General features: G+C 70.3%; 99 protein-coding genes, 1 tRNA gene and 4 pseudogenes (1 of these 104 cut by a window edge). 53 read left to right on the top strand and 51 right to left on the bottom strand.

The window, feature by feature from the left end; all coding sequences use genetic code 11:
- Together OG452_RS16790 and OG452_RS16785 are read left to right on the top strand one after the other, a co-directional pair.
- Positions 1 to 1,002, top strand: partial view of a potassium channel family protein gene (locus OG452_RS16790; RefSeq protein ID WP_327296412.1) — the 3' portion only. It extends 78 nt beyond the left edge of the window; the window shows 1,002 of its 1,080 coding nt (coding positions 79-1,080); its start codon lies off the left edge, out of view; it ends in the stop codon at positions 1,000 to 1,002.
- A 10-nt stretch (positions 1,003 to 1,012) separates the two neighbouring features.
- Positions 1,013 to 1,990, top strand: coding sequence for an NAD(P)H-quinone oxidoreductase (locus tag OG452_RS16785; protein ID WP_327296411.1), 978 nt, complete (start codon positions 1,013 to 1,015; stop codon positions 1,988 to 1,990).
- Between the two features lie 153 nt (positions 1,991 to 2,143).
- Here OG452_RS16785 and OG452_RS16780 read toward each other — a convergent pair whose 3' ends face one another.
- The 6 genes from OG452_RS16780 to OG452_RS16755 form a co-directional block, all read right to left on the bottom strand.
- Positions 2,144 to 2,704, bottom strand: coding sequence for a bacterial proteasome activator family protein (locus OG452_RS16780; RefSeq protein WP_327296410.1), 561 nt, complete (start codon positions 2,702 to 2,704; stop codon positions 2,144 to 2,146).
- A 75-nt stretch (positions 2,705 to 2,779) separates the two neighbouring features.
- Positions 2,780 to 5,671 (bottom strand): FtsX-like permease family protein, encoded by a 2,892-nt coding sequence (locus tag OG452_RS16775; protein WP_327296409.1) that lies wholly within the window; start codon positions 5,669 to 5,671, stop codon positions 2,780 to 2,782.
- A complete protein-coding gene (locus tag OG452_RS16770) occupies positions 5,668 to 6,408 on the bottom strand; it encodes an ABC transporter ATP-binding protein (RefSeq protein ID WP_327296408.1) in 741 nt (246 codons plus the stop codon). The genes OG452_RS16775 and OG452_RS16770 overlap by 4 nt, the downstream gene beginning before the upstream one ends.
- Before the next feature lie 300 nt (positions 6,409 to 6,708).
- Positions 6,709 to 7,302, bottom strand: coding sequence for a PadR family transcriptional regulator (locus OG452_RS16765; protein ID WP_327296407.1), 594 nt, complete (start codon positions 7,300 to 7,302; stop codon positions 6,709 to 6,711).
- A gap of 37 nt (positions 7,303 to 7,339) precedes the next feature.
- Positions 7,340 to 8,230, bottom strand: a complete 891-nt coding sequence (locus OG452_RS16760) for a hypothetical protein (protein WP_327296406.1) — start codon at positions 8,228 to 8,230, stop codon at positions 7,340 to 7,342.
- Between the two features lie 194 nt (positions 8,231 to 8,424).
- Positions 8,425 to 10,095: a protein kinase domain-containing protein gene (locus OG452_RS16755; protein WP_327296405.1), complete on the bottom strand. Its 1,671-nt coding sequence runs from the start codon at positions 10,093 to 10,095 to the stop codon at positions 8,425 to 8,427.
- Positions 10,096 to 10,435: 340 nt separating this feature from the next.
- Between OG452_RS16755 and OG452_RS16750 the strand changes: the two genes are divergently transcribed.
- Positions 10,436 to 12,118 (top strand): protein kinase domain-containing protein, encoded by a 1,683-nt coding sequence (locus OG452_RS16750; protein WP_327296404.1) that lies wholly within the window; start codon positions 10,436 to 10,438, stop codon positions 12,116 to 12,118.
- A 73-nt stretch (positions 12,119 to 12,191) separates the two neighbouring features.
- On the opposite strand, the gene OG452_RS16745 is transcribed toward OG452_RS16750, so the two are convergent.
- The 3 genes from OG452_RS16745 to OG452_RS16735 all read right to left on the bottom strand — a co-directional run bounded on the left by OG452_RS16745 (position 12,192) and on the right by OG452_RS16735 (position 14,463).
- Positions 12,192 to 13,211: a phosphotransferase gene (locus OG452_RS16745; RefSeq protein ID WP_327296403.1), complete on the bottom strand. Its 1,020-nt coding sequence runs from the start codon at positions 13,209 to 13,211 to the stop codon at positions 12,192 to 12,194.
- A gap of 15 nt (positions 13,212 to 13,226) precedes the next feature.
- Positions 13,227 to 13,643, bottom strand: coding sequence for a pyridoxamine 5'-phosphate oxidase family protein (locus OG452_RS16740; protein ID WP_327296402.1), 417 nt, complete (start codon positions 13,641 to 13,643; stop codon positions 13,227 to 13,229).
- Positions 13,644 to 13,791: 148 nt separating this feature from the next.
- Entirely contained in the window at positions 13,792 to 14,463 is a 672-nt protein-coding gene (locus OG452_RS16735) for a response regulator transcription factor (RefSeq protein WP_327296401.1), read from the bottom strand.
- A 329-nt stretch (positions 14,464 to 14,792) separates the two neighbouring features.
- On the opposite strand from OG452_RS16735, the gene pdhA reads away from it, so the two are divergent.
- The 4 genes from pdhA (at position 14,793) to OG452_RS16710 (ending at position 18,731) form a co-directional block, all read left to right on the top strand.
- On the top strand, positions 14,793 to 15,956 hold the full coding sequence (pdhA, locus tag OG452_RS16730) for a pyruvate dehydrogenase (acetyl-transferring) E1 component subunit alpha (RefSeq protein WP_327296400.1): 1,164 nt from the start codon (positions 14,793 to 14,795) through the stop codon (positions 15,954 to 15,956).
- A gap of 2 nt (positions 15,957 to 15,958) precedes the next feature.
- Positions 15,959 to 16,939 carry an alpha-ketoacid dehydrogenase subunit beta gene (locus OG452_RS16725; protein ID WP_327296399.1) on the top strand — a complete coding sequence of 327 codons (981 nt, stop codon included), beginning with the start codon at positions 15,959 to 15,961 and terminating at the stop codon, positions 16,937 to 16,939.
- A gap of 14 nt (positions 16,940 to 16,953) precedes the next feature.
- Entirely contained in the window at positions 16,954 to 18,369 is a 1,416-nt protein-coding gene (locus tag OG452_RS16720; protein ID WP_327296398.1) for a dihydrolipoamide acetyltransferase family protein, read from the top strand.
- A gap of 170 nt (positions 18,370 to 18,539) precedes the next feature.
- Complete coding sequence (locus OG452_RS16710) at positions 18,540 to 18,731, top strand: DUF397 domain-containing protein (RefSeq protein WP_327296397.1); 192 nt, start codon at positions 18,540 to 18,542, stop codon at positions 18,729 to 18,731.
- 199 nt (positions 18,732 to 18,930) lie between these two features.
- Here the strand turns inward: OG452_RS16710 and OG452_RS16705 are convergent, their stop codons facing one another.
- From OG452_RS16705 to OG452_RS16695, 3 genes are all read right to left on the bottom strand, one after another.
- Positions 18,931 to 19,848 carry an AraC family transcriptional regulator gene (locus OG452_RS16705; RefSeq protein WP_327296396.1) on the bottom strand — a complete coding sequence of 306 codons (918 nt, stop codon included), beginning with the start codon at positions 19,846 to 19,848 and terminating at the stop codon, positions 18,931 to 18,933.
- Between the two features lie 70 nt (positions 19,849 to 19,918).
- Positions 19,919 to 20,827 (bottom strand): zinc-binding dehydrogenase, encoded by a 909-nt coding sequence (locus OG452_RS16700; protein WP_327296395.1) that lies wholly within the window; start codon positions 20,825 to 20,827, stop codon positions 19,919 to 19,921.
- Positions 20,828 to 20,980: 153 nt separating this feature from the next.
- On the bottom strand, positions 20,981 to 21,970 hold the full coding sequence (locus OG452_RS16695) for a helix-turn-helix domain-containing protein (RefSeq protein ID WP_327296394.1): 990 nt from the start codon (positions 21,968 to 21,970) through the stop codon (positions 20,981 to 20,983).
- 136 nt (positions 21,971 to 22,106) lie between these two features.
- Between OG452_RS16695 and OG452_RS16690 the strand changes: the two genes are divergently transcribed.
- Entirely contained in the window at positions 22,107 to 23,060 is a 954-nt protein-coding gene (locus tag OG452_RS16690; RefSeq protein ID WP_327296393.1) for an MBL fold metallo-hydrolase, read from the top strand.
- A gap of 90 nt (positions 23,061 to 23,150) precedes the next feature.
- A complete protein-coding gene (locus OG452_RS16685) occupies positions 23,151 to 24,593 on the top strand; it encodes a carboxylesterase/lipase family protein (RefSeq protein ID WP_327296392.1) in 1,443 nt (480 codons plus the stop codon).
- A 149-nt stretch (positions 24,594 to 24,742) separates the two neighbouring features.
- On the opposite strand, the gene OG452_RS16680 is transcribed toward OG452_RS16685, so the two are convergent.
- The gene (locus tag OG452_RS16680) at positions 24,743 to 25,216 is read right to left on the bottom strand and encodes a carboxymuconolactone decarboxylase family protein (RefSeq protein WP_327296391.1); all 474 of its coding nucleotides are present in this window, start codon (positions 25,214 to 25,216) and stop codon (positions 24,743 to 24,745) included.
- A gap of 198 nt (positions 25,217 to 25,414) precedes the next feature.
- Between OG452_RS16680 and OG452_RS16675 the strand changes: the two genes are divergently transcribed.
- The gene (locus OG452_RS16675; protein ID WP_327296390.1) at positions 25,415 to 25,819 is read left to right on the top strand and encodes a pyridoxamine 5'-phosphate oxidase family protein; all 405 of its coding nucleotides are present in this window, start codon (positions 25,415 to 25,417) and stop codon (positions 25,817 to 25,819) included.
- 60 nt (positions 25,820 to 25,879) lie between these two features.
- Here OG452_RS16675 and OG452_RS16670 read toward each other — a convergent pair whose 3' ends face one another.
- Positions 25,880 to 26,104 carry a hypothetical protein gene (locus tag OG452_RS16670; protein WP_327296389.1) on the bottom strand — a complete coding sequence of 75 codons (225 nt, stop codon included), beginning with the start codon at positions 26,102 to 26,104 and terminating at the stop codon, positions 25,880 to 25,882.
- A gap of 88 nt (positions 26,105 to 26,192) precedes the next feature.
- Here OG452_RS16670 and OG452_RS16665 point away from each other — a divergent pair, with 88 nt between their 5' ends.
- Positions 26,193 to 26,846, top strand: coding sequence for a GntR family transcriptional regulator (locus OG452_RS16665; RefSeq protein ID WP_327296388.1), 654 nt, complete (start codon positions 26,193 to 26,195; stop codon positions 26,844 to 26,846).
- A complete protein-coding gene (locus tag OG452_RS16660; protein ID WP_327296387.1) occupies positions 26,843 to 28,135 on the top strand; it encodes an MFS transporter in 1,293 nt (430 codons plus the stop codon). The genes OG452_RS16665 and OG452_RS16660 overlap by 4 nt, the downstream gene beginning before the upstream one ends.
- Positions 28,136 to 28,211: 76 nt before the next feature.
- Here OG452_RS16660 and OG452_RS16655 read toward each other — a convergent pair whose 3' ends face one another.
- Positions 28,212 to 29,036 (bottom strand): maleylpyruvate isomerase family mycothiol-dependent enzyme, encoded by an 825-nt coding sequence (locus OG452_RS16655; RefSeq protein ID WP_327296386.1) that lies wholly within the window; start codon positions 29,034 to 29,036, stop codon positions 28,212 to 28,214.
- Positions 29,037 to 29,221: 185 nt separating this feature from the next.
- Here OG452_RS16655 and OG452_RS16650 point away from each other — a divergent pair, with 185 nt between their 5' ends.
- The 5 genes from OG452_RS16650 to OG452_RS16630 all read left to right on the top strand — a co-directional run bounded on the left by OG452_RS16650 (position 29,222) and on the right by OG452_RS16630 (position 33,264).
- Positions 29,222 to 30,022 (top strand): carbon-nitrogen family hydrolase, encoded by an 801-nt coding sequence (locus OG452_RS16650; protein WP_327296385.1) that lies wholly within the window; start codon positions 29,222 to 29,224, stop codon positions 30,020 to 30,022.
- Between the two features lie 159 nt (positions 30,023 to 30,181).
- Complete coding sequence (locus tag OG452_RS16645; RefSeq protein ID WP_327296384.1) at positions 30,182 to 30,829, top strand: class I SAM-dependent DNA methyltransferase; 648 nt, start codon at positions 30,182 to 30,184, stop codon at positions 30,827 to 30,829.
- A 93-nt stretch (positions 30,830 to 30,922) separates the two neighbouring features.
- The gene (locus OG452_RS16640) at positions 30,923 to 31,321 is read left to right on the top strand and encodes a GntR family transcriptional regulator (RefSeq protein ID WP_327296383.1); all 399 of its coding nucleotides are present in this window, start codon (positions 30,923 to 30,925) and stop codon (positions 31,319 to 31,321) included.
- On the top strand, positions 31,318 to 32,247 hold the full coding sequence (locus OG452_RS16635; protein WP_327296382.1) for an ABC transporter ATP-binding protein: 930 nt from the start codon (positions 31,318 to 31,320) through the stop codon (positions 32,245 to 32,247). The genes OG452_RS16640 and OG452_RS16635 overlap by 4 nt, the downstream gene beginning before the upstream one ends.
- Before the next feature lie 63 nt (positions 32,248 to 32,310).
- The gene (locus OG452_RS16630; protein WP_327296381.1) at positions 32,311 to 33,264 is read left to right on the top strand and encodes a hypothetical protein; all 954 of its coding nucleotides are present in this window, start codon (positions 32,311 to 32,313) and stop codon (positions 33,262 to 33,264) included.
- A gap of 118 nt (positions 33,265 to 33,382) precedes the next feature.
- Here OG452_RS16630 and OG452_RS16625 read toward each other — a convergent pair whose 3' ends face one another.
- On the bottom strand, positions 33,383 to 33,886 hold the full coding sequence (locus OG452_RS16625; RefSeq protein ID WP_327296380.1) for an LURP-one-related/scramblase family protein: 504 nt from the start codon (positions 33,884 to 33,886) through the stop codon (positions 33,383 to 33,385).
- A 221-nt stretch (positions 33,887 to 34,107) separates the two neighbouring features.
- Here OG452_RS16625 and OG452_RS16620 point away from each other — a divergent pair, with 221 nt between their 5' ends.
- Positions 34,108 to 35,910 carry an NHL domain-containing thioredoxin family protein gene (locus tag OG452_RS16620; protein ID WP_327296379.1) on the top strand — a complete coding sequence of 601 codons (1,803 nt, stop codon included), beginning with the start codon at positions 34,108 to 34,110 and terminating at the stop codon, positions 35,908 to 35,910.
- Positions 35,911 to 36,032: 122 nt separating this feature from the next.
- Here OG452_RS16620 and OG452_RS16615 read toward each other — a convergent pair whose 3' ends face one another.
- Both OG452_RS16615 and OG452_RS16610 read right to left on the bottom strand, forming a co-directional pair.
- A complete protein-coding gene (locus tag OG452_RS16615) occupies positions 36,033 to 36,254 on the bottom strand; it encodes a DUF6458 family protein (RefSeq protein ID WP_327296378.1) in 222 nt (73 codons plus the stop codon).
- A 123-nt stretch (positions 36,255 to 36,377) separates the two neighbouring features.
- Positions 36,378 to 37,682 carry a M18 family aminopeptidase gene (locus tag OG452_RS16610; RefSeq protein WP_327296377.1) on the bottom strand — a complete coding sequence of 435 codons (1,305 nt, stop codon included), beginning with the start codon at positions 37,680 to 37,682 and terminating at the stop codon, positions 36,378 to 36,380.
- A gap of 185 nt (positions 37,683 to 37,867) precedes the next feature.
- On the opposite strand from OG452_RS16610, the gene OG452_RS16605 reads away from it, so the two are divergent.
- On the top strand, positions 37,868 to 38,098 hold the full coding sequence (locus tag OG452_RS16605; RefSeq protein ID WP_327296376.1) for a hypothetical protein: 231 nt from the start codon (positions 37,868 to 37,870) through the stop codon (positions 38,096 to 38,098).
- Positions 38,099 to 38,115: 17 nt separating this feature from the next.
- Here OG452_RS16605 and OG452_RS16600 read toward each other — a convergent pair whose 3' ends face one another.
- A complete protein-coding gene (locus OG452_RS16600; RefSeq protein WP_327296375.1) occupies positions 38,116 to 39,942 on the bottom strand; it encodes an acyl-CoA dehydrogenase in 1,827 nt (608 codons plus the stop codon).
- Between the two features lie 165 nt (positions 39,943 to 40,107).
- On the opposite strand from OG452_RS16600, the gene OG452_RS16595 reads away from it, so the two are divergent.
- The 3 genes from OG452_RS16595 (at position 40,108) to OG452_RS16585 (ending at position 42,932) form a co-directional block, all read left to right on the top strand.
- Positions 40,108 to 40,563: an SseB family protein gene (locus OG452_RS16595; protein ID WP_327296374.1), complete on the top strand. Its 456-nt coding sequence runs from the start codon at positions 40,108 to 40,110 to the stop codon at positions 40,561 to 40,563.
- A gap of 193 nt (positions 40,564 to 40,756) precedes the next feature.
- Positions 40,757 to 41,713: a pirin family protein gene (locus OG452_RS16590; protein WP_327296373.1), complete on the top strand. Its 957-nt coding sequence runs from the start codon at positions 40,757 to 40,759 to the stop codon at positions 41,711 to 41,713.
- Between the two features lie 106 nt (positions 41,714 to 41,819).
- Positions 41,820 to 42,932, top strand: coding sequence for an AI-2E family transporter (locus tag OG452_RS16585; protein ID WP_327296372.1), 1,113 nt, complete (start codon positions 41,820 to 41,822; stop codon positions 42,930 to 42,932).
- Here OG452_RS16585 and OG452_RS16580 read toward each other — a convergent pair.
- Complete coding sequence (locus OG452_RS16580; protein WP_327296371.1) at positions 42,848 to 45,208, bottom strand: ATP-binding SpoIIE family protein phosphatase; 2,361 nt, start codon at positions 45,206 to 45,208, stop codon at positions 42,848 to 42,850. The two genes, OG452_RS16585 and OG452_RS16580, sit on opposite strands and share 85 nt — an antisense overlap.
- A gap of 170 nt (positions 45,209 to 45,378) precedes the next feature.
- Here OG452_RS16580 and aspS point away from each other — a divergent pair, with 170 nt between their 5' ends.
- The 3 genes from aspS to OG452_RS16565 all read left to right on the top strand — a co-directional run bounded on the left by aspS (position 45,379) and on the right by OG452_RS16565 (position 49,119).
- Positions 45,379 to 47,199 (top strand): aspartate--tRNA ligase, encoded by a 1,821-nt coding sequence (aspS, locus tag OG452_RS16575; RefSeq protein ID WP_327296370.1) that lies wholly within the window; start codon positions 45,379 to 45,381, stop codon positions 47,197 to 47,199.
- Positions 47,200 to 47,661: 462 nt separating this feature from the next.
- Positions 47,662 to 48,465, top strand: a complete 804-nt coding sequence (locus OG452_RS16570) for a L,D-transpeptidase family protein (protein ID WP_327296369.1) — start codon at positions 47,662 to 47,664, stop codon at positions 48,463 to 48,465.
- 66 nt (positions 48,466 to 48,531) lie between these two features.
- Positions 48,532 to 49,119: a Uma2 family endonuclease gene (locus OG452_RS16565; protein ID WP_327296368.1), complete on the top strand. Its 588-nt coding sequence runs from the start codon at positions 48,532 to 48,534 to the stop codon at positions 49,117 to 49,119.
- Between the two features lie 106 nt (positions 49,120 to 49,225).
- Here the strand turns inward: OG452_RS16565 and metG are convergent, their stop codons facing one another.
- Both metG and OG452_RS16555 read right to left on the bottom strand, forming a co-directional pair.
- A complete protein-coding gene (gene metG, locus OG452_RS16560; protein ID WP_327296367.1) occupies positions 49,226 to 50,839 on the bottom strand; it encodes a methionine--tRNA ligase in 1,614 nt (537 codons plus the stop codon).
- 103 nt (positions 50,840 to 50,942) lie between these two features.
- Positions 50,943 to 52,079 carry a VWA domain-containing protein gene (locus tag OG452_RS16555; RefSeq protein ID WP_327296366.1) on the bottom strand — a complete coding sequence of 379 codons (1,137 nt, stop codon included), beginning with the start codon at positions 52,077 to 52,079 and terminating at the stop codon, positions 50,943 to 50,945.
- A gap of 82 nt (positions 52,080 to 52,161) precedes the next feature.
- On the opposite strand from OG452_RS16555, the gene OG452_RS16550 reads away from it, so the two are divergent.
- Positions 52,162 to 52,590, top strand: coding sequence for a hypothetical protein (locus OG452_RS16550; protein ID WP_327296365.1), 429 nt, complete (start codon positions 52,162 to 52,164; stop codon positions 52,588 to 52,590).
- 131 nt (positions 52,591 to 52,721) lie between these two features.
- On the opposite strand, the gene OG452_RS16545 is transcribed toward OG452_RS16550, so the two are convergent.
- Together OG452_RS16545 and OG452_RS16540 are read right to left on the bottom strand one after the other, a co-directional pair.
- Entirely contained in the window at positions 52,722 to 53,024 is a 303-nt protein-coding gene (locus tag OG452_RS16545) for a barstar family protein (RefSeq protein WP_327296364.1), read from the bottom strand.
- Positions 53,025 to 53,133: 109 nt separating this feature from the next.
- On the bottom strand, positions 53,134 to 54,027 hold the full coding sequence (locus OG452_RS16540; RefSeq protein ID WP_327296363.1) for a LysR family transcriptional regulator: 894 nt from the start codon (positions 54,025 to 54,027) through the stop codon (positions 53,134 to 53,136).
- Between the two features lie 164 nt (positions 54,028 to 54,191).
- On the opposite strand from OG452_RS16540, the gene snpA reads away from it, so the two are divergent.
- A complete protein-coding gene (snpA, locus tag OG452_RS16535) occupies positions 54,192 to 54,869 on the top strand; it encodes a snapalysin (protein ID WP_327296362.1) in 678 nt (225 codons plus the stop codon).
- 253 nt (positions 54,870 to 55,122) lie between these two features.
- Here snpA and OG452_RS16530 read toward each other — a convergent pair whose 3' ends face one another.
- Positions 55,123 to 57,183, bottom strand: a complete 2,061-nt coding sequence (locus OG452_RS16530) for an FUSC family protein (protein ID WP_327296361.1) — start codon at positions 57,181 to 57,183, stop codon at positions 55,123 to 55,125.
- A gap of 173 nt (positions 57,184 to 57,356) precedes the next feature.
- Between OG452_RS16530 and OG452_RS16525 the strand changes: the two genes are divergently transcribed.
- Positions 57,357 to 57,776, top strand: a complete 420-nt coding sequence (locus tag OG452_RS16525; protein WP_327296360.1) for a hypothetical protein — start codon at positions 57,357 to 57,359, stop codon at positions 57,774 to 57,776.
- A gap of 16 nt (positions 57,777 to 57,792) precedes the next feature.
- Here the strand turns inward: OG452_RS16525 and OG452_RS16520 are convergent, their stop codons facing one another.
- Positions 57,793 to 59,055 carry a hypothetical protein gene (locus OG452_RS16520; protein WP_327296359.1) on the bottom strand — a complete coding sequence of 421 codons (1,263 nt, stop codon included), beginning with the start codon at positions 59,053 to 59,055 and terminating at the stop codon, positions 57,793 to 57,795.
- 190 nt (positions 59,056 to 59,245) lie between these two features.
- On the opposite strand from OG452_RS16520, the gene OG452_RS16515 reads away from it, so the two are divergent.
- Entirely contained in the window at positions 59,246 to 59,839 is a 594-nt protein-coding gene (locus OG452_RS16515; RefSeq protein WP_327296358.1) for a GNAT family N-acetyltransferase, read from the top strand.
- 124 nt (positions 59,840 to 59,963) lie between these two features.
- Here the strand turns inward: OG452_RS16515 and OG452_RS16510 are convergent, their stop codons facing one another.
- The gene (locus tag OG452_RS16510) at positions 59,964 to 60,746 is read right to left on the bottom strand and encodes a uracil-DNA glycosylase (RefSeq protein WP_327296357.1); all 783 of its coding nucleotides are present in this window, start codon (positions 60,744 to 60,746) and stop codon (positions 59,964 to 59,966) included.
- A gap of 214 nt (positions 60,747 to 60,960) precedes the next feature.
- Here OG452_RS16510 and OG452_RS16505 point away from each other — a divergent pair, with 214 nt between their 5' ends.
- Positions 60,961 to 63,093 carry a translation factor GTPase family protein gene (locus tag OG452_RS16505; protein ID WP_327296356.1) on the top strand — a complete coding sequence of 711 codons (2,133 nt, stop codon included), beginning with the start codon at positions 60,961 to 60,963 and terminating at the stop codon, positions 63,091 to 63,093.
- Positions 63,094 to 63,166: 73 nt separating this feature from the next.
- Here OG452_RS16505 and OG452_RS16500 read toward each other — a convergent pair whose 3' ends face one another.
- The gene (locus OG452_RS16500; RefSeq protein ID WP_327296355.1) at positions 63,167 to 64,486 is read right to left on the bottom strand and encodes an aldehyde dehydrogenase family protein; all 1,320 of its coding nucleotides are present in this window, start codon (positions 64,484 to 64,486) and stop codon (positions 63,167 to 63,169) included.
- 261 nt (positions 64,487 to 64,747) lie between these two features.
- Between OG452_RS16500 and OG452_RS16495 the strand changes: the two genes are divergently transcribed.
- The 4 genes from OG452_RS16495 (at position 64,748) to OG452_RS16480 (ending at position 67,508) form a co-directional block, all read left to right on the top strand.
- Positions 64,748 to 65,533: a ferritin-like domain-containing protein gene (locus OG452_RS16495; protein WP_327296354.1), complete on the top strand. Its 786-nt coding sequence runs from the start codon at positions 64,748 to 64,750 to the stop codon at positions 65,531 to 65,533.
- The gene (locus tag OG452_RS16490) at positions 65,530 to 66,405 is read left to right on the top strand and encodes a ferritin-like domain-containing protein (protein ID WP_327296353.1); all 876 of its coding nucleotides are present in this window, start codon (positions 65,530 to 65,532) and stop codon (positions 66,403 to 66,405) included. The genes OG452_RS16495 and OG452_RS16490 overlap by 4 nt, the downstream gene beginning before the upstream one ends.
- 122 nt (positions 66,406 to 66,527) lie before the next feature.
- Positions 66,528 to 66,932, top strand: a complete 405-nt coding sequence (locus tag OG452_RS16485; RefSeq protein ID WP_327296352.1) for a cupredoxin domain-containing protein — start codon at positions 66,528 to 66,530, stop codon at positions 66,930 to 66,932.
- An 87-nt stretch (positions 66,933 to 67,019) separates the two neighbouring features.
- Positions 67,020 to 67,508, top strand: a complete 489-nt coding sequence (locus OG452_RS16480) for a hypothetical protein (protein ID WP_327296351.1) — start codon at positions 67,020 to 67,022, stop codon at positions 67,506 to 67,508.
- On the opposite strand, the gene OG452_RS16475 is transcribed toward OG452_RS16480, so the two are convergent.
- Positions 67,471 to 68,781, bottom strand: coding sequence for an MFS transporter (locus OG452_RS16475; protein WP_327296350.1), 1,311 nt, complete (start codon positions 68,779 to 68,781; stop codon positions 67,471 to 67,473). The genes OG452_RS16480 and OG452_RS16475 overlap by 38 nt on opposite strands.
- Positions 68,782 to 68,847: 66 nt before the next feature.
- Here OG452_RS16475 and OG452_RS16470 point away from each other — a divergent pair, with 66 nt between their 5' ends.
- Both OG452_RS16470 and OG452_RS16465 read left to right on the top strand, forming a co-directional pair.
- A complete protein-coding gene (locus OG452_RS16470) occupies positions 68,848 to 69,831 on the top strand; it encodes a LysR family transcriptional regulator (protein WP_327296349.1) in 984 nt (327 codons plus the stop codon).
- Between the two features lie 101 nt (positions 69,832 to 69,932).
- Entirely contained in the window at positions 69,933 to 71,456 is a 1,524-nt protein-coding gene (locus OG452_RS16465; RefSeq protein ID WP_327296348.1) for an alpha/beta hydrolase, read from the top strand.
- A 46-nt stretch (positions 71,457 to 71,502) separates the two neighbouring features.
- Here OG452_RS16465 and OG452_RS16460 read toward each other — a convergent pair whose 3' ends face one another.
- Complete coding sequence (locus OG452_RS16460; RefSeq protein WP_327296347.1) at positions 71,503 to 73,092, bottom strand: peptide chain release factor 3; 1,590 nt, start codon at positions 73,090 to 73,092, stop codon at positions 71,503 to 71,505.
- 207 nt (positions 73,093 to 73,299) lie between these two features.
- Here OG452_RS16460 and OG452_RS16455 point away from each other — a divergent pair, with 207 nt between their 5' ends.
- Entirely contained in the window at positions 73,300 to 74,025 is a 726-nt protein-coding gene (locus tag OG452_RS16455) for a spermidine synthase (protein WP_327296346.1), read from the top strand.
- A 67-nt stretch (positions 74,026 to 74,092) separates the two neighbouring features.
- On the opposite strand, the gene OG452_RS16450 is transcribed toward OG452_RS16455, so the two are convergent.
- Positions 74,093 to 74,632 (bottom strand): FMN-binding protein, encoded by a 540-nt coding sequence (locus OG452_RS16450; protein WP_327296345.1) that lies wholly within the window; start codon positions 74,630 to 74,632, stop codon positions 74,093 to 74,095.
- Positions 74,633 to 74,717: 85 nt separating this feature from the next.
- Entirely contained in the window at positions 74,718 to 76,112 is a 1,395-nt protein-coding gene (locus OG452_RS16445) for a ferredoxin reductase family protein (RefSeq protein WP_327296344.1), read from the bottom strand.
- A 295-nt stretch (positions 76,113 to 76,407) separates the two neighbouring features.
- Here OG452_RS16445 and OG452_RS16440 point away from each other — a divergent pair, with 295 nt between their 5' ends.
- Genes OG452_RS16440 through OG452_RS16430 form a run of 3 tightly spaced genes read left to right on the top strand, consistent with a single transcriptional unit; the run spans position 76,408 to position 79,254 of the window.
- Entirely contained in the window at positions 76,408 to 77,196 is a 789-nt protein-coding gene (locus tag OG452_RS16440; RefSeq protein ID WP_327296343.1) for a response regulator transcription factor, read from the top strand.
- On the top strand, positions 77,193 to 78,674 hold the full coding sequence (locus tag OG452_RS16435) for a sensor histidine kinase (protein ID WP_327296342.1): 1,482 nt from the start codon (positions 77,193 to 77,195) through the stop codon (positions 78,672 to 78,674). Before OG452_RS16440 ends, OG452_RS16435 begins: the two co-directional genes overlap by 4 nt.
- A gap of 13 nt (positions 78,675 to 78,687) precedes the next feature.
- Positions 78,688 to 79,254: a flavoprotein gene (locus OG452_RS16430; protein ID WP_327296341.1), complete on the top strand. Its 567-nt coding sequence runs from the start codon at positions 78,688 to 78,690 to the stop codon at positions 79,252 to 79,254.
- A gap of 39 nt (positions 79,255 to 79,293) precedes the next feature.
- On the opposite strand, the gene OG452_RS16425 is transcribed toward OG452_RS16430, so the two are convergent.
- Entirely contained in the window at positions 79,294 to 80,439 is a 1,146-nt protein-coding gene (locus OG452_RS16425) for a lipid II:glycine glycyltransferase FemX (protein ID WP_327299659.1), read from the bottom strand.
- Between the two features lie 437 nt (positions 80,440 to 80,876).
- Between OG452_RS16425 and OG452_RS16420 the strand changes: the two are divergent.
- Positions 80,877 to 81,095 (top strand): annotated as a pseudogene (locus tag OG452_RS16420) (cupin domain-containing protein); the annotation flags it as partial.
- A gap of 64 nt (positions 81,096 to 81,159) precedes the next feature.
- On the opposite strand, the gene OG452_RS16415 reads toward OG452_RS16420, so the two are convergent.
- Positions 81,160 to 82,524, bottom strand: coding sequence for an FAD-dependent oxidoreductase (locus OG452_RS16415; protein ID WP_327296340.1), 1,365 nt, complete (start codon positions 82,522 to 82,524; stop codon positions 81,160 to 81,162).
- Positions 82,525 to 82,834: 310 nt separating this feature from the next.
- Between OG452_RS16415 and OG452_RS16410 the strand changes: the two genes are divergently transcribed.
- Positions 82,835 to 83,533 (top strand): TetR/AcrR family transcriptional regulator, encoded by a 699-nt coding sequence (locus OG452_RS16410; protein WP_327296339.1) that lies wholly within the window; start codon positions 82,835 to 82,837, stop codon positions 83,531 to 83,533.
- A 120-nt stretch (positions 83,534 to 83,653) separates the two neighbouring features.
- Entirely contained in the window at positions 83,654 to 84,103 is a 450-nt protein-coding gene (locus tag OG452_RS16405) for a DUF7144 family membrane protein (RefSeq protein ID WP_327296338.1), read from the top strand.
- Positions 84,104 to 84,180: 77 nt separating this feature from the next.
- Here the strand turns inward: OG452_RS16405 and OG452_RS16400 are convergent, their stop codons facing one another.
- Genes OG452_RS16400 through OG452_RS16385 form a run of 4 tightly spaced genes read right to left on the bottom strand, consistent with a single transcriptional unit; the run spans position 84,181 to position 88,267 of the window.
- Positions 84,181 to 85,512 carry a cytochrome P450 gene (locus OG452_RS16400; protein WP_327296337.1) on the bottom strand — a complete coding sequence of 444 codons (1,332 nt, stop codon included), beginning with the start codon at positions 85,510 to 85,512 and terminating at the stop codon, positions 84,181 to 84,183.
- Positions 85,509 to 86,735: a beta-ketoacyl-[acyl-carrier-protein] synthase family protein gene (locus tag OG452_RS16395; RefSeq protein WP_327296336.1), complete on the bottom strand. Its 1,227-nt coding sequence runs from the start codon at positions 86,733 to 86,735 to the stop codon at positions 85,509 to 85,511. Before OG452_RS16395 ends, OG452_RS16400 begins: the two co-directional genes overlap by 4 nt.
- Positions 86,732 to 87,016 (bottom strand): acyl carrier protein, encoded by a 285-nt coding sequence (locus OG452_RS16390; protein ID WP_327296335.1) that lies wholly within the window; start codon positions 87,014 to 87,016, stop codon positions 86,732 to 86,734. The genes OG452_RS16395 and OG452_RS16390 overlap by 4 nt, the downstream gene beginning before the upstream one ends.
- Positions 87,017 to 87,070: 54 nt before the next feature.
- Complete coding sequence (locus OG452_RS16385) at positions 87,071 to 88,267, bottom strand: SDR family oxidoreductase (protein WP_327296334.1); 1,197 nt, start codon at positions 88,265 to 88,267, stop codon at positions 87,071 to 87,073.
- Between the two features lie 535 nt (positions 88,268 to 88,802).
- Here OG452_RS16385 and OG452_RS16380 point away from each other — a divergent pair.
- The 5 genes and pseudogenes from OG452_RS16380 to OG452_RS16355 all read left to right on the top strand — a co-directional run.
- Positions 88,803 to 91,202, top strand: coding sequence for an MMPL family transporter (locus OG452_RS16380; RefSeq protein WP_327296333.1), 2,400 nt, complete (start codon positions 88,803 to 88,805; stop codon positions 91,200 to 91,202).
- Complete coding sequence (locus tag OG452_RS16375; RefSeq protein WP_327296332.1) at positions 91,202 to 92,497, top strand: aldehyde dehydrogenase family protein; 1,296 nt, start codon at positions 91,202 to 91,204, stop codon at positions 92,495 to 92,497. The genes OG452_RS16380 and OG452_RS16375 overlap by 1 nt, the downstream gene beginning before the upstream one ends.
- Before the next feature lie 381 nt (positions 92,498 to 92,878).
- Positions 92,879 to 93,964, top strand: a complete 1,086-nt coding sequence (locus OG452_RS16370) for an acyl-CoA dehydrogenase family protein (RefSeq protein ID WP_327296331.1) — start codon at positions 92,879 to 92,881, stop codon at positions 93,962 to 93,964.
- Between the two features lie 461 nt (positions 93,965 to 94,425).
- On the top strand, positions 94,426 to 96,075 hold the full coding sequence (locus OG452_RS16365; RefSeq protein ID WP_327296330.1) for a ricin-type beta-trefoil lectin domain protein: 1,650 nt from the start codon (positions 94,426 to 94,428) through the stop codon (positions 96,073 to 96,075).
- A gap of 441 nt (positions 96,076 to 96,516) precedes the next feature.
- Positions 96,517 to 96,966 (top strand): annotated as a pseudogene (locus OG452_RS16355) (phosphotransferase); the annotation flags it as partial.
- A gap of 34 nt (positions 96,967 to 97,000) precedes the next feature.
- Here OG452_RS16355 and OG452_RS16350 read toward each other — a convergent pair.
- Both OG452_RS16350 and OG452_RS16345 read right to left on the bottom strand, forming a co-directional pair.
- On the bottom strand, positions 97,001 to 97,795 hold the full coding sequence (locus OG452_RS16350) for a hypothetical protein (protein WP_327296329.1): 795 nt from the start codon (positions 97,793 to 97,795) through the stop codon (positions 97,001 to 97,003).
- A gap of 309 nt (positions 97,796 to 98,104) precedes the next feature.
- A complete protein-coding gene (locus OG452_RS16345; RefSeq protein ID WP_327296328.1) occupies positions 98,105 to 98,695 on the bottom strand; it encodes a TetR/AcrR family transcriptional regulator in 591 nt (196 codons plus the stop codon).
- 318 nt (positions 98,696 to 99,013) lie between these two features.
- On the opposite strand from OG452_RS16345, the gene OG452_RS16340 reads away from it, so the two are divergent.
- Together OG452_RS16340 and OG452_RS16335 are read left to right on the top strand one after the other, a co-directional pair.
- Positions 99,014 to 99,922 (top strand): SDR family oxidoreductase, encoded by a 909-nt coding sequence (locus OG452_RS16340; RefSeq protein ID WP_327296327.1) that lies wholly within the window; start codon positions 99,014 to 99,016, stop codon positions 99,920 to 99,922.
- Between the two features lie 586 nt (positions 99,923 to 100,508).
- Positions 100,509 to 102,347, top strand: coding sequence for an IS630 family transposase (locus OG452_RS16335; protein WP_327299658.1), 1,839 nt, complete (start codon positions 100,509 to 100,511; stop codon positions 102,345 to 102,347).
- On the opposite strand, the gene OG452_RS16330 is transcribed toward OG452_RS16335, so the two are convergent.
- The 6 genes from OG452_RS16330 to OG452_RS16305 form a co-directional block, all read right to left on the bottom strand.
- Positions 102,340 to 102,552: a hypothetical protein gene (locus OG452_RS16330; protein ID WP_327296326.1), complete on the bottom strand. Its 213-nt coding sequence runs from the start codon at positions 102,550 to 102,552 to the stop codon at positions 102,340 to 102,342. The genes OG452_RS16335 and OG452_RS16330 overlap by 8 nt on opposite strands.
- Before the next feature lie 274 nt (positions 102,553 to 102,826).
- Positions 102,827 to 103,138 carry an SCO5918 family protein gene (locus OG452_RS16325; protein ID WP_327296325.1) on the bottom strand — a complete coding sequence of 104 codons (312 nt, stop codon included), beginning with the start codon at positions 103,136 to 103,138 and terminating at the stop codon, positions 102,827 to 102,829.
- A 49-nt stretch (positions 103,139 to 103,187) separates the two neighbouring features.
- The gene (locus OG452_RS16320; RefSeq protein ID WP_327296324.1) at positions 103,188 to 103,586 is read right to left on the bottom strand and encodes a hypothetical protein; all 399 of its coding nucleotides are present in this window, start codon (positions 103,584 to 103,586) and stop codon (positions 103,188 to 103,190) included.
- Positions 103,587 to 103,796: 210 nt separating this feature from the next.
- Positions 103,797 to 105,317: a DEAD/DEAH box helicase gene (locus OG452_RS16315; protein ID WP_327296323.1), complete on the bottom strand. Its 1,521-nt coding sequence runs from the start codon at positions 105,315 to 105,317 to the stop codon at positions 103,797 to 103,799.
- Positions 105,318 to 105,644: 327 nt separating this feature from the next.
- Positions 105,645 to 105,848, bottom strand: coding sequence for a cold-shock protein (locus tag OG452_RS16310; RefSeq protein ID WP_327296322.1), 204 nt, complete (start codon positions 105,846 to 105,848; stop codon positions 105,645 to 105,647).
- A gap of 565 nt (positions 105,849 to 106,413) precedes the next feature.
- Positions 106,414 to 106,752: a helix-turn-helix domain-containing protein gene (locus OG452_RS16305; RefSeq protein ID WP_327296321.1), complete on the bottom strand. Its 339-nt coding sequence runs from the start codon at positions 106,750 to 106,752 to the stop codon at positions 106,414 to 106,416.
- A 953-nt stretch (positions 106,753 to 107,705) separates the two neighbouring features.
- Here OG452_RS16305 and OG452_RS16300 point away from each other — a divergent pair.
- Both OG452_RS16300 and OG452_RS16295 read left to right on the top strand, forming a co-directional pair.
- Positions 107,706 to 108,097, top strand: a pseudogene (locus tag OG452_RS16300) (ATP-binding protein).
- Between the two features lie 103 nt (positions 108,098 to 108,200).
- Positions 108,201 to 109,493: an IS256 family transposase gene (locus OG452_RS16295; RefSeq protein WP_327296320.1), complete on the top strand. Its 1,293-nt coding sequence runs from the start codon at positions 108,201 to 108,203 to the stop codon at positions 109,491 to 109,493.
- Positions 109,494 to 110,145: 652 nt separating this feature from the next.
- On the opposite strand, the gene OG452_RS16290 is transcribed toward OG452_RS16295, so the two are convergent.
- The 4 genes from OG452_RS16290 to OG452_RS16275 form a co-directional block, all read right to left on the bottom strand.
- Positions 110,146 to 110,754, bottom strand: a complete 609-nt coding sequence (locus tag OG452_RS16290) for a hypothetical protein (protein ID WP_327296319.1) — start codon at positions 110,752 to 110,754, stop codon at positions 110,146 to 110,148.
- Between the two features lie 138 nt (positions 110,755 to 110,892).
- A complete protein-coding gene (locus OG452_RS16285) occupies positions 110,893 to 111,411 on the bottom strand; it encodes a hypothetical protein (protein ID WP_327296318.1) in 519 nt (172 codons plus the stop codon).
- A 7-nt stretch (positions 111,412 to 111,418) separates the two neighbouring features.
- On the bottom strand, positions 111,419 to 112,306 hold the full coding sequence (locus tag OG452_RS16280; protein WP_327296317.1) for a hypothetical protein: 888 nt from the start codon (positions 112,304 to 112,306) through the stop codon (positions 111,419 to 111,421).
- Positions 112,307 to 112,568: 262 nt separating this feature from the next.
- Positions 112,569 to 112,877 carry a hypothetical protein gene (locus OG452_RS16275; RefSeq protein ID WP_327296316.1) on the bottom strand — a complete coding sequence of 103 codons (309 nt, stop codon included), beginning with the start codon at positions 112,875 to 112,877 and terminating at the stop codon, positions 112,569 to 112,571.
- A 572-nt stretch (positions 112,878 to 113,449) separates the two neighbouring features.
- On the opposite strand from OG452_RS16275, the pseudogene OG452_RS16270 reads away from it, so the two are divergent.
- Positions 113,450 to 113,761: pseudogene (locus OG452_RS16270) on the top strand (tyrosine-type recombinase/integrase); the annotation flags it as partial.
- Positions 113,762 to 113,824: 63 nt separating this feature from the next.
- Here OG452_RS16270 and OG452_RS16265 read toward each other — a convergent pair.
- Positions 113,825 to 113,898, bottom strand: a tRNA-Gly gene (locus OG452_RS16265).
- Positions 113,899 to 114,378: the final 480 nt, after the last annotated feature.

Genomic DNA, 114,378 nt, shown 5'->3' with positions numbered 1-114,378 from the left:
CGGGTGGTCGAGCGGCCCCTCCGGCAGGTCGGCAGGCGAGTGCTGATTGCGCTGCTGGTGCTGGCGGTGACGGCGCTCATCGTCTGGTTCGACCGCGATGGTTACCACGACAACGCCGACAGCAAGGTCGACCTGCTCGACTCCTTCTACTACGCCACGGTCACCCTCTCCACCACGGGTTACGGCGACATCGTCCCGTACAGCGACGGTGCCAGGCTCACCAACATCCTCATCGTCACGCCGCTGCGCGTGCTCTTCCTGATCATCCTGGTCGGCACCACTCTCGAAGTGCTCACCGAGCGCACCCGGGAGGAGTGGCGGCTGAACCGCTGGAGGCTCCGCTTGCGTGACCACACCGTCGTCATCGGATTCGGTACGAAAGGCCGCTCCGCGATGCAGACGCTGTGTGCGACCGGCCTGAAGCAGGAGCAGATCGTTGTCGTCGACCCCAACAGCAAGGTCATCGAGGCCGCCAACGCGGAGGGCTTCGCGGGCGTCATCGGCGATGCGACCCGCAGCGACGTACTGCTCCGCGCCGAGGTGCAGCGTGCCCGGCAGATCGTCATCGCCACCCAGCGCGACGACACCGCCGTACTGGTCACGCTGACCGCGCGGCAGCTCAACCGCGGGGCGAAGATCGTCGCCGCGGTGCGGGAGGAGGAGAACGCTCCGCTGCTGCGCCAGTCCGGGGCCGACGCGGTGATCACGAGCGCCAGTGCGGCGGGGCGGCTGCTCGGGCTCTCCGTACTCAGCCCGAGCGCGGGAACCGTGATGGAGGATCTGATCCAGCAGGGCAGCGGACTCGACCTGGTCGAACGGCCGGTCATAAAGGACGAGGTGGGGCGGAGCGTCCGGGACGCGAACGATCTGGTCGTCACTGTGAAGCGCGGTCACCGGCTGATCGGGTACGACGATCCCGAAGCCAGTCCGCTCCAGCTCACCGACCGGGTGATCGCGATTGTCCGGGTCTCCCCCAAGGCGGCCGGAGCCGGTGCGGAGTAGCCTCGCGATCATGCATGCGATCACGATCCCCGAACCCGGCGGTCCCGAGGCGCTTGTCTGGGCCGAAGTGCCCGACCCCGTCCCCGGCGAGGGCGAAGTCCTCGTCGAGGTCGTGGCGTCCGCCGTCAACCGCGCCGATGTGCTGCAACGCCAGGGCTTCTACAACCCGCCCCCCGGGGCGTCGCCGTATCCCGGCCTGGAATGCTCCGGGCGGATCACCGCCCTCGGACCCGGGGTCTCCGGCTGGGCCGTCGGCGACGAGGTGTGTGCGCTGCTGAGCGGCGGCGGATACGCGGAGAGAGTCGCCGTACCGGTGGGGCAGCTGCTGCCGGTCCCGGACGGGATCGATCTCGTCACGGCGGCGGGGCTGCCGGAAGTCACGTGCACCGTCTGGTCCAACGTGTTCATGGTCGCCCATCTGCGCCCCGGCGAGATGCTGCTGGTGCACGGCGGGTCGAGCGGGATCGGCACGATGGCGATCCAGCTGGGCAAGGCGGTTGGGGCCCGGGTCGCCGTGACGGCGGGCAGCCCCGAGAAACTGGCCCGCTGTGCGGAGTTGGGCGCCGACGTACTGATCAACTACCGCGAGCAGGACTTCGTCGAGGAGATCCGGAAGGCGACCGGCGGTGCCGGGGCCGACGTCATCCTCGACATCGTCGGCGCGAAGTACCTGGACCGGAACGTGGAGGCGCTGGCGACCAGCGGGCGGCTCGCGGTGATCGGTATGCAGGGCGGTGTGAAGGGCGAGTTGAACCTCGCGGTACTGCTGGGGAAGCGGGGCGCCGTCACGGCCACGTCGTTGCGGGCACGGCCGCTGGGAGAGAAGGCGGCGATCGTCGCCGCGGTCCGTGAACATGTCTGGCCACTGATTTCCGGCGGCCGGGTGCGGCCCGTGGTGGACCAGGTGCTGCCGATGGCTCTCGCGGCGGAGGGGCACCGGGTGCTGGATTCCGGGGTGCACGTGGGGAAGGTCCTGCTGCAGGCGTAGGGCCGGAAGAAGCACAACGACCGAGGCCCGGCCCCGCGTGTTGCTGCGGGAGGCCGGGCCTCGGTCGGTGTTCGGTTCGGCGAAAGGCCAAAGAGGCGGACAGGGGGTTCAGAAACAGGGGGGAATCAGGCGGACCGGAAGAGGCGGACCGGATCAGAGGTACGGGCCTGAGCGGATCGCTCCGTGGCCGCCGTCCGCGTCCTCTTCCTCCTGGCCGCCCGCACCCGGGGGAAGCGCCCGGCGCATCTGTTCCAGTTGGGCCCTCGCCGCCATCTGCTGCGCGAACAGCGCCGTCTGGATGCCATGGAACAGACCTTCCAGCCAGCCCACCAACTGTGCCTGCGCGATGCGCAGTTCCGCCTCCGACGGGATGGCCTCGTTGGTGAACGGCAGCGAGAGGCGTTCCAGCTCCTCCACCAGCTCAGGGGCCAGACCGTCCTCCAGCTCCTTTACGGACGAGGCGTGGATGTCCTTGAGCCGGACCCGGCTCGCCTCGTCGAGAGGGGCCGCCCTGACCTCCTCCAGAAGTTGTTTGATCATGCTGCCGATGCGCATGACCTTGGCGGGCTGTTCCACCATTTCTGTCACTGGGACCTCGCGCGACTCGTCGTCACCGGCGGCCCCGCCGCCGAGCGCCATCCCGTCCTGTCCCACGATGAGGACCTTGGGGTGCTCCTCCGGCTGTTCCGACCGTTCACTCCTCGGCATCTCCATGCCGCCATTGTCTCGCACACGTACTCCATGAGGGGTTGTACCCCCGATCCGGGTTGATCCACCGCGTGTGCCACGTCAGCCTGCCCGCCGGGCCAGGACCAGACGTGACCGGGTGAAGCCCGCAGCCAGCAGACCGGCCAGGACCGGTACCGCCACGGCGAGGATGCCGATGGTCTCCCACGGCAGCACGATCGGTGTGTACGCGGAGTCCATCGGGTGCGCCCGCATCTGGTCCAGCGCCCGCTTGAGGTCGGTGAGCCGCACCGCGACCGCGGGCATCGCACCCGCCGCGGTCCCGAGCAGCACGCCCGTTCCCGCGACCACCGCGCACTGGAAGCCGCTGAGCGTGCGCCGTACGCCGGGCGGGGCGCCGATCGCGCTCAGGGTCGTCAGGTCGGCCTCCGCGTCGGCCTTCGCCAGGCCCGTGGTGATGGCGGCCGCGCCCAGCGTCACCACACCCGAGAACAGCGCGAGGATCAGCATGGTGGTGTCGCTGCCCTCCGGCTGCTCGTTCTGCCAGAGGTAGGCACCGTTTCCGGCCTGTGACATCCCGTCGTCGAAGCGCTGCTTCTCCGCGTCGGTCGGCCGGTGCGCGACCCGGTAGACGGCGGAGACCGGGCCCGTGTGCAGTCCGAGGCGGTCGGCGGCGGTCTGCGGCATGATCATGCGGATCCCGGGGGTGGCCGCGTACGGGGCGGCAGCCCGGTAGACCGTGAGGTGACTGACGGTCGTCCTGGCCTTTCCGGGGTGCCGTTCGCGGTTCGCCCTGTCCTCGGCGGTGTAGCGGTGGACGGCTTTCAGGGTGACCTTGCCGTCCGGCCCGGCGTACGCGTTGTTGAGCAGTACGGGGGTGCCGGCGGCCAGCGCCCTGGCGGCGGCCGGGTCGTTCAGACCGGCGTAGACACGCAGTGTCGCGCTGTCGCCGACGACGATCTCCGACTCATTGCCGAAGTAGTCGTCGGCATACTCCGCGTCCTTGCACTTCGGCGAGTTCATCAGCCGCTTGTGCCCGGCCGGGGAGAGCCTGGCCGCCAGGTCCTTGCCGCCGGGCGCCTGCAGCGGGCAGATGTTGGCCTTCGGCTTGGCCATGGTGAACGAGCCGCAGGCGTCGGCGTCCGCATTGGGGAACTTGTCGCAGTCGCTGCCCGCCCACACCCGGCTGATGGTCGCGGGCGTGCCCCGCACCGGCAGATCGCGCCGGGCGAGCCCGCGGGCCAGTTCCAGCGCCCTCGCCGGGTCCGCGTGCTCCGAATAGGTGTCGGCGTTGATCGCGACGACGTTGGCCGGCAGCGAGAGATGGGCGTTGTACGCCTGCTCCGCCCGGGTGCTCGCGGTGTACGTGGCGACGGCGACGGTGCCCGCGACCGCGGCCATCACCGCCGCGACGGCGGGTGCCGTACGGCCCCGGTTGCGGGCCGCGTCGCGCAGGGCGAGCCGCGGGGCGAGCGGGAGGAAGCGGCCCAGCCGGCCGAGCGAGCCCACGATCACCGGGATGCAGGCGAGTACCCCCAGTTCGGCGACGACCGAGCCGGCGGCGACGGGTACCGCACGGCCCTTGAGCCCGCCGACGACGGCCACGGCGCCCCCGAGCACGATGGCGACGGTCCCGAGCACCGGCATCACCCGTGAGGAGCGGCGCACTCCGCGCCGGCCCGTGAGGGATTCGACGACCGGCTGCCGGCCCGCCACGACGGCCGGCACCAGCGCCGCCAGTACGCCGGTGACCAGGCCGATCGCCGCGATACCCACCAGATCCACGGGGTGGATCGCGAGGCTGCCGAACCGCTTGCCCGACCACCCCTCGATCACCGGGCGCAGCGCGACCGTCAGGGCGACACCCGCGGCGGTACCGGCGACCGCGCCCGCTCCGCCCAGCACCGCTCCCCCGGCGAGGACCACGGCGCGGATGTGCCGCCGGTCGCCGCCGCAGGTGCCGACCAGACCGAGCTGGCGCCGCGAGCGGCGCGCACCGACCGCGAAGGCCGGGCCCGCCAGCAGCACGATCTCCAGCATCGCCATGGCGACGACGGTGGCGAGCGACGCGGTCAGTTCGAGCCCGTGGCCGGACCCCGTGCCGCCGATGTGGGACGCCATCGGGACCTGGGCGTCCGGCGGCGGCTTGAGAACGACGCTGCGGGACTCGACCAGTACGCCGTGCTTGTTGGCCGCGAGGACGTCCTGCCAGCTCACCCCCGAGGCTCCGGCGGCCTTGACGAACAGGGACAGGCGGCCGGGGCTGGGCGGCGTGATGGTGTGGTCGGCGGCGGCCGCCCGCTGCCAGGGCTTGATGAGGGCGCCCGGCCGCACGTACAGGAAGCTGTCCTTCAGACTGGCGGGCACCTCTACGGCGCCGGTGATCGTGAAGGTCTTGTCGGCGCCCCGGACTGTGGTGTGCGAACCGACGTGCAGCCCGGCCGACTTGAGGAAGCCGTCGTTGGCGACGAGGTCGCTGTCCGTCTTCGGGTACGCGCCGCGCACCAGCTTGATCATCCCGCTGACCAGCGGGTCCGAGGTGTCCAGTTCGGTGACGTCAGTGGGCTTGATGCCGTACTTGGTGGTGACGGTCGACAGCACGGTCTGCCGGGTGATGGCGCGCGCCCCCTCGGGGAGCACGGCTTTCAGGTCCGGCGGTGCGGTCTGCTGTCCGGCTTGCCCTTGACCGGTCTTCCCGCCGGATGTGCCGTTGCCCTCCGCGTCGGCCTGCTGGTACGAGTCGGCCGCCGGCATCTGCTCGATCGGGCCGCCGCCCATGCCCGCATCGCTGAACAGCGCGTCGGCCGCGCCCATCTCGGAGGTCAGCTTCTCCGCCCGCGTCGGGACCGAACTGCGGTACGTGATGTCCGCCGCCGTGACCCCCAGCACCGGCAGCGCGATCATGGCGACAACCAGGGCGCTGCGGCCCTTGGCGCGCAGTGCGTCCCTGCGAGCGATACGGAAGGCAGCGCGCCAGCCTGTGAACACGTTCACTTGGCGCCCTCGGCTGCGAGCAGCGAATCGGCGTCCGCACTGAGAGTCTGGTCGACGACCGAACCGTCCCGCAGGAACACCACCCGGTCGGCCCAGGCCGCGTACCGGGGTTCGTGGGTGACCATGACCCCGGCGGCGCCCCCGTCGCAGCGGGTACGCAGCAAGGCCAGTACCGCTTCGCCGGTCTCGGAGTCCAGGGCGCCGGTCGGTTCGTCGGCGAGTACGAGCCGCCGGTCGCCGACCAGGGCGCGGGCGATGGCCACGCGCTGCTGCTGGCCGCCGGACATCTCGTCCGGGAAGCGGTCGGCGACCTCGGCCAGCTTCATCCCGCTGAGCGCCTCCCTGGCCTCCTTGCGGGCCTTGCGTACGGATATGCCGTCCAGCTCGCGGGGCAGGGCGATGTTCTCGGCGGCGGTGAGCGCGGGGATGAGGTTGTAGTCCTGGAAGACGTAGCCGACGCTGCGGCGGCGCAGGGCTGCGAGCCGTTTGCGGGTGAGGGTGGCGATGTCCTGGCCCTCGACGATCACCTGCCCGGTGGTCGCGGTGTCCAGGCCGCCGGCCAGCGTGAGCAGGGTGGACTTGCCGGAGCCCGACGGGCCCATGACGGCGACGAGTTCACCCGCCCGGACGGTGAGGTTCACACCGCGGAGGGCGTGCACCTCGGCTATTCCGGTGCCGTGGGTACGGGTGAGGTTCCTGAGTTCCAGTACGGGTGGTGCGCTGGACTGTGCGGGCATGGGTCCCCCCTGGGTGCGGGTGATCGGTCGGCTGGGTGGCAAGTGAGCCGCGGAGTCGGGCAGTTGTGCGCGCCGGCTGGGCAAGTGGCTGGACGGGACGAGCGCATGCCCGGTTGTGCTGGGACTGGTGCCCGATCGAGGCCCGTCCGGTGCCCGAACGGGCCTGTTGCCTTCCTGGACGGACCCGGAGGGTGCCCGAGCGGGCTTGCCCGTTCCAAACGGACTTGGCAGGTGCCCGAACAGACTCCCCGCGTTCCCGAACGGGCCCGGCGGGTGCCCGAACGGGCGGTCAACGAGGGCTCAGCGGCGGGTCTTTGTACGGGATTTCCGTGCTGTGGCCGGGGCGGGCTCTGTCTGTGCCGCGGCCGCCAGGCGGACCAGGCGGGACTCGCAGTGGTCGAGCCAGCGCGCCTCGGCCTCCGCCTGGAAGATCAGCTGTTCCAGTACGAGCAGCCAGGCGACCTCGTCGCGGTTGGCCGGTTCGGTGTTCAGAGCCTGCGCCTTCAGCCGTGTGTAGTCCTGCATCGCCTTCACCGTGTGGTGGCGCTGCGACTGGATCACCGCGCGGATGTCCACGCCGGGCGCCCCGACGGCCATCGCCAGCTTGATGGCCAGCTCGTCGCGGGCCGGGCTGGTGCGGTCGACCGGGGCCTCGTACCAGCTGCGGAGTTCCTCGCGGCCCTCGTCGGTGATGGCGTACAGCGCGTGGCCCGCGCCGTCCTCGGAGTCCTGGACCACCATGCCGTCGCGCTCCAGGCGCGCGAGCGTCGTGTAGACCTGCCCGACGTTGAGCGGCCAGGTGGAACCGGTCCGGGACTCGAACTCGGTACGGAGCTGAGAGCCGTAGCGGGGGCCACGCTCCAGGAGGGCCAGTAGCCCGTGACGGATCGACATACTCAGTATGTATACCGAGTATGTCGATCGACGCAAGCTACTGCGCCCGGCGCAGCCGCAGTCCCAGGAAGCCCAGGCCGAGACCGATCAGGGCAAGTCCGGCGCCCATTGCCCCCACCTTCAGGGGAAGTGCCGCCGCGCGGGAATCGGCCTGCGGTGTGGCGTGCCTGCCTGCCGCTTCCATGTCCTTGGCGCTGGGGGCCAGGCTGTCCGGCGCGACGGGATCCGTTGCCCGCCCGGTGTGCTCGTCGTTGCCCGATGACCAGGAGTGCTGGTGCCGGGCGGCCGGCGGGTGGGGGGCCCGCATGGGTACGGAGGGGTGGACCACATGGGCGGAGGCGCTCGGGCGGGCGGGGAGGCTCGGTACGCCGGAGGGGGAGAGCGAGGCGCCCGAGGTCCTGCCCGGCCTTGGGCGGCCCTGACCTGCGGGGCTGCCCGCCAGTGAGTCGCGAGGTGACGGGCGCGCGGAGGTGCTGCCGGATGCGGATCCGGAAGGTTTCGGTCCGCCTGCGCCGAGGTCTGCTCCCGTCGTGCTGCCGCCCCTGCTGCCGGTGTCCCTGCTGCCGCCGCCCCGGCCGCCCCCGGTGTCCTCGCCGTCGGGCCGCCCGACGGCGCCCGGGCCGCCGCCGGTCCCGGCGGTCTCCGCGCCCAAGTCGCCCACGTTGCCCAAGCCGCCCGGGTCGCCCGCGTCGCCCGCCATGCCGGCGTCGCCCGCCGTGCCCGTGATCCCGGTCGTGCCCTCGTCGGCGGCTCCGCCGTCCGGCCCCCCCGCCGTACCCGCTGGGGCCGTGGCCGCGCTCGCCGTGTCGCTCGGAGCGGCACCCGGGGACGTGCCCTGGCCGGCGGTGACGCCGACTGCCGGTGGCGGCACCTCCGTGCCCACCGAGACCGGGGACAGCATCACCGCAAGCGCCACCAGACCGATCACTGGATGCCCCCTCATTCCCGCCGGGCCCACCGGCAGCAGAAAGCAGAAGAAACGACGGACCCAGCGTCACATCCCGGTGCAATTCCGGCATCTCGGGAGCGGCAAAAGGCCCAGCACACGCCGTACGTGTACTGGGCCTGACAGCTGTACCGGGCCCGACAGGTGTACCGGGCCTGTCGGCCGGAGCGGGTGCGTCAGTTCGCGTCGCCCGTCGAGATCCCGAGCGTGATGGTGAGGTCCTTGGGGCTGACGTCCGTTTTCGCCAGCGGGTACTGGTCGAGGACGACGTCCTGGCCCCACTGGCCGCTGGGCTCCTTCTTCGTCGTGATGTGCCAGCCGGCCGCCTGGGCACACGCCTTCACCGACAGGATGTCCTTGTAGGTGAAGTCCGGCAGCTCGATCTTGTTCGGGTCCGTGACGCCGGGCTGCGCGTCCGAGCACTCCGTGGTCTCCATCGTCCGGTCCCGCTCGGGCCCCTTGTGTCCGGCCTTGGCCGACGTGCTGGAGTCCGTGGAGTCCGTGGTGCCGGCGCCCGTCGAGCTGCCCGCGTTGTTGTTGTCCGATCCGCTGTAGTGCAGCGCCGCCACCACCCCGCCGATCGCCAGCAGCGCCACCACGACCGCGCCCACGAGCAGCGGCGTCCGCCGCGCGCCGCCGGAGCCGCCCTGCCGGGCCGGGGAGGACGGAGCGGCCGGCTGCACACCGTACGGCGGCGGGGTCTGCCCGCCGTACTGCTGTGCGGCGTACGGCTGGGCGGCGGGTGTCTGGTAGCCGTTCTGCGGCGGCGGGGTCTGGTAGCCGCCCTGCTGCGGGTAGCCGTACGCCGGCGCCGGGGCCGGTGTGCCGTACGTGCCCGGCTGGTACGGCGTCTGGACCTGGCCGCTCTGCGGCATCGAGGAGTCCACCGGCGGGAAGACCGCCGAGCCGACGCCCGCGCCACTGCTCGGCACCGCGCCTCCGACGACCATCGGGGCGGCGCCGGTGTGCCCCGACGTCATGACCCGCAGGCACTCGTCGCGCATGGACTCGGCCGACGGGAACCGCTCGTTCGGGTTCTTCTTCAGCGCGCGGGCGACCAGCGCGTCGACGGGCGGCGTGATGGAGCGGTTGATCGAGGACGGAGCGACCGGCTCCTCCTGTACATGCGCGTACGCGATCGCGAGCGGTGAGTCCGCGTCGAACGGCAGCCGGCCCGTCAGCAGCTGGAACAGCATGATGCCGACCGAGTAGAGGTCGGAGCGCGCGTCCACCCCGCGTCCCAGCGCCTGCTCGGGCGAGAGGTACTGCGGAGTGCCCACGACCATGCCGGTCTGCGTCATCGACGTGACGCCCGACTGCATGGCGCGGGCGATGCCGAAGTCCATGACCTTCACGATGTTGCGCTTGGTCATCATCACGTTGCCGGGCTTGATGTCCCGGTGGACCAGGCCCATCTCATGGCTGGTGTCCAGCGCGGCCAGCACATCGGCTGTGATCTTCAGCGCCTTGTCGGCCGGCATCGCGCCGTGCTGCTCGATGTCCGCCTGGAGTACGGAGCCGAGCGGCTGCCCCTCCACGTACTCCATGACGATGTACGGCATCAGGGCGTCGCCGAGGGTGTCCTCGCCGGTGTCGAAGACCGAGACGATGTTGGTGTGCGACAGCTTGGCGACCGCCTGCGCCTCACGCCGGAACCGCTCGCGGAACGACTGCTCGCGCCCCAGCTCCGTGTGGAGCGTCTTGATGGCGACCTGCCGGTCCAGCGCCTGGTCGTACGCCAGGTACACCGACGCCATACCACCCTCGCCGAGCAGGTCACGGAGCTGATAGCGCCCTCCGGCGACCGAGTCTCCCGCGTAGCGCCCCTGCGCGCCGTCCTGGCTCATGGCGTGGCTCCCCCTATGGCGCACTGATACGGCGCTCCGCGTACTGATCCGGTGACGGCCTGCTGACCCCGGCCCCACGGGGCAAAGTCTGCCCGAGGCCACGGACACGTCAAGCCAGGGGGCCCGTTCCGTGACCGTACGCGTACGAAGCGTCTCGCAAGCGTTACCGGAAGGGCGCAGGATTTGCATGGGCGACGCGATTCCAGGTTTGATAGCCGGTCATTGCCGGACCGGGCCCTCTCCCTGAGCCTGTAGCGTGGCGTGGCACTGGGCCGCGAGGACCACCCGAGCATCACCCGCGTACCACCGCTGACGCGGACCTACACGACGGCGAGGACTGATGGCACCCGAATCCGAGGCAGAGGGCGGCGGGGTGTCGGACGTGCCGGAGTCGTGGGGCGTCGGCGGACTCGTCGGCGACGGCCGCTACCGGCTGACCCACCGGCTCGGCCGTGGCGGCATGGCCGAGGTGTTCGCAGCCGAGGACGTGCGGCTCGGCCGCACCGTCGCCGTCAAGCTGCTCCGGTCCGACCTCGCCGAGGACCCGGTCTCCAAGGCCCGGTTCACCCGCGAGGCACAGTCGGTCGCGGGCCTCAACCACCATGCCGTGGTCGCCGTGTACGACTCGGGCGAGGACTACTGGGGCGGCAACACCGTCCCCTACATCGTGATGGAGCTGGTCGAGGGCCGCACCATCCGCGATCTGCTGATCAACGCCGAGGCCCCGCCGCCCGAGCAGGCGCTGATCATCGTCTCCGGTGTACTGGAGGCGCTCGCCTACTCGCACCAGCACGGCATCGTGCACCGTGACATCAAGCCCGCCAACGTGATCATCACGGACGGCGGCGCGGTCAAGGTGATGGACTTCGGTATCGCCCGCGCCCTGCACGGCGCGCAGTCGACGATGACCCAGACCGGCATGGTCATGGGCACCCCCCAGTACCTCTCCCCCGAGCAGGCGCTCGGCAAGGCCGTCGACCACCGCTCCGACCTGTACGCGACGGGCTGCCTGCTGTACGAACTGCTCGCGATGCGGCCCCCGTTCACCGGGGAGACCCCGCTCTCGGTGGTCTACCAGCACGTTCAGGACATGCCGGTCCCGCCGTCGCAGGTGTCGGACGCGGTGCCGCCGGAGCTCGACGGGCTCGTGATGCGGTCCCTCGCGAAGGACCCGGACGACCGGTTCCAGAGCGCCGAGGAGATGCGGGCGCTGGTCGCGTACTCGCTGCAGATGCTCCAGCAGCAGGGCGGTCACACGGGTACGTGGAACACCGGCCCGGTCGTGATGCACGAGGGCGGCTCCACCCCGGCGATGGGCACAGCGGCCACCACGGCGCTCAGCCATCCGCAGCACGGTGACACCTCGCAGGGCCCGATCCTGCCGCCGATGAACCCGGACGACGGTTCGTACGACGGCGGAGGCAGGGGCAGGAGCCGGGGCGGCCGTGGCTGGATCTGGGTGGTCGCTGTGCTCGCGGTGGTCGCCATCGGCGCGGGCATCGTCCTCGCGCAGGGCCTGCCGGGCAGCGGAAGCTCCGGTGGTTCATCCACCGACAAGTCGCCCGCGCCCTCCCACTCCAAGGTCGACAAGCCGAGCGACACCCCGTCGGACGACTCCTCGCCGGACACCAGCACGGACCCCGGCGCGTCCAGCGGCGGCCAGTACACCCAGCAGCCTTCGGGCACCCCCTCGGACACCCCGAGCAACCACACGCCCTCGTCGCCCCCGCCCGCTTCCCCGTCCACCTCGGGCGGTACGTCGACGAACGGCGGTACGTCGTCCACCGGCGGCAAGACGAACGGCGGCACCGACAACGGGGGTACGTCGTCGGACGGCGGTACCTCGTCCACGGGCGGCAACACGGACAACGGCGGCAGTGACAACGGCGGTGCGTCGGACGGTTCGACGACCGCCGGCGGGGGCAGCCCGGCGGGCGGCGCCACCACGGACGGGGCTAGCACGGCCGGCGGCGCGACGGGGACCACCACGGGCGACGCGGCGGCCGGCGCGACGGGCAACTGAGCTCCGCAAGGGGCGCGGCTGAGCCCGGCACGGACCGTAAGGCCGGTAGCTCAGGAGCCCCCGGCCAGGGGCCTCACCCCGAGAACGCCTCGCGGACCGCCTCGTACTCACGGGTCCACCACACCACCAGGGCCGACGCCGCAGGAAACAGCGGGTCGGCCCTGCGGTCGTGCAGCTGGTAGCGCCAGCGCAGCGTCCAGAAGTCGTTGAGCCGCTCCCACCACACCCGGTGGACCGCGGCGGCCAGCTCCGCGGGGCCCGCCGAAGCGGCCCGCCGGTACGCGCGCGCGTAGGCCCGTACCTTCGCCAGCTCCAGCTCGCCCGTGGGCTGCACGAAGAAGATCACCGCCGCTCTGACCGCCTCCTCGGCGCGCGGCTTCACGCCCAGCCGGTCCCAGTCGATGATCGCGGCCGGTTCGGCGCCCCGGTACAGCAGGTTCAGCGGATGGAAGTCGCCGTGCACCCAGCCGCCCGCCGTGCCCGGCGGCGGGCGCCGGTGCGCATGGCGCTCCAGGAGGCGGCGGCGCTCGCGCAGCCGGTGTTCGGCCAGTTCGTCGAAGGTGTCGCGGCCGGACTGCCGGCAGGCCAGCCTGGAGAGCAGTTCCTCGATGACCGCGAAGGTGTCGGCGGGGTCGGCGCTCTCGTGCTCGGGCGGCGCCGACTCGGCCTCCATCACCCGTTCCAGACCGGTGTGGACCAGCCCGAGGAGCGCGCCGAGCCGCCGGGAGCACGCCGTGCTGAGCTGGGCACCTTCCCGGTGCCGCCCGTCGATCCAGGGGTGCAGCGCGTAGCAGCGGCCGCCGATCACCGTGACGGTGTCGCCGTCCGTGTCGGCCAGCGGCGGTGCGACGGGGACCCCGAGCACCTGGAGGCGCTGGGTGGCGCGGTGCTGGCGGCTGATCGCGGCCGGGTCGCCGTCGAGGTGGTGTTTGAGGAAGTAGTCGCCGTGGGTGGTGGCGAGCCGGTAGCCGCGGTTGAGCAGCCCCTGGGCGACGGGCTCGCAGGAGAGCGCATCACCGGTGGACCGGTAGCGGCGCAGCAGCTCCCCGACAGGCGGTGTTGCGACATGCGGTGGTGCATATGAGCGCGGCACTCGCCAGATGTTAGATCACCGGGAGACGGCGGCTGTTTCCGGAGCGGTGTACTCCATCCGGTCCAGCGTGGCGAACCGCGGCCTGATACGCAGATAGACCGCTTCGTACGGCTCGCCGTTCACCCGGGCCGGGGCCGCTTCGAACTGTGCGATCTCTTCGGGGGCCGGGACGGTCAGCTCGGCGGTTCCGGTGAACTGGACCGACCAGAGGTGTACGTCCCCGGAGGCAAGGTTGTCCGCCGCGTAGGCGACGACGCTGCCCGCGCAGGCCTCGTGGTGCCCGTGGCCCGCGTGCAGCCGCAGGATGACGCAGCCGTCCGAGACGATGTGCCGGGCGATGGCCAGGAAGGGGAGCGCGCGCATACTGGCGGCGACTCGGCCGTACGACACCCTGCTGAGCAGGGCGATGGCGCGCTGTTCCTCGATGGGCATGGCTTCCACTGTCCGCCCCGGACGCCGTGCCGGTAAGGGGACAGCTGCCCGACGATTGAGGACGTAGGTCCCGAATAAGGCCGAACAAACCGTTCTGGGCCATTTCAAACCATTCCAGGCCGGCCAGTCGCCGCCCGCGCCCCGGGGCTCACTGCTCGCCCCGCTCCTGTCCGGCCTGGATCCGGGCCACGTACGCGGCCGCCTGCGAGCGCCTCTCCATGCCCAGTTTGGCGAGCAGGCTGGAGACATAGTTCTTGATCGTCTTCTCGGCGAGATGCAGTCGTTCGCCGATGACGCGGTTGGTCAGACCCTCACCGATCAGGTCGAGAATCTTCCGTTCCTGATCGGTGAGGCTCGCGAGGCGGGCATCGCCTTTGCTGGTGCCACCGTCGCGCAGCCGCTCCAGGACGCGCGCCGTGGCCACCGGGTCGAGCAGCGACTTGCCGGCCGCGACATCCCGTACGGCCGAAAGCAGCTCGCTCCCGCGGATCGCCTTCAGTACATAGCCGGAGGCGCCCGCCATGATCGCGTCGAAGAGCGCCTCGTCGTCGGAGAACGAGGTGAGCATGAGGCACTTGATGTTCTCGTCGGCCGAGCGGATCTCCCGGCACACCTCGACTCCGCTGCCGTCCGGCAGCCGGACGTCCAGTACCGCCACATCGGGCCTGGTGGCCGGGATCCTGGCGAGGGCGTCGGCGGCGGTACCCGCCTCGCCGACGATCTCGATGTCGTCCTCCATCACCAGAAGCTCATGAACTCCGCGTCGCACGACTTCATGGTCGTCAAGGAGAAATACGCTGATTTTTCCGTCTTCGGGCACGGATTCAGTTTCCCATACGAACTCTTCCCGTGCCCGGGGTGCCCGGTATAACGTGCCTCTGTTCCGGCGGCCTGCAAGGCTGTGACCAGTGATTGTTCGCCCATTTCTCGATTTACTTGGAAATCCAAGCAAAATCGCAGGTCAAATGGGGTTTCGCAGTTCTGCGACGCACTGGGTAACGTGCCTTTTCAGAGGGTGCTCGCCGGGGCACCTGTCACGCCTGTTCCCGGTTCGCATCGCACCCACCCCGTGCGGGGGATCCGGATTCGGGCGAGCCGCACTGGCCTTACCGGCAACCCCGGGGGCCGGACCGACGGAGGAGCACGCACGTGACCGTGGAGAGCACTGCCGCGACGCGCAAGCCGCGACGCAGCAGCAAGCGAGCCGGCGCCGCACGGACGCCCAAGGCGCCCGATGAGCCCCAGCTCGTACAGCTGCTGACGCCCGAGGGCGAGCGGGTCGAGCACCCCGAGTACGAAGTGGATCTCACGCCAGAAGAGCTGCGCGGGCTGTACCGGGACATGGTCCTGACCCGCCGTTTCGACGCCGAGGCCACCTCACTCCAGCGCCAGGGCGAGCTGGGCCTGTGGGCCTCGCTGCTCGGCCAGGAGGCCGCCCAGATCGGATCGGGCCGGGCCCTGCGGGACGACGACTACGTCTTCCCGACCTACCGGGAACACGGCGTGGCGTGGTGCCGCGGCGTCGACCCGACCAATCTGCTGGGCATGTTCCGCGGCGTGAACCACGGCGGCTGGGACCCCAACAGCAACAATTTCCACCTGTACACCATCGTCATCGGCTCGCAGACGCTGCACGCGACCGGTTACGCGATGGGCATCGTCAAGGACGGCGCGGACTCCGCGGTCGTCGCGTACTTCGGTGACGGCGCGTCCAGCCAGGGCGACGTGGCCGAGGCGTTCACCTTCTCGGCGGTCTACAACGCCCCGGTGGTCTTCTTCTGCCAGAACAACCAGTGGGCGATCTCCGAGCCCACCGAGAAGCAGATGCGGGTGCCGCTCTACCAGCGCGCCCAGGGCTTCGGCTTCCCCGGTGTCCGGGTCGACGGCAACGACGTACTGGCCTGTCTGGCCGTCACCAAGTCGGCGCTTGAGCGCGCTCGCCGGGGCGAGGGCCCCACGCTCGTCGAGGCGTACACCTACCGGATGGGCGCCCACACCACGTCCGACGACCCCACCAAGTACCGCACGGACGACGAGCGGCAGGCGTGGGAGGCCAAGGACCCGATCCAGCGGCTGAAGACGTACCTGGAGAAGCAGAAGTTCGCCGACGAGGCGTTCTTCACCGGCCTGGAGACCGAGAGCGAGACGCTCGGCAAGCGGGTGCGGGAGGCCGTACGGGCGATGCCCGACCCGGACTCGCTGGCCATGTTCGAGAACACCCACGCCGACGGCCATGCGCTCGTCGACGAGGAGCGCGCGCAGTTCGCCGCCTACCAGGCGTCCTTCGCGGACTCCGACGAGGAGGGCAACTGATCATGGCCGGCAAAAACATGAGCATCGCGAAGGCGCTCAACGAGTCGCTGCGCAAGGCGCTCGACACCGACCCCAAGGTCCTCATCATGGGCGAGGACGTCGGCAAGCTCGGCGGCGTCTTCCGGGTCACGGACGGGCTGCACAAGGATTTCGGCGAGGACCGGGTCATCGACACCCCGCTCGCCGAGTCGGGCATCGTCGGCACCGCGATCGGCCTGGCCCTGCGCGGCTACCGGCCGGTCGTGGAGATCCAGTTCGACGGCTTCGTCTTCCCCGCGTACGACCAGATCGTCACGCAGCTGGCGAAGATGTACGCGCGTGCGCTCGGCAAGATCAAGCTGCCGGTCGTCGTCCGTATCCCGTACGGCGGCGGCATCGGCGCGGTCGAGCACCACAGCGAGTCGCCCGAGGCGCTCTTCGCGCACGTGGCGGGCCTGAAGGTCGTCTCGCCGTCCAACGCGTCGGACGCGTACTGGATGATGCAGCAGGCCATCCAGAGCGACGACCCCGTCATCTTCTTCGAGCCGAAGCGGCGGTACTGGGACAAGGGCGAGGTCGACACCGACGCCATCCCGCACCCGCTGCACAAGGCGAAGGTGGCCCGCGAGGGCTCCGACCTGACGCTCGCCGCGTACGGCCCGATGGTGAAGGTCTGCCTGGAGGCGGCGGCAGCGGCGGCCGAGGAGGGCAAGTCCGTCGAGGTCCTGGACCTGCGGTCGATGTCCCCGATCGACTTCGACTCCGTGCAGACCTCGGTGGAGAAGACGCGCAGGCTGGTCGTGGTGCACGAGGCGCCGGTGTTCCTCGGTACGGGCGCGGAGATCGCCGCCCGGATCACCGAGCGGTGCTTCTACCACCTGGAGGCACCGGTGCTGCGGGTCGGCGGATACCACGTGCCGTACCCGCCGGCGCGCCTGGAGGACGAGTACCTGCCGGGCCTGGACCGGGTGCTCGACGCCGTCGACCGCTCGCTTGCGTACTGAGGAGCGCCGTGACCATGACTGATATCGCGATCCCGGTACGGGAGTTCAAGATGCCCGACGTGGGCGAGGGACTCACCGAGGCGGAGATCCTCAAGTGGTACGTCGCACCCGGCGACACCGTCACCGACGGCCAGGTCGTGTGCGAGGTCGAGACGGCGAAGGCGGCCGTGGAGCTGCCCATTCCGTTCGACGGTGTGGTGCGTGAGCTGCGCTTCCCGGAGGGCACCACGGTCGACGTCGGCCAGGTGATCATCACGGTGGGCGGGGCACCCGGTTCGGAGCCGGAACCGGCCGCCGCCCCGCAGCAGATCGAGCAGCCCGCCGAGAAGGAGTCCGGGGAGGAGCCCGGGCAGGAGGCGGCGCCCGCCGCCCGCCAGCCGGTCCTGGTCGGGTACGGGGTCTCGGAGGCGTCCACCAAGCGCCGGGCGCGCAAGAGCGCGGAGCCGGAGCCGGAGGCCGCGCCGGAGGGCACGTACTACGCGCCGCCCGCCGCCGAACCGGCCGCCGCGCCGGTCAACGGCCACACCGTGGCCCGCCCGCTGGCCAAGCCGCCGGTCCGCAAGCTCGCCAAGGACCTGGGCATCGACCTGACCACGGTCACCCCTTCGGGCCCGGACGGGATCATCACCCGCGAGGACGTCCACGCGGCCGTGGCCCCGGCGGAGCAGGAACCGGCGCCCGCGACGGCCCCGGAGCCGGCGGCCGTCGCGGGCGCCGGCCCGTCCGACGCCCGGGAGACCCGTATCCCCGTCAAGGGCGTACGGAAGGCCACCGCGCAGGCGATGGTCGGCAGCGCCTTCACCGCGCCGCACGTCACCGAGTTCGTCACGGTGGACGTCACCCGCACGATGAAGCTCGTCGCCGAGCTGAAGACCGACAAGGCCTTCGAGGGGCTGCGGGCCAACCCGCTGCTCCTGGTCGCCAAGGCGCTGCTGGTCGCGATCAAGCGGAACCCGGAGGTCAACTCCGCCTGGGACGAGGCGAACCAGGAGATCGTGCGGAAGCACTACGTCAACCTGGGCATCGCGGCGGCGACCCCGCGCGGCCTGCTCGTCCCGAACATCAAGGACGCGCACGCCAAGACGCTGCCCGAACTGGCCGGTGCGCTGGGCGAACTGGTCTCCACGGCCCGCGAGGGCAAGACGTCCCCGGCGGCGATGCAGGGTGGGACGGTGACCATCACCAACGTCGGCGTCTTCGGCGTCGACACCGGTACGCCGATCCTCAACCCGGGCGAGTCCGCGATCCTCGCGGTCGGCGCGATCAAGCTCCAGCCGTGGGTCCACAAGGGCAAGGTCAAGCCCCGCCAGGTCACCACGCTGGCGCTCTCCTTCGACCACCGCCTGGTCGACGGCGAACTCGGCTCGAAGGTGCTCGCGGACATCGCGGCGATCCTGGAGCAGCCGAAGCGGCTGATCACCTGGGCGTAGGCGGCCCGAGCGACTGAACGGCCCCCGGACGCGGTTGTGCGTCCGGGGGCCGCGCTATGTCCGCAAGGCGGCGCTCACTACGTCCAGCTCGGCCCAGACGGCCTTGCCCACGGCCAGGGTCTGTACGTCCCAACGGGCGGCCAGCGCCTGGACGATGAGCAGCCCGCGCCGTGACTCAGTTCGACTTTGTGAAGTCCAGCTACAGCACATCGGGCGGCGAATGTGTCGAGGTGGCCCGCAACATCCCCGGCACGGCGGCCGTGCGCGATTCGAAGGACGTGACGGGGCCCGTGATCGGTGTCGGACCGACCGCGTGGGACCTGTTCCGCGCTCACGTGGTGAGCCAGCAATTCTCTGACTGAGCAGACGGGATGGCTGGCGCACGCCTCGACGAGGGGCCCCTCGAAGAGATGCTGGGAAAGTGGCTTCCGGCTACCTTCTCGGCAATGTCTCGGCATGGGGATGAGGGCATGGCAATGTTCCGGCTCATCAAGTCCAGTTACACCACCTGGCCACTGAAGCTGGAGGAACCTGGAGCCGATACGCCTCCGGCGACCACGATCACGTGCGAAGTCGAGAACGGTACTCGCCCGGGGCTGTGCCCCGGGCACGTCTGAAGGCCCGGCTGAAAGCGTGCGGAGAGGCGTAGCCGACCGCGCCGGAGATCGACTCGACCGGCTCATCGGTATCGCGGAGCCGGACGGACGCCAGGTCGATGCGCCACTGCGTCACGTAAGCGCCCGGCGTCTGTCCGAGGGCGGACCGGAAACGCCTGGACAGCGTCGCCCGGGAGACGCTCGTCGCGGCGGCCAGGGTCTCCGTGGTCCACGGGTGTCCCGGTTGGGCGTGGACACATGCCAGAGCGTGGCGCACGACCGGATCACGCATCGCTCCCAGCCATGAGCCGGACTGCTCCTGCGGGTGGCGGGCCAGCCAGGCGCGTACGAACTGGACGAGCAGAAGGTCGACGATGCTGTTGACGGCGGCGGTGGTGCCGATCTGCGGCTGTGCGAGCTCAGCAGCGAGAAGTCCGACGGTCCTTCCGAGCTGCGTGTTCTCGCGGGCTGTGACGTGCATCGGCCGAGCGAGGGAGGTAAGCACCGGTGTGCGCACCTCCGGGTCCTGCTCATAGTGCAGCACGATCACTTCCGTCTGCACCGGCGCCGAGCCCAGCCGCAGGGCCCGGCCATCGCCAAAAGACCGGGCCGCCGCCTCACGGTCGCAGGAACCCATCGTCACGCCGGCGCCCCCGGCTATCCCGTGTGCGGTGCCCGGCGACACCAGGACGGCGTCTCCGGCCTGCACTTGAAGAGGTTTCCCGCCTGCGACGTGGAGCCACATAGTGCCGCGGGACACCACGTGCAGTGCCGCTCCTGGAGAGGAGTCCAGCCACAGGCCCCACGTTCCTCCGGCCTTCAGCATGACCCCGAGCGCCCCACGCGCACCCGAAACACGCAAGACCTCCGCCAGCACATCCATGGGTCCATTCTCGTCCACCACGGCGAACCGCCCACCGGCGGGCGAGGCGCATGTGTCCTCGTCAACAGCCTCAGACCACGTCAAGAATGACCTTTCCGTGCACCTTCCGCGCGAACAGCGCCTGTACGGCGTCGTCCACGCCCTGCCAGTCGCCTCGCAGTCCGACCGGTGCCGAGAGCCTCCCGGCGGCCATGAGGCCCAGCAGGTCCGTCAGCTCCCCGCCGGTCGGCGTCATGTCGCCGTAGGTGGCGATACTGCGGGGCTCACCGAAGCCGAACAAGGCCCCTGACGGGAACGTGGTTTCCTGCCCCGAGGAGTAACCGACCAGGTGGATGGTGCCCCCCTCGGCGAGGGAACTCCACGCCTGGGCCACCAGCGGCCCGCCGACCGTGTCCAGGACGAGGTCGAACCGGTCCCCGGTCTCGGCCAGGTCGGTCAGGACCTTGTCGGCCCCGAGTCGGCGGAGCCCGGCGGCCCGCTCCGGCGAACCGACGAGTGCCGTCACCCGGGCACCCGCCAGCGCCGCCAGTTGGACGGCGAAGTGCCCCACGCCCCCGCTGGCGCCGGTGATCAGCACGTCGCGCGCCAGCAGTGAACGCTTGCGCAGCACCCGGAACGCGGTGACCCCGGCGATCCCCAGCGCGGCGGCGTCGGCCAGGTCCACGCCCTCGGGGACGCTGCCGAGCGAGGCGGGGCTGACTGCCACCCGCTCCGCCCACGCGTGGGGAGCCATTCCCACTGCGACGCGCGTACCTTCGGGCGGCCCCGAGCCGTCGGATGCGGCGCGCACCACGACGCCGGCCGCGTCGTGACCGTGCACAGCGCCGGCCGGCCACTGGTCCACGTAATTCAGCTCTCCGAAGTTGAGACCGATGTGCCGTATCTCCACCAGCGCCTCACTGGTGGACGGTACGGGCTCATCGACATCGGTGAACCGGATCGGTCCGGCCTCACTGTGATCGACCACAAGGGCGCGCATAGGGGGTGTGTCTCCTTCTCGCGTGGGTGCGCCTGAACACTCGGCGCGGCAACAGATCAAGTGCGCGAATGCCGCACTGCCGTCTTCTTGGAACCCTACGCAGGACCGGGACAGCGACCAGACCCGTGAGAATCGATCAGTTGACGATCTGTGTCAGTGCGACTTGCGGCGCGTCGAGCCCTGCACCCATCCGGTGGATGACGCTGTAACGGGCACGGACATGCCCGGCAATGTCTTGAGAAGGCACGCACTGCGCTGCTTGCCGCCTGGGCTGATCGCATGCGGCGTCCGGCCTGCGCTCACCTGCCGGAGGAGCGCGAGGGCCTCTTCGGAAGAGGAACCGGCGGGGGTGGTGCACACGATGAGCGCCTGGTCCGGTGAGCGGGCGATGGACAGTGTCTGCTGGGTCACCGTCACCGTACCGACGACGGGGTGGCGCAGTTCGTAGGTGGCGGCGTCGCACGGTGCCACGCGGTGGTCCGCCCACAGTGCGACGAACTCCGGGCTTCTCATGGTCAGTTCGCCGATCAGCCCGGCGAGCAGCGGGTCGTCCGGGTGCCTGCCGACGGCGATGCGCAGGTTGCCGACCACTGCGCGGGCCTTGCGCGTCCAGTTCGCGTACAGCTCCCGGCAGTGCGGGTCGAGGAACAGAATCCGGGTCATGTTCGGGCGTAGCGCCGGATCGTCCGGGCCGAGTGGGTCCAGGTGACCGGCCAGCAGGGCGTGCCCGAGGGCGTTCCAGGCCAGTACGTCGGTACGGCGGCCGAGCACGAGCGCCGGGACGCCGTCGACGGCGCGGAGGAGGTCGCGTGTTTCGTCGGTCAGCTTCTCGGGCCGCGGGCGGCGCGGCCGGGGAGTGTGGCGGGCGGCGCCGGCGAGCCGGTCGAGGTGCTCGCGCTCGTGGTCGTCGAGCAGGAGAGCGCGGGCGATCGCGTCGAGCACCTCGGCCGAGGCGCCGCGGGACAGGCCCTGTTCCAGCCGTGCGTAGTACGAGACGCTGACGCCCGCCAGCTGGGCCAGTTCCTCGCGCCGAAGGCCGGCCACCCGCCTGCGGGGCCCGAGGTCGCGCAGGCCGACGTCCGCGGGGCGCAGCCGCGCCCGCCGGGCTTGGAGGAAGGTGCCGAGGGGTCCGGGTCCGGTCATCACCCCAGTATTCGGTGCGCGACCGGCCCCAGCCACACCCTGCGAGGGGTAGGACAAGCGGGGAGTGGTGCGTCCCCGTCCGCGTGCCCAGGATCGGTCTCATTCGGCCACGTACCCCGGACCTGAGGACGGACACATGGATCAGAACCTGGAACAGATCCCGGAACAGATCTCGGATCAGAGCCCGGAGCAGCTCACCTTCGGTGACGTCACCGTCACCCGCATCAAGGAGTTCTACGGCTCGGTCGGGATGCCCCCGGGCGAGTTCTTTCCGGGCAGCCAGGACGGCTCGTGGGACAGGCACCGCGAATGGCTGGCGCCCGACTTCTGGAACCCGGAGACGGGAGAGTGCCAGTCGGCGATCCAGTCCTGGCTGCTGCGCAGCGAGGGACGCACCATCCTCGTCGACACCGGAGTGGGCAACCACAAGGACCGGCCCTACGCACCGGTGTGGAGCCGCCTGGATACCGGCTATCTCGGCCAACTCGCGGCCGCCGGGGTGCGGCCCGAGGACATCGACATCGTGGTCAACACCCATCTGCACATCGATCACGTCGGCTGGAACACCCGGCTGGACGGCCGGAACTGGGTGCCGACCTTCCCCAACGCCACGTATCTGATGAACCGGCGGGACTTCGACTTCTGGGACCCGGCCAACGAGAACAAGTCCGTACTGGGCCGGGGAAACCAGAACGTCTTCGAGGACAGCGTCACGCCGGTCCACCAGGCGGGACTCACCCACCTGTGGGAGGAGACGTACCGGATCGACAAGAACCTGCGCCTCGACCTCGCTCCCGGGCACACCCCCGGCTCGTCCGTGCTCACCCTGGAATCCGGCGGCGATCGGGCGTTGTTCGTCGGAGACCTGGTGCACACCGCGCTGCAGATCGCCGAGCCGGAGACCAACTCCTGCTTCTGCGAGGACCCGGTGGAATCCCGCGCCACCCGGCACAAGCTGCTCGGCCGCGCCGCCGAGAGCAACGCGCTCGTCTTCCCGGCACACTTCGGCGGCCACGGCGCCGCGGAGGTCGCTCGCAGCGGGTCGAAGTTCGCGATCAAGGAGTGGGCGGCCTTCTCCCGCCTGTCCTGATGTCCTCAAGCCCTTTCCACACAGGAAGAGTCGCCCGTGCTCCGACAGGCAAATCCGGTAACTCCGGCAGACCCGGTACTGGCATATCCGGTGGTCGCAACCCCAGCCGGCGCCGTGCGCGGTGTCCGTGACGGAACCGGCGAGCGCCACCGCGCCATCCCCTACGCTGCGGCGCCGGTCGGCGCCGGCCGTTTCTCGCCACCCGCCCCCCACCCGGGCTGGGCCGGTGTCCGCGACGGCACGCGGCCCGCGCCCACGGCTCCCCAGCCGGCCCGCGACTTCGGCCGGCTCGACATGGCGCCCTACTTCGGACCGGGCTGGGTGCCCGGCGACGAGTACCTGACCGTCGATGTCCACACGCCTGCCGCCGATGGCGGCAGCCGCCCCGTCATGGTCTTCGTGCACGGAGGCGGGTTCGTCACCGGATCGAGCCGGGCCGCGCTGTACGACGGCAGTGCGTTCGCCCGTGACGGCGTCGTTCTCGTGACGGTGAACTACCGCCTGGGCATCCCCGGGTTCCTCGATCTGGCGGGTGCTCCGGCCAACCGCGGACTGCTCGACCTGCTCGCCGCCCTCAGCTGGGTACAGGACACAGTCGCGGCATTCGGCGGCGACCCCGGCAACGTCACGGTGTTCGGCCAGTCCGCGGGTGCCACGCTCATCGGCGGGCTGCTGGCGACACCCAGGGCCGGCGGCCTGTTCCGCCGGGCGATTATCCAAAGCGGCAACGGCACCGGCGCGTTCACCCCGGAGCAGGCACAACGGGTCGCCGCCGCCGCGGCCGCCGCGCTGGGCGTCGAACCGACCGCCGAGGCGTTCGCCCCCATCCCGGACGAGCGCTTCCTGGCGATCCTGCCCGCACTGGCCGGCCTCGATCTGCGCACCAGCACCGCCCAGGACCCGCTGGCCGGGCTCAGCCCGTTCAGTCTGGTCCTCCCGGTCCAGCCCGCCGACGGTCTCGCCGACGGCCCGGCCGCCGACGTCGACCTGCTCATCGGCACCAATACCGAGGAGGGGCACCTCTACCTCGTACCGCAGGGTGACCTGGAGTCCACCACGGAAGCCGGCCTGCTCACGGTCGCCGGCCGGGTCCACGCGGACCCGGAATCCGCCCTCGCCGCGCACCGCACGGCACGGCCGGGCTCGACACCGGGCGAGCTGCGCTCCGCCCTGCTGGGGGAGGCCCTGTTCACGGCCGGTACGACGCGCATGGCGCAGGCCCACGCGCGGATCTCGGGTGGCCGCACGCACCTCTACTCGTTCGGCTACCGCTCGACGGCTCTGGGCGGGCGACTCGGCGCTGCCCACACCGTGGAACTGCCCTTCGTGTTCGACACAGCCGACGCACCCCGGCTGCACGGGGACACCCGCCTGCTGGGCCCCGGCCCCGCTCCAGCAGGACTCGCAGCCCACGTACACGGTGCCTGGGTCGCGTTCGCCCGGACCGGCAGCCCGGGCTGGGCTCCGTACGATCCGCACCGCCCGCTGGCGGAGATCCTTGGCGGCCGTCCCCCGGAAGGGGGAGGGGACTGAACAGCGAGACCTACACGCGGTTCGGCAAATAATGTCTCGGTGCCGTTCTGGGACGTGACCCAGAAGGGCCATCCGAGAGTTGCTGTAACCGAGTTCCCGGCCGGCCGGACCGGAAGGATGTCTCCGGTCCGGCCGACAGCGGATACGCCTTATCCGAGCATTCCGGCCCGGTATTCGCCGCCGGCCTGCTTGATCATGACGTTGCCGCGGTTGAAGGCGTTGATGACGGCGATCAGGGACACCAAGGCGGCGAGCTGGTCCTCGTCGTAGTGCTTGGTGGCGTTCGCCCAGGCGTCGTCCGTGACGCCGCCGGCCGCGTCGGCAAGGCGGGTGCCCTGCTCCGTCAGCTCAAGCGCCGCCCGCTCGGCCTCGGTGAAGACCGTGGTCTCCCGCCAGGCGGCGACCAGGTTGAGGCGCACCGCGGTCTCACCGGCTGCGGCGGCCTCCTTGGTGTGCATGTCGAGGCAGCCGCCGCAGCCGTTGATCTGACTCGCCCGGATCTTCACCAGCTCCTGCGTCGCGGCCGGCAGCGACGAGTCGGCCACCGCCTTGCCCGCCGCGATGATGTGCTTCCAGACCTTGCCGGCGACCGGGTTCTCGAACATGTTGATACGGGCACCCATGGTGGGCTCCTCTGTCGTTGTCGATGCCTACATGGATACGACGGAGCAGCCCGGCGAGTTGTGACATGCGCGCGCGATGTGAGGTGGGTGCCCGGGTTCCGGGCCGGGGGCGACATGGCCGGGCGTAGGGCGAAAGTCCGGGCCGTCCGCGACTGAGGACCGAAGCGGGGCGGTGGCCGCGTGGGCTGGGATGGGCGGATGACTACTGTCGAGCATCCGACCGACCCCGCTGTCCTGGACCGGCTGGCCACCGAGCGCAACGTCTGGCTGTGCGGTGTCCGTCCCGACGGGTCACCCCATGTGACGCCCGTGTGGTTCGTCTTTCTCCGGGGCAGTTGGTGGATCGGCGTGGACAGCGGCTCGGTCAAGGTGCGGAATCTCCGGGCGGACCCGCGGGCGTCCCTGGCGCTGGAGGACGGCCGGGTCCCCGTCGTGGCGGAGGGAGAGGTGCAGCTCCACCGTGACGGGTTCCCCGCAGAGGTGATGGCGGCGTTCTCGGCGAAGTACGCCTGGGATGTCACGGTTCCCGACCGCCCGGACGGAGGACGCGTACTGCTTCAAGTCACTGTGCGTCGCTGGCTGTTGCTCGGCGTCGCGCGGTAACAGTGACGCCGGAGCTGCCGGAGGTGGGCGGGCCCGGCCCCGGTGGGTCCCCGGCGGGGGTCACCTGTGTGGTTCAGCGGCTGGGATCGAGGCCCTGCTCCACGCGAGCGCTTCGTGCGCCACAGGCAGTTCGCGCCCGATCAGGGTCAGTACGAACAGCAGGACGACGAGCGTCCAGCGGATCACGTCGAACCAGGCGATCCTGCCGTCCGGGCCGACGAAGGCGGCAGAAGTCGAGAGAGGGGCTCGGATGGCCGGGGCAGGGCCGAATGCCCTGGATATCACCCATCTGCCGCCCCATCCGCCGCCCATCCGTGTCCCGCCATGCGGACACCTCTCCCCAACGTATCCCTGTTGTATCTATGCTGTGCGCATGCCAGTCGCCCCGCTGAGACAGCCCCCCGCCGCCGACCGCGTCTACGCGCACGTCAAGCAGGCCGTACTCGACCGTCGCTACGAGGGCGGGACGCTCCTCACTGAGGGCGAGCTCGCCGACGCCGTGGGGGTCTCCCGTACGCCCGTGCGCGAGGCGCTGCTCAAGCTGGAGGTCGAGGGGCTCATCAAGCTCTACCCGAAGAAGGGCGCCCTGGTCCTCGCCGTCTCCGCGCAGGAGATCCACGACGTGGTGGAGACCCGGCTGCTGGTCGAGGAGTTCGCCGCGCGCAAGGCCGTGCCCGCCGCTCCCCAGCTCATCGAGCGGCTGACCGAGCTGCTGGCCGAGCAGACCGCGCAGGTGGCGGCCGGTGATCTGGCCGGGGCCGCCGTCAGCGACCGCTGCTTCCACGCGGAGATCGTCCGCAGCGCCGGGAACGAGATCCTCTCCCGCCTCTACGACCAGCTGCGCGACCGGCAGCTGCGGATGGGCGTCGCCGTGCTCCATGCGCACCCCGACCGCACCGCCACCACCCTCGCCGAGCACGGCGAGATCCTGGAGGCGCTGCGTGACGGGAACGCCGACGACGCCGTCGCGGTCGTCCAGCGGCATGTCACCCGGATCCGGAGTCTGGCCCGGGGGGAGGACCGATGAGCGCCGTGCTGCCCGCCGATCCGCCGGGAGGCAGGCGCGCGGTCACCGTGTGGTCGATCGGCGTCGCCGTCTACTTCGTGGCGATCGTCTTCCGTACCAGCCTGGGCGTGGCCGGTCTCGACGCCGCCGACCGCTTCCACATCGACGCCTCCGCGCTCTCCACCTTCTCCATACTCCAGCTGCTCGTCTACGCCGGGATGCAGATACCCGTCGGCCTGCTCGTGGACCGGCTCGGCACCAAGAAGGTGCTGACCCTCGGCGTGGTGCTGTTCACGCTGGGGCAGCTCGGCTTCGCGTTCTCCCCCACGTACGGCACGGCCCTCGCCTCCCGCGCGCTGCTCGGCTGCGGTGACGCCATGACCTTCATCAGCGTGCTGCGGCTCGGCGCCCGCTGGTTCCCCGCCCGGCGCGGGCCGATGGTCGCGCAGCTCGCTGGTCTCGTCGGGATGGCCGGCAACCTCGTCTCGACCATCGTCATCTCCCGTACGCTGCACGGCTTCGGCTGGACCGCCACCTTCGCGGGCAGCTCGCTCGCCGGGGTGCTGGTGCTGGTCGTGATGCTGGTCTTCCTGAAGGACCACCCCGAGGGGTTCGAACCGCTGCCCGCCCCGCACCCGGGGGCCGCGTCCGTGCGCCGGCAGATCGCCGCGGCGTGGCGCGAGCCCGGCACCCGGCTCGGGATGTGGGTGCACTTCACGACGCAGTTCCCCGCGATGTTCTTCCTGCTGCTGTGGGGGATGCCGTTCCTCGTCGAGGCGCAGGGCCTGTCCCGTGCCACGGCGGGTGAACTGCTCACCCTGATCGTGCTCTCGAACATGGTCGTGGGCCTGGTCTACGGGCAGATCATCGCCCGGCACCAGGGCGCCCGCGCCCCCATCGCGCTGTCCACGGTGGGTGCGACCGCACTGCTCTGGGCGAGCACCCTCGCCTACCCGGGCGACCACGCGCCGATGTGGCTGCTGCTGACGCTGTGCACGGTGCTCGGCGCCTGCGGCCCCGCCTCGATGATCGGCTTCGACTTCGCGCGCCCCGCCAACCCGCCGGAGCGCCAGGGCACCGCGTCCGGAATCGTCAACATGGGCGGGTTCGTCGCGTCGATGACGACGCTCCTCGCCGTCGGAGTCCTGCTGGACGCGACGGACGACAACTACCGGATCGCCTTCTGCTCCGTGTTCGTCCTGGAGGCGCTGGGCGTCACCCAGATCCTCCGGCTGCGCCGGCGCAGCGCACGCCGCGAGAGCGAGCGGCTGGTGGCCAGCCGGGTGGAGGCCGTACACGTCCCGGCGTGAGGCTGTCCCGGCGTGAGCCCGTGGCTCCGTAAGTCTCTACGGCGGCATGGCGTTACGGGGTCACAGCGTTACGGGATCACGGCGTCACGGCGAACGACTGGAGGATCGCCGCGGCCAGTTCCTGGTCGCCCTCGGCTTTGATCTGGTCCGAGACCGACGCGAGCCGCACCCGTCCGCAGGCCAGCCGGAAGTACGTCTCCCAGTCCATCGCGATCGTCACGGCGGGGCCCAGCGAGGGTGTGCCGTCGACCCGGCCCCGGCCATCCGCGTCCACCCGGACCGTCCGCATGAACTCGACGGCGCCGGTGATGTCGAAGACGACCGCACTGTTCGGCGGCGCGCCCGCCTCCTTCGCGACGACCTTCGGCAGCGCCTCCACCAGGACGTCGCGGGCCACATAGGCACCCTGCGAGTCCAGATTGCCGGGCTTGCCCAGAGTGGTGCGCAGATCCTGCTCATGCACCCATACGTCGAACGCGCGCATCCGCAGCGCCAGTTCCAGCGTCTGCTCCGCGCTGAGCGGCGCGCGGACCATGTGGTCCGGCTGCCGGGTCTCGTTCCGCAGCTGCCGCGAGCGCCGGATGATCGTGTACTCCAGGTCCGCGGTCATCTCCGGCGATGTGTGGTGGCGCCGGACGTCGACCTGCATCTCCATGTACCGCTGGTGGTCCGTCTTCACATGGAAGAGGTCGCGCGGCAGGGTGTGGATCGGCCGGGGGTCCCCGAGCTGTTCGTTCTCCATGCCGATGATGTGGGAGATGATGTCGCGCACCGACCAGTTGGGGCACGGCGTCGCGCGGTTCCACTCGCCCTCGACGAGCGGCTTCACCAGCTCGGATATGGCTTCTACGGAGTGGGTCCAGGCGTCGGCATAGGTCTGAAGGCTTGGATGGACTGTCACGGGACCCCTCGGAGCGGTGTTCTGCGGTACGTCGGGCGTAGACCTGCTGGTGTTCGAGGCGCTGCTGGGGGTCTGGGGGCATCCCCCCGGAAGGCACAGTACGCTGCCCAGTGGCACCCCGGCAGTGCTTTCGTGTGACGATCGTAGGCCCGCGTTGACGGCCCGAATGCCAGGACGGTGGTACTGTGCGCGCCTCTCTCCTCCAGATCGCAGTGAATCCTGCGGAATCGCCCGTTTCACGCCGTTCGCGCGTGGCGGATCTCGTACGTGAACAGTCCGGTGCGGATCTCGTCGTACTGCCCGAACTGTGGCCCGTGGGGGCCTTCGCGTACCAGTCCTTCGCGGCCGAGGCCGAACCGCTGGAAGGGCCCACGCACGAGGCGATGGGGAAGGCGGCCCGCGACGCCGGGGTCTGGCTGCACGCCGGCTCGATCGTGGAGCGGGATCCGGAAGGCGCCCTCTACAACACCTCCCTGGTCTTCACGCCCGAGGGCGAACGGGCCGCCGTCTACCGCAAGATCCACCGCTTCGGCTTCGACAAGGGCGAGGCGGTCCTGATGGGAGCGGGCGACGAACTGGTCACGGTGGACCTGCCGGAGACCACGCTCGGCCTGGCCACCTGTTACGACCTCCGCTTCCCTGAGCTGTTCCGCGGTCTGACCGACGCGGGCGCCCGTCTCCTGGCCGTCCCCGCGGGCTGGCCGGAGCGGCGCCGCTCGCACTGGACGCTGCTCGCGCAGGCGCGCGCCGTGGAGAACCAGGCGTACGTCCTGGCCTGCGGATCCGCCGGTACGCACGCGGGCGTGCAGCAGGCGGGCCACAGCATCGTGGTCGACCCCTGGGGTGAGGTGCTCGCCGAGGCGGGCCCGGACGAGGAGGTCCTGACGGTCGAACTCGATCCGGAGCTCGTCGCCAGGACCCGCGAGCAGTTCCCCGCGCTGAAGGACCGGCGGCTGGGTCTTGCCCCGCCGCGTACGGCTCGCTGACAGCACGGCCGGGTCAGGCCGTGGCCCGGGGCCATGGCTGAGCCGTGCCTGCCTTCAGTGGACCGCCGACGGCACAGGCACGGCCCGCCGACGGCTGTGCCTTCGACGCCACCCGGGCCCCCGCCCCCGACCGCGAAGCACGGAGCAGGAAGTAACGCGATGACCGAACCCAGCTGCCTGAGTACCATCCGCGCGTCCTACGACACCGTCGCGGTTCCCTACGACGAACTCGTCCGCGACCACCTCGCCTCCAGCCCCTACGACCGGGCCATGCTCGCCGCCTTCGCCGACCAGGTGCGCATGGACGGCGGCGGCCCGGTGGCCGACATCGGCTGCGGCCCCGGCCGGGTGACGGCCCATCTGCACGAGCTGGGGGTGGAGGCCTTCGGCGTCGATCTCTCGCCGGGAATGGTCGACGTGGCCCGCCGGACGTATCCGGGCCTGCGGTTCGACGTCGGGTCGATGACCGCACTCGACCTGGCGGACGGCTCGCTCGGCGGCCTGGTCGCCTGGTACTCGATCATCCATCTGCCGCCGGAGCTGCTGCCTTCGGTGTTCGCCGGGTTCCGCCGGGTGCTCGTGCCGGGCGGCCGGCTGCTGCTCGCCTTCAAGGCCGGTGACGAAGTCCGCCACCTCGACCACGCCTACGGCCATGACCTCTCGCTCGACGTCCACTGGCTGCCGCCGGACCGGGTCGCCGGGTGGCTGGCCGACGCCGGGTTCGACGTACGCGCCCAGCTGCTGCGGGAGCCGGACTCGCCGGAGAAGCAGCCGCAGGCGTATCTCCAGGCGACCAGGGGGCGCTGAGCGGGCGGCGGAGCCGCGGGCCCTTCACGGACTTGACGGGTGCCGCGCCGCCGTGCAAAGTTTCACTAGTCAATTAGTGAAAGGGGTGCGCCGGTGGCCGATCACCACGTCGAGTACCGCATCGACCGGCACAGCGGCATCCCCACCTACCTCCAGATCGTTCAGCAGACCCAGCAGGCGCTGCGGATGGGCCTCCTCGAACCGGGGGACAAGCTCCCCACGGCGCGAGAGGTCGTCGAGGCCACGGCCATCAACCCGAACACCGTGCTCAAGGCCTACCGGGAGCTGGAACGCTCGGGCCTGGTCGAGGCGCGGCGGGGCGTGGGCACGTTCGTCCTCAGGACGCTCGACAGCACCGGCGACGACTCCCCGCTGCGGGCGGAGCTGGACGGCTGGGCGCTGCGGGCCCGCGCCGCCGGCCTCGGCCGGGAGAGCGCCGCCGCGCTGCTGACCTCCGTACTGGACGAGCACTTCCCGAAGGGGGATCAGTGAGCACCACCAGCAGCGGCCCGGCTGCGACAGAGGCGACCGGGCTCACTCAGCGCTACGGGAGCGGCCGCCGGGCGGCCCTCGCTCTGGAGGACTGCTCCTTCCGCGTCCCGGCGGGCAGCGTCTGCGCGCTGGCAGGCCCCAACGGCGCGGGCAAGTCAACCCTCCTGCGGATCACCGCTGGTCTGATCCGGCCGGACGCCGGCACCGTGAACGTACTGGGCGCCGCACCCGGCACCCACCGGGACCGGGTCGGCTACCTGGACCAGGACCAGCCGCTCTACGGGCATCTCTCCATCGCCGACACCCTCGCCATCGGCGCCCGCCTCAACGCGGGCCGCTGGGACGCCGCTTACGCCGCCCGGATCGTGGAACAGGGCGACCTCGACCCGAAGCGCAGGATCCGCGGGCTCTCCGGCGGTCAGCGCACCCGGGTGGCGCTCGCCCTCGCCCTGGGCAAACGCCCCGAGCTGCTGCTGCTCGACGAACCGATGGCAGACCTCGACCCGCCGGCCCGCCGGCAGCTGATGGGCCTGCTGCTGGCCGACGCCGCCGAGAACGGCACCAGCATCCTGCTCTCCTCACACATCATCTCCGAACTCGCCTACTCCTGCGGCCACTTGCTGCTCCTGGACAGCGGCCGCATCCGGCTGGGCGGTTCAGTCGAAGAGCTGCTCGCCGCGCATACCGTGGTCACCGGACGCGGTACCGGCCTGGCCCCGCACACGGTCATCGAGTCCCATCCGAACGGCCGTGGCCTCACCGCCCTGATCCGCCCCCGGGGCGCGCTCGCCGACACCTGGCAGCCACAGGAACCCACCCTGGAAGAACTGGTGCTGGCCCACCTCCGTACGCCGTCGGCCCCGGCGTTCCTCACCCCGGACATGCGCCCCGGGGACATGGACGGGGACACCACGGCGGTGGCCTGACCGCTGCGCACCACTCCGATTCCCCCACCCGCCGCACCACCCGGCCGCTCACAAGGACTCCTCATGACCACCGCTTCCTTGGACAAGGACGCCCCCAAACCCTCGCTACGCCCCTCGGGGCTCGACCTGTTCCGGGCCGAAGTGCGCCTGCACCGGACAGCACTGTGGTCCTGGGCCGCTTTCGTGGTCGTCACCGCAGGGCTGCTGCTCTGGCTGTACGGTCCCGGCGCGGACGCCACACAGAAGCTGTTCGACGAGTTCGGCTACGCCGGTGTGCAGCAGGCCGCGTGGAAGGACATGGTGGCCCGGACCTATTTCTCCGGCTACGACAGCTTCTTCTACGACCCGGCCACCCTGATCAGCCTCGCGCCCTTCTGCGTGGCCCTCTTCGCGGCCGGACCGCTGACCGCCCGCGAGCTGGAGAGCGGCACCACCAGGCTCGCCTGGTCGCAGTCGGTCTCCCCGGCCCGCTGGTTCGCCGCCAAACTCGCCGTACCGGCCGTCGTCCTGACCGTGGGCACCGGTCCGCTCATCCTGCTCTACCGGCTGCTGTGGTCCGCCCACAGCAATCTGCTGGTCGCCGGCTACCAGCCCCGCCAGCTGTACTTCTCGATCGGCCCCGCCGCTGTCGTCGCCCCGCTCCTCGCGCTCGCCCTCGGCGCGCTCTGCGGAGTGCTGGTGCGCCGCACCCTGCCCGCCATGCTCGCCGCCGCCGTCGTCCAGTACGCGGTCACGGCGGTCCGCAATGGTCTGTGGCCGTTCCAGCGCGCGTACCAGGTGCCCGAACTCTCCGTACACAGCCGGGCGATCACCTCCACCGGCGCCCGGATCACCGATCCCGAGTGCTACGACAAGGTGCAGTGCCTCGCCCGGCACGACGTGACCGGCTTCACCCGTACCTACCTCCCGTCCCCCGACTTCTGGCCGCGCCAGCTGGCGGAGTGCGGCGTCCTCCTCGCCCTGACCGCGCTCGCGGTCGGTGTCGCCTTCTGGGCGCTGAAGCGGCGTACGGTCTGACCGCCCTCACCGACACCGGCCCCTGAGCGCGGCTGAGGAGCCGTCGTCCGAACCCGGTGGGGTTCCCGGCGAGTCGGCCTGACCGTCCCGGCGACCGGACTGCTCCAGTGCCTCGGCGCTAGCCCGCGTGCTCCTTCTCGTGTTCCTTCTCGTGCATGTGGATCACGGAGACCGCGATGGCGATCATCAGCGCCGGGTCGGAGTCCTCACGGACCACGTTCACGGCGTACGCGTCACGCACGCTGAACCACTTCTTCGAGATGTCGGCCAGCAGCTCGTTCTCGTACTCGACCGCGAACTCGCGGTCCAGGATGTTCCCGCTGACCTCCAGCTCGGTGCCGTCGACCAGCTTCACCCGGTAGTGGTCGTGCATCAGGGTGAGCTTCTTCTTCCTGACGGTGGCCAGCTCCTCGCCGTCCCGCTTCAGGGTCATCGTGTCGCTGATCGCGATCAGCTTCTCCTTGAGCGTGATCAGCACATTCCCGTCGAGGTCCTTGAGCTCAAGGGTGTCGCGGATGCGCATCACCTTGCCGTCGACGAGATAGGCCTTGTGGCCGTTCTCGTCCTCGATCCAGTAGTCGTCGCCGATGTCGAAAATACGGTCACGCACCAGGAATTTCATGCGGGTGACGTTACCGCCCGGGCCAGTTGGGGAGCAGCCCCCCGCGGCCGGCGTACCGGACCGGCCGCCGGACGAACTCATGCGAACCCGGGGGGTTGTCAGACCATGAGCACCGTCACGCCCTTGCCGCACAGCGGCGCCAGGTCGTCCACGTCGGATGTGCCGGAGTCCTCCCCGCAGCTGCCGCAGGTCACACGGGGGCAGGTGGCACCCTTGACCGCATGAACGAAGTGACTCCCGCACCCCGTCGCGCCCGTGTCCGCGCCCCCGAGCTGGTCGGCAAGGGCGGCTGGCTCAACACGGGCGGGCAGCAGTACTCCCTCGCTGACCTGCGGGGACGCATCGTCCTTCTGGATTTTTGGACCTTCTGCTGCATCAACTGCCTGCACGTCCTCGATGAGCTGCGCGAGCTGGAGCAGCGGCACAGCGACACGGTCGTGATCATCGGGGTGCACTCCCCGAAGTTCGTGCACGAGGCCGAGCACCGGGCCGTGGTCGACGCCGTCGAGCGGTACGGGGTGCACCACCCCGTCCTCGACGATCCCGAGCTAGCCACCTGGAAGCAGTACGCCGTCCGGGCCTGGCCGACGCTCGTGGTGGTCGACCCCGAGGGGTACGTCGTCGCCCAGCACGCCGGTGAGGGGCACGCGCACGCCATCGAGGCGCTGGTCGGCGAGCTGGAGGCCGAGCACGCCGCCAAGGGCACGCTGCGGCGCGGCGACGGTCCGTACGTCGCGCCCGAGCCGGTCGCCACCGATCTGCGGTTCCCCGGCAAGGTGATCGCGCTGCCGAGCGGCAATCTGCTCGTGTCGGACACCACCCGCCACCAGTTGGTCGAGCTGGAGCCGGACGGCGAGACCGTCGTACGGCGCATCGGCGGCCAGGGCGTGTTCAACGAGCCGCAGGGGCTCGCGCTGCTGCCCGGCGGGAAGGTCGCGGTCGCCGACACCGTCCACCACGCCATCCGCACGTACGACCCGGAGACCGGCGAGATCGCGCTCGTCGCGGGTACCGGGAAGCAGTGGTGGCAGGGGTCGCCGACCAGTGGGCCCGCTCTCGGTGTGGCGCTCTCCTCGCCCTGGGACCTGGCCTGGTTCGGCGGGCGGCTGTGGATCGCCATGGCGGGCGTCCACCAGCTGTGGACGTACGACCTGGAGAGCGGCACCGTCGAGGTGGCGGCCGGGACCACCAACGAGGGGCTGGTCGACGGGCCGGCCGCCGACGCGTGGTTCGCGCAGCCGTCCGGCCTCTCGGCTGCCGGGGAACGGCTGTGGATCGCCGACTCCGAGACGTCCGCGCTGCGCTGGATCGACCGGGATTCCACCGGGGGCGCCGTGGTGCACACCGCCGTCGGCACCGGGCTCTTCGACTTCGGCCACCGGGACGGCGACGCCGGACAGGCCCTGCTCCAGCACCCGTTGGGCGTGACGGCGCTGCCCGACGGTTCGGTCGCGGTGTCCGACACGTACAACCACGCGCTGCGCCGCTACGACCCCGCCACCGGTGAAGTGACCACGCTGGCAACGGATTTGCGGGAGCCGAGCGACGCGGTGCTCGCCGGGGACGACATCGTCGTGGTGGAGTCCGCGCGGCACCGGCTGACCCGGCTGCGGCTGCCGGACGAGGCGGTACGGGTGGAGAGCGTCGCCCACCGCACGCAGCGGGCCGCCACCGATGTCGCGCCCGGCACGCTCCGGGTGGACGTGATCTTCCAGGCGCCCGCCGGGCAGAAGCTCGACCTGCGGTACGGCCCGTCCACCCGGCTGCTGGTATCCGCGACCCCGCCCGAGCTGCTGCTCGACGGGGACGGTGCCGGTACCGACCTCTTCCGGGACGTGGCGCTGAACCCCGATGTCACCGAGGGCGTGCTCCATGTCTCGGCGATGGCCGCCTCCTGCGACGACGACCCGGCCAACCCGTACCCGGCCTGCCATGTGCATCAGCAGGACTGGGGCGTTCCCGTCCGTGTGACGGACGAGGGGACGGCCCGGCTGCCGCTGGTGCTGGCGGGGATGGACGGCTGACCGGCCGAAATCCAGGGCTGGACCGGCCGGCCGCCGGCAACCGCCCCGCCCCGGGCGCGCCGGTGCGGTGGCGGACGGCACCCGCGCCGGTTCCTTCGCCCGCGGGATGCGTGGACCGGTCGTCAGCCCAGGTGGTGGTGGTCGTCCTCGACGACGGTGGTCGAGGTGGGCATCGTCGGGCGGCGACGGCGCAGAACGCTGGTGTAGACCGCGATGCCGATGATGCCGACGAGCATCATGATGATGCCGACCAGGTCCAGGTTGACGCCGTTCATGTGCCAGTCGGTTGCGAAGGTGAGGATGCCCCCCACGACGAGAAGGATGATGCAGCCGCCAAGGCCCATGATGTTCGCCTCCGAAGTCGTTGTGGCTGTTGGGTCCGTACAGGGCGCGTACCCGGGACCCGCACGGCCAATCAACGCGGCACCGGTGCGGTGGAGTTCGGTGTGGGGGCGGGGGGCCGGGGCTCAGCCCTCCAGGAACGCCGTCAGGGAGTTGGCGAGCAGGTACGGGTCGTCGGCCCCGCACAGCTCGCGCGCGCTGTGCATGGAGAGGATCGCGACGCCGATGTCCACGGTGCTGATGCCGTGCCGGGCCGCGGTGATCGGGCCGATGGTCGTGCCGCACGGCATGGAGTTGTTCGACACGAAGTGCTGCATCGGCACCCCCGCCTTCTCGCACGCGGTGGCGAACACCGCCCGCCCGCTGCCGTCCGTCGCGTACCGCATGTTGACGTTGACCTTGAGGATCGGTCCGCCGTTGGCGCGCGGGTGGTGCGTCGGGTCGTGGCGCTCGCTGTAGTTGGGGTGCACGGCGTGACCGGTGTCGGACGAGAGGCAGACCGACCCGGCGAACGCGCGGGCCCGGTCCTCGTACGTACCGCCGCGTGCCATGACGGAGCGCTCCAGGACGCTGCCGAGCAGCGGCCCGTCGGCGCCGGTGTCGGACTGGGAGCCGTTCTCCTCGTGGTCGAAGGCGGCCATCACCGGGATGTGTGTCAGGGAGTCACCGGACCCGGATCCGGAAGCGACGGCGGCCAGCGCGGCGGTGGCGGCGTGCACGGAGAGCAGGTTGTCCATCCGGGGGCCCGCGACCAGCTCCCGGTCGCGACCCAGGTAGGAGGGCGCCTCGACGGGGCTCACCATGAGGTCCCATCCGGTCACGTCGTCGGCCGCGACCCCGGCCTCATCGGCGACGAACCGCATCAGGTCGCCCTCGCGGACCTCCCCGAGGCCCCAGACCGGCTGCATGTGGCGCTGCTTGTCGAGCTTGAGCCCGTCGGTGTGGACCGAGCGGTCCAGGTGGATGGCGAGCTGCGGTACGCGCAGCAGCGCCCGGTCCACGTCGACCAGCCGGTGGCTGCCGTCGCGCAGGGTGAGCCGTCCGGCGAGGCCGAGGTCCCGGTCGAGCCAGGTGTTGAGCAGGGTGCCGCCGTAGACCTCGACGGCCACCTGGCGCCAGCCGTCGCTGCCGGTGTCCGGGAGGGGCTTCACGCGCAGGTTCGGGGAGTCGGTGTGGGCGCCGACGATCCGGAACGGGGTGTGCGCGGACGCGTTCTCCGGCACGTACCAGGCGATCATGGCGCCGCCCCGCAGTACGAATTTGCCGCCCGCGGACGTGTCCCAGGCGTCGGTCTCCGACACCTGCCTGAAGCCCGCCTTCTCCAGCCGCCCGGCGGCGTTCGCCACGGCGTGGTAGGGCGAAGGGCTGGCCGTGAGGAAGGACATCAGGTCGTCGGTGTGGCCGCGGTCGAAGCGGACGGATGCGCTCATGGCAGCCACCATAACGATCGCGGCGGCGGCCCCGCCCGCCGGAACGGAACGGGGCCGCGGGGCCGGTGGGCGCATGGGACATGTGGGACATGCTGGATGGATTCCGGCGTTGTCAGTGGTGGAGCCACGACCACCAGGGCCCGCTCACGGGTATCAATGTCAGTGCTGGATGCCACCATCGGCTCATGGTCGAATACGTTGCCGACACCAGGGAGCCCGTGCTGCTGGGCGAGATCCTGCAGCACGTGCTGATCGCCGCAACTGCCCGCTCCCGCAGGCCGACGCGCCCGGAGAGGGCGCCCGCCAGAACGCACAACGGCGGCGTGACCCCGGAGACCGGGGACCACGCCGCCGCTGAGCAGGTAGCCGTCAGTGCCTGGAAGTGGCCGGAACCGCCCAGAACCGCTCAGCCCTAACCGCTTGGCAGGAACCGCTAGAACGCAGCCTCGTCCAGCTCCATCAGCGAGATGTCCACGGTCTCGGCGAGGGCGCGCTCCGCACTCACGCCGGGCAGGACGTCGGCGGCGAAGAACTTCGCGGCCGCTATCTTGCCCTGGTAGAACGCGACATCCTTCGCGGAGGCGGTCGGCAGCTTCTCGGCGGCCACCGCCGCACCCCTGAGCAGCAGGTACGCCACGACGACATCGCCCGAAGCCAGCAGCAGGCGGGTGGTGTTGAGCCCCACCTTGTAGATGTTCTTGACGTCATCGCCGGTCGAGGTCAGGTCGGTGATCATCGCGCCGACGATCGCCTCCAGGTCCACGGCGGCCTTGGCCAGCTGGTCACGGGCGTCGGTCAGCTCCTCGCCGCCGGGGCCGGCCGCGAGGAACTTCTTGATCTCCTCGGACAGGGTGTTCAGCGCGGCGCCCTGGTCGCGGACGATCTTCCGGAAGAAGAAGTCCTGGCCCTGGATCGCCGTCGTGCCCTCGTAGAGGGTGTCGATCTTGGCGTCCCGGATGTACTGCTCGACCGGGTACTCCTGGAGGTAGCCGGAGCCGCCGAAGGTCTGGAGCGACTGGGCCAGCTGCTCGTACGACTTCTCCGAGCCGTACCCCTTCACGATCGGCAGCAGCAGGTCGTTGAGGCCGTGCAGCGCCTTGGCGTCCTCGCCCGCCGCCTCCTTCTCCTGGATCGCGTCCTGGACGGACGCCGTGTAGAGGACCAGGGTGCGCATGCCCTCGGCGTACGCCTTCTGCGTTATCAGCGAGCGGCGCACGTCGGGGTGGTGCGTGATGGTGACCTTCGGCGCGGACTTGTCCATGAACTGCGCGAGGTCGGGGCCCTGCACGCGCTCCTTGGCGTACTCCAGGGCGTTCAGGTAGCCGGTCGAGAGCGTCGCGATGGCCTTGGTGCCGACCATCATCCGGGCGAACTCGATGATGCGGAACATCTGGCGGATGCCCTCGTGCTTGTCACCGATCAGCCAGCCCTTGGCCGGGTGGCGGTCGCCGAATGTCATCTCGCAGGTGTTGGACGCCTTGAGGCCCATCTTGTGCTCGACGTTCGTCGCGTACACGCCGTTGCGCTCGCCCAGCTCGCCGGTGGTCCAGTCGAACTCGAACTTCGGCACCATGAACAGCGAGAGGCCCTTGGTGCCGGGGCCCGCGCCCTCGGGCCGCGCCAGCACGTAATGGATGATGTTGTCCGACATGTCGTGCTCGCCCGAGGTGATGAAGCGCTTCACGCCCTCGATGTGCCAGGAGCCGTCGTCCTGCTGCACGGCCTTCGTCCGGCCGGCGCCCACGTCCGAGCCGGCGTCCGGCTCGGTGAGGACCATCGTGGAGCCCCACTGCTTCTCGACCGCGATCTCCGCGATCTTCTTCTGCTCCTCGGTGCCCTCCTCGAAGAGGATCCCGGCGAAGGCCGGACCGGAGGAGTACATCCAGATCGCCGGGTTCGCGCCGAGCAGCAGCTCCGCGTACGCCCAGATCAGGGAGCGCGGCGCGGTGGTGCCGCCGATCTCCTCGGGCAGACCGAGACGCCAGTACTCGGACTCCATGAAGGCCTGGTAGGACTTCTTGAAGGTGTCAGGCACGGGTGCCGTGTTGGTCTCCGGGTCGAAGACCGGCGGGTTGCGGTCGGCGTCGGCATAGGACTCGGCGAGCTCGTTCTCCGCGAGCCTGGCCACCTCGTCGAGGATGCTCTTCGCGGTGTCGACGTCCATCTCCGCGAACGGCCCGGCGCCGTACTGCTTGTCGCGGCCGAGGACCTCGAAGAGGTTGAACTCGATGTCGCGGAGATTCGACTTGTAGTGCCCCATGGCGACAGCCCTCTCGTAACGCGTGCCTGTAACGCGTACCTGTATCGAATACCAGCAAGTAGCTCCGATAATGCTACCCGCCAGTAATAAGATGCAACCCCTATCGGGCAAGTGTGACGAGACCGCCCCTGCGGCGGGACCCCTTTACTCAGTACTCTTGCGCGCATGTACGGCTACGACTCGAACCCGAACCAGGGCGCCCAGCAGCAGTACGCCGCGCCGCAGCCCGGCTACGGTGACCAGCCGCTGTACCCCGAGCCGTCGCCGCCCTCGCTCGCCGACGGCGTGCGCGCCTTCACCACCGGTTCGATGGCCGCCGAGGACTTCCAGCAGATCTTCGCCACGTCGAAGGTCTACTGCCCGCGCGGCGACACCCCCGGGTTCCTCGCCCTGCACAACACCCAGCAGCCGGTGATCCCGATGTTCACCTCGCTGAAGGAGCTCCGCAGGTACGCCGGCAAGGAGTCCAAGTACTTCGTGATCACCGGCGCCGAGGTGATCGACCTGCTGCCCACCGGGTACGGCTTCGTCCTCGACATGGAGGGTGAGCACCGGATGGTCTTCGACGCGAAGGCCGTGGAGCAGATGGTCGACTTCGCGATGCGGCGGATGTACGGCTGATGCGGCGGACGTACGGCTGAGGGCTCGTCGTAGGCGTCGTACGCGGACCGATCCGGCACGGACTGATCCGGACAATCTCTGGCTTGAAACACGAGGAACCGCGGGTCAGGCCCGCTCCGGGAATGCGCGCGCCTTGCTAGATGTTCACCATTCAACTACTTTGAATGCCGAGCATCCTGCCAGGAGGGCCGCCATGCCTGCCGTGACCGTCGAGAATCCGCTGACCCTGCCGCGCGTCCACGCGCCGGAGGGCTCCGTACCGCGTCCCGTGCTCGCGGTGTCCACCGCGCCGGGGGGCTTCGAGGGCGAGGGTTTCCCGGTACGCCGCGCGTTCGCCGGGATCAACTACCAGCACCTCGACCCGTTCATCATGATGGACCAGATGGGTGAGGTGGAGTACGCACCGGGAGAGCCCAAGGGCACACCCTGGCATCCGCACCGCGGCTTCGAGACCGTCACGTACCTGATCGACGGCACCTTCGTCCACCAGGACTCCAACGGCGGCGGCGGCACGATCAACGACGGTGACACCCAGTGGATGACGGCGGGCTCCGGCCTGCTGCACATCGAGGCGCCGCCGGAGTCGCTGGTCGTGAGCGGCGGGCTCTTCCACGGGCTCCAGCTCTGGGTGAACCTGCCGGCGAGCGACAAGATGATGGCGCCGCGCTATCAGGACATCGGCGGCGGGCAGGTCCAGCTGCTCACATCGGCCGACGGCGGTGCGCTGCTGCGGGTCATCGCGGGCGAGCTGGACGGCCACGACGGCCCCGGCATCACCCACACCCCGATCACGATGATCCACGCGACGGTACGGCCGGGCGCCGAGGTCACGCTGCCGTGGCGCGAGGACTTCAACGGCCTGGCGTACGTGCTGGCCGGGCGCGGCTCCGTCGGTAGGGACCGCCGCCCGGTCCACACCGGCCAGACCGCGGTCTTCGGCGCCGGCTCCTCGCTGACCGTCCGCGCGGACGAGACCCAGGAAGCGAAGAGCCCGGACCTGGAGGTCGTCCTGCTGGGCGGGCGTCCGATACGGGAGCCGATGGCGCACTACGGACCGTTCGTCATGAACAGCGAGGCCGAGCTGAAGCAGGCCTTCGAGGACTTCCAGCGCGGCCGGCTGGGGACCGTCCCTGCGGTGCACGGGATGTAGCACGTGGCCGGGTCGTGGCCGGGGGAGTTTTCCTCCGGCCACAGCCCGCCACCCGCCCGGCCGCGGCGAACGAGCCGTCGCCGGGCGCGCGTGATCGGCTGGGGGCGTGCATACCCAGAAGCCGCTTCTCCCCGACCACGCCCGCCGGCTGGCTGCCTGGTGTGCCGTCGCGCTGCTCGTCACGGGCGTGGCAGCGGTCGGGGTCTGGCTCTGCGTCACTCTCAAGACCGCCGTCACCCCCGTGATGCTCGCGCTGCTCGGTACGGCGCTCCTCGGCCCCGTCCACCGGCGGCTGGTCCGGTTGCGGCTGAACAGGTCACTCGCGGCCGGGCTCACCTGCACCGTGCTCGTCGCCGTCGTCGGCGGAGCCGCGTACATCGTCGTCACCGCGCTCATCGACACCGGCAATCAGATCGTGGCCTCGCTGAAGGACGCCGGGAAGTGGATCGCCGACCACTTCGGGGTGGCCACCGGCGATGGCATCACCAACATCGCCGACAACGCCAAGAGTCTGCTCGGCAGGTTCGGCGCGAACGCCGCCGGCGGGCTGCTCAACGGACTGAGCCTGATCGGCACGCTCATCGCGACCAGTGTGCTGGCGCTGCTGCTCACCTTCTTCTTCCTCCGCGACTCGGACCACGCCCGCGGACTGGCGTACGCCATCGCACCGGGCCACGGGGCCACCGTCGAGGCCATGGCCCGCCGGGCCTTCGAGGCCGTCGAAGGGTTCATGCGCGGCACCACACTGATCGCGCTCATCGACGCCGTCTGCATCACGGTCGGGCTGCTGATCCTGGGGGTGCCGGGAGCGGTCGGGCTCGGTGCGCTGGTGTTCGTCGGGGCTTACATCCCGTACCTCGGCGCGTTCATCTCCGGCGCGGTCGCCGTGCTGGTGGCCCTCGCCGACCGGGGGTTCGTCATCGCGCTCTGGGCGCTGGGCGTGGTCCTGCTGGTGCAGGTGCTGGAGGGGCATGTGCTCCAGCCGGTGATCCAGAGCCGTACGGTCCAGATGCATCCGGCGATGGTGATGATCTCGCTGACGGCCGGTGCGAGCATCGCGGGGCTCCTCGGGATGCTGCTCGCCGTGCCCGTGGCGGCTGCCGCCTTCGGGGTGATCGGCGAACTGCGGAAGCGCTACCCGCCGGAGCCCGTCCCGGACCCGGGAGCCGGCCCACGATCCGCACCCGACTCGGCATCCGACGCGGGCGGTGACGCGTGAGCCGGCCCGGACTCCGCCGTCCCCAGCGGCTCGTCCCTCCCCAGCGGTTCGTCCGGTGCGAGCTCGGCCAGGAAGTCGGACAGCAGATCGGACGACGGTCCCTCGGTGGCGTCGCCCGGCTCGCCGGACCCGGCGGCTCCGGCGGATCCGTCCTTCGGTTCGCCGCGTGACTCGTAGAGTTCGAACCAGATCGTCTTGCCGGAGCCCCGCGGATCCACCCCCCACATGTCCGCGAGCATCTCCATCAGCAGCAGCCCGCGGCCGGACGAGGCCATCTCACCGGGGCGCCGCTTGTGCGGCAGTTCGTCACTGTCGTCGGAGACCTCGGCCCGCAGCCGCCGGCTGCCGGGCTCGCCGGTGACGTCCGCGGTCAGCGTCGCGTCGCCGTCCGTGTGGATGAGGACGTTCGTCGCCATCTCGGAGACCATCAGCGCGGCCGAGTCGACCTGTTCGCTGTCCGCCCAGTCGTGCAGCAGGTCCCGCAGCTGGCTGCGGGCCGCCGATACGCGCTCCGGCTGGGCCTGTGCGATCGCCAGGGAGATGTGCCGGGTGGCGCCCACCCGTACGGGCTCCCCCGCGCGGGACATCAGCAGGACGGCGATGTCGTCCTCGCGGCGGTCGGAGAACGGCCCGGTGTGATGGTGCCCGGGCGGACCGTGCGCGGCCTGCACCAGTGCGTCGGCAAGGGTCTCCAGATTGTCCCCGGTGTGCCGCTCCAGGGTTCCGCGGATCCGCTCCCAGCCCGTGTCGAGATCATGGCCGCCGGTCTCTATGAGCCCGTCCGTGCACATCATCAGCGTCTCGCCGGGCTGGAGCACCAGCCGGGTCGTCGGGTAGTCGGTGTCCGGATGGATGCCCAGCGGCAGCCCGCCCTCCGCGGGCCGCATCAGCACCGTCCCGTCGGTCGTGCGGACCGTCGGGTCGGGGTGGCCCGCGCGGGCGATGTCGAGCGTGCCGGTGGCCGGGTCGACCTCGATGTACAGACAGGTCGCGAAGCGCGGGGTGGGCGCCTCGTCGGATTCGCGCTGGTCGTACGTGTCCGTGAGGCCGTACAGGAAGCGGGAGGCCCGGGAGAGCACAGCGTCGGGGGGATGGCCCTCGGCCGCGTACGCGCGCAGTGCGATCCGCAGCTGGCCCATCATCCCGGCGGCCCGTACGTCATGCCCCTGGACGTCACCGATCACCAGCGCCACCCGGCCGCCGCCCTTGCCGCCCTCCTGCGCGGCGCCCCCCGGCAGAGGGATCACGTCGTACCAGTCGCCACCGACCTGGAGCCCGCCCCCGGTCGGTACATAGCGTGCGGCGACCGTCATCCCGGGGATGCGGGGGCCCAGCATCGGCAGCATCGAGCGCTGGAGCCCGAGCGACAGCTCACGCTCGTTGTCGGCGATCCCGGCGCGGGCGAGGGCCTGGGCCAGCATCCGGGCGACCGTCGTCAGCACCGAGCGTTCGTCGGGCGAGAAGCTGACCGGGTAGGCGAAGGCCGCCATCCAGGCACCGATCGTCACCCCCGAGTCGACCAGAGGGACGAAAGCCCAGGACTGCCGGTTGAGGGGTGCCACGGCGGGCCAGTACCGGGGGTAGCGCTCCTCGTACGTTTCCGGAGTCGGCAGATAGATGGCCCGCCCCGTCCTGGCGACCTCGGCGGCGGGATACTGCGCCTCCGTACTCATCGGGAATTCGGCCAGCAGGCCGTTTTCGCCGGCGTTGTGACCGTGGTGCCCGATGACCGTCAGCCAGTCGCCGGTGATTCCGAAGACCGCGAGGCCGTCCGGCTCGAACCCCGGCATGGAGAGCGAGGCGGCGACCCGCAGCACCTCCTCGGTGGACCTGGCCTCGGCGAGCGCGCGCCCCGCGTCCAGCAGGAACGCCTCGCGGGAGCGGCGCCAGTCACCGGTGATCGGGGTATGGACCGCGTCGCCCGGCTGCGGCTCCGCGACCTCCTGGAGGGTGCCGACCAGAATGTAGCCGTCTGGGCTGATCAGCGGCTTGGAGCGGCTGCGTACGGTACGCACGACCCGGCCCGTCTCGTCCACGATACGCAGCCGGGCCTCGGCGAGGGAGTCCTCGGCGACCGCGAGATTCACCGTCCCGTTGACCTCGTTCCAGTCGACGGGGTGGAACCGGGAACGGGCGGCGGCCTCGGACAAGGTGGTCGGTTCGGCGGGCAGACCGAGGAGCCGGGCGGCTTCCGCGTCGAGCGTGACGATCCCGGCGGTGTTGTCCCATCGCCACAGGCCGGTTGCGATGGCGGCCAGGACGTCCTCGGTGCGCATTGACCCACTTTAAGAAGGTGCGACCGGCAGCCGCCACACAGGGTGCGTCCATGCGGCCGTTCCCGGGCTGCTGGGCCGGGCCGATAAAGGCGTAAAGGCACGGTGTGCCCGGCGGTACCCTGGTGCGAAGTACACCCTTCCCGCCTGTCTCGCGAAGAACTGGATGAACGATGCATCGGTACAGGTCCCACACGTGCGGCGAACTGCGCGCCTCCGACGTCGGCTCCGACGTCCGGCTGAGCGGCTGGCTGCACAATCGCCGAGACCTGGGCGGCATCCTCTTCATCGATCTGCGCGACCACTACGGCATCACGCAGCTCGTCGCCCGCCCCGGCACCCCCGCCAACGAGGCGCTCTCCAAGGTCACCAAGGAGACGGTCGTCCGTATCGACGGCAAGGTCTCCGCACGCGGCACCGAGAACGTCAACGCGGAACTGCCGACCGGCGAGGTCGAGATCGAGGTCGGCGCGGTCGAGGTGCTCGGTGCCGCCGCCCCGCTCCCCTTCACCATCAACGCCGAGGACGGCGTCAACGAGGAGCGGCGTCTGGAGTACCGCTTCCTCGACCTGCGCCGCGAGCGGATGCACCGCAACATCATGCTGCGTTCCTCGGTGATCGCCTCGATCCGCTCGAAGATGGTCGCGCTCGGCTTCAACGAGATGGCGACCCCGATCCTCACCGCGACCTCCCCCGAGGGCGCCCGTGACTTCGTGGTGCCGTCCCGGCTCAACCCGGGCAAGTTCTACGCGCTCCCGCAGGCCCCGCAGCAGTTCAAGCAGCTGCTGATGATCTCGGGCTTCGACCGCTACTTCCAGATCGCGCCCTGCTTCCGCGACGAGGACGCCCGCGCGGACCGCTCGCCGGGCGAGTTCTACCAGCTCGACGTCGAGATGAGCTTCGTCGAGCAGGAGGACGTCTTCGGCCCGATCGAGAAGCTGATGACCGAACTCTTCGAGGAGTTCGGCAACGGCCGCCACGTCACCTCGCCGTTCCCGCGGATCCCGTTCCGCGAGTCGATGCTGAAGTACGGCAACGACAAGCCCGACCTGCGCGCCCGGCTCGAACTGGTCGATGTCTCGGACGTCTTCGCCGACTCCGGCTTCAAGGCCTTCTCGGGCAAGCACGTCCGCGCGCTGCCCGTCCCGGACACCGCGGGCCAGTCCCGGAAGTTCTTCGACGGCCTCGGTGCGTACGCCGTCGAGCAGGGCGCGAAGGGTCTGGCCTGGGTGCGTGTCGGTGACGACGGCACGCTCGCCGGACCGATCGCCAAGTTCCTCTCCGACTCCGACATCACGGCGCTCACCGAGCGTCTGGAGCTCAAGCCCGGCCACGCGGTCTTCTTCGGCGCGGGCGAGTTCGAAGAGGTCTCCAAGATCATGTCCGGGGTCCGCGTCGAGGCGGCCAAGCGCGCCGGACACTTCGAGGAGGACGTGTTCCGGTTCTGCTGGATCGTCGACTTCCCGATGTACGAGAGGGACGAGGAGACCGGCAAGATCGACTTCTCGCACAACCCCTTCTCGATGCCCCAGGGCGGCTATGCCGACCTGGAGGAGAAGGACCCGCTCGCCATCCTGGCGTACCAGTACGACATCGTCTGCAACGGCATCGAGCTCTCCTCGGGCGCCATCCGTAACCACGAGCCCGAGCTGATGCTCAAGGCGTTCGAGATCGCCGGCTACGACCGGGAGACCGTGGAGCACGAGTTCGCCGGAATGCTGCGCGCCTTCCGCCTCGGCGCCCCGCCGCACGGTGGCATCGCCCCGGGTGTGGACCGCATCGTGATGCTGCTCGCCGACGAGCCGAACATCCGCGAGACGATCGCTTTCCCGCTCAACGGCAATGCGCAGGACCTGATGATGGGCGCCCCCACGGTGCTCGACGAGACCCGGCTGCGCGAGCTGAACATCCAGCTGCGCAAGCCCCCGGCCCCGCCGAAGCACACGCAGGAGAAGCAGGACACGCAGCCCTCGCAGGAGAAGCAGGAGAAGTAGCGCCTGCCGGTTTCACGTGAAACAGCGCAACAGCCCCCGGTGGAGCAACCGGGGGCTGTTCTGTGCTGTCAGGTTCTGGGCCGTCAGCTTCATGCCCCGTCCCACGGCTCCCGGATTCCTGCCGTGAGCCGAACGGGACGGACCAGTACGACGGACTGATCGGCGTGCCGGTCAAGATCAAGACCCAGGACAGGGGCAATCTGATTCCGGCAGGTCTGTGTGTGCGCGGCGACGCGCACGGCTTGCCCCGGTCGTACGGCAGGCCCTGGGCAGGGCGTGATTCGCGACAACGACGTCGAAACCATCATCGAGCGTCACACCAACTTCCATAAAGAGGCCAGCCTCGGGGGGAACTCGCAGGGTTCCCCGAAATGAAACGACGCCTACGGCACACACCAGTCGTTAACGGCGTGCACCCGACGTGATCCGACGTGATCCGACGTGAAAACGAAAGGCTCGTACATGTCTCTTCGCCGACTTCCCAGAGGTGCGCTCGTCGCGACCGCCCTGGTCACCGGTGGGTTGGTGCTCTCCGGGTGCTCGGGGTTCCCGGGACACACGACAGCCCCGGCCCGGGCGGTCGAGGACAACAGCGGTCACGGCGGGCCACCCGCAGCACCCGCGACGCCCGCGGCGGGGCCGCAGCTGCGCCGGGCCGCGGAGCTTCAGGAGGTCAAGGAGATCCCGGCGCTCGGTCCCAAGACCCTGGCCGAGATCCCGGAGTCCGCCCGGCAGGCCGTCGTCGTCACCGGCGACGCACCGGACTCCAGCCGCTCCACCGTCCTCCTCTACGTCCGCGACCCGGTCAAGGGCTGGGAGCCGGTCTCCGAACCGTGGCCCGCGCACAACGCCCTGCACGGCTGGACGGAGAAGCACTACCAGGGCGATCTCCACTCACCCGCCGGGGTCTACGGCCTGACCGACGCGGGCGGCCGCAAGGCGGACCCCGGCACCCGCCTGCCGTACGACCACGGGTCCTCCTTCGTCGCCGCGGGCACCGGCTTCGAGGGGGAGTCGCTGGCGGGCGCCTTCGACTACGTGGTGGCGATCAATTACAACCACAAGCCCGGCACCACCCCGCTCGACTGGACCCGCCCGATGGGCAAGAACCGGGGTGGCGGCGTCTGGTTCCACGTCGACCACGGCGGCCCCACGCACGGCTGTGTCTCCCTGCCGGAGGACCGGATGAAGGAACTGCTGCGCTGGCTGGACCCGGCGAAGAAGCCGGTGGTGGCCATGGGGGACGCCTCGATGCTGGGGGAGTGAAGCCGCGCCCGCGTGGTGCGGCGACCCGTAGTCTGGATGGTGATACCGACCCCGGAGGAGACCGTGGTGAGCGTCGTGGAAGAGCGGTCCACAGTCCTGACCCAGGAAGTCTTCGAGGAGCTGGCCCGGCATGCCATACGAACCGACGAAGCGGTGCGTCTGGAGTTCGTGAACGGGAAGTTGGGGGTCAAGGATGTGCCGGACGGGGACCACGGGCGGATCATCGCCTGGCTGACGCAGGTCTGTATCCAGTCGGAGCAGGGGCTCTGGCTCTTTCCGGAGCAGGGGCTGCGGATCGAGACTTACCGCAAGGGCAACGCCCGCCCCGATGGGGCTCTCGCTCCGATCGACACCTTTGTCGGCCAGGGTGAGTGGGCCAGTGCGGACGGTGTGCTGATGGTGGTCGAGGTCACTTCGAACGACGCCGACACCGACCGCCGGGACCGGGTGGAGAAGCCGCGTGCCTACGCCGAGACCGGAATCCCCGTCTATCTGCTGATCGACCGTGAGGCGGGCGAAGTCAAGGTCCACTCTCAGCCGGACGGCGTGCGGTACGAACAGGTGGTCACGGTTCCGTTCGGGAAGACTGTGGAGCTGCCCGGCCCGGTCGGGATCGAGCTGGACACCGCGCCGCTCATGGCCTGGGTGCGCTGACGCCGGCCGGAATCAGGCGACCGAAGCCGGCAGCCGGAAACAGGAAGGCCCGGAACCGTGGTCGGTTCCGGGCCTTCCTGTCTGACGTGCAGCGGTCGTGCGTGGACTACGCGGGCTTCTCTTCCAGGCGCGGGAACAGCACCGCGCCCTTCGTCACCGTCGCGCCGGCCGGGAGCCTGCCCCAGACGCCCGACTCCTGGAGCTTCTGGTCCGCCAGCGCGCCGAGACCCGCCTCGGCACCCAGTGAGTCCCACAGGCTCTGCGAGGTCTCCGGCATCACCGCGTTCAGCAGGACCGCGACACCGCGCAGCGACTCGGCCGCCGTGTAGAGGATGGTCGCGAGGCGGGCCCGGCCCTCCGGCGACTCGTCCTTGGCGACCTTCCACGGCTCCTGCTCCGTGATGTAGCCGTTGACCTGCTTCACGAAGTCGAAGACCGCCAGGATGCCGCCCTGGAAGTCCAGCTCCTCGCCGATCATCCGGTCGGACTCGGCGACCGCCTTGGCCAGACCCTCCTGGACGGCCTGCTCGGCGGCGCCCGGGGCCTCAGCGGCCGGCAGGGCTCCGCCGTAGTACTTGCCGACCATGGCGGCCACGCGCGAGGCGAGGTTGCCGTAGTCGTTCGCCAGCTCGGAGGTGTAGCGGGCGGAGAAGTCCTCCCAGGAGAACGATCCGTCGCTGCCGAAGGCGATGGCCCGCAGGAAGTACCAGCGGTAGGCGTCCACGCCGAAGTGCGAGGTCAGGTCCTGCGGCTTGATGCCGGTCAGGTTCGACTTCGACATCTTCTCGCCGCCGACCATCAGCCAGCCGTTCGCCGCGACCCTGCCGGGCACCGGCAGGCCCTGGGCCATCAGCATCGCGGGCCAGATCACCGCGTGGAAGCGCAGGATGTCCTTGCCGACCAGGTGCACGTCGGCCGGGAACGTCTCGTCGAACTTCTGCTGGTTGGCGCCGTAGCCGACGGCCGTGGCGTAGTTGAGGAGCGCGTCCACCCAGACGTAGATGACGTGCTTCTCGTCCCACGGCACCGGGACGCCCCAGTCGAAGGTGGAGCGCGAGATGGACAGGTCCTGAAGCCCCTGCCGTACGAAGTTCACGACCTCGTTGCGCGCCGACTCCGGCTGGATGAAGCCCGGGTTTGCCTCGTAGAACTCCAGCAGCTTCGGGCCGTACTCGCTCAGCTTGAAGAAGTAGTTCTCCTCCTTGAGGATCTCCACCGGCTTCTTGTGGATCGGGCACAGCTTCTGACCGGGGAAGTCGGGCCCGCCCTCGATCAGGTCGCCGGGGAGCTTGTACTCCTCGCAGCCCACACAGTACGGGCCTTCGTACCCGCCCTTGTAAATCTCGTCCTTGTCGAACAGGTCCTGCACGAATTCCTGCACACGGTCCGTGTGCCGCTTCTCCGTCGTCCGGATGAAGTCGTCGTTCGCGATGTTCAGATGCTCCCAGAGGGGCTTCCAGGACTCTTCGACGAGCTTGTCGCACCACTCCTGCGGTGTGACGTTGTTCGCCTCGGCCGTGCGCATGATCTTCTGACCGTGCTCGTCCGTGCCGGTGAGGTACCACACCTTCTCGCCGCGCTGACGGTGCCAGCGCGTGAGCACGTCCCCTGCAACGGTCGTGTAGGCGTGGCCCAGGTGAGGAGCGTCGTTGACGTAGTAAATGGGGGTCGATACGTAGTACGCGTTCGTCCCCTGCTTCTCGGATCCAGTGGCCGCCATGGTCGAAATCCTAACTTCCTCACGGCGAGCCTCCGACCGGATATGCGCCGGGCCCCCGTCCAGGTGGACGGGGGCCCGGTCGGCCGGCCTGTGCTGTCAGGCGTCAGCCCTTGCGCGCCGCCAGCCAGGCCGGGAAGGCCGCGAGCAGCTGCTCGTACACCTCGGAGTCGGCCAGCTCGCGCGGGGTCGGGCCCGCGTGGAAGAACGCGGCGTGCGGGACGTCCAGCTTCCGCAGGAAGTCGAACGCCTTCGACTCGTGGTCGCCGAAGGCCACGAACTGCCAGAACAGCGGCTTGTCCGCCACCTCGGCGATGGCCTGCTTGGCCACGACCTTGGCGTCCGGGGCGCCATCCGTCTGGAAGATCACCAGGGCCGGGGCGGTGGGGTCGGCGGACTTCGCGTGCAGAGCCGCGACCTCCTCGACGGCGCGGTGGTAGCTGGTGCGGCCGAGCCGTCCCAGCCCGGCGTGCAGCTCGTCGACGCGGCCCTCGTACGCGTCGAGCGTCAGCTCTCCGGTGCCGTCGATGTCCGTCGAGAAGAAGACGACACGGACGGTGGCCTGCTCGTCGAGGTGCGCGGCGAGGGCGAGGGTCTGCTCGCCGAGGGCCTGCGCGCTGCCGTCCTTGTAGTACGGCCGCATGGAACCCGACCGGTCGAGTACGAGGTAGACGGCGGCCTTGGCCCCGCTCAGCCCGGCCTTGTCGATCTCGGCGCCGGCGGCCTGGTAGGCGCTGGCGAGCTGGGGCGCGCGGGTCGCGAGGTCGGCGGGGGCCGTGGCGCCGGTCGCCGCCGGGGACACGGGTTCGGTTGCCTCGGCCGCCTGGGAGTCCGCTTCGGTCGCTGCCTCTGCCTCTCCCTTTGCCTCGACGCCTGTCTCGGCGCCCGCTTCCGCTTCCGCTTCCGCATCGGCCTGGACGGGCTCGGTGACGGTCGGCTCGGGCTCGGGCTTCGCCTCAGACTCAGCAGCCTCAGCCTTCTCAGTCTCAGCCTTCTCCGCTTCGACAGCCTCAGCCTCAACGGCCTTCGCCTCAACGGCCTTCGCCTCGACGGAAACCGGCTCCGTTTCGGCAGCAGCCTCCGGCTCCGCCGCGACGGGCTCAGCCTCGGCCTCAACCACCGGCACCTCAACCACCGGCACCTCAACAGCCTCCGCCTCAACGGCGACCGGTGCGTCCTCGGCGGCGGGAGCGGGCTCCTGCTCAGTCTCAGTCTCCGGCTTCCGCTCCGGCTCAGTCTTCACTTCCGGCTTCCGTTCCGGTGCGGCTCCGTCCGATGCCTTCCCCTGGGCAGGGACAGTCGGCTCCGCCGGCCTCCGCTTCGGGTTGTCGAAGGCCTCCGCCACCAGATCGGACGCGATCCCGCCACTGGACCTGCGCGCCGGCTTCGGCGCCGGCCTCTCGGCGGCGGGGACGGCCGTCGACGCCTTGTCGGCCTGGGCGGGCAGCGACACCGTGCGCGGCTTCTCCGACGACGCGCCCTCGGACGCCGCCCGTTCCGCTGATACCGCTTCCGACGATGTCTTATCCGGTGCCGTGTCCGACGATGTCACCTTCTCCGACGATGACTCCGCGGAAGTCGATCCCGCCGTCCCGGTGTCCGCCGCTTTCGCGGGCGTCGTCGTACGCTCGGCCTGTGCCGGAACGGTAGTGGCCGCCGACGGCTCACCGGACTCCACGCGGTCGCGTCCAAACACCTTGCGCAGCAAGCTCCGAATGCCCATGGGCGAGACCTTTCGCAATGATTCGCAATGAGTCGAGTACGAGACAAGTCCGCGCCGACGGGAGTCGCTCCCTGGCCAGGGCGGACACGTAAGGTTAGCGACCGCCTTCGGCGATCTTGGACCGACCGGCTCCGAACGGCCGGTCTCTGGAGAGGGTAGGACTCACGCCGCCGTGCCGGGCTCCAGGTCGAGCCGTGCGCGGGTCGTGTCGGCGAACAGCGCCGACAGCCGTGCGCCGTCCGGCTGTCCCGGAGCGAACAGCCCGGCCGCCCTGGCCCGTACGACGAGCAGACCGTGCCCATCCACCGTCTCCGAGACGCCCCGGGTCTCCACCACGTCCCACCAGGCGTCCAAGTTGCGGCCGAACCAGTCGGGCAGCCCGCACGGCCCGGACACCGCGTCCCAGAAATCGTCGAGTGAGGCGAGCGGCAGCGTGCGCAGATCCACGACCAGTTCGGAGCCCATGGCAGCGGATGGTACGCGGAAGGTACGACAGGTGTGCCGGGCCGACGCCACCCGGACTCCCCGGTGGCTCCACGGGGAACGCAACTTCACCCTCAGTGACCGGTCCGGTTCACAGCAACTCCCCGTACGCCGCCGCCAGCTCCTCGTACACCACGTCCAGCTCCGCCCTGTCCGTCCCGGGCCGTGCCGCGAGCAGCAGCCGTACGCCGAGGGGGTCCCCGTGCAGCGGTCTTATCACCAGGTCGGGTCTGGGTCTGGTGGTCGGCTGGCAGACCGTGACCACCTCGCCCGACGCGACCAGGGCGAACGCCGTCAGGTAATCGCCGTGCAGCACCCGGGGATTGAGGCCCGCCGCGCGCAGCATCCGGCGCATCCCGTCCCATTCGCCGTCCACGGTCGGGTCGACCATCCACTGGTCCGCCGCCAGGTCGGCCAGCTTCACCACCGGGTCGGCGGCCGCCGGGTGGTCGGCCGCCAGGGTCACGGACTGCGGTTCGCGCTCGACCAGGACGCGGATCTCCAGGTCGTCCGGTACGCGCAGCGGGCACCCCTCGACCTCGTGCACGAACGCCACATCCAGCTGGCCCGAGGCCACCAGGCGCAGCAGTGCGTTGGCCGACACGTCCATGTGGAGCGAGGTCTCGGTGTCGGGCAGCCGGGCGCGCAGCCGGCGCAGCCAGCCGGGGATGGCGCGGCTCGCCGTCGCGCCGATCCGCAGCCGGGGCCCGGCCGCGCGTGCGGCGGCGGCCTTCGCCTCGGTGACCAGCGAGCGCATCTCGTCGATCAGCGGCCTGGCCCGGCTGAGCACGGTGCGCCCCAGCGGGGTGGGCCGACAGCCCGTGCGGGTACGGGAGAAGAGCTGCCCGCCCAGTGAGTTCTCGATCCGGCGGAGCTGTGTGGTGAGCGAGGGCTGACTCATGCCCAGCTCACGGGCCGCCCGATGCAGGCTGCCGGTGTCCGCTATGGCGCACAGTGCGCGGAGATGCCGCACCTCAAGGTCCATGTAACCAGAGAGTAGGGGTGCGCCCGAGGCCGCACCAGACCCTCAAACCCCCACCGATAGCCCCAAGTTATCGCCAGTTGCCATCATCCCGGCGGGGCCCCCGCACAGCACACTCTCCGGTACCACCCGTTCACCCCCACACCGGACGAGTAGGAGCCCCCCACATGAAGCACCGTAATACCGCGTTCTCCGCGATCCTCGGCCTCGGCATCGCCGCCGCCCTCGGCACCGCTGCCCCCGTCCAGGCTGCCTCCCCCACCACGGTGGCCCCGGTACCGCACACCGCGCAGGGTGCCCAGCACTACGCGAGTGCCAAGCAGGAGGCGGGCAACAAGGCCTTCTTCGACGCCGTCATGAAGTCGGTCGCGAAGAAGCAGGCGGCCCACCCCGGGCTGAAGTCCGTCACCATCACCTACAACGCATCGGCCGCACCCAGTTACCAGAGCCAGATAGCTGCCAGCGCGCAGATATGGAACGCCGCGGAGACCAACGTCCAGCTCCAGGCGGGATCGTCCGGCGCCGACTTCTCCTACCGTGAGGGCGACGACCCGCAGGGCTCGTACGCATCGACGGACGGACACGGCAGCGGCTACATCTTCCTGGACCACGCGCAGACCCAGGAGTACGACTCGGTCCGCGTCACCGCCCATGAGACCGGCCATGTGCTCGGCCTTCCCGACGACTACAGCGGCCCGTGCAGTGAGCTGATGTCGGGCGGCGGCCCCGGCCCGTCCTGCACCAACCGGCAGCCGGACGCGCAGGAGCGCGCCCAGGTCGACTCGCTCTGGGCGAACGGATTCGCCAAGGCCCTGGCCAAGGCGAACGCGTCGCGCAAGTCCTGACAGGAGTCGGTACCTGACAGGAGTCGGTGCCTGGCAGGAGCCGTTACCTGACAGGAACCAGGGTCGAACCGACAGCAGCCAGGATCTGACACCCAGGCCCTGACGCCACCTCCCCGGCGTCGGCCCCCCACCCCCGCACCCGGCGTCCTTGACGATGCCGGGTGCGGGTGACCTTGCCGGGGTGGAACGAGCCGGGCCGGGCCACGCCCGGCCCGGCTCCCTGGTGTCCGGGTCGCCCCGGAACAAAGCTTGGTCAGCGCTGCGGTGAGGCGATCTCCCGCGCCGCGACGACCTCCTGGCGCAGCGGGGCGAGGACGCCCTCGTCGTCGCCCTCGATCCGGGTCGGTACCTCGACCAGGGTCGCGCTGGACCGCAGCCCCTGCGCCAGCTCCCGCAACTGCTTCGTCACCTCGCCGACTTCCTCCGGAGCGGGCGGCCGGGCGCCGTGGTCGACGCGTACCCGGGCGGCTGTCGTCGCGTCCACGATCCGTTCCGCCGCGACGACCAGTGGCCACCAGGCGGCGGCCCGCTTCCCGGTTGGCGGGGGTTCGGTGAGGGCCCGCTGGAACTCCGTCCGTACGACCGACAGATCGCGGTAGATCCGCCGCCGCAGCCGCGCCCGGTCGCCGTGGTCGCCCGGCGCGGCCGGTGAGGCCCGCACACCCGTACCGTCGGCCGCCGTCCCCGCCTTCGACCCCGAGCCGGTCCCGCTTCCGCTCCCCCCGCCGAAGGCGCACTCGACGTAGCGCGCGCTCTCCTCGACGGCGACGGCCAGCCGGTCGCCGATCCGGGTGTGCCAGCTCTCCGGCCAGAGCAGATAGCCCGCGACCAGGGTGATCCCGCAGCCGATCAGGCTGTCGAGCAGCCGGGGCAGCACCAGATGGAACCCCAGGTGGTTGAGCTGGTCGGAGATCAGCAGGATCACCGGGGTGATGGCCGCGGTCTGGAAGGCGTACCCGTTCGCGGAGACCGCCGGGATCAGCGCCGCGAGCACCACCATCACCGGTACGTCCCACCAGCCGCGCGGTACGACTCCGAGGACCAGCGCGGCGGTGAGCACCCCCACCGCGGTGCCCAGCGCGCGCAGGACCGCGCGGGAGAAGACCGAGCCGAAGTCCGGCTTGAGTACGAAGGTGACGGTGAGTGCGACCCAGTACGAGCGGGGGACGCTCACCACCGACACCAGCACCTGCGCGAGGCCGATGCAGAGCGCCAGCCGCAGGCCGTAGCGCCAGGAGGTGGGCGAGAGCAGGACGGTGACGGCTGCCCGGCGGGCCCGGACACCGAGTGCGGCGGGCCGGCCGAGCCGGTCGTCCGCGCCGTACTGGTCCGGGTGGTCGGAATCCGCGTGGCTGACGACGGCGGCCGCGTGCCGCAGCGCCGCGTTCATGGCGCGGTCGGCGGGCCCTTCGGGCCCGGGGAGCACCAGGTCGGGCACCGCACCCGCCCGGCCCGTTGCGACCACGTCGGCCAAGTCCCGGACCGCGGCGGCGATTTCCGGGCGGCGCGAGGCGCGGCCGTGCAGATGGGCCGCTGCGGCCGCCTCGATCAGCGGGACGAGCACATTGAGCTGGGCGAGCATCCGCACCATCGACGTGCTGCGGCCGTGGTAGTGGGCGCGCCGGGCGAGGATCAGGTCGTACGAGGTGTTGAGCGAGGCGGTCACGGCCTGGCGTCTGACGTCGTACGAGGCAGTGCCCGCGGCCGCGAGCAGCTCGGCGACCGTGCGGTAGGTCGCGGCGACCGCGGTCCGTTCCGGGGCCCGCGCCCGCAGCGGCCAGCCGAGCAGTGCGAGCACCAGCACGAAGAGCCCGCCGAGCGAGAGCAGCAGCGGGGCCTTCCACCACGGCCCCGGCATCGGGAGGCCCGCGCCGACCACGGAGTTGAGCAGGAGCAGCAGCCCCGAGACGGACGCCACCGCGCCGATCGTGGAGATCATCCCGGAGACCAGCGCGACCAGAGTGAGGACGGCCACCGCGATCCAGCCGTCGCCGTACACGAGGGTGCCGAGCATGACGCCGACCGCGCCGAAGCACTGCGGCACGGCGATGTTGAGGATCCGCATCCGGTACGCGTCGGCGGTGTCGCCGATGACGCCCGAGAGCGCGCCCATGGCGACCAGCGCCCCGTACCCGGCCTGTCCGACGGCGAGTCCGACGGCCAGCGGCGCGGCCAGCGCGATGCCCGCGCGGACCACGGCGGCCCAGGGAACCGGCGCCGGCTGCGGGCGCAGCCCCCGGATCAGCCACTCCGGCGGTGAGATCAGCGGCTGCTTCCTCTGTGCGTCTGCGCTGCTGCCCACCGTGTCACCCATGCCAACAAACTACGGCCTGGCGTGCGGTTTCCCCCACGCCGCGTACGCGGTGGAAACCGCCCGGGGCGCCCGGGGCGCGTAACAGGCCGGTAAGCCGCTCTGTTACGCCGTACGAGTTGCCGGGACGCGGCCGCGGGTGTGCGCTGGTGGGAGGCGAGCGGAAGGAATCTGCCATGGCCACACCCACGACACTCCGCGGACACCGGCCGTCCCACCGGCGCCCGGCGGCGCACCGGCACCTGCCGGCAGCGGCCGTGGCGGTGCCCCTCGTCCTCGGTATCGTCTACGCCCTCTACACGGCGTTCATCCTCAGCTCCAGGTCGCCCGGCCACCCCTTCACCACCGCCAAGATTGTGCTCAGCATCGTCTCGGGCCTGGTGCTCGCCGTACTGGCCTTCGGTTTCGGCCGCATCCAGCACGCGCTGCCGCGCGAGGCGAGGGCGGCCGGGTACGGCGTGCTCATCGGCGGGGCGATGGGGTTCCTGTACTCGATGACCGGGTCGAGCGTGCTGTCGTCGTCGTTCATTGGCGCGGGGTTCGGCATCGGCGCCCTGATCACGACGTTCTACGTCTTCTACACGCACGAGGACTGAGCCGGATCAGCCGGGTTCATACGCCCGACGGCCGGTCCCGCGCCCTGTCGCCGGCGGGGCGCGGGATTCCGTCGTCGGCGGCCAGCTCCACCAGCGCCAGCGCGACGAGCGCGGACAGGGCGATTCCCACCACGACACCCGCGGTGGGCCGGTCCCAGACCAGGTAGACGGCGAGCGCGACGGCCACCACGGTCCCGTTCAGCCAGGCCCTGGCGCGCAGCACCCAGAGCCCGGCGCGCCCGGTGCGCAGGCCCATCGCGTCGCGTACGGCGCCGATGGTGCGCCGCCACACCGTCCTGATCCGCACCGCGGCCCGGCCGGGGCCGCCCAGCCAGGCGGCGAGCGCCAGCACGGCGCCGACTACGGCGATCATGCGGACCGCCGTACGCAGGAAGGCCGTCAGCGCGTCGATGACCGCAGCGGCGGCGGGCTCCGGGACGTCGGCCGGCAGCCGGTCCAGGTACAGGCTGCGGAAGACGGCGATCGCCAGGCCGAGCAGCAGCGCACCGACCGCCACCGCCAGGCCGGCGGTGACCAGGGCGCGCCGTCTGCGGACCGCGAGGAGGACGCCGCCCGCCGCGAGCAGCACGGTCACCGCCGGGAGCCAGAGCCCGCCGATCCGCAGCAGCCGGAAGGCGGTGCGCGCCCGGCCCACGGCCTTTGAGTCCAGCAGCGTGTACCGGGCGTGCACCGGCGGAATCTTCGACGCGATGGTCAGCCCGCTGTCCACCAGCCGCTTCTTCGCGGCGTCCGTCACGGGCGCCAGGTCGATCGTGACCGCGCCGCCCCGGTCGCTGGTCAGGGCCTTCTCGGCGGCTGTGTGCGCTGACCTGTTGAGCTGGACCCAGACGTCCGTGAACGTGCCGCTTTCGACGAACCCCGCGACCGCGCTGTGCACGAGCTCCTTGAGCCCCGATGAGATGGGCTTGCCGAGCGCGCCGATGGCGAGTTCGATCTCGGCTCGCTCGGCGGGCCCGACGGATTTGAGCAGCGCGTCGACACTGACGTACTTCACGACGGCCTCCGTAGCCTGGTCGGTCACGGCGGACCGCACGGCCGGGTTGGAGGCCAGCGGCCGCATCAGCGCGACATACCGGCCGGTGTCGCCCACCACGTCACGCGTCCAGACGGCCACGGCGGAGACCGGGGTGAGGATCCCGGCGACCACGATCAGCAGGATGGCGGAGAACGACCGCACCCGGCGGCCCGGCGGGCGTCCCTCCGGTACGGCGGGCCCGGACCGCAGTCCGCCGAGTCCGCCCGCGCCGTCGTCCGTCACGTCTCCAGGGGAAGCCACCGGCCGGGAGCCCGCACTCCGGACGGCGCCATTCGGCCATTTCCGCCCCGCGCCCGCCCCGCCCCGCGCCACCAGGCCCGGAGCCTCCCGTTTGGAATCAGGCCGGATCTTGCACTATCCGTTTCCCTGGTCGCCGAGCGCTGAGACGATGGCCGGAAAACGGGAGGAACACATGGCAGAGGTCTTCATGCGCCGCCTGACCAGATGGCAGGCCGAATCGCAGCGGGAGGCCGTCGCGGACACCTACGTCGAGGCATACCGCGGGCCGCGTGGGGAGGAGTTCCACGACCGCCAGCAGTTCCTGGAGCGCTTCGCCGAGGACATGCAGCGCCCCGGCTTCGACATGATGGTCGCCGACGGCCCGTCGCTGGCCGGATGTGCTTACGGCTATGTGCTGGAGCGGGACGGCGGCCTCTGGGAGGGCTTCCGCGGCGGGCTCCCGGTGAACATCGAGGAGCTGACCGCGTCAGGGCAGGTGTTCGTCCTGGCCGAACTGATGGTGCAGCCGTCCTTCCGGCGCCAGCGGATCGCCACCCGCCTCGTCGACCAGCTGCTGGTGCGTTCGCGGGCCGCTCTGGTCGCGGCCCTCGTGGAGCCCACGAACGAGCCAGCCAGGGGTGCGATGCAGGGGTGGGGCTGGACCCGTTTCGGCGATGTGCGGACGCGTGAGCAGCACGACCCCCTGGAACTGCCGGAGCCGCCGCACCCGCAGCGCACGTACGAGGCCTGGAGCCGCGCCATCGTGCACGCGGGCAGCGCGGGGTAGCCGGCAAGCGGGAGACAGCAGGCGCAGGAGGCGCGGGACAGCGGGGGCAGGGGAAGGAGCAGGAGGCGCGGACAGTTCCCCGAGCGCGGCGAGCTGCGCAAGCCGGGCCCGCAGGCGGTGGCGGCTACAGCCCCGCGGCGGCGGCTGCCTCGCGGAACACCGCCTCCAGCATCGGCCGGGTCAGACGCCTGGTGTTCACATTGCGCTGGCTCGGGTGGTAGCAGCCGAAGAGCCGCAGCTCGTCGCGGCCGTCCGCACCGGCGAGCGCCACCTGGGCGCCGTGCCCGAACACCGGCCGCGGCCGGGGCAGCTGCCAGCCCGCTTCGGCGAGTACGGGCAGCAGCGCCTGCCAGCCGAAGCCGCCGAGCACCACCACCGCGCGCAGCCCGGGGCTCAGCAGCGCCAGCTCCGCCGCCAGCCAGGGCCGGCAGGTGTCGCGCTCCACGGTGGTGGGTTTGTTCTGCGGCGGCGCGCAGTGCACCGGGGCGGCCATCCGTACTCCGCGCAGGGCGAGCCCGTCGTCGGCGGCGGTGGCGGTCGGCTGCGAGGCGAGGCCGACGGCGTGCAGCCCCGCGACCAGGAAGTCGCCCGCCGGGTCGCCGGTGAACATCCGCCCGGTCCGGTTACCGCCGTGCGCCGCGGGTGCCAGTCCGACCACGGCCAGCGCGGCGTCGGCGGGTCCGAAGCCGGGGACGGGCCGCCCCCAGTACTCCTGGTCCCGGTACGCGGCCCGCTTCTCCACAGCCACCTGCTCCCGCCAGGCCACCAGCCGGGGGCAGGCCCGGCAGTCGGCCACCTGGGCGTCCAGCGCGGCGAGTGTGGCGCAGCCCGGAGCCCGGTCGGCGGGGAAACGCCGGTCGTCGGCGCTCGGCTGGGGCTCTGACGCCCGGGACTCCGACTCGGCCATCCGGCCACGGTACGCGGCGTGCGCGCCACGGGTCCCGGCGGCGCGGAAAACCCGTCGCCCGGCCGGGGCACGCGCCGGTACCCTCGCGAAGCTCACTTCAGCAGACCGGAGCGTTCAGCGAAGCCAGAAGGTCCACAGAGAAAGAGGAAGACGATGCGGCAGTTCCACGGAGTCATCAGGCCGTCCCTCTCTTCCACCCCCACCGAGGACCTCTGTGCACGACGCCGACCTGAATCCCGGGACAACCCTGAACCTGGGCGTGCTCGCCCACATCGACGCGGGTAAGACCAGCCTCACCGAACGGCTGCTGCTCGACAACGGCGCCATCTCAGAACTCGGCAGCGTCGACGCCGGCAGTACGCAGACGGACACCGGCGAGATCGAGCGCGAGCGTGGCATCACGATCCGTTCGGCGGTGGCGCCCTTCGCCGTCAGAGGCGTCGGGGGCCTGCAGATCAACCTGGTGGACACCCCGGGCCACCCCGACTTCATCGCGGAGGTCGAGCGGGCGCTGTCCGTGCTCGACGGCGCGGTTCTCGTGCTGTCCGCCGTCGAGGGCGTACAGGCGCAGACCCGTGTCCTGCTGAGGTCGCTGCGCCGGCTGCGGCTGCCGACGCTGCTCTTCGTCAACAAGATCGACCGCACGGGCGCGCGCTCCGACAGCCTGCTGGCCGACATCCGCGCCGGACTCACCCCGGACATCCTCGCCATGAGTTCGGTGCGGGACGCGGGAACGGCGGCCGCCCGTACGGACGTACGCTCCCTGGAGCGGGTGGAGTTCCGTATGGCGGCCGCCGAGGCGCTCGCCGAACACGACGACGCCCTGCTGGCCCAGCTCGTGGCGGGCGAGCTGCCGTCGGCGGACGACGTACGCGCCCTGCTGGCCCGGCAGTGCGGTGCCGGGCTGCTGCACCCGGTCTTCTTCGGCTCGGCCCTGACCGGCGAGGGCATCGCCGCTCTGACGGACGGCATCGCCGCGCTGCTGCGCCCGCCCCGGACCGCCCCCGAGCCCGCCGCTTCCGCCCCGGCGGCGGCCGGAACCGGCCCGCGCGGCACGGTCTTCGCCGTCGAGCGCACGGGCGCAGGTGAGAAGGTCGCGTACCTCCGGCTGTTCTCGGGAGAGGTACGGGAACGGCAGCGCGTCACCTACTGGCAGCGTGAACCCGGCGGGAAACAGGCCGAGTTCAGTGGCAGGATCACCGGCCTCGACGTCGTGGGCGTCCCCACCGCGGGTGCCCCCGGCGCCCCGGACAGCCGTGGTGCGCACGGCGCCGCGGGCGGGGAGCCCGGCCGGCGGCTCACGGCGGGCGGCATCGGCCGGGTGCGCGGTCTGCCCGGTATCCGGGTCGGGGACCGGCTGGGCGCGCCCGACGACCGGCTTGAGCAGTTCCACTTCTCGCCGCCGAGCCTGGAGACGGTCGTACGGGCGGGTGGCCCCGGGCAGCAGGCGCGGCTGCACTCGGCCCTGCTGGCGCTGGCGGACGAGGACCCGTTGATCCGTACCCGGGCGGCGGGCGGCGGCGCGACCTCCGTACTGCTCTACGGGGCCGTGCAGCAGGAGGTGCTCGCGGCGCGGCTGGAGCGGGACTTCGGCCTGGAGGTGGTGTTCGAACCGGTCCGCCCGGTGTACTTCGAGCGTCCGGCGGGCCGGGGCGAGGCGCGCACCGAGATCGACCGGCACGGCGCCAACGACTTCCTGGCGACGGTGGGCCTGCGGGTCGAACCGGCCCCGCGCGGAGCCGGTGTCACCTTCGCGCGTGAGACCGAGTGGGGCGCTCTGCCCCGCGCCTTCCACCGCGCCATCGAGGAGTCCGCGCTGCGGACCCTGCAACAGGGGCTGTACGGCTGGGAGGTGACCGACTGCACGGTCACGCTCACCCGGACCGGCTACATCCAGCCGCTCACCGTCGCCGCGCACTTCCGGCAGCTCACACCGCTGGTCCTGATGCGGGCGCTGCAACGCGCGGGCAGCCGGGTCTTCGAGCCGTGCCAGACGCTGGAGGTGGAGATTCCGGAGGACGCGCTCAACGCGGTCATCGGCTGTCTCGTCCCGCTCGGGGCCGAGGTCACCGGCTCCACCGAGGCCGGTTCGTCCTGGCTGATCACGGCGGAGCTGCCGGTCAGGCGGGTACAGGAGTTCCAGAAGGCGCTGCCGGGGCTGACCCGCGGGGAGGGGGCGGTGTGGTCCCGTCCGGGACAGGACCGCCCGGTGCGCGGCCCGGCGCCGACCCGGCCGCGCACCGACGGCAATCCGCTGAACCGGGATGAGTACATGAGGTTCCTCGCGGACCGAAGCCTCGCGGACCGCAGCCTCGCCGGAGGTGGGCCCGGCGGTACGGCGGGCTGACTCCCGGGCTGCGGTCGGGTGCGTAGGGGACGGATCCGTACGCATTCGGCCACAGCCCCCACCCAAACCCGCCTCAGCCGAGCGGCTTGTCCAGGACCGCCTTGCGGTGGCTGAACGTCTCCAGCGAGTACCGGCCGTGGTAGCGGCCCATCCCGCTCTCGCCCACCCCGCCGAACGGCAGCTCGGGCACGGTGAGATGGGCCACCGGCAGGCCGAAGCCGAGGCCGCCCGACGAGGTCTCCGTGGTGAGCCGGTCGCGGGTCAGCACCGAGTCCGTGAACGCGTACAGCGCCAGCGGCTTGTCCCGGTCGTTGATGAACGCGATGGCCTCGTCGAGCCCCTCGACCTCCACGATGGGCAGGATCGGGCCGAAGATCTCCTCGGCCATGACCGGTGAACCGGGCTGAACTTCGGCGAGCACGGTGGGCGCGAGGTAGCGCTGCGCGCGGTCGCTGTCGCCGCCGACCACGAGCCGGCCGGAGCCGAGCAGACCGGTCAGCCGGTCGAAGTGGCGTTCGTTGACGATCCGGCCGTAGTCGTCGGAGGTGGCCGGGTCGGCGCCGAACAGCTCCCGTACGGCCGAGGTCAGCGCGGTCTCCAGCTCCCGGGCGGTCGCGGGGTCGGTGAGGACGTAGTCCGGGGCGACGCAGGTCTGGCCCGCGTTGAGGAACTTGGTCGACGCGAGCCGGGCCGCCACCGCCGCGAGGTCCGTGCCCCGGTCGACGAACGCCGGTGATTTGCCGCCCAGTTCGAGGGAGACCGGCGTCAGATGCTCGGCTGCGGCCCGCATCACGATGCGGCCCACGGCGCCGTTGCCGGTGTAGAAGATGTGGTCGAAGTGCTCGGCGAGCAGGGCGGTGGTCTCCGGTACGGCGCCCTCGACCACGGTCACCGCGTCGCGGTCCAGATAGCGCGGCAGCAGCCCGGCGACGGCCCGCGAGGTGGCGGGGGCCACTTCGCTGGGCTTGGCGACGACGCAGTTGCCCGCGGCGAGTGCCCCGGCGACCGGGGCGAGGAGCAGCTGGAGCGGGTAGTTCCAGGGCGCGATCACCAGGACGACGCCCAGCGGGTCCAGCACCGTCCAGGCGTTTGCCGTACCGAGGTGCGCGGGTACGTCGACGGGCTCGGGTCGCAGCCAGCCCTCCAGCCGCTCCAGGGTGTGATCGATCTCGCGCACGGTGAAGTCGATCTCCGTACGGAACGCCTCGCGTTGGCTCTTGCCCAGGTCGGCGTGGAGCGCGGCGGCCAGTTCCTGGCGGTGCCCGGTCAGCATCGCCCGCAGGCCGTGCAGCTGTTCGGTCCGCCAGGACAGGGTCCTGGTCCGGCCGGTACGGAAGGTGGCACGCAGCCGGGCGACGGCTTCGGCGGGCTTCTCGGTGGGCTGCACGGACACGGATGCTCCTCGGTCGGGTTCGTTCCTGGGGCCGGTTCGGAAAACCGCTCACGTAGGGGTGTTTATCAAACGGAGAGTGGCCTTCCGGTACCTGCCCGGCCCCGCCCGGACCGAAATGCGCGCCCCGGGCAACCGGTTCGTACTCCGTTCGGGTACGCGTTGTGGCATTCGGTCTCAGCAGACGGGCTCTCCGCACATCCGTTGCCCAAGGCTCGGGGAGACACCCGTGCCGTGCCGGCACGGGGAAGGAGATGGGACGCGATGGGTACCGATCACATCGACACGGGGTTGTTGAAGGAGCTGACCGAGCAGTCGCAGGATTTGAACAGCGACGCGCTCCGGATGACGAACTCCGCCCTGGCGGATTTCGCCGAAACGGCCGAATCCTCAAGCCGCCGCTGGTGGCAGCGCCGGGGGACTCTGCTGGGGGCCGCAGGTGCGGCGACCTTGCTGGGCGCCGGACGCGCGGCGGCCGCGTCGAGCACCGACGTCATGGCACTCCAGACGGCCGCCTCGCTGGAGAACCTGGCGGTGAGCGTGTACCACACCGCGGCCGGGCTGCCGTTCATCAAGACCGGCAACAAGACCGTGCTTGCCTTCATCACGAAGACGGCGCAGCAGCACACCGCACACGCCCAGGCGTTCAACGCCGCCGCCAAGAAGGCGGGCGGCAAGGAGCAGACGGGCACGGACCCGAAGTACGCGGCCGTCGTCAAGAAGACCCTGCCGACGCTCAAGACATCGGCGGACGTCGTCAAGCTGGCCATCTCGCTGGAGGACACCGCGGCGCAGACGTACACCAAGAACGTCGGGCAGGTCCACGACACGAGCCTGCGTCAGCTCTTCGCCTCGGTCGCGCCGGTGGAGGCCCAGCACCGCGCCACGCTGCTGGCCGTGCAGGCCCTGCTGGCCGACGGGAAGACGAACCTCATCGCCATCCCCACGGACGTAGCGAAGCTTCCCGCCAACATCGGCAGCGTCGGCTTCCCGGACGCCTTCTACCCCACCAAGATGGCTTCTCCGGTCAGTGAAGGGGCCGTGAAATGAGCAGCAGCAGGGGCAGCTGGGAGCTGCCGATCAGCGAGGGCGAACTGTCCCGTCTGACGAGCGAGATGGACGAGGCCCACCGGGCGGCCCTCCCGGTCATGGCCGCTTCCGCCCGTGACCTGTCGACGGAGCTCAAGGACCTGGGGGCCTCCGGTGCCGAGCCGGTCCACGAAGTGCGTACGCCCCTGGCGCGCCGCCGCTTCCTGACCGGCGCCGGTGCTTCGGCGGCCATGCTGGCGCTCGCCGCGTGCGCCGGGAAGTCGGCCACCACGCCGACCGGCGGGAGCGCCTCCGGGTCTCCTTCGGCAGGCGCTTCCGCGTCCTCGTCGGCCAGTGCCTCGGCGTCCTCGTCGAGCGGGTCCTCGAAGTACACCGGTGACCTGAAGGCCGTCGCCCTGGCGGTGGCCCTGGAGAACCAGGCCGTCGGCGCCTACCAGGCGGCTCTCAAGGCGGCCAACGCGGGCAAGCTCGGCAAGGTGCCGCCGGCGATCGCGACGTTCATCCAGACCGCGATGGCGCAGCACAAGGACCACGCCGACGCGTGGAACGGCGTGCTCTCCAGCGCGGGCAAGCCCAAGATCACCGATGTGCCGCTCTCCGACCAGGCCGCAGTCACCAAGGCGCTCGGTCAGGTCAAGGACGTCACAGGGGTGGCCAAACTGGCGCTCCAGCTGGAGGATCAGGCCACCGAGACCTATGTGTTCGCGACGTACAACGTCAAAAGCCTGGGCGGGGTCAACACGGCGGCGACCATCGCTCCGGTCGAGGCCATGCACGCCGCGATCCTGCACTACGTGCTGGGCCAGTACCCGGTGCCGGACGCCTTCATCGGTACGAAGAAGGCGGCCGGCACCAGCTTGCTGACTGTCTGACTCCGTCTGCCCCCTCCTCCCCCGGACCGCCCGTCCCCTTCTGGCTCCCCGGCCAGGTGCGTACCTCCCCCACGCACCTGGCCGGGGCCGGGCCGGCTGCCCCGAAGACCACCGGAGACACGATGTTCACTCGTACCCGCAGGCCCCGTGTGGCGGTCGCCGCAGCCGCGCTCTGCATGCTGACCGCTGTCACCAGCTGCTCGGACAGCGGATCGAAGTCCTCCTCGACGTCGTCGACCAGCCCCACGGCCTCGGCGTCCACAGGGAGCGGCAAGGGCGACCGGATCACGATCCAGAACTTCAAGTTCACGCCCGCCGCCCTGACCGTCGCCCCGGGCACGACGATCACGGTGACGAACAAGGACTCGACGCTCCACACCCTGACGGCCACCGGTAAGAAGGCGTTCGACACGGGTGACATCGCCGCAGGCAAGACGGTCACCTTCAAGGCGCCGTCCGCCAAGGGCAAGTACCCCTACTTCTGCACCATCCACCAGTACATGAAGGGCTCGCTCACGGTCAGCTGACCGTGAGCGGTGTCCGCCCGCCGTACTCACTCGACCGTGCCTGCCCGGCCGTGCCGGGAAGGGACCCCGTGCCGGGAAGGGCCCCCCATGCCGTCCGATCCCTCACTCGCCGCGCCGCCGGACGACACCGGCAGCCCGGCCCGCCGACCCCTGCGGGCGCTGCTCTGTCTGCTGGCCGCCGCCGGGCTGGTCGTCGACGCCTATGTGCACGCGCACCTCTCCGACCGCTACGACCCCATCTCGGCGAGCATCAGCCAGGGCACGCTGTTCCGGATCGAGGCCGGGGTGGCCGGTCTCGCGGCGCTGCTCGTACTGGTCTGGCGGCGCGCCGTGTCCGACGCGTTCGCCTGGCTGGTCGCCGCGGGCGGTCTGGCGCTGCTGCTCGTCTACCGGTACATCAACGTCGGCAAGCTCGGCCCGGTGCCGAACATGTACGAGCCGATCTGGTTCTGGGACAAGAAGCTCGTGGTGATCGCGCAGGCCGTGACCATCGTCGCGACCACCCTGCTGCTGCTCACCGGGTCCTACCGTCGCCGCTTCACCGCTCGCCGCCGGAGCCGTCGCCGGGTCGAGTGACGGACGGCTCGGCCGCCGGTTCCGCGGCGGGCCGTGGGGACCGCTCGGCCGACGGCCCCGGCCGGGCCGCGGTCCGTATCCAGTGCAGCGTCACCGCGCTGAGCAGGGCCACCGCGACCAGGCAGCCGCAGTAGAGGGTGAGGCCGTTCCAGGCCCCCGCGGAGTACGCGATACCGCCCACGGAACCACCGATCGCGCTGCCGATGTAGTAGAAGAACAGATAGACCGCCGCGCCCTGCACCCCCAGCACGGTGGACCGTCCGCCGACCCAGCCGCTGGCCACCGCGTGCGCCGCGAAGAAGCCCACCGTGAAGATCACCAGGCCGGGGATGACCGCGCCGAGCCGCGGTACGAGCATCAGCGCGAGCCCCGCGAGCGTGACGAGCAGCGCGGGCAGCAGCACGCGCGGCCGGCCGTACCGGTCGACCAGCCGTCCCGCGGCGGCCGACGAGAACGAACCCGCGGTGTACGCGATGAAGAGCAGCCCCGCCGTCGTCTGGGACAGGTTGAACGGCGCGTCGATCAGCCGGAATCCCAGGTAGTTGTAGACGGTGACGAACGCGGCCATCGCCACGAAGCCGATCAGATACAGCCTGAGCAGGGCGCTGTCGGGCAGCGCCCGGCCGATCGCCGACGCGAGGGCGCGCGGCCGCGCCTCCCGGCGGACGAAGCGTACGGACGCCGGGACCGTCAGGTGGAAGATCACGGCGGAGACCGCGGCCACCGCGCCGACGGCGCCGATCGCCCAGCGCCAGCTGCCCGTCAGATCCAGCACCCCGTCGGCGACGAGCCGGCCCGCCATACCGCCGATCCCGTTGCCCGCCACATAGAGCCCCATGGCCTGGCCGAGCGACTCGCGGTGCACCTCCTCGGCCAGATACGACATCGCCGTCGCCTGCAGCCCGGCGAGCGCGAGGCCCTGGAGCACCCGGAAGACCAGCAGCGTCGGGTAGTTGGGCGCGAAGGCCGCAGCGATACCGAGCAGCGCCGCCGCGCCCAGCGCCAGGCTCATCATCCCGGTCCTGCTCCACGCGTCGGAGAGGGCGGTCAGCGGCACCACGGCGATGGCCATGGCCGCGGTGGAGACCGAGATGGTCAGCGACGAGGCCGCGGGGGACAGACTGAAGTGAGCGGACAGGGCGGGCAGCAGGGCCTGGACGCAGTACAGCGTCATGAACGTGGTCATCCCGGCGGCGAAGAGCGCCCCGGTGGCCCGGCGGAAACCGGGTGTCCCCCGCGTGTGCGCGGCAGGCGTTATGTGCGGGTCAGTCACCGGACGACGGTAGGCCGGGCGCCGTTGATGCGTCCAATGCATGGATGCCCGATATATGTTCCGTATATGGAACGCATGAAACCGGTGAGCCCCATGACGCGTACGGAACGTGTGGAACACGCCGCTGTGCAGCAGCTGCCTGCACCGCTGCTCGGGATGTGCCCCGACCTCGTACGGTTCGTGACGGTGGCCGGGCTTGAGCACCTCTCCGCCGCGGCGAGCGAGCTGGGCACCCCGCAGTCGACGGTCAGCCGCAGCGTCGCCCGGCTGGAGGCGGCGGTCGGCACCCCGCTCTTCGACCGGGAGGGCCGGGGGCTGCGGCTGACCCGGCAGGGCCGGGCCTTCCTGGCCCGGGTGCAGCGGGGCCTGGAGGAGATCGCGACGGGCTGCGAGGAGCTGCGTCTCGCCACCGACATGCCGGGCACCGTCGCCCTGGGCTTCCTGCCCGCTCTCGGCTCGGCCCCGGTGCCGCTGCTCGTCAGCTGCTTCCGGGACCGGCACCCGCAGGTGCGCTTCCAGCTGGTCCAGGACAACGCGCAGGGGCTTCTCGACCGGCTGCGGGCGGGCGAGGTCGATCTCTGTCTGACCTCGCCGCTGCCCGACGAACCGGGCATCACCACCGTGCCCGTCGCCGCCGAGCCGCTCAGTCTCGTCGTCCCGGCCGGCCACCGGCTGGCCGGGCTGGGCCGGGTCCGGCTGGCCGACGCCGAGCACGAGGACTTCGTGATGGCCACCTCCGGCTACGGGCTGCGCCGCCTGGTCAACAGCCTCTGCTCCGCCGCCGGTTTCCCGCCGCGCGTCGCGTTCGAGGGCGCCGAGATCGCCACCATCCGCGGCTTCGTCGCGGCGGGCCTCGGGGTCGCGGTGCTGCCGCCGTCCCCGGTCCGGGTCCCCGGCCTCGTGGACCTGCCGCTCGACGACCCGGGGGCCTCCCGCACGGTCGGCCTGACCCGGGTGAAGGCCCGCACCCCCACCCCGGTCGTCAGCGACTTCATCGACCTGGTGCTGAGCCGGGCCGAGGAGTGCTTCGGGGCACCCGCGCCGCGCTGAGCGGGTTCGTCAGCAAGTCCGTACGGTGCGGGGGTTACCCCCACCCGTGGTGTCGTGCCTGTCGTATGGGCACAGTGGATCAGTTCAACAACCCTTGTCCCATGACCAGTTACGCCCACCAGGGCCTCTTCCGTACCCTGTCCGCGACAGCCGTCGCCACCGCTCTCGCCGTCACCGTCGTACCCGCCGCGCACGCCGGGACGGCGCCCACCGCCTCGTCCCCTCCGGCCCCCGCGCTCACCTGGCGGGACTGCGCCCAGCCCGGTGGCCCCGCCGGGCAGGAGTGCGCCGAGCTGCCCGTACCGCTCGACTACAGCCGTCCGGACGGGCCGCAGCTCACCCTCGCGGTGTCCCGGCTGCGCAGTGACCGGCCGGCCGCGCGGCGCGGGGCGCTGATCGTGATCCCCGGGGGGCCCGGCGGGTCCGGGGTCCAGCGGCTGACGGAGAAAGGGGCCGCGCTGCGCGGACAGTTGGGCGGCGCGTACGACCTCGTCAGCCTCGATCCGCGCGGGGTGGGCGGCAGTACGCGGGCGAGCTGCGGGCTCGACGCGGCCGACCGGCATCTGGTGACGATCCGGTCCTGGCCCGCGGCGGACGGCGGGATCGCCGAGAACACCGCGAGAGCCCGGCGGACCGCCGAGGCGTGCGCCCGCAACGGTGGCGCTGTCCTGCGCAGCCTCACCACGGCCAACGAGGTGCGCGACATCGACCGCTTCCGCCAGGCGCTGGGCGAGGAGAAACTGTCGGCGTGGGGCGAGTCGTACGGGACGTACGTCGGCGCCCAGTACGCGCAGAAGTACCCGCAGCGCACCGACCGCTGGGTCCTGGACAGCAACGGCGACCCCGACCCGTCCCGCGTCGCCCGCGGCTGGCTGGCCAACATGGCGGTCGGCGCGGAGGACCGGATGCCCGACTTCGCGGCCTGGGCCGCCGATCCCGCCAGGGCGGACGATGGGCTGCGACTGGCCCAACAGGCCGATGAGGTAAGGCCGTTGTTCCTCGCGCTGGCCGCGAAGCTGGACCGGGAGCCGAAGGAGACGACCACGCCGGGCGTCCCGCTCACCGGCACCCTGCTGCGGCAGGCGCTGCAGTCCGCGTTCGAGAGCGACGACGCGTTTCCGCAGCTGGCTCAGCTGATCAAGGCCGCGCAGGACCCGGCCGCGACGCCCGTCCTGACGCCCGTCCTCTCCCAGGCGCTGCCCGACGAGGACGCGGCGGTGGCGATCGGGGTGATCTGCAACGACGTGTCCTGGCCGGACCCGGTCTCCTCGTACGGGCCCGCGGTGGCGGCCGACCGCGCCGCGCACCCGCTCACGGCGGGGATGCCGGTGAACATCACGCCCTGCACCTTCTGGAAGGACGCCCCGGCCGCGCCGCCCGCCCGGATCACCGACCGGGGCCCGTCGGACATCCTGATGGTCCAGAACCGCCGGGACCCCGACACCCCGTACTCCGGCGCTCTGAAGATGCGCGCCGCGTTCGGCGGCCGGGCCCGGCTGGTGACGGTCGACAGCGGTGGGCACGGCTCCTATCTGGGCACCGGGAACGCCTGCGGGGACCGCACCGTGACCCGGTTCCTCACCACCGGACAGCGGCCGGAGCGCGACACGGAGTGCGCGGGCTGAGGACAGCCCCGGCCGCCCGCCCCAGCTGCCTGCCCGGCCGTGTACGTCAGTCGTGCGCGGCCAGCAGGTGGTCGAGGCGGGCGTCCGGGAACGCCCGCTGGAAGGAGTTGGCCTGCCACTTGTCCGGGAAGAGCGCCAGCACCTCCTTGTCGCGGACCCGGGTCAGCGCCTCGCCCTGGACCAGCCGCGCGCTGTTCAGCGCCTCGCCGCCCGCCACATCCGTGGACCTGGCCAGGTGGTACGGCAGGAACTCCAGCCGGACCGGCGAGGAGAACTCGCCCGCCATCCGGTGCGTCACCACGTCGAACTGCATGGGTCCCACCGCCGCGAGCACCGGCGACTGGTCCCCGCGCCGGTCCGACACCAGCACCTGGACCACGCCCTCCTCGTCGAGCTGGGCGATCCCGCGCCGGAACTGCTTGGAGCGGCTGATGTCGACCGGGCGTACGGCGGCGAAGTGCTCCGGCGCGAAGGTCGGCATCGGCGGGAACATAGCGGGCGGCCCGTCGTACAGGGTGTCGCCCACCCGGAGCGCCGCCGCGTTGCCCAGGCCGACGACGTCGCCGGGGTAGGCGATGTCGACCATCGAGCGGTCCTGGCCGAAGATGCTGTGCGCGTACTTGGTCGCGAACGGCTTCCCGGTCGTGGCCCGGGTGACCGTCGCCCCCCGCTCGAAGACCCCCGAGCACACTCGCAGGAACGCGATGCGGTCCCGGTGCGAGGGGTCCATGTTCGCCTGCACCTTGAAGACGAGGCCGGAGAAGGGCGCGTCGACCGGGCGGGCGCCCCCGCCCTCCATCTCACGGGCGTGCGGCGCCGGGGCCAGATCGACGATCGCGTCGAGGAGCAGCCGTACGCCGATGTTGGAGACCGCCGCACCGAAGAAGACCGGCGTCGACGTGGCGCCCAGGAACGACTCCGCGTCGAACTCGGCGCCCTCGGCCTGCAGCAGCTGGAGCTCCTCGGTGGCCTGCTCCCAGCGGTCGCCCTCCTCGGTGGCCGCCTGCTCGGCCGGGATCAGCTCCTCCTCGGCCTGGTGGGCGCCGCCGGGCGTGCGGGTGTAGCGCAGCATCTGCTCGGGGGAGCGCGCGTCGATCAGACCGCGCATCTCACCGGCCTCGCCGACCGGCCAGGTCACCGGGGTGGGGCGGACGCGCAGCTCGCGCTCGATCTCGTCCAGCAGCTCCAGGGCCTCCCGGCCCGGCCGGTCCCACTTGTTGACGAAGGTGATCACCGGGATACGGCGGTGCCGGCAGACGTCGAAGAGCTTGCGGGTCTGCTCTTCGAGCCCCTTGGCCGCGTCGATGAGCATCACCGCGCAGTCGACCGCCGCAAGCACCCGGTAGGTGTCCTCGGAGAAGTCCGCGTGACCGGGGGTGTCGAGGAGGTTGAGCACATGGCCGCGGTGGTCGAACTGGAGCACAGCCGATGTCACGGAGATACCGCGCGCCTTCTCCATCTCCATCCAGTCGGACGCGACCGCGCGCCGACCCGACTTCCCGTGCACGGCGCCCGCCTCGGTGATGGCGTGCGCGTGCAGGGCCAGGGCCTCGGTGATCGTCGACTTGCCCGCGTCGGGGTGGCTGATGACCGCGAAGGTCCGCCGCCTGGCGGCCTCGCCCGCCGCCCCGCTCACACCTGCTCCGCCGGGGGAGTCCCCATTGCCCGCGGAAGTCCCGTACGTCTGCACCCTCGCCACCAGTCCCTCGTCAGTCCGAACCACCAGTGTGCGGCAAGGTGCCACCCGGCCGGGACCGGCGTCCGGCGCGGGACGGCCGGGGGCGCCCGCTGTGGGACCCTCCAGGGGCGCCGAGAGGGCCACGGACACGGGACGAGGACAGCGATGAGTGCACGTTTCCAGGAGATCGACTGGCAGCCCACGCCCATGGGCGACATCAGTCTGCGGCGCAGGCGGGACCCGGCGTCGGGCGACGAGGTGTACGAGGTGAAGCTCGGGGACGAGTTCCTGATGTCCAGCCTCTTCACCCTGGGTGAGACCGAGCTCACCCGGCTCGGCCTGGCGGAGCTGCCGGACACCCCGCTGGATGTCGCCGTGGGCGGTCTCGGCCTCGGGTACACGGCGCGGGCCGCGCTGGACGACCCGCGGGTGGCCTCGCTGATGGTGGTCGACACGCTGGGCGAGGTCATCGACTGGCACCGGCGCGGTCTGGTCCCGCTGGGCGCCGGGCTGGCGTCGGACGACCGCTGCCGACTGGTCAGGGGCGACTTCTTCGCGCTTGCCGCCGGCCCGGACGGCCTGGACCCCGAGGCACCGGGCCGCCGCTTCCACGCCATCCTGCTGGACGTCGACCACTCACCGCGCCATGTCCTGCACCCCAGCCACGCGGCGCTCTACGGCCCGGCCGGACTGCGCGCCCTCGCCGGCCTGCTGCACCCCGGCGGGGCCTTCGCCCTGTGGTCGAACGACCCGCCGGACGCGGAGTTCGGCGCCGTACTCGCGGAGGTCTTCCCGCATACGGAGGCGCATGTGGTCACCTTCGACAACCCCCTCCAGGGGGGAACGTCGACCAACACGGTCTATGTGGGGCGCACGGGGGCCGAGGGATAGCGGAGGTGTGAGGGCTGGGCTGTCAGGCGCGTTGTTGTCAGCAACCTCGTTCTCAGCAACCTCGTTCTCAGGCACCGGACTTGTCCAGGGCGCTCTGCAGGGACTGCATATAGCCCTGGCTGGTGTAACTGGCCCCCGATACGGCGTCGATGTGCGCGCTGTTGGCGCCCACGGCCTCCTGGGTGAGACGGGGCAGGGCGTACGAGGCGATCTGCTGGTCCCTGCCGTTCTGGTCGGGCGCCTGGAGGACCCGTACCCCGGTCAGCCGGCCCCCGGTGAGGGTGGCGGAGACCTGGACGGCGCCGTACTGCGTGTCGACCGGGTCACCGGTGTACGTACCGGTCCCGCTCGCCTTGCCTGTCTTGCCTCCCGTGCCCGTCCTGCCCGCGGTGCTCGTCCCGCCCGTCGTACCGGTCTTGCCCGCCCCGCCGGTCTTGCCTGCCGTACCCGGCGAACCGGCCGACGGGGCCGTGCTCTTCGGCGTGCGCGGTGCGACGCCCGCCAGGGCGGGTGACTGGTGCGGCTTGAGCGACAGCAGCGCGACGACCAGGGCGCAGGACCCGGCGCTGACCAGGACGGTCCGGCGTATGGCGGTTCTCCTCCGCATGGCGGTTCTCCTCAGTGGTCCCGAAACGGTCGTGAATTGGCCCGGAAGCGGTCCTGAATTGGTCCTCAAGTGGGTCCTGCGCGCCTCAGAAGGCGAACGACTCGTGGTGGATACGGCGCCCCGGGACCCCCGCTTCCCGCAGCGCCCCGATCGCGGTCTCCGTCATTCCGGGCGGCCCGCACAGATACACGTCGTGCTCGGCCAGGCCGGGGACCAGCTGGGCCAGTGCCTCCGCGGTGAGCGGTACGGAGAGGTGGGCGGGCTCGTCGACGGCGTAGTGGACGACGGCGTGCCGGCGCGCGGCTATCGCGTCGAGCTCGGAGCGCAGGGCCAGATCCTCGGCCCGGCGGGCGAGGTAGACGAGGGTCACCCGTCCCGGCAGCGTCTCGAACAGGGCCCGCAGCGGGGTGATGCCCACGCCCGCCCCCAGGAGCAGCACCTTGGCGCTGGTGCGGCGGTCCGCGGTGAAAGCGCCGTACGGGCCCTCGGCCCAGACCCGGGTGCCGGGCGCCAGCCGGGCGAGGGCGGCGCTGTGTCCGCCCGCGGCCTTCACGGTGATGCGCAGCGAGCCGGGGTGGGCGGGGGCAGAGAGGGAGTACGGGCCGGCCGTCCACCACAGGCCCGGCGTGAGGAAGCGCCAGCGGAGGAACTGGCCGGGCCGTGCGGCGAGTTCGTCCAGCCGGGCTCCCGTCAGGTAGACGGAGACGACGCCCGGCGCCTCGGGCCGTACGGCGGTGACACGCAGCCGGTGGCGGAGCCCACGGCGTACGGGCACGGCGAACCGGAACCAGACGAGCAGCGCCGCGACACCGAGGTACAGGGTGTACCAGCCGAGCTGCGCCGGACGGTTGCCGACGAAGTCGGCGCCGTTGGAGAGCTGGTGGCCGAAGGTGAGGAAGACGGCCAGATAGGTGGCGAAGTGGAGGTAGTGCCAGGTCTCGTAACTCATCCTGCGCCGGGCGGCGCGGGCGGAGATGATGCCGGTCACCAAGAAGAGCAGGAATCCGGCGGTGCCCTTGAGGAGATCGGGGTAGTGCAGGACCAGGGTGGACGTCTGGCTCACGGCGTCCGTATGCGAGGCCAGCGAGTAACCCCAGATGATCATCAGGGTGTGGGTGAGCGCGAGCGACACCGTGAACCGCCCGCCCGTGGCGTGCCAGCGGGCCAGCTTGTCCGTGCCGATGCTGCGGTCCAGGGCGGGTATCCGGGCCATCAGGGCCAGCAGGACGGCCAGGGCGTATCCGGCGAGCAGGCCGGTGATCCGGCCGGCGTTGGTCAGCCACCCGGACAGCCCGACGACGGCGTTCGTGTCGCTCCACCACATGACGAGCACCCCGGCGGCTCCGGCCCAGATCAGCAGGGGCGCCAGGAAGGGGATGAGACTGCGCCGTGCACGCCGGTGGCGCAGGCCACGGCGCACGCCGTCGGCGCCGGTGGTGCTTCCGGTCCCGGTGCCGGTTTCGGTGAAGACGGCGGCCATGTCCCTCCTCGGTTCGGTTCGCTTCGGTCGGTTCGCCGGGGCGGTTCGCTCCGGTCGTCGGACTCGTCGTCGGACTTGTCGTCGGACTCGTCGGACGGGCCGCGCCGGATGCGCCGGACGTGTCGGACGTGTCGGACGGGCCAGACTGACAGTGGATTCTCTGCGTACCTTCTGAGGTGGGCTCCGAAGCGGGTGAGAGGGCCGGATTCAAGGGGGTGACGGAGCCGGATTCATAGGGAACACAGAGGGGACCCGCCCCGCGCACCGTCCGGCAGCGGGGCATCCTGGGAGGACGATGAACAGCGACGACGTCCCGCAGACCGGCCCGGGGACCCCCGCCGGGCCCCCCGTACGGCACGGCCACGACCAGCCGGTGCTGCTGCGTCCGGACGGAGCGGCGGTACGCGTCCTGGTCGTGGACGACGAGCCCGACCTGACCGACGTCCTGACCGGGGCCCTGCGCTCCGAGGGGTGGGATGTGCGCAGCGCCGCCGACGGCGCCTCCGCGCTCGCCGCTGCCGATGACTTCCGCCCCGACGCGGTCGTCCTCGACTGGATGCTCCCCGACATGGACGGACTGCACGTCCTGCGTGAGCTGCGCACCCGCCTCACCGGTGTCTGTGTGCTCTTCCTGACCGCACGCGACGCGGTCGAGGACCGGATCGCGGGCCTCACGGCGGGCGGCGACGACTACGTCACCAAGCCGTTCAGCCTGGAAGAGGTGCTGGCCAGGCTCCGCGGGCTGCTGCGCCGCGCGGGAATGGCCGCGGAGCCCGAGGGGAACTGGCTGACGGTCGGCGACCTCAGGATGGACGAGGACGCCAGGGAGGTCAGGCGCGGCCACGACAGCATCGACCTCTCACGCACCGAGTTCGAACTGCTGCGGTTCCTGCTGCGCAATCCGCGCCGGGTGCTGTCCAAGGAGCAGATCCTCGACCGCGTCTGGGCGTACGACTTCGGCGGCCGGGCGCACATCGTCGAGCTCTACATCAGCTATCTGCGCAAGAAGATCGACGCGGGCCGGGCCCCGATGATCCACACGGTGCGGGGCGTCGGCTACGTACTCAAACCGGACCAGCCGTGAGGCGGCTGCCCCCGCACACCCTGCGCGGCCAGCTCACCGCAGGGCTCGTCGTCCTGCTCGCGGTGGCCTGCGCGGCAGTCGGCATCACCACCGCCCTCGCACTGCAGGGCTTCCTGGTGGGCCGGCTCGACCAGCAGCTCACGGCGTCCGGGGGCCGGTTCGCGGCCAGCCTCGAACACGAGAAGCACCCCGACGCGGACAACCGCCCCGACACCCGGGGCCAGGCCGAGGGCACGTTCGGCGCACGGCTGCTGAAGGGGACCGTCACCAGCGCCGCCCTGGTCGACGACGAGGCCGACCGCCCGGTCCCGCTCACCCCCGCCGACCGCCGTACGCTCGTGGCTCTGCCCCCCGACGGCACCGGCCACAGCATCCGGCTGCACACCCTCCACCGCTACCGGGCCACCGCCACCCGGGGCGACGACGGCGACGTCCTGGTCACCGGGCTGCCGCTGCACCCCGTCGAGGAGACGGTCCACCGGCTCGAAGCGGTGGAGGCCGCCGTGTTCGTGGCCGCCCTGCTGGCGACGGGCGTGGCGGGCGCTCTGTGGGTGCGGGTCTCGCTGCGCCCCCTGCGACGGGTGACCGCCCGCGCCGCCGGGGTCGCCCGGCTGCCGCTCGCCAGCGGCGAGGTGGCCATGCCCGAGCCGCTGGCCGTCACCGACCCGCGTACCGAGGTCGGCCAGGTCAAGACGGCGCTCAACCACATGCTCGGCCACATCGGGAACGCGCTCGCCCAGCGCCAGGCGGGCGAGGAACGGCTGCGGCACTTCGCCGCGGACGCGAGCCACGAACTGCGCACCCCGGTCGCCAACGTCCGCGGCCACTCCGAACTCGCCCTCCGGCACCGGGGTCCCGTACCGCCCGAGGTGCGGCACGCGCTGGAGCGCATCCACTCCGAGTCCCACCGGATGACCCGCCTCGTCGACGACCTGCTGCTCCTCGCCCGGCTGGACGCGGGCCGCCCGCTGGAGCGCGAACAGGTCGATCTCACCCGGCTGGTCCTGGACGCGACGGACGACGCACGGGCCGCGGGCCCCAGCCACCGCTGGCTGCTCGACCTGCCGGAGGAGCCCGTCACGCTCACCGGCGACACCCACCGCCTCCAGCAGGCGCTGGGCAACCTCCTGGCCAACGCGCGCACGCACACCCCGCCGGGCACCGAGGTGACCGTACGGCTCAGCACCGTGGCGGCAGGCATCGAGCTGGCCGTGCACGACACCGGACCCGGTATCCCCGAAGAGCTCAGGCCGGAGGTGTTCGGCCGCTTCGTCCGCGCCGACCACAGCCGCTCCCGTACGACGGGAAGCACGACGGGCAGCACGGGCCTCGGCCTCGCCATCGTCCACGCGGTGGTCACCGCGCACGGGGGCACGGTCGACGTCAGCAGCAGCCCCGGTGACACCACGTTCCGGGTGGTCCTGCCCACCCGGCCCGACACCACCGGAGTCACGCAGACTGGTCCCGCAGCGCATTGACGAGGGGGACCACATGAGAGAACAGCCCGAACAGCCCGACGGGACGCACCAGTCCGGCGGGCCGAGGAAGCCCTTCCTGTACGTGGTGGTCTGCGCGTCCGGCATCGCGGGCGGCGTGGGCCAACTGATCACGGCGGCGCAGGAGCAGCAGTGGGACGTCGGCGTCGTCGCCACCCCGCAGGGGCTCGGTTTCATCGACACGGCGGCGGTGGTCGCACAGACCGGCTACCCGATCAGGTCCGCCTGGCGCGCACCCGGCGACCCGCGCCCGCTGCCGCCTGCGGACGCCATCGTGGTGGCGCCCGCCACGTTCAACACGATCAACAAATGGGCGGCCGGTATCTCGGACACCCTGGCTCTCGGCATCCTCTGCGAGGCGTACGGCGCGGGCATCCCCACCGCCGTACTGCCTTGTCTGAACGCGGCCCAGGCGGCCCACCCCGCGTACCGCCGGAGCGTCGACGCGCTGCGCGACATGGGCGTCCGCTTCAGCGCGTACGATCCCGGTCCGCCCGGGGCCGCGAAAGCCACCTCCGGGTTCCGCTGGGCGGAGGCGCTGGAACTGCTCGACAGGCCCTGAAGCGGACCCGGTTGCAGTTCGAAGCGGTGGCACCCGGCCTCAGCGCCGGGACATGTACAGGTCGAGGGCCTTGTGCAGGAAGCGGTTGAGGGGGAAGTCCCACTCGCCCAGGTACTCGGCGGCGTGGCCGCCGGTGCCGGCCTTGAAGCGGAGCAGGCCGAGCAGGTGGTTGCTCTCCTCCAGGGTGTCGGTGATGCCCCGCAGGTCATAGACGCCGGCGCCGAGTGCGTGTGCGTCGGACATCATGCGCCACTGGATAGCGTTGTTCGGCTGGACTTCGCGTTTTCTGCCGGCGGACGCGCCGTAGGAGTACCAGACGTGCTCACCGACCGTCAGCATCGTGGCGGCCGCCAGAACTTCACCCTCGTGGTGGGCCAGGTAGAGCCGCATCCGGTCGGGGTCCTCGGCCGTCAGTACGGTCCACATCCGCTGGAAGTAGGCGAGCGGGCGGGGGATGAACCGGTCCCTGGCGGCGGTCTCGACGTAGAGGTCGTAGAAGGCGGACAGGTCTGCGTACTCACCCCGTACGACTGTGACTCCGGCCTTCTCGGCCTTCTTGATGTTGCGCCGCCACTGCTGATTGAGGCCCTTGTGCACCTCGTCCAGCGAGCGCCCCGCGAAAGGCACCTGGAACACATAGCGCGGCTGGCCCGCCGCGAAGCCGTCCTCACCGCCCGGCTCGGTCTGCTGCCACCCCATCCCGCGCAGCCGGTCGGCGACGTCGAGGGCCCGGGGGTCGTGCCAGGTCGGGGCGGCGTCCCGCAGCCGCCCGGCCGCCGGATCGGCGATGGCGGCCTTGACCGCATCGGTGTCCCAGAGCCGGGCGACCACGGGCGGCCCCATCTTCACCGAGAACGCCCCCTGCCTCTTCAGATGGGCCAGCATCGGTTTCAGCCAACGCTCCAGATCAGCCGCGTGCCAGTCGATGACCGGCCCCTCGGGCAGATAGGCGAGGTAACGCCTGAGCTTGGGCAACGGTCTGAACAGGACCAGCCCCACTCCGACGAGCCGGCCGTCCGTCCCGTCCTCCGCCCGGCCGTCCGTCTCGAACCAACCCAGGCTCTCCGCCCGCCAGTCCGGCTTCACGTCCCCCCACGACGGCACCTGCATATGGCTTGCCGAAGGCCGGGCCCTGATGAAGGCCAGGTGTTCTTCGCGGGTGATGCTCTTCAGCCGAAGGCTCATGCGCAACGCTCCTCTGCCCGGGACGCCTCTCCCGAGGCGTACGGCACGTCTGTCTCTCCGTACGCACCATGTCAAGGCCACGGACCCTGTGTCAGCGGGCGCCACGCCGCAGGGCCTGGCCCGGATCAGCGTCCGGCCTCCGTACTCCTTCCCCGTACCGCCCTCCTGCCCGGCGAAGCGCCGGAAGAGCGGGTGGAGCAGTACGGCGGTGAGCGTGCCCGCCACCACGCCGCTGCCCAGGACCGTCCGGGTCCAGCCGGGGAAGCCCTGGTAGATGTCCGGTGCGACCACCGGCAGCAGGCCCGCGGTGAGGGACAGGGCGATCACCGTGGAGCTGGCCGTCGCGCCGGGGGCCGTGCGACCCAGCATGGCGATGCCCATCGCCGCGATGATCCCGTAGATCACCAGCGATGATCCCCCGACGACCGGCGCCGGTATTCGAGCATCGCAACGACGAGTTGATGTACGTGGCCGACGGCACGGCCGAAGTCGAGGCCGAAGGCCGTACGTACCAACTGGGCCGGGGCGACACGCTCTTCCTCACCGGCGGGGTGCGACACCGCTGGCGGGCACGGGAGGAGGGCACGCGGGTGCTGCTCGTGGCCGTGGCCGACCACGTCGGGACAGGGCCTACGCCTCCCGGCCCACGGACGTGATGGACATGTCCGTGGAGCGGTCGCCCGCCACCTGGCCGGCGAGGCCGCCCGCGGGTGCTGTCTGTCAGGCGCCGCTGTGGCGGAGCATGTGCTCGCGCTCGACGACCTTCACGCGCTCGCGGCCCTCCGCGTCGCCCAGGCTCCGCTCGTGGCTGTCGAGCTGGTGCCAGCCGTCCCACGTGGTGTACCGCACGCCGCGCTCGGCCAGGAAATCGGTGACGGCATCCGGGTCCGGCAGGTCGGCGCCGGGGAGCCGGCCGTTGGCGTGGTCGTCGAGGAGGCAGGCGACGGTCTCGTTGGCGTCGCCCTTGGTGTGGCCGATGAGCCCGATCGGGCCGCGCTTGATCCAGCCGGTGACATAGACGGCGGTCTGGTGGCTGCCGTCGGCGGCCAGTACGCGCCCGGCCTCGTGGGGGACGGTGCCGGAGGCCACGTCGAAGGGCAGCTTGGGCAGCTCGTCAGAGCGGTAGCCGACCGCGCGGTAGACGGCCTGGACGTCCCAGTCGGTGAAGCGCCCGGTGCCGCGGACGTTGCCGGTGCCGTCGAGCTCGGTGCGCTCCGTACGCAGCCCGACCACGCGTCCGTCCTCGCCAATGATCTCCTCAGGGGACTCGAAGAAGTGCAGGAAAAGCTTGTGCGGCCGGTCGCCGGCGTCGCGGATGGCCCAGTTCTCCAGGGTGGAGGCGACCATGTTGGCCTGCTTGTCACCGCGGCGGGTGGCGATCGAGCCCTCGTCGTAGTCGATGTCCTCGGGGTTGACGACGACCTCGATGTTCGGCGAGTGGTCCAGCTCGCGCAGCTCCATCGGGCTGAACTTGGCCTGCGCGGGTCCGCGGCGGCCGAAGACATGGACCTCGACGGCCTTGTTCTGCTGCAACCCGCTGTGGACGTTCGGCGGGATCTCGGTGGGCAGCAGCTCATCGGCGGTCTTGGCCAGGATCCGTGCGACGTCCAGGGCGACATTGCCCACCCCGACAACGGCGACCTTCTCGGCCTCCAGCGGCCAGGTCCGCGGGACGTCCGGGTGGCCGTCGTACCAGGAGACGAAGTCCGCGGCGCCGAATGAGCCGTCCAGGGCTGTCCCGGGTATGTCCAGGGCGCGGTCCGCCATCGCGCCGGTGGAGAAGACCACGGCGTCGTAGAAGCGGTGCAGGTCGTCCAGCGTGAGGTCGTCGGGGTAGTCCACATTGCCGAAGAGCCGTATCTGCGGCTTGTCCAGCACCTTGTGCAGAGCGGTGATGATGCCCTTGATCCGCGGGTGGTCCGGGGCGACCCCGTAGCGGATCAGCCCGAACGGGGCGGGCATCCGCTCGAACAGGTCGATGGAGACGCCCGGGGCGTGGGCGGCGTCGGACTTCAGCAGGGCGTCGGCGGCGTAGATGCCGGCCGGACCGGCACCGACGATCGCGACACGGATGGGACGAGACATACGGGACGTTCCTCCAGGCAACGCGGACAGACGGATCGACAGGCCCGCCGACGGCGGAGGACAACGGGCGGCGGCGGTCGAAGGGCCTGCGGCCCCCACGGCCATGACCCCTGCGGTCATGATCCCCACAGCCATGACCCCCACGTCCGGTCCACCTGGGGATCCTCTGACGGGATCGGCGCCACCCCTGCCGCCGGGAGCCGGACAGGCGTGTCACCCGAAAGCATATGGCACCAGGTGACAGAATCCTCTGGCTGCCCACGGTACGGACCGGGCCGCCGGTACGCCGTCCCGCCAGGAGGAACCCCGTATGCAACCCAGCCCGGCCGCACGCACCGCGTCCGCCGGCCTGCGCGCCCGCAAGAAACTCCGGACCCGTGACGCGCTCTGCCACGCGGCCCTCGACCTGTTCGGCTCCCGCGGCTTCGACGGCACCACGCTGGACGACATCGCGACCGCGGCCGATGTGTCCAAACGCACGCTGCTGCGGTACTTCACGGGCAAGGAGGACGTGCTGCTCGCGGTGTTCCGCGAGATGGCCGTACTCACCCTGCGCGAACTGGACCGCAGGCCCCCCGACGAGCAACCGCTGACCGCGCTGCGCGAAGCCACCCGCCGTGCGCTGACCGAGGTGGCGCGGGCCTTTCCCGAGTACCGCTCCACGCCGGCCTGCCTCGCCGTCCTGCACCTCGTGGCGGTCACCCCGGGGCTGCTCGTCTCCCTGCACCGCGTCCTGCTGAGCGAGCAGGACGCACTCGCCGGGATCCTCGCCGCGCGGGAGCACCTCGCGGACCCGGCCGACCCGCGGCCCCAGCTCCTGGTGTCGATGCACGCCTGCGCCATGACGGTCGCCGTCCGCACCTGGCAGGCGAGCGGCAGCCGCGATCTCGACACCCTGCTGCACCTGGTCGACCTGTGCCTCGACAACCTCAGCTCAGCGGCCGGGGGCCCGTGGGCGGGCGCACTGGTGGACCGGGGGGCCGGCCAGGGCGTGACCGGGCTGACCTGATCGCACAGGTGCTCGAACGATTCACCCGAATGGCCCTGCTCGGGTGGTGGCGGAAGCCGCGGAAGCGGAGCGTCGGGGCCACGCCGGTCCAGTCCGAATGACCCGGCGAAGGAGGCTCTCATGGCTCAGTCCGCAGCCCCCTCCGGGGGGCCCACACCTCACCACACGCGGCCCGGCAGGGACAGCGGCAGCGCGTGGGCAAGCGGTGGAACCCTGTTCGCCGGTGTGCTGCTGTTCGTGGACGGCGTACTGGCTGTGCTCAACGGCATCGTCGGCATCGCCAAGGACAACGTCTACGCACATACCGGCCACTACACGTACCAGTTCAGCCTGACCACCTGGGGCTGGATCCATCTGGCCATCGGAGTGGTCCTCATCCTCACCGGCCTCGGCATCCTCAAGGGCGCCCCCTGGGCCCGCTGGCTCGGTGTTTTCATGGCCGCGATCAGCGTCATCGCGAACTTCATGTGGCTGCCGTACCAGCCGGTCTGGGCGTTCATCGCCATCGCGATCGGCGTCTTCGTGATCTGGTCCCTCCTGACGGACCACGCCAGGGCGCATCTTCGGTGAACCCGGGAGACGCCAGCCGGAAACCCCGCCGGCAGCCGACCGGAAAGCCCCGGGCCACAGGTCTGGGGCTTTCCCTGTCAGCCAGTGAGGGCTGAGGCGTGGGTCTCCACGGGAAGCCGGTTCACCCTGCGCAAGCAAGAGCCGTGCCAGGTGAGTTCGTCCGCGGGGGCGGCAAGGCTCAGGCGCGGGAGCCGGCTGAAGAGGCCGACCAGGGCGTCATGGACGAGTTGGCGTCCGAGCGCCGCGCCGAGGCAGTAGTGCGGTCCGTGTCCGAATGAAAGATGGCTGCTGGGTGCCCGACGGCGTGGATCGGCCCGCAAGGGGGCGGGCCAGACCGCCGGGTCGAGGTTGGCGGAGAGCAGGGAGGCGATGACCACGGTGCCCTGGGGCAAGGAGATGCCCGCGATACGGCAGGGCTCCCGGGTGAATCGCCAACCGGTGTGCTGAAAAGGGGGGTTCAGCCTCAGGATCTCCTCGGTGAGCGCCCTCGTCTGTCCGGTGCCTCGGACGGACTCATGATGGGGCCGTTCGCCCAGCCCGCCACCGAGCCTCTGACTGAGACCGCGTCCGACGTCGGGGCACCGCATGGCGAGGAGCGTGCCGGCCGGGATGACGGTGGCCAGCGAGTCGATGGTGCCGATGAGCAGCATGCCGAGCATTCCGGCCATTTCGGCGTTGGTGAGTTCTCCGGCTCGGTTGGCGTGCAGCACGGCGGTAGCCGCGGTGGGGGTGGGGTGGCGGCGGGCGGCGCTGATGACCTGCAGGACGGTGCGGGAGAAGGCGCGGTGCGCCGACCGGGCCGCCTCCGTCCCCGGAGCTGACGCACTGGCGGCGAGAGCGGCCGTCACAGCTGTCCGGCGCCGCTCGGGCGGAATGCCGAGGACCTCGCCGACGGTGGCGCCTGCCAGCGGCAGGGCGAGATCGGCGACGATGTCGACGCGGTCGCGGCCGGCCAGCGACCGGATGATCTGTGCGGCCTCGCACCGCAGTCTGGCAGCTGTCCCCGCTGCCGCGGCTGCGGTGAAGAAGGGAGCCACGATCCGGCGCATCCTGCGATGGCGGTCTCCGGAGGCGGACAGCAACTGCGGTGCGTGGGCGAAGAAGTCCTCCGGATAGCGGCGGACGGGGAAGCCCTGCACCGGCCGACCCACTTCGCTGATGTCGTTGGTCAGACGCGGATCGGTGAGTACGGCGCGGGACACGGCAGCACCCGTCGCGGCCCAGGCGCGCAGACCGCCCGCGAGGGTGACGGGACGCAGGGCGGGGCCGTCCGGTTCGGTGAGCCCGCTCAGCGCCGTACCGAACCCGCCTTCGTTGAGGGTTGGGCAGGCCAGGAGGGGCGGGCGGACCAGGGGGGTTGGACAGGCCGAGTGCGTCGGCGGGCCTGCTGGAGGCGCGGTGCGGGTCATGCCGTGGTGAAGATCAGGGCGGTGTTCTGGCCGCCGAAGCCGATAGAAGTGCTCGCGACCGCGGTCATCGTCTCGTGCCGGGGTTGTTTGGTGACGATGTCGAGGTCGATGGCGGGGTCGGGCCGGTCGAGGTTGGCGGTGGGGTGGATGGTCTGAGTGGTGAGACTCAGGACGCTGACCGCCGCCTCGATCGCACCGGCTCCTGCGATGGCGTGGCCGATGACGCTCTTGGTGGCGGTGACGGGCGGGGGTGTGTGGAAGACAGCGCGCAGGGCCTCGGCTTCGCTGATGTCGTTGGCGGGGGTCGATGTGGCGTGGGCGTTGACGTGGCCGATGTCGGCGGGCGTGAGAGCCGCGTCGCTGAGAGCGGTGCGCAGGGCCTGTACGGTGCCGCGCCCCCCTGGGTGTGGGGTGGTCCAGTGGTGGGCGTCGCAGGTGGTGCCGTATCCGGCCAGATGGGCGCGGACAGGGGCACGTCGCGCTCTGGCGTGGCGGGTTTCCTCCAGGATCAGGACGCCGGCGCCTTCGCCGAGGACGAAACCGTCACGGTCGGCGTCAAAGGGGCGGGAGGCTCCGGCGGGGTCGTGGCTGCGGGTGGACAGGGCGCCCATCCGCCAGAACGCTCCGGCGGCGAGACGTGAGGAGCCGGCGGATTCGCTGCCTCCTGCGATGACGATGTCGCACGTGCCGGAGACGATCAGGTCGCGGGCGAGACCGATAGCCGTGGCCCCCGATGCGCAGGCCGTGCTGACGGCGAAGTTGGGCCCGGTGGCCTGGCAGTCGATGGCGATCTCGGCGGGGGCCATGTTCGGCATACTGCGGGGCACATCGGTCGGCGACAGCGCCCGGTAGGCGCCACGGGCCAGTTGCTCGTACTCGCGTGAGGCGGTGTCCTGGCTGCTCCCGCCGACGCCGATCACGACCCCGACCCGGTTGCCGTCCCAGGTGGTGGGGTCGAGACCCGAGTCGGCGAGGGCCTCCCGTGCGGTGAGGAGTGCGAGGTGCACGAACCGGTCGGTGCGCCAGACGATGCGACGGCCGATGGCTCTGACGGCGTCGAACTCGGGGATCTGGCAGGAGAAGGCGACCGGCATGCCGTCCAGTCTCGGATCCGGTGTGGCAGTAGATGTGCCTTCGCACAGGCGGGCCCAGGTCGCTGCGGCCCCCACGCCGGCGGGGGTGGTCATACCGAGCCCGGTGACGGAGACGGAGCGGGAGGTCATGATGTGGTGGGAACGGTCGCCAGCAGCCGCGAGAGGGCTTCGGCTGCCTGCGCCAGCGTCACGCCGGGGCTGAAGGAACCCTCGATTTCGGGGAATTGGAGCCCGTACCGGTCTTCGAGGACGACTACGGTCTCGGCCAGAGCCAGAGAGTCCATGTCCAGGTCCTCGAACGTGGTGGTAGGTGTGATCTCGGCCGGGTCGATACCGAAGTGCTCGCAGATGATCTCGGCGATCCGGTCTTGCATCGGATCGTGGAGGGGACCTTGCGTCGGAACGCTCATGCTTACTCCTGTGGCAGCAGACGGGGGAGGCGGGTCGAGGGCGGTGGGCTGAGGTCAGCGGGCCGGTGCCGGCGGACTGAGGACGGCGTCGAGGTAGGCACTGTCGATGGGCGCCGGGGGGCTGGCCAGCCGACGGCGCTCCAGGTCCGCCAGGCTGCTGCGTTCGTAACGCCGACGCAGCCCGAGATAGGCGGTGGCCTCGGCCCCGTACTGGTCGACGGCGCGCTCCAGGCCCGTGGGGTCCGGGCGGTCGGCGACCAGTTCCAGACGGAGCCGGGGGACGGACCGCTGCAGTGCGTCATTGACCCGTTCCACAGGCGTCTCGACGGGGTGCACGATGTGGTGGACGGATGCCCCGGGCTCGCTGGGCGGGCGCCCTGCCAGCCGCAGCATGGCCAGTGCCGCGTACTCGACCTGCAGCAGGTTGATACCGGAGTCGGGTGCGCCGAGCAGACGGACTACCAGCTGCCCCGCGCGGCCGGATGCCGCGGAAGGCGCCGGCCCCGGCAGACCGTGGAGCGAATGGCGGAGGAACAGGGCGAGCTTGGCGGCAAGAACGGCGTAGGTGTGCTGCGGGGCCCGGGGCAGGGCGCGGCGACTGCTCAGCAGCACACTGGGCCGGAAGACCGTGGCGCACCGGCTGTTGTCACGCGCCCAGTGGTGGACCAGATTCTCGGCCCGGTATTTGGACTCCTCGTACGGAGTGAGGAAGCCATGGGTGCACTCCAGCTGCCGTTCCGGTACAACTCCTTCCAGCTGTGCTCCGGCCACGAATGCCGTACTGATGTGGAACAGCGGCGGTCTGCGGCTGCCGGCCGTGGCCAGGGCAATTATCTGCCGGGTCCCTTCCACGTTGGTCCGGTGCAGTTCCTCGGCGGCACCATGGAGTTTGGTGAGCGCTGCACAGTGCCATACGGCATCGACGCTGTCGGCGATGCCGGCGAATTCCCTTTCGGTCAGACCGAGTTGTGGACGGTCGAGGCATACCTGGACCGCACGTACCTGGTGGTGGATCCGTGCCACCGTCTCGGCCGGTGCCCCCGCTGAACGCAGGGCGCAGGCAAGTGAGGCCAAGGCCCGGTGCGGGGGCTTCCGTACCAGGGCCACCACCCGGGTGTCATGCGGCAGCAGACGCAGCAGCAGGTGCGAGGCGAGGAAACCGGTGGCTCCGCTCATGGCGATCGTGGAGCCGATAGGCCTCTCGTACGGGAGCCCGGTGGCCCGTTCGGCCGATTGCACCGTGTCCGGCATGGCCCGTCTTCGCATTCTCTGTGGAGTGGCGGAGTGGATTGCGTACTCGAAATTCCGTCTTCTGTCTCACGAGATGCCCGAACCTATACCGGCCGGAAGGCGCCGCAGTACCCGATAGGGGCGGAGGGGCTCGGTCCGGGCTCAGTTCCACCCCATCGGGGGATGTATTCCACAGCTTCGAATATTTTCCTCACTCCGGATTTCTGAGGACGCTCTTCAAATCATCGTTCAAGTCATAAGAACCGGCGCGCCATTCACCGCTGGGAGGCGACGGCAACCCACCGTGCCCTGGACAGGCTGTGCATCGTTGCCTCCGTGGAATTACCTGCACGAAACGGCCGATGGGCCGAGTGGCATAGCGGCGGACCGGCCGCTACCGGCGTGAACGGTGAAGCCGGTGTCGCTCGGACCGAGTGAGAGATGCGTGGGCGTGCACACAGGGCGGAACACCGGGCGGCACACAGGGGCACCGCGACCACGTGGGGTGGCGCCCCACGGCCCCAGCCGCCTGCTCACCGCGACAGGGCGCGTCGCCGTGCGATGGCGGCGCGCCGTACTGCTGCTGGCCACGGCGCTGACCCTGCTCTTCGCCCTGGCCGGGTACGACGTCAGCGGCCGGTTGGTCAACGGCGGCTTCGTCCCCGGCTCCGCTCCCTCCGCCGTGACCCACAAGACCATGGAAGGCTTCGGCGGCGGTGCGCCCGACTTCGTTCTGCTGGTCCACACCCGGGGCAGGGTCGACGCGCCGGATGCCCGGCGCAACGGCCTGCGGCTGGTCTCCCGCCTGCTCGCTGACCGTCAGGTGACCGATGTGGACTCCTACTGGACAGGCGCCGTCCGTCGCGGCACTCCGGCGACACCCGTTGCGGCAGGAGCGGCGAACGCGCTGACGCGGGGGCTCCGTACGCAGGACAGGCGCACCGTTGCGGTCCTGGTGCGCCTGCACGGCAGCGCCAGTGAAGTGCGTGGAGCGGTGGACCGGCTGCTCCCCGAAGTCACCGGACGCCAGGGGCCACTGAGAGTCGTAGCGACGGGACAGGCCGCAGCACTCAGAGACCTCGAAGAACAGAGTGAACGAGACCTGCGGACCGCCGAACTCATCGCCGCGCCGGCGGTGTTGATCCTCCTGCTGTGGGCTTTTGGGAGTCTGTGGGCGGCGTTGCTGCCCCTCGCTGTCGGCGCGGTGGCGGTCGCGGGTGCCATGGCAGTGCTGCGTGTGCTGACCACCCTGACGGAGGTGTCCGTATTCGCGCTGAACCTCACCACCGCGGTGGGCCTGGCCATGGCCGTCGATTACAGCCTGTTCCTGGTCGCCCGCTACCGGGAGGAACGCGCCGCCGGCGTACCTCATGACGTCGCGATCCAGCTGATGATGATCACTGGCGGCCGCATCGTCGTGGTGTCCGCTGCGGTCGTCGGTTCCGCCCTGACCGGGCTGCTGCTCTTTCCGCTGTATTTCCTGCGCTCCCTCGCCTGGGCGGGGCTGGCGGTCGTGGCGCTGGCTGCCGTCGTCGCGTTGCTGGTGGTCCCGGCTGCCCTGTCCTGCCTGGGCGAAAGACGGGCCGGTGCGGACTGGTTCGCGCGTCGGCGCATGCGGGGGCCCGTGGAGCGAGGGCGCTGGTACCGGCTGGCCGCCGCGGTCATGCGACGCCCCGTGCTGGTGGGCGTCGGCGGTCTGCTGGTACTGACCGCGCTCGCGGTGCCGTTTCGCGGTGCCGTCTTCGGTCTCAGCGACGAGCGCGTCCTCCCCAGGACCGCGCCCGTGGCAAGCGCGGCACGTGCCCTGCGTGCTGACCTTCCTGCGGTCGCGAGTTCCCCCGTCGACGTCGTGCTGTCGCACTGGCAGGCCGACTCCCCACTGCGCCGCCATGAACTGGGCGCCTACGCACGTCACTTGTCCGCCCTGCCGGGGGCAGCGGGTGTGCGGACCGTCACCGGCATCTACGCTTCCGGGCGTTCTGTCGTGAGCTGCCCTGCGGCCCCGGTGGATCCGCTCGTACGACGGGTCACGTGCGCCGACCTTGCCGACCGCCACCGTGCGGCAGCCGGGACGTGGGTCGCTCTGAGCGGCCCACCGGCGGCCTACGGCCCGGCCGGAACGCAGCTGGCGAGCTCCGTACGCGCCACCGCCGCCCCCGTTGCTGTCCGGCTGGCCGGACCCGCAGCGGAACTGCACGACATCAAGGCTGCCATCGCCCAACGGCTGCCCTACGCCGCTGGGCTGGTCGTCCTCTGCACTCTGGCCCTCCTCGGGGTGTTCACACGCAGCCTCTTCTTGCCGGTCAAGGCGCTGCTGATGAACCTGTTCAGCCTCACGGCAACCGCCGGGGGCATGGTATGGATCTTCCAGGACGGCCATCTGCGGTCATGGGTCGGGGAGTTCACTGTCACCGGAACCACTGACCTGCTCACCCCGATGGTGGCGGTCTGCCTGGCGTTCGGGCTCTCCATGGACTACGAGGTTCTCCTGCTCTCCCGTATCGGGGAGTCCCACGCCCGCACCCGCGACACGGTCCGGGCGACAGCGACTGGACTACAGGCCGCCGCACCGCTGTTCACGGCCTCCGCAGCCGTCGTCATCGCCGTACTGCTCGCTCTCGCCTCCGCCGACATCACCGTGATCAAGCTCATCGGTGTCACCGTCGCACTCTCACTGCTCATCGACACCTTGCTCATCCGGCCCCTGCTGGTCCCCGCCGTCATGGCACTGGCCGGAAACGCCAATTGGTGGGTGCCGAGCGGCTTCCGGCGTCGGCGCCCCAGCCCGCTGCCCGCCGTCGCCCCAGTGCTGTGGCCGTCCGGACCTCTCGCACCCGTACCTTCCGAACACCTCGTGGGCGGGCCACGCGCTGCGGACGGTCAACAGGGAGCGGGCGGTAGAGGAGGGCCGGGCGGTCGACGAGGGCCGGCCGGCCAACAGGAGGAAGGACACTGATGAACCGGCAGGCCCCACCCCTCCTCACCGTCACCGGGCTCCTCGGCGGTCCGCTGTCCGCCGCCGCGCAGCAGGCCATGGCCGTCAGTGGCACCGGCCCCGTCAGCGACGTACGCAGCCTGCTGACCGACCAGCGGGCCGCCACCATCCCGCACTCCACGCCCTCAGACGTCCTTGAGGCGATCACCACGGCCGAGGCTGCCCGGCAGACCTGGTCGCGGGCCTCTGCCGCCTGCCGCAGGAACGCCCTGGCCGGCCTGCACACGTGGATCGCCCGGCACCGTACTTACCTCGGTGCGCTCCTGACCCATGGCTCGGGCCTGTCCAGCGCCGACGCAGCGGCCGAGTTGCGCGACGCCCGGCGCACCATGCGACACCACCGCACACCGCTCCATTCCCTCGTCTCCATCCGTCGCCGGCCTCCGCAGCCGCCGGAAACCGTCGCCACACACGCCGAGGACTGCAAGCCCCTTGTATCGCTGCTCGAAGCCGCGGTGCCCGCCCTTCTGACCGGCAGCGCCGTCATCAGCCACGTCTCCCCGCGCACCGCCGTGCTCGCCGCCCGACTGTGCGCAGCAGCATCGGCATCCGGTCTTCCCCCGGGCACCTGGCAGCTGGTCGTCGCCCCCACCGGGTCCATCACCGCCGCGGTGCTCGACGAGCATGCGGACAGCGTCGTCCCACGGTGCTGCCCGGCGACCACTGCGGGTGCGCGCCGGCCCGGCATGCTCATCGTCCGTCACGACGCCGACCTGCGAACGGCAGTCGCGCAAGCTCGCCATGCCTGCTTCGACCGGGCCGGGCGCGGCTGCACAGCTGCCCCGCTCGTCGTCGCGCACGACAAACATCACGACGCACTCCTGCGCCGGCTCACCGCAACAGCCGCTCAGCTGCCGGCGCGTGCGATGTCCTCCCTTCCGGGGAGCCGTTACAGCGAGGAGTTCACTCACTTCGTGCGGCGTGTCTCCGCCGACGGGGCCGACGGAACGTTCCGCCCGGTCCTCACCGGCACTCCCCTCTCCCTCTACCTGCACGAAGCGGTCGTCACCACAGCTGCCCTCGACCCCGAGCTGCCGGCCGCCATCCCGCCAGGCCCCCTCGCGGTTGTGATGCGCTACAGCCACTGGTCCGACGTACTCGAACTCGCCCGCCACACGGGCCGCCACGCCACTGTGATCACCGACGCCCGTTCCACCTACCTCGCCGGCCAGTTCGCCTGCCTCGCCGCCAACGACATTCACCTCAACCGGCACCCCCGCCACTGCCGGAGGCCCGCCCGCCTGCCCTTGACCTGACGTACGGGCAAGAGGCCCACCCGCCCGGTCGTCAGATACGGCGGCCCGCGGTGACGGTGGACGCCGGGGCGGTGAGGACGCCGTCGAACGCGTGGGGGACCAGTGTGTACGTAGGTGCTCTGCAGCCGGAAGCGGTCGGGGTGGCCGGAGGTCTCCGTGTAGGCGTCCCGGGCCGAGGTGTCGGAGGCGAGGCCGTCCCCGCGAAGTCGCCGACGCCGCCCTCTTCCTCGGCGGCGACGAGCCTCCCACTTCACGGGGCTTGCGTCCGGCCTGACCGGGGGAGAGTAAGGGCGCCCCGGACGACCCGGCGGACCGCCGGACCGACGGACCGAAAATGAGGATGGTGCGGCAATGCCGAGGATTCCTGGAGCGACAACAGCCTTGGCCACCAGCGCTGAGCTTGCGGAAGACCCGATGGTCTCGGCTGTGACGGACGTGGCGGCCGGCGTCCTCCTGCCGGTCGCGGAAGAGACCGCGCAGGGGGGCGTTCCCCGCTCGCATCTCGACGAGCTGGCCCGGATCGGCGCCTTCGGGCTCGTCGGCTACGAACCCGTGGCGGGCAGCGGCGTGTCCGCATGGAACGTGGTCTGGGAGGCCCACGAGATCCTGTCGGCGACCGACCCCTCGACGTGGTTCGTCTTCACCCAGCATTTCGCCCTTGTCAAAGGGCTGCTCAAGAGCGGTAACGCCGAGTTGAGGGAGCGCTGGCTCCCCATGCTCCGCAGGGGCGAACGGCTCGCAACCGCGGGATTCGCCTTTCTGAATCACCCGCAGCCACCCGTCACCGCCGAACCGCTCGGCGACGGCTGGCGCCTGCGGGGGCGCGTGCCGTGGATGACTGGCTGGGGCATCGCCGGTCTGGCCTTCATCGGAGCCGTCACTCCTGACGATCAAGCGTTGTTCGTACTGATCGACTGTGCCGCACAGGGCAGCCGGCTGACCGCGGTGGACTCGCCCCCGCTCTGGGCGATGAACGCGACACACACGACGGCGGTGGAACTGCGCGATGTCGTCGTGCCCGCGGACGAGGTCATTTCGCTGGAGCCCCGGAAGGCCTGGTCCCTCGCCTATGACCTGGAGAACGCGAACTCCCACCCCGCGGTCTTCGGCCACCTCCGCTCAGCGGCGGACTACCTGATCCGTTCCGCGCCCCGGGCGGGCGCCACGTACGAGAGACTCGGCCACCGCCTGGCCGAAGAAGCAGCCCGGCTCCGCGCCGAAGCGTATGCACTGCGGGACGAACTGCCCCCGGAAGAAGGGGTCGAGGAACGGATCGCGATCCGGTCGGCGGTGCTGGACCTGGGCGTGCGCGCCGCGACCGCGTGCGTGGCAGCGACCGGTGGCCGTGCCGTGCAGTACGGCAACACGGCGGGGCGGCTGGCGCGCGAGGCTCAGTTCCACCTGATCCAGGCTCAGACCGGCCAGCTCCGCGCGGAGACCGCACGGGCGATGCTCCGGGGGATGTGACGGCGCGGCTCTCCGGACATCTGTGCCCGTCAGTTTTGAAGAGCGCGTCCTCAGCGATCAGCACGCTCCGGGAGGTCTGGGTTTTTCACACTGCGGGATGCACTCTCCGGTCACCTGGCGCCATCCCGGCGGGAGCACGGCGGCCCCCTCCGCAGGAGTCGCCATGCCGCCCCCGCGGGCCGCTCCGAAAGGTGACCGTGCCGGCTGTCTTGTCGAAGACCCGACCCCCCCGACATGCTGTGTCCATGACACCCTCGGGGGCCTGACCCAGCCAGGACGGGTCGGCGCACGTCGGCACCGCGCCCCGGCGATGTCCCGTCAGAGGGGGTGCGGAGGCAGGCGAGAGCACGCCTCTCCCCCCGTTCCCCACGGAGGTCGGACGAATGCGTTTGAGTTGGGCAAGACAGCGGCGCGGCGGGTGGAAGAGAACGCTCAAGCTTCTTCCTGTCGTCGCCGTCACGGTGGCGACCACCCTCGTCGGTTCGCCGAACGCCGAGGCGACGGTGCCCTCGGCGCCGTCGGGATTCACCCTCACCTGGAGCGACGACTTCAACGGGTCCTCCGGCACCGGCATCGACCAGAACCTGTGGAAGTACGACACCGGTCCGGGCAGCACGTTCGGCACCGGTGAGATCGAGACCATGACCAGCAGTACGTCCAACGTCTACTACGACGGCCAGAGCCATCTGGTGCTCCAGGCCCTGCACTCCGGTTCCGACCCGGCGAGCGGCTGGACCTCCGGACGCGTGGAGACCCAGGCGGCGACCTTCGGCGCCCCGGCCGGCGGCGTCGTACGCATGGAGTCCGTCCTCCAGCAGCCCAACGTCAGCACCGCCAACGGCGCCGGCTACTGGCCGGCGTTCTGGATGCTCGGCTCGACGCTGCGGTCCGGCGTAACCTGGCCGAAGTCCGGTGAGGTCGACATCATGGAGGACATCAACGGCCGCAGCTCCGACTTCAGCACCATCCACTGCGGCGTGAACCCGGGCGGCCCGTGCAACGAGTCGACCGGCATCGGCTCCGGTGAGCACGCCTGTGCGGGCTGCCAGACCGGCTTCCACGACTACGCGGTGGAGATCGACCGCTCGGTCTCGCCGGAGCAGGTCCGGTTCTACCTCGACGGGACCAACTTCTTCACCGTCAGGGCCAACCAGGTCGACGCGACCACCTGGGCCGACGCGATCGACCACCCCTTCTTCATCATCTACGACCTGGCGATGGGCGGCGGCTTCCCGGCCGCGTTCGGCGGCGGTCCGAACGCGGCCACGGTCTCCGGCGGCAAGCTGGTGATCGACTCGGTGGCCGTGTACAACAAGGCGCCCGGCTCCGGGAACGGCGGCGGTCCGGTGACCGGCCAGACGATCACCGGTCCGGGTGGCAAGTGCGTGGACGTGGCGGGCGACGACACCGGCGGCGACGGCACCGCGGTCCAGCTCTGGGACTGCCAGGCTGCGGCGAAGGACCAGCACTGGACCTGGAGCGGCCAGACCCTGCAGACCCTCGGCAAGTGCCTCGACATCGCCGGCGGCAACAGCGCCGCGGGCACCAGACTCCAGCTCGCCACCTGCAACGGCGGCGGCTACCAGAACTGGGTGCGCCAGGGCAACGGTTCCCTGGAGAACCCGACCAGCGGCCGCTGCATCGACTCCCCGTCCGGCGCCACCGCCAACGGCACCCGCCTCCAGATCTGGGACTGCAACGGCGCGGACGCCCAGGAGTTCGCCATCGGCACCCCGATCTACGGCCCCGGCGGCAAGTGCGTGGACGTCGCGGGCGACGACACCGGCGGCGACGGCACCGCGGTCCAGCTCTGGGACTGCCAGCAGGCGACCTCGCTCGACCAGAAGTGGGCCTGGAGCGGCCAGACCCTGCACACTCTCGGCAAGTGCCTGGACATTGCCGGCGGGGTCAACGCCAACGGCACCAAGCTCCAACTGGCCACCTGCAACAACAGCGGCTACCAGAACTGGGTCACCAACCCCAATGGTTCGATCTCCAACCCGACCACAGGCCGCTGCATCGACTCCCCGTCCGGCGCCACCGCCAACGGCACCCGCCTCCAGATCTACGACTGCAACGGATCGGCCGCCCAGAAGTTCACCCCGGCCTGAGCTCTGTCCTGAGCCCCCAGCCTCTCTCTGTACGTTGAAGGGCCCGGCAGCGAACTGCGGGGCCCTTCAGCGTGAGTGTCCGGTGAGGCGCGCGCTGCAGTGGGCCGCGTGGAGCCCACTGCCTGCCTGACCCGCGGTACGCGATAGAGGGAGCGGACCGGACGGAGGAGCTGTTCTTGGCAACGGAAGGTACCGTTGACGTCGTCCGGCCCGCGATCGACCAGGAGCTGGTCAGGCGCCTGGTCGACACACAGTTCCCGCAGTGGTCGGAGTTGCCGTTAAGGGCTGTCCCGCAATTCCCGGCGGGCGCGCGACGACAGCTACGGCACCTCGCCGCGTTGTCGGAACGTCCACATACATCCAGTATGCGGACGTCCCTCCGCCTTGCGATGCACCGCATCTGACGCCGCGCGCTGATCCACCAGGAATTGCGGGACAGCCCTTAGGCTGCTCGATCCGGTCGGCTCGGTCCCTGTGATCCATCGCCTGGGTGACGGACTCGCTGTCAGGCTGCCCGGGCATGCCGGGGCTGTCGGACAGGCCCGCAAGGAATCCGTGTGGTTGCCCCGGCTCGTTCCGCACCTGCCGCTGGCCGTTCCGGTTCCGGTGGCGTCGGGAAAGCCGGATTCCGGCTATCCCCGGGAGTGGGCGGTGTCCCGCTGGCTCGAAGGTGAGGTGGCGACCACCGACGCGCTGGGGGGTTCCGTCACCGTGGCAGTGGAGCTGGCGGAGTTCCTCAACGCCCTGCAGCGTATAGCGCCTTCGGACATCCTGGGCCGACCCGCCGGTGACGACCTCGTTGCCGGGACACTGGCCGAGCGGGACCGCGCGAAGCGGGCCGCCATCGCGAAGTTCGGCGGCGTGTTCGACGCGCCGGCCATGACCGGGCTGCGGGCCGGGCAGTGCAACAGGCCCGGTGCGGTGCTCAGTTCGAGCGCCGCAGGGCGGGCAGGTCGGCGCACAGGGCGGCCGGGAAGGCGGGCTCGATGCGGTGCACGTCGGCGCAGCCCGCCTTCGTGCCGCGTGCGAGGGGCACCCAGCCTGACTTCTCGGCCCGGAAGAACCACCGGTCGCCGAGGCTCGCCCCGCAGCCCGGCGCCTCGCCGTCGGCGCAGGCCGGGCCCATGCGCGAGGACACGTCGAACACCAGCCACTTCCCGTCGCAGCGCTCCTCGCCGCGGGAGGTGTGGTTCGGCACGTCGAGCGCCGCCACGGCCTGGTCGTAGGAGGCGGGAGTGCAGCCGGTGGGTGCCGGGTGGCAGCCGCGGTCGCCGCACAGCCGCAGGTCGGGCAGGCCGGCGTCGTCCGCCGTGAACGTCGTGTCGTTGTCCACGGACAGTTCGCGGTGGCCGAGCGCGGATGGCAGCCGCACCTTCGCCGTGCCGGTCGCGGTCTTCGAGCAGTCGGCGTGCGGGTCGCCGGTCAGGGCGGAGAAGGTGACCTGCACCCACACGGTGCGCTCCGAGGTGGAGGTCACGACCGCCTTCAGATCGCGCGCGCAGGTCTTCCCCTTGCCTGGCACCTCTGCGTCGACGCTGAGCGCGCGCCCGCTGTCGGAGAGCCGGGCGGCGGTCACGCGGAACGGCGCGAACCTCTGCCAGTGCGGCGCTTCCGTCGTCGTCGGCGCCCCTGCCCCGACCCGCTGGGTCCCGCAGGCTCCGAGCAGCAGGACGGCAACGGCGCTCAGCAGGACGGCGGCCAGTGAGCTCCTGGAGTGCATGTGTTCCGGACCCCCCATGGAAAACGGTCGACCCGGGCGACTATAGAACGACGCGTACACGTCATGCTGCCAACCGCACGGCGGCGGCGGCGGCAGGGTCGGGCGTCGGCTCGACGGGCGGCCGTGGGCCGGCACTGTAGTCGCAGCCCAGGGATTCCTGCCCGTGGGCAGGATGGTGTCTTCGTACCTGTCGCTGCTGGCGAGGTAGAGGGCGAAGCCTCAGGTGATGGTGGGCTCGGCTTCCACTTTCGTCGAGGGTCTTGGAACCCCCTTGCTTCGCGGCGATAGGTGGTCGCGGGCGGAGCGGTATCAGCTTTCAGGCCGCGTCTGCTCCGGTGGGACGGTCGCGGAGAGGGCGTGCAGATCGTCGAAGGCTTCAAGGAGATGTGTGTCCAAGCCCTGTGAGGGGTCGTCGATCCAGGCTTGGGCGGCGTGGTGGAAGGTGGCCCAGCCGGTGTGTGCGGCCAGGCTGGCCAGCCGGTCGGGGACATCGCGCTGGCGTAGCGCCTCCGCTAGGGCTTCGGTGAGGGCTGCGGCCTTGGCCAAGTCACGTTCTCGCAGGGCTGGCGTCTTGGCGATGACCGCCAGCCGTGGCTCGGCAAACGGGCGGTTGTCCTCAAGGATTCGTCCGGCTTTCCGGAAGGCGCACAGCAGAATGCCGAGTGGCTGCAGGCCATCGGGGGCGTCAGCGACCTCCTGCGTCAGCGCGGCGCGCAGGTCGGCCTCGCCGCCGAAGAGCACCTCGCGCTTGTCCGGGAAGTGCCGGAAGAACGTGCGCTCGTTGACGCCTGCCCGGGCGGCGATCTCAGCCGTAGTGGTCTGATCGAACCCGCGCTCCCGGTACAGCTCCAGAGCCGCCTGTTGAAGGCGGCGGCGCGCTTCTGCTCCGCTTCGTGGCACCCCTCGAAGATACCGCATACGCCAGCGGCTGGCACTACTTGACGTCAGTGACTGGCGCTACGTAATGTCAGTCACTGGCACTACTTAGTGCCAGTGGCCGACATTAAGTGGGAGGTTTTCGTCGCTGGTGGCAGCGACCCCGACCTTTCGGTCCGAACGCCGTCGAGGCGATCAAGGTCTCCGTTCCGCCTCGCAGGCGCTGACAGGGCGCATGCGACACGTGGCTGCGCTCCCGTCCTCGAAGGCAGGCCACTCCCGCCTCACCCACACCGGAACCGTTCAGCGGCCCGGTGTACACACCCACAAAGGAAGCGTTTCGTGCATATCTTTGTCACTGGTGGTTCTGGCCAGACCGGCCCCGCCGTCGTCGCCGAGCTCGTCGCGGCCGGCCACAACGTCACTGGTCTGGCGCGCTCGGATGCCGCAGCCACCAGGCTGGAGTCGCTGGGCGCCACACCACACCGCGGCTCCCTGGACGACCACGACAGCCTGCGCCGCGGCGCCGAGGCCGCTGACGGTGTCCTGCACATGGCCTACGGCGGCGACTTCTCCGACCTCGACGACATGATGAGGCGCGACCGGACCGCGATCGAGGCTCTCGGCCAGCCGTTGGAACGCTCGGGCAAGCCGCTCGTCATCACTTCGGGCACGCTGGTCATGCCCGCCGGCCGGGAGACCACCGAGAAGGACGAACCCGACGCGGCCGGGATCGCCGCCTTCCGTATCGCGGGCGAGCGAGCCTGTCTGGGCTTCGCCGCCCGGGGAGTACGCGCGAGCGTGGTCCGCCTCGCTCCTACCGTCCACGGCCCTGAAGACCACGGCTTCATCCCCATGCTCATCGCCACCGCGCGAAAGACCGGCGTCTCGGCCTACGTCGGCGACGGCACCAACCGGTGGCCCGCAGTGCACCGGATCGACGCCGCGGTCCTGTTCCGCCTGGCCCTGGAGAAGGCTCCTGCGGGCAGTGTGCTGCACGGAGTAGCCGAAAGCGGCGTCACCATGAAGAGCATCGCGCAGACCATCGCCCGGGGCCTGGACCTGCCCGCGGTCTCGCTGACCCCCGACGAGGCTGCCAGGCACTACGTCAGCCCGTTCATGGCCAGGGTCTACGGCTTCGACGCGCCCGTCTCCAGTGCTCACACACAGGATCTGCTCGGCTGGTCTCCCACCCATCCGACACTTCTCCATGACCTGGAGCACGGCGACTACTTGGCCACGCCGGCCTAAGGGCTGTCCCGCAATTCCCGGCGGGCGCGCGACGACAGCTACGGCACCTCGCCGCGTTGTCGGAACGTCCACATACATCCAGTATGCGGACGTCCCTCCGCCTTGCGATGCACCGCATCTGCCGCCGCGCGCTGATCCACCAGGAATTGCGGGACAGCCCTTAGTGACCCCCTCACACCCATCCGAACTCCCGTCGTCGGTGTCCTCGGGAGCGTCCGGGTCGTGCACAGGCTGCAGTCCCTGGCGGAGACCGCCGCTTTGTCCGTCAGCCAGTTCGCCGTCGACATAGGCGAACTGCCGAGGTGACGGACGTCCAGACCCGCAAGCTGGGGCCAGGAGGCGCGGGCGCGGGCGGTCAGCTTCTGGGCGAGGGAGGGACTTGGTCGACTCCGGCACGGTGGGCATGCGTCCATCCCGCCCGGTCGTCGTGGCGGGGGCGCTGCAAACTCCCGCAGGGAAGATCCACTTCTGCTGATCGGCTTGCCTGCCTTGCTCATTGCCGCCGCCTGCCCGATATCCCTGACCGCCTCGCAAAGGCAGCACCTGAAGAAGGCGGCCTTCGGTCAAGACCCCTCACCAGGCCCGGATCCGGGCGCAGGTGGTGCTGCACGCGGCGTGGGGACACTCCAACGCCCGGATCGCCCGGGAGACGGGCCTGCACCTGGACACGGTGCGTCGGTGGCGAAACCGGTTCGCCCAGGGCGGCCTGCCGGCCCTGGCCGACGCCAGACGCTCCGGGCGCCCCGCCCGGTTCACCCCGGTGCAGGTCGCCCAGACCAAGGCCCTGGCATGCCAGTTACCGGCCGAGACCGGCATCCCGCTGTCGCGCTGGTCGTGCCCCGAACTGGCCGCCGAACTGACGGCGCGCGGCATCACCGGCCCCGTCTCGGCGTCCACCGTGCGCCGCTGGCTACGCCAGGACGCGATCAAGCCCTGGCAGTACCAGTCATGGATCTTCATCCGCGACCCGGCCTTCCGTGCCAAGGCCAAGCGGGTCCTGGAGTTGTACGCCCGCACGTTCGAGGGTGTTCCGCTGGGCGCGGAGGAGTACGTCGTCAGCTCTGACGAAAAGACCTCCATCCAGGCCAGGTGCCGCTGTCACCCCACCCTGGCCCCCGGAGCGGCCCGCGCCATGCGGGTGAACCACACCTACGGGCGGGGCGGCGCGCTGGCCTACCTGGCTGCCTACGACGTCCACCGTGCGAAGGTCTTCGGCCGCACCGAGGCGCGCACCGGCATCGAGCCGTTCATGGCCCTGGTCGCCCAGGTCATGAGCCAGGAGCCCTACGCCAGTGCTAAACGGGTGTTCTGGATCGTCGACAACGGCTCCTCCCACCGCGGCACGAAAGCCGCCGACCGGCTGGTCGCGGCGTTCCCGAACGCAGTCCTGGTGCACACCCCTGTCCACGCCTCATGGCTGAACCAGGTGGAGATCTACTTCTCCGTGGTGCAGCGCAAGGTCGTCTCGCCCAACGACTTCACCAAGCTGACCCAGGTCAGGGAGCGGCTCCGAGACTTCGAAGACCGCTACAACGCGCAGGACTTCCGGAGCCGACCACTAAGTAATGGAGCGAGTGACGGGAATCGAACCCGCGCTACGGATGGGGGCGCGCGACGGTGCGGGTCTTCGGGGGAGGGCATCCGCCTGGGGCGACAGTGGGCCGAGCGGAGCCATCGGTCCTGGGCTGCTTCCCGTCCTGCTGTGTTTGAGGAATCCGTGGCTGAGGATTCTGCATACTGGTCTAGGCACCCGACGGGGGCATCGGCTTCGGTTATGAGCGTCGCCGGGCATCCAGTCAGGATTGCAGCCACCCACTGTCAATGGGCCGGGCCGGGCTCGATGTGCGGGGGTCCGCTACGGAGCGGGCTCGTACTCAGCGTTTCGCTGCCCACACCCGGCTGCGTCATCTCTGAGCGGAGTTCCGTCGGCTGTCTTGAGCACGTGGGCCGCGTGGGCGTTCCACTCGCGGAGGGTGTCAGCGGACGGGATAGCGCCGGGAACCAGGATGTAGTCCCGGCGGTGAAGGACTCTCCTCACCTCCGGCTCGCTGAGCTCCTTCCAGCGCGCGGGCTGGCTCGGCGCCTGGCCTCGATCCGTGCTCATAAGGCGCTGAATCTGTTCCGCCAGGCCGAGGAACTGGTGGTAGAGAGTGCTGCGTTCTTCTGCCTTCCCCATGGCTTCCCCCGTAGTTACGTCGCGTTGTCTTCACATTATGCACACGAACTTTCGATGTCTTCAGCGATCCCAACGCCTCGGCGGCCGAGCGGAGAAGGGGCTTCCCGCCCCCTGGCGACGCCTCGGTCCCCCATGGGCTGGGGCTTGCCTCGAACTCCAGGGTCAAGGGCCTGGTCAGCCGTGCCGAGGAGGGACGACCGCTCCGTCCATGGTTCGATCAGAGGGCGTGGCGCAGACCTCATCACATGAGGCGGAGTGAGTGGTCGTCATGCGGCGACTGCCGCTCGATACGGTCCGCGATCTCCCCCTTGGACTCGCCGCTCGTGATGGGCGCCGCGGGATGCGGTGAGGCCGTTCGGCCATGAGCGGGTCGGTGCGGCGTGTGTGCGTCAGGGTCGTGCAGGTCCTCGTTGAGACGGCTGCGCAGCAGGAGGAGAGCGGGTGTGTCCGCCACTTTGGCCAGACGTTCGAGCAGGGACCGAATACGGCTTTCGTCGCCGTCGCGGCCGGCCGTGACGATCCCGGAAATCGTTTCGCGTACGGATGCGGGACAGTGCTGTCGAAGGTGTCCACCATCTTCGGGTACCCCGCTTGGCCAGCAGGACGGATCGCTCGTTCGGATGAGGGCTGCCGGACTGGAAGGGTCCCAAGCACGCCGTGAGGGTCCGGCCGGCGTTTGGCGGTCGGACCCTCACTGTGGTTCTGGTGGCTCGTGCCTGTCCGGTCGGTCAGACGGCGGCAGGGGCGCCGAGCATCGCGGAAGCCTGCTGGATCGGGCTGGGGGCGTGCTCGGGCGCGGCGCTGTGGGGGAGGCCGGGGCAGGTGAAGCCGAGTTGGGTCATGGCGCGGAGGATTTCACCGGCGCTGAAATCGCGGCGGTCCTGGCGTGTGATGACCTGTCCGACCTGCTTGATCGGGTAGGTGCGGCGGCCGATGATCACGGACTCGCCGATGACCTGTTCGGGCTTGACGCCCTTCATGGATTCCAGGACGCCGTTCTTGGTGAGGTCGAACGGGAAGCGGGCGATGACACAGCGCATGATGCCTCACAGGGAGAGAAAAGGGATGGTTCCACCGCGGTGAGGCGGTTCAGCGGGGAAGGGCGAGGACGCCCAGGGCACTGCCGTGCTCGTCGACGACCCGCAGGGCATCGGGCCGGCGGCCGCGCACTGTGTGCTTGGCTTCGGCGATTGCCTTCACGGGAGAGGCGAACGGCACGCGGTCATCGAGCATGTCGCGTAGCTGGACCCGGTCCGTGTACGTGGAACTGTCGCGGACGGCGGCGAGCTGGGCCTGGGGGACCGAACCGGTGAACAGGCGGTCGTTGTCGCAGATGAGCAGGTGCCTGGTGTGGGCACTGGCCATGAGGGAGAGGGCCACCTCGATGGTCATGTCGTCACAGACCTGCGGTCCGGCCGTGTCCATGGCGCCGGCCGGCGCACTGTGTATGGCTTTCGCCGGGCGGGGTTGCATCTGGACCAGAGTCAAAGCGTGCCTCCTGCAGAGATGGGTCAGTTTCCTGATCACGGGGGTCCTAAGGGCTGTCCCGCAATTCCCGGCGGGCGCGCGACGACAGCTACGGCACCTCGCCGCGTTGCCGGAACGTCCACATACATCCAGTATGCGGACGTCCCTCCGCCTTGCGATGCACCGCATCTGACGCCGCGCGCTGATCCACCAGGAATTGCGGGACAGCCCTTAGGCCGCCGCGTCGAAGGAGGACTGACGCGCGCTCACGCGCCGGGCAGCCGAGGCGGGGCTGCGTCGGCCGCGGGAGGCCGTGCTGCGGGTGCGCTCACGCCGTGCGGCCGCCGGCGCGGTGATCGTCACGGGAATGCCGGAGGGTGTCTGGGCGCCGGTGATCCGGATGAGTGCTTCTTCCCCGGAGCGGACCGGGGTGGTCTGCGGGACGATGCCGGCTGCCGTCATGAGGCGCGTCATGTCGCGGCGCTGGCTGGGGGTGACGAGGGTGACTACACGGCCGGACTCGCCGGCCCGTGCGGTGCGGCCGCCGCGGTGGAGGTAGTCCTTGTGGTCGGTCGGCGGGTCGACGTTGACGACGAGGTCGAGGTTGTCGACGTGGATGCCGCGTGCCGCGACGTTCGTCGCGACGAGCACGGTGACGTGCCCGGTCTTGAACTGGGCCAGAGTCCGGGTGCGCTGCGGCTGCGACTTGCCGCCGTGCAGGGCAGCGGCCCGCACCCCGCTGTTCAGCAGGTCCTGCGTCAGCCGGTCGACGGCGTGCTTCGTGTCCAGGAACATGATCACCCGGCCCTCGCGTGCCGCGATCTGGATCGTCGTGCGGTGCTTGTCCGCGCCGTGGACGTGCAGCACGTGGTGCTCCATCGTGGTGACCGCGCCTGCGGACGGGTCGACGGAGTGGACGACAGGGTCGGTGAGGTAACGGCGGACCAGGAGATCGACGTTGCGGTCGAGAGTGGCGGAGAACAGCATCCGCTGGCCCTCGGGGCGTACTTGGTCCAGGAGCGCGGTGACCTGGGGCATGAAGCCCATGTCGGCCATCTGGTCGGCCTCGTCCAGGACGGTGATCGCGACCTGGTTCAGCCGGCAGTCACCCCGGTCGATGAGGTCCTTGAGCCGTCCCGGTGTCGCGACGACGACTTCGGCTCCACGGCGCAGTGCGCTGACCTGTCGGCTGATCGGCATTCCGCCGACGACGGTGGTCAGGCGCAGCCTGACCGAGCGGGCGTAGGGGGTGAGAGCGTCAGTCACTTGCTGCGCCAGCTCACGCGTCGGCACGAGGATCAGAGCCAGCGGCTGGCAGGGCTCGGCGCACTGTCCGGCGGTACGGGCCACCAGGGCCAGGCCGAAGGCGAGAGTCTTGCCTGAACCGGTGCGCCCGCGCCCGAGGACGTCGCGGCCCGCGAGGGTGTTGGGCAGCGTCGCGCCCTGGATCGGGAACGGGACGCGCATGCCCTGTGCGGTGAGCGCGGCCAGCAGCCGCTCTGGCATGTCGAGATCGGCGAACGCCTCGACGGCGGGCAGCGCGGGAGTGATCGTCTTCGGCAGGGCGAACTCGCCCTGGACCGCAGCGGGCCTCCGGCCCTGGCCGCCCGAGCGGCTCGGACCCCCGGAGCGGCTGGGGGCGGGCGAGCCGAAGCGGCTGCCCCGGCCTGAACCGGCGCCGGAGCCGAAAGCGGTGCCGCCGGTACGGCCGCGAGTACGGGAGTTGCGGTTGTTCGTACGTGCGGGGTTCATTGAGAACCTTCCTTGATACGGCACGTATCAAGGAATTCCCGCAGCGGAAAAGCAGCGCGGGGAATCACAAGAACGGGCCGAAATGGAATGCGAAAGCGAAGCCGCTTTGCAGTGAATGCGGTGCGGGATGCAGGCGCTGAAATGGGTGACGTCATCTGGGCGTGAGATCCCGGACGTCGACGGGTGCGGCTCAGAAGAGACGCGCACCCCTGGGGGAAAGAACTGAGAGCGGTGGCATTCCCACAGTGGCACCACTGAGGGAAATGCCCGTAGCTGGGGCCCGCACCCCGAGGGATGCGGGCCCCAGCTACGAAGTGTGCTTCAGTGTCAGGTGGGAACGATGTTCTCGGCCGTCGGGCCCTTCTGGCCCGCCGCAATGTCGAAGGTCACCTTCTGGCCTTCGAGCAACTCGCGGTAACCCTGGGCGGCGATGTTCGAGAAGTGGGCGAACACGTCAGCGCCGCCACCGTCCTGCTCGATGAAGCCGAAACCCTTAGCCGCGTTGAACCACTTCACAGTGCCAGACGCCATGTCATATCTCCCTTGGGGCAGTACGCCGGCACCCGCAGCCACGGATACCGGGTCGCCGCGATGATGCCCCGCCGGAGAATAACCGGAAATAAAGAACGCTTCCCGCAGTTAAAATAGCGACAAAAGCGTTGAAGTTTTTGGGAACCACGACTGCAACTGGGGCCGACAATAGCACGCGGTAGCGGCGTGCGTACAGTCAATAAAACCACTCGGTCCGCTGCGTTAAACAAAATGCCCGTGCGAAACATTTAAATCTCGCCTCACGGCAATAGATATTGCCCTACCCGCAACACAACGTTCCAGCAGGAGCGGTCGCCATTTGCGGCCCGCAAGGCGCAACCACCGCCGCGGCACCCTCCTGTCGGGCAGCGGCCCATCAGGGCGTATGCCGGTCCCAACACAGACAGGGCCGCACAACCCGCTGCTGCGCGGCCCTGCCAGGAGTGCCCCAGCTCCCACCACTGTCGCCTGGCTGCCGGCACCCACCGTTCGTGGCCAAACCAGTCGAAAGGCAGCCCGCCCAGGGGGCGCCATACGCGTCAGGCGCGGGCGGACACACACCATCTCAGCTTGCGGACGGCGGGTGCTCCGCTTCGGCGGCGCGGTGGTGTTCGGCGTTGATGCGCTGGGCTTCTGTGAGCTGGTCTTCGAGGATGACGATGCGGCAGGCGGCCTCGATGGGTGTGCCCTGGTCGACGAGTTCGCGGGCGCGGGCGGCGATGCGCAGCTGGTAGCGGGAGTAGCGGCGGTGGCCGCCCTCGGAGCGCAGCGGGGTGATGAGGCGGGCTTCGCCGATGGCGCGGAGAAAACCCTGCGTGGTGCCGAGCATTTCGGCGGCCCGGCCCATGGTGTAGGCGGGGTAGTCGTCGTCGTCGAGACGGCCGAACGAGTCGTCTGCTGTCATTTCACCTCTCTGTGGAACGCGTTGAGGGGCCCGGATGCCATCTGGCACCCGGGCCCCGAAGGAACTGCTACACCATCTGCCGACTCTCGTACTGTGTCGGCCTTCTGTTTCCGCGTGCACGCCCGGGAGAGGGCGTGGATTGCGGGGATCGCGGTTGCTTGACCGGAGACCACCTCACTATCGATGTCCTGCGGTACCCGGGCTCGACACTCCGCCCGGGCGATCCTGATGGTGCCTGGCTCCTCCGTTCTTCCCTCTGGGATCACTCACTTACCTACTGCTGGTACTACTGCTCCGCGGCCTACGGCAGCGCCACTCTTCGGCAGCCAGCCCCGTCGCCCGTCCTGCGTCTGCTCTGGCTTGGAACCCCACTGCCGAACCTCCCGGCACGCGCGTCCGCAGCCGACGCCTTCACCGAGGTACTACTCACTTCACTGCTGGGTACTGCCCCTGCGGTACTGCTTCCGGCGGCCCCTGATTACTGCGGGCTGCCCGGTCCGGTCGTCAGTCCCGTCGCCGTCCTGCAACAACCCTGGCTTCGAAACTCCACCACCGCACCGTCCTGCTACTGCGGTTACTGCTGCCCGCCAGTTCGTCTCTGCCGGGCCCTGCTGTCTCTCTGTTCTACGAGAGAAACCATAACCAGACCGCCCCCCAATGTCTACTCCGGCCGACATAGATTTTCGAGGCCCGGGTGGAGAGACAGTTGACACCGGCCACGGAACGGGTGCCCGGCGGCCCCGCTCCAGCCAGGCTCGCCCACTCTGACCAGGCCAATGCCACCGGCCTCGACGCCGCGAACACCACAGCCGCCCCGTCTGGCCATGCGGATGACCGCTCAGGACACGCGCCACAGCCGACGCTTGCGCGGTTGGCGCACCGCAGGCCCGGCAGAAGCACCGTCAGAAACGCCAGACAGGACCCGCGTGACGATGCAAGGCCAGGGGGACCTGATGGACACAATGAGCGTCAACGTGACAACTGCCCGCCCCACGGCATGCATTGCCGACGCACGCCAAAGCGCCCGGGAATTCCTCGCAGGTCTCATACCGTCCGTGAGAGCGACCGAGACTGCCGACACCGTGATCCTTGTCGTCTCGGAGCTCGTCACCAACGCACTGCGCCACGGCGGGCGGCACCTGCACCCTGGACCTCACCGCCCACCCCGACAGCATCGAGGGCCGTGCATGACCACAGCCCACATCCACCGAGCATGCGCACCCCCGACCTGAACGGCGCCACCGGAGGCTTCGGCTGGCCCGTGGTCAACCATCTCGCTCGCACCACCTCCGTGACCAACGGGGCGGCCGACGGCAAGACCGTCAGCGCTTTTTTCGCCCGCTAGTGCCAGACCACCGGCACCGACCAGCGCCACGGACAGCCTCCCCAAGATCGCTTTCGGGACTGTAAAACGTTCGGTGTAACTCCCGATCATGGAAGATGCATCGATGACCAGCGACAACGTGACCGAGGCCGATCCTGCCGAGCCGTCTGAGGCGGTTCCGTCGAAGCCTGTGGACGACCGGTTGATTGACGAGCTGGTGGGCCGGGCTCAGGCCGAGGGCCTTCAGCTGACCGGCGAGGGCGGGCTGCTCCAGCAGCTGACCAAGCGGCTCCTGGAGTCGGCTCTCGAGGGCGAGATCACCGACCACCTCGGCTATGACAAACACGATCCCGCCGGGAAGAACGGTGGCAACTCCCGCAACGGCACCCGATCCAAGACCGTGCTGACGGATGTCGGCCCGGTGGAGATAACTGTGCCCCGCGACCGTGAGGGTTCCTTCGAGCCGAAGATCGTCAAGAAGCGGCAGAAGCGTCTGTCCGGCGTGGACGAGATGGTCATCTCGCTCGCGGCGAAGGGCCTGACCACCGGCGAGGTCCAGGCCCACCTTGCCGAGGTCTACGGCGCCGACGTGTCCCGTCAGACGATCTCCACGATCACCGACAAGGTTCTCGAGGGCATGGCCGAATGGCAGAACCGGCCGCTCGACGCCGTCTACCCGGTGGTCTTCATCGACGCCATCCACGTGAAGATCCGCGACGGCGCGGTCGCCAACCGGCCCATCTACGTGGCCTTGGCGGTCACGACCGAGGGTCGGCGCGACATTCTCGGGCTGTGGGCCGGCGACGGCGGCGAGGGCGCCAAGCACTGGATGCACATCCTCACCGAGATCAAGAACCGCGGCGTGAACGACGTCCTTATGCTCGTCTGCGACGGACTCAAGGGCCTGCCCGACGCGGTCGAGACCGTCTGGCCGCAGACGGTCGTGCAGACCTGTGTGGTCCACCTGCTGCGGAACTCCTTCCGCTATGCCGCCCGCCAGGACTGGGACAAGATCGCGAAACTCCTCAAGCCCGTCTACACCGCGTCGACCGAAGACGCCGCACTCGAGCGGTTCGCGGAGTTCGCCGACGCGTGGGGCAAGAAGTATCCGGCGATCGTGCGGCTCTGGGAGAACGCGTGGGAGGAGTTCACTCCCTTCCTCCGCTTCGACACCGAAATCCGCCGCATCGTCTGCACGACGAACGCGATCGAGTCCGTGAACGCGCGGATCCGACGGGCGGTGAAAGCCCGCGGCCACTTCCCCAACGAGCAGGCCGCACTGAAATGCGTCTACATGGCAATCATGTCGCTCGACCCGACCGGCAAGGGCCAAGCCCGCTGGACCATGCGCTGGAAGACAGCCTTGAACGCCTTCGACATCACCTTCGACGGCCGACTCTCCGCAGCCCGCCAGTAACCCTCAACAACCCGAGTTACACCGCTCGTTTGACAGACCCGTCACCAGGTGCCCACGATCAAGGGGAAGGCTCAACACCGACGTAAAGCGCCAACGAGCGCAAGCGGCCCAGCCCGTCGGGCAGACGGCAGCGGTCCACGCTCTGCCGACCGCCCGCGCGCGACACCGCTAGTGGCGCAGGTCACGCCGATGTCGATCTCTGGTTTCGGGATGACCTTGCGTCAGGGGAGTAAAGAAGGGCTGGCAGCGCCCCATTCGGGGCCGTCATCGACCGCGAATGGCATGCGCGCCGAAAGTGGTCTAGACATCAAACAAGGCCCTGGTCGCCGACCAGGGCCTTCGTCATGGAGCGAGTGACGGGAATCGAACTCGCGCTCTGAGCTTGGGAATCACCGTGGCTTGCGTGGTCATATGGCTGCTGACCTGGGCAGATTCGTTGTGCTGCGGCAGGAGAGAGGGTCTGGTGGCGCCACTGTTGACCGTGGTTGTCCGCTCTGAAGGGCACGCTATGGGCACGACGCTCGAGAGGTGGACGAGTGTCGTGCCTACGTTGCCTCTCCGTGCTCGGGGCTCGTCAACGCTTGCTCCGCCGTCCTCCAGCTCAGGATGGGCCCGGACCACCGCTGATCGTGTGGCGGGGACGCAGCGACGATCACAAAAGGGCGCGCAGATCGTGGGCCGGGTAGGCGGCATGGAGCGTGTTCGCCGGCTTATACCCGGTAGCTTCCAAATGCCTTTCGGCCGAGGTGTCCAGATGTGCAAGCCAACTGGCAGGCGACAACTGTCCTGGTGGTGCGCTGGTCATGCCAAGGCCGACAGTTGCCTCGTCCCAATCCCGTGCTGCGGGCCAGATCCCACGCAGCTCGTCGAGTTCCCGGCGTCCGGCGGCGATCCGGTGGTCTGATATCTCTTTGAACAGGAGGGGGGAGATTGCTTCGTTCGGTGTCGAGAGGTATTGCCGGGCGGCGTGGGAGACCAGTATAGACAGGTTGGGAAAGCGTTCGCGCCACTCCCAGGAAGAGTCGGGCGGAATGGGCGCCTCGCGATAGCCCTCGTTCTCGAAGGCCGCCAGATATGGGATCATTGCCAGGAGACAGTCGACGCGGATTCTGCCGCGAGGCGGGATGATCGGGGGCATTGTGGCTAGACAGGTACTGACGTCCCAGTGGTTGATTCCCAGATGGATGATCTCGGCGATTTCTCGGGTCGCACGAAACGGCCTCGCCGGATAGTAGACGGCCACCCTCAGGTAGCTGCGCATGCCTCGGGATGGACACTCTTCGGAATCGACGAAGCACTCTTCAGCGGGTACTGGTACGGAGCAGTATGCCTCAAGCAGTTGCCTTAGCTCGGGGAGCCATTCGGTGTCGGGGGCGAAGATATCAGGCTGCGTCACGGCTCACGCCCCGTCGTGTTCGCTACAGTCGGCTAGTAGGGCTTTGGCCCGCAGGAACATGTCGTCGTCCTCTATCCGAACGGCTTTTGAGGTGATGTCGTCGACCACTCGACGGAGCATCTTCAGCCATTGGCGGGTGAATTCTTCCGCAGTGAGGGTGAGTTGGCTCCGCTCATTGAGCACGAACTCGTAGCTGCCCAGGATGCTTTCCCACCGGGAGTCGATGATCAGGTTCGTTTCCTCCCGGCGGATCTCCCAGGTGGTGAAGAACGAAGAGGCGCCGGTGACCAACTGGGCATGGGTGAATCCGGGGGCCTGGATCGTCTCCAGCAGGACGATGATGTCGTCGACGAAAACATATAGGTCCTCGGCGTAGTTGACCGGCACAAGAACGTTGTTCCAGGACAGCACCAGGTATTCGGTGTCGGGCTGGTAGACAAGCCCGATCGCTTCGAAAAAACTATCGGCAACCTGGTCTACGTCCAGAAGGGCGGGATTTCCTGTCTGGATCCAAAAGCTCATAGCTGTCCTATCTAGTGGTGGGATATGCGTGAACCGTCCCGTTTGGGCGAACTTTCACGAAGACGGAGTTGGGTTTGCGTATCGAACCATCCGGCATGTATTCGATGCAGTCATTGTCTTTGGGCAGTTTGAAGAAACCGGTTTTGCCGGGACCGAGCTCCGCACCCTTTTCCGTGGCGAACTTGACATCGGCTGAACTTCCGAACCGCCCCTGCGGTTTACCCTCGACCTTCGCGCGCTGCGGGCCCTCGTGCCAATCGATCCCGTGCTTCGCACCTTTGGTCAAGGCGCCCTCGGGCTTAAACTTTTGGCCGTCCTTCTCGACGCCCTTGTTGACCTCGGCTATCTGCTTGTTCTTGCTGAGGCCGGAGAGTTTCTGCTGACTCTGTGTAAATGCCTGTTGTTGCTCCTCGGAGACCGGCTGTGGTTCCGCAGCATCGCCGGACGAGCCCTGACTACCGCTTCGGTCCCAAGCGCCGTCTGTGTCGCCGTCGGACATCCGGGTCATGAAGTCGCCGAAGCCGGCCAGCGCGAGCGCCCCGCCCGTGCCGATGACTGCGACACCCGCGATATTTACAGGGACCCCTACTAATGCCCCGACTCCCGTTATGTCAAGTGCGCCCCCACCCACTTCCATGCCCGCGCCCGCAGCCATCAGGAAAGCCCCGAGAGCTACCGAACCTGCGTCAAGCATGTTGCGCCAGCTGAACACCGACGACATGAATCCGCCGACATCCTCGATGCCATGCTCGACGGGGTCACTGATGTATTTTTGGAACCAGCCCTTCTTCTTGGGCTTGGGTTCCGGCTGCGGCGTTACCCCGTTAAAGGCGTCCAGCGGCGTGATGCCCTGGCCGAATCCGTGCTCTCGCCCGCCTCGTCTGCCATGTGGCACCGTCGCCTTATCTCCTTGGCGATGGCGGGGAGTTAGTCGTTCAGCGCGCCAGGAAGCTGAGCTCCTGTTCCGAGCGACGCATAGTGTTGAACCTGCTGTAGTTGCGGGCTGCTGGTGGCCTTCTTCCCTGGGCCCAGTGCTGCCTCGGCTTCGTTGAGTATGCCGGCGATCCGTCGGTGTAGTCCGGGTGAGTCCTGGCCGGCCTTGTCCAGGTCTCCTGCCAACTTGCGCACCCGGTCGGCTTTGAATCCCCTGAATCCCATCAGCGTGCCCCCGACTTGCCGTTGGCCTTCTCTTCAAGGTGCATGGCCTCTGTCTCCCACCGGCGCGCATCGGCTATCAGGTCCGAGGCCATGCGGTGCAGGGCGGACTTGCGGGCCTGCAGAGTGCCGGTTGTATCCGTAGCGTACGGACCGATCCAGATCAGGTCGTCTCCGGTGCCGGACGCCTGCTTTGCTTCCCGGTCGAGATACGTGCCCATCTCGTGTGCCGCGTGGCGAGCCTGCCGGGCGCAGGTGCGCAGTGTGTCAGCGCGCTTGTGCAACTGCGCCGGCGATTCCTTGTCGGGCATGACGGTTCGCCCTCTCATGCGCAGGCGAGTCGGTTACCAGCTGCTCAGCAGGCTACTTGGCGGATACAACGCGCAAAATGCTCGCGGCTACTTCTGTGGTTCACGTGACAGGGGGACCCCTGACGGCTGACCAGGGCTTTGGTCGGGGCCGGGTGTAGAGGTTCGCGCAACATCCAGACCTGCGGTCGCACCTCGCAGTGGCGCGGGAAAGCGAACGACGCCTGCGGTGCCGAGAGGGTCGAAGGCGAAGTAGCAGCCGTGGGATGGGCAAGGTGAACGCCAAGCCGACTGTCGGCGCCTACGGTCGCCTCGATGTGGTCGGCTCCGTGTCCGCCGCCCTGAGCGGGAGCCAGCCCCTGCCGCTATTGCGGATTGTGAAGCTGATGGGGCGTCGCGTTTGCGAACGACCCGATTCTCCCTCGCAGGGGCCCTTTCGTGCCATGCCCAGAGGCGTGACGTACGTAGTGACAGTGGGCACCTGCATACCGGAGGGCTCCTGGAGATGGATCTGCTCCAGCGCGCCGGCGCCACGGCGCTCCTCGAGAACGAATTCGACACGGCGCTGCGCAATGTTCCGTCGTTCCTCCTTCGGCTGCAAGCGGCGGAAGTCCGCGCCGCGGTAGGGCTGCCGGAGAGCATCCGGTTCTACGACCTTCGTCACACCGAGCGCACGATGGCCACCCGGTCGGGCGCCACGCTCAAAAACACGATGGTGCGGGCCGGGCAGTCCTCGGAGAAGGTCGTTCTCTATCAGCCCTCGGGATCACCAGCGTCAGAAAGAAGACGTGAGTGGGCTGGACACGATGGTCCGAGCAGAGCGGCAGAAGCGCGCTGAGCAGGCAAAAACAGGCCCAGGTGGTGCGGAGGTGGTGCGCGACGCCTGAATCGGTCTAGACAACACAAAGGCCCGGGTGGGGGATCATGTCCCTGACCTGGGCCTGAGTTGGTGGAGCGAGTGACGGGAATCGAACCCGCGCTCTGAGCTTGGGAAGCTCATGTTCTACCATTAAACTACACTCGCGCAGCGATCTTCCCGGAGGGAATCGCATCGCGGCCACTCTACCTCATGCCCAGCCGCACCCGGTGTCCGTGTCCCGGAGGTGTGCTGGCCCGCGGCGGGGTGTCGGGGTCGTAGGTTCTCGTCCGCCCCGTGGTGTTTCCTGTTCGCCCCCAGGCATCTCCCCACGCCCCGACCCGTCCCCGGTTACACCGTGCTGGTGGGTGGGGGACCGTCCGTACAGCCGTCCGGTTCGGGGGGTGTCGGTCTCGTTTTCGGGTGGGGATCCCGCTGCCGGGTGCGGAAGTTGGGGCGTACCGTGGCCGATCGGAGTGCCGGTTGGAGCGGTGTCCTGTACATCCCCTAATGTGGTGTTTTCTCTCGTCCGCGCTTCATGGGGAAGGGACTTGATGGATCCGATGGAACGCACTGTGGTCCGCTGTGCCGAAGGGCACGTGTTCAGTACTGCCTCGTTCCCGTTGCAGCAGCTCGGGACCGACCGGA

It is taken from the genome of Streptomyces sp. NBC_01197 (assembly GCF_036010505.1).
Taxonomy (GTDB): domain Bacteria; phylum Actinomycetota; class Actinomycetes; order Streptomycetales; family Streptomycetaceae; genus Streptomyces.
The sequence above is the reverse complement of the archived record's forward strand: the minus strand, read 5'-3'. Positions and strand labels throughout refer to the sequence as shown.

Coding starts and splice junctions, on each gene's coding strand:
- OG452_RS16785 (WP_327296411.1), top strand. CDS start 1,013: ATGCATGCGATCACGATCCCCGAACCCGGCGGTCCCGAGGCGCTTGTC.
- OG452_RS16780 (WP_327296410.1), bottom strand. CDS start 2,704: ATGGAGATGCCGAGGAGTGAACGGTCGGAACAGCCGGAGGAGCACCCC.
- OG452_RS16770 (WP_327296408.1), bottom strand. CDS start 6,408: ATGCCCGCACAGTCCAGCGCACCACCCGTACTGGAACTCAGGAACCTC.
- OG452_RS16765 (WP_327296407.1), bottom strand. CDS start 7,302: ATGTCGATCCGTCACGGGCTACTGGCCCTCCTGGAGCGTGGCCCCCGC.
- OG452_RS16755 (WP_327296405.1), bottom strand. CDS start 10,095: ATGAGCCAGGACGGCGCGCAGGGGCGCTACGCGGGAGACTCGGTCGCC.
- OG452_RS16750 (WP_327296404.1), top strand. CDS start 10,436: ATGGCACCCGAATCCGAGGCAGAGGGCGGCGGGGTGTCGGACGTGCCG.
- OG452_RS16740 (WP_327296402.1), bottom strand. CDS start 13,643: ATGCCCATCGAGGAACAGCGCGCCATCGCCCTGCTCAGCAGGGTGTCG.
- OG452_RS16725 (WP_327296399.1), top strand. CDS start 15,959: ATGGCCGGCAAAAACATGAGCATCGCGAAGGCGCTCAACGAGTCGCTG.
- OG452_RS16720 (WP_327296398.1), top strand. CDS start 16,954: ATGACTGATATCGCGATCCCGGTACGGGAGTTCAAGATGCCCGACGTG.
- OG452_RS16705 (WP_327296396.1), bottom strand. CDS start 19,848: ATGGATGTGCTGGCGGAGGTCTTGCGTGTTTCGGGTGCGCGTGGGGCG.
- OG452_RS16700 (WP_327296395.1), bottom strand. CDS start 20,827: ATGCGCGCCCTTGTGGTCGATCACAGTGAGGCCGGACCGATCCGGTTC.
- OG452_RS16695 (WP_327296394.1), bottom strand. CDS start 21,970: ATGACCGGACCCGGACCCCTCGGCACCTTCCTCCAAGCCCGGCGGGCG.
- OG452_RS16690 (WP_327296393.1), top strand. CDS start 22,107: ATGGATCAGAACCTGGAACAGATCCCGGAACAGATCTCGGATCAGAGC.
- OG452_RS16680 (WP_327296391.1), bottom strand. CDS start 25,216: ATGGGTGCCCGTATCAACATGTTCGAGAACCCGGTCGCCGGCAAGGTC.
- OG452_RS16675 (WP_327296390.1), top strand. CDS start 25,415: ATGACTACTGTCGAGCATCCGACCGACCCCGCTGTCCTGGACCGGCTG.
- OG452_RS16665 (WP_327296388.1), top strand. CDS start 26,193: ATGCCAGTCGCCCCGCTGAGACAGCCCCCCGCCGCCGACCGCGTCTAC.
- OG452_RS16660 (WP_327296387.1), top strand. CDS start 26,843: ATGAGCGCCGTGCTGCCCGCCGATCCGCCGGGAGGCAGGCGCGCGGTC.
- OG452_RS16645 (WP_327296384.1), top strand. CDS start 30,182: ATGACCGAACCCAGCTGCCTGAGTACCATCCGCGCGTCCTACGACACC.
- OG452_RS16630 (WP_327296381.1), top strand. CDS start 32,311: ATGACCACCGCTTCCTTGGACAAGGACGCCCCCAAACCCTCGCTACGC.
- OG452_RS16625 (WP_327296380.1), bottom strand. CDS start 33,886: ATGAAATTCCTGGTGCGTGACCGTATTTTCGACATCGGCGACGACTAC.
- OG452_RS16620 (WP_327296379.1), top strand. CDS start 34,108: ATGAACGAAGTGACTCCCGCACCCCGTCGCGCCCGTGTCCGCGCCCCC.
- OG452_RS16615 (WP_327296378.1), bottom strand. CDS start 36,254: ATGGGCCTTGGCGGCTGCATCATCCTTCTCGTCGTGGGGGGCATCCTC.
- OG452_RS16610 (WP_327296377.1), bottom strand. CDS start 37,682: ATGAGCGCATCCGTCCGCTTCGACCGCGGCCACACCGACGACCTGATG.
- OG452_RS16605 (WP_327296376.1), top strand. CDS start 37,868: ATGGTCGAATACGTTGCCGACACCAGGGAGCCCGTGCTGCTGGGCGAG.
- OG452_RS16600 (WP_327296375.1), bottom strand. CDS start 39,942: ATGGGGCACTACAAGTCGAATCTCCGCGACATCGAGTTCAACCTCTTC.
- OG452_RS16595 (WP_327296374.1), top strand. CDS start 40,108: ATGTACGGCTACGACTCGAACCCGAACCAGGGCGCCCAGCAGCAGTAC.
- OG452_RS16590 (WP_327296373.1), top strand. CDS start 40,757: ATGCCTGCCGTGACCGTCGAGAATCCGCTGACCCTGCCGCGCGTCCAC.
- OG452_RS16580 (WP_327296371.1), bottom strand. CDS start 45,208: ATGCGCACCGAGGACGTCCTGGCCGCCATCGCAACCGGCCTGTGGCGA.
- aspS (WP_327296370.1), top strand. CDS start 45,379: ATGCATCGGTACAGGTCCCACACGTGCGGCGAACTGCGCGCCTCCGAC.
- OG452_RS16570 (WP_327296369.1), top strand. CDS start 47,662: ATGTCTCTTCGCCGACTTCCCAGAGGTGCGCTCGTCGCGACCGCCCTG.
- metG (WP_327296367.1), bottom strand. CDS start 50,839: ATGGCGGCCACTGGATCCGAGAAGCAGGGGACGAACGCGTACTACGTA.
- OG452_RS16545 (WP_327296364.1), bottom strand. CDS start 53,024: ATGGGCTCCGAACTGGTCGTGGATCTGCGCACGCTGCCGCTCGCCTCA.
- OG452_RS16540 (WP_327296363.1), bottom strand. CDS start 54,027: ATGGACCTTGAGGTGCGGCATCTCCGCGCACTGTGCGCCATAGCGGAC.
- snpA (WP_327296362.1), top strand. CDS start 54,192: ATGAAGCACCGTAATACCGCGTTCTCCGCGATCCTCGGCCTCGGCATC.
- OG452_RS16530 (WP_327296361.1), bottom strand. CDS start 57,183: ATGGGTGACACGGTGGGCAGCAGCGCAGACGCACAGAGGAAGCAGCCG.
- OG452_RS16525 (WP_327296360.1), top strand. CDS start 57,357: ATGGCCACACCCACGACACTCCGCGGACACCGGCCGTCCCACCGGCGC.
- OG452_RS16515 (WP_327296358.1), top strand. CDS start 59,246: ATGGCAGAGGTCTTCATGCGCCGCCTGACCAGATGGCAGGCCGAATCG.
- OG452_RS16510 (WP_327296357.1), bottom strand. CDS start 60,746: ATGGCCGAGTCGGAGTCCCGGGCGTCAGAGCCCCAGCCGAGCGCCGAC.
- OG452_RS16495 (WP_327296354.1), top strand. CDS start 64,748: ATGGGTACCGATCACATCGACACGGGGTTGTTGAAGGAGCTGACCGAG.
- OG452_RS16490 (WP_327296353.1), top strand. CDS start 65,530: ATGAGCAGCAGCAGGGGCAGCTGGGAGCTGCCGATCAGCGAGGGCGAA.
- OG452_RS16485 (WP_327296352.1), top strand. CDS start 66,528: ATGTTCACTCGTACCCGCAGGCCCCGTGTGGCGGTCGCCGCAGCCGCG.
- OG452_RS16480 (WP_327296351.1), top strand. CDS start 67,020: ATGCCGTCCGATCCCTCACTCGCCGCGCCGCCGGACGACACCGGCAGC.
- OG452_RS16470 (WP_327296349.1), top strand. CDS start 68,848: ATGGAACGCATGAAACCGGTGAGCCCCATGACGCGTACGGAACGTGTG.
- OG452_RS16465 (WP_327296348.1), top strand. CDS start 69,933: ATGACCAGTTACGCCCACCAGGGCCTCTTCCGTACCCTGTCCGCGACA.
- OG452_RS16455 (WP_327296346.1), top strand. CDS start 73,300: ATGAGTGCACGTTTCCAGGAGATCGACTGGCAGCCCACGCCCATGGGC.
- OG452_RS16450 (WP_327296345.1), bottom strand. CDS start 74,632: ATGCGGAGGAGAACCGCCATACGCCGGACCGTCCTGGTCAGCGCCGGG.
- OG452_RS16445 (WP_327296344.1), bottom strand. CDS start 76,112: ATGGCCGCCGTCTTCACCGAAACCGGCACCGGGACCGGAAGCACCACC.
- OG452_RS16440 (WP_327296343.1), top strand. CDS start 76,408: ATGAACAGCGACGACGTCCCGCAGACCGGCCCGGGGACCCCCGCCGGG.
- OG452_RS16430 (WP_327296341.1), top strand. CDS start 78,688: ATGAGAGAACAGCCCGAACAGCCCGACGGGACGCACCAGTCCGGCGGG.
- OG452_RS16425 (WP_327299659.1), bottom strand. CDS start 80,439: ATGAGCCTTCGGCTGAAGAGCATCACCCGCGAAGAACACCTGGCCTTC.
- OG452_RS16415 (WP_327296340.1), bottom strand. CDS start 82,524: ATGTCTCGTCCCATCCGTGTCGCGATCGTCGGTGCCGGTCCGGCCGGC.
- OG452_RS16410 (WP_327296339.1), top strand. CDS start 82,835: ATGCAACCCAGCCCGGCCGCACGCACCGCGTCCGCCGGCCTGCGCGCC.
- OG452_RS16405 (WP_327296338.1), top strand. CDS start 83,654: ATGGCTCAGTCCGCAGCCCCCTCCGGGGGGCCCACACCTCACCACACG.
- OG452_RS16400 (WP_327296337.1), bottom strand. CDS start 85,512: ATGACCCGCACCGCGCCTCCAGCAGGCCCGCCGACGCACTCGGCCTGT.
- OG452_RS16395 (WP_327296336.1), bottom strand. CDS start 86,735: ATGACCTCCCGCTCCGTCTCCGTCACCGGGCTCGGTATGACCACCCCC.
- OG452_RS16390 (WP_327296335.1), bottom strand. CDS start 87,016: ATGAGCGTTCCGACGCAAGGTCCCCTCCACGATCCGATGCAAGACCGG.
- OG452_RS16385 (WP_327296334.1), bottom strand. CDS start 88,267: ATGCCGGACACGGTGCAATCGGCCGAACGGGCCACCGGGCTCCCGTAC.
- OG452_RS16375 (WP_327296332.1), top strand. CDS start 91,202: ATGAACCGGCAGGCCCCACCCCTCCTCACCGTCACCGGGCTCCTCGGC.
- OG452_RS16350 (WP_327296329.1), bottom strand. CDS start 97,795: ATGCACTCCAGGAGCTCACTGGCCGCCGTCCTGCTGAGCGCCGTTGCC.
- OG452_RS16325 (WP_327296325.1), bottom strand. CDS start 103,138: ATGCGCTGTGTCATCGCCCGCTTCCCGTTCGACCTCACCAAGAACGGC.
- OG452_RS16315 (WP_327296323.1), bottom strand. CDS start 105,317: ATGAACCCCGCACGTACGAACAACCGCAACTCCCGTACTCGCGGCCGT.
- OG452_RS16310 (WP_327296322.1), bottom strand. CDS start 105,848: ATGGCGTCTGGCACTGTGAAGTGGTTCAACGCGGCTAAGGGTTTCGGC.
- OG452_RS16305 (WP_327296321.1), bottom strand. CDS start 106,752: ATGACAGCAGACGACTCGTTCGGCCGTCTCGACGACGACGACTACCCC.
- OG452_RS16295 (WP_327296320.1), top strand. CDS start 108,201: ATGACCAGCGACAACGTGACCGAGGCCGATCCTGCCGAGCCGTCTGAG.
- OG452_RS16290 (WP_327296319.1), bottom strand. CDS start 110,754: ATGCGCAGCTACCTGAGGGTGGCCGTCTACTATCCGGCGAGGCCGTTT.
- OG452_RS16285 (WP_327296318.1), bottom strand. CDS start 111,411: ATGAGCTTTTGGATCCAGACAGGAAATCCCGCCCTTCTGGACGTAGAC.
- OG452_RS16275 (WP_327296316.1), bottom strand. CDS start 112,877: ATGCCCGACAAGGAATCGCCGGCGCAGTTGCACAAGCGCGCTGACACA.